The sequence below is a fragment of the Empedobacter sedimenti genome (assembly GCF_030005555.1).
Lineage (GTDB): Bacteria > Bacteroidota > Bacteroidia > Flavobacteriales > Weeksellaceae > Empedobacter > Empedobacter sedimenti.
The window spans coordinates 115,343-230,685 of sequence record NZ_JASCQG010000003.1 but is presented as its reverse complement, the minus strand read 5'-3'; the positions used below and the strand labels follow the sequence as shown (position 1 = coordinate 230,685).

The window sequence follows — 115,343 nt, the reverse complement described above, 5'->3', positions numbered from 1 at the left end:
ACAAAATAATAATGTTTTATTGTCTGATGGAGCTTCAATTAATACAAAACCTCAATTAGAGATTTTTGCTGATGATGTAAAATGTTCTCACGGATGTACAGTTGGGCAATTAGAAGAAGAATCTTTATTCTACATGCAACAACGTGGTATTCCAAAAAAAGAAGCGAAAGCAATGTTATTGTATGCCTTTGCTGCAGACGCTTTGCGACATGTGCAAATTCCACAAATCTCAAATAGAGTAAACTCTATAATTGCAAAAAAATTAGGAGTTAGTTTAGATTTCGAATTATAAAATATAGTTCTGAGTTATACGTAATAAGTTTTAAGTTGAACTTATTTTGAAATATAAAGTAAGTATTTGAAACTATTTTGAATACTTACTTTTTTATTACACATCACTCATAACTCATTACTCAAAACTAAAAAAAATGTCAATAGATATTCAACAAATAAGAAGTCAATTTCCAATTTTAAATAGAGAAGTCAACGGAAAACCATTGGTTTATTTAGATAATGGTGCAACTTCTCAAAAACCGAAAGTTGTTTTAGATGTTTTAGACGAATATTACGAAAAGTACAACGCAAATGTACATCGTGGAATTCATACATTAAGTCAAGAAGCAACAGATTTGATGGAAGAATCGCGTCGTAAGATTCAGAAATTTATCAATGCGAAACATGATTACGAAATCATTTTTACGCGTGGAACAACGGAAGGAATTAATTTAATTTCTAATTCACTTCGTAATGTTTTAACAGCAGATGATGAAATTATTATTACCGAAATCGAGCATCATTCTAACATTGTTCCTTGGCAATTGTTGTGTCAACGAACTGGTGCAAAATTGAAATATATTCCATTAACAACGGAAGGAGTTTTGGATATTGAGAAATTGGATGATTTATTGACAGATAAAACCAAATTAGTTTGTGTTAATCAAGTTTCGAATGCTTTAGGTGTTGTAAATCCGATCAAAACAATTATCGAAAAAGCACATGCAAAAGGTGCTTGGGTTTTGATTGATGCGGCACAATCTGCTCCACATACGGTTATTGATGTACAAGCAATGGATTGTGATTTCTTAGTTTTTTCTGGACACAAAATGTACGGTCCAACTGGAATTGGCGTTTTGTATGGAAAAGAAGATATCTTGAATGAATTACCGCCTTTTCACGGAGGAGGAGAGATGATAAAAGATGTCACGATGGAAGTTTCAACTTACGCTTGTTTACCATTCAAGTTTGAGGCTGGTACACCAGATATTGCTGGAATTATCGGACTTGGAGCTGCGGTAGATTTTATCAATTCGATCGGAATACAAAACATTCACGATTACGAAAAAGAATTGGTAGATTATACAATTCAACGTTTATCAGAATTTGATGAAGTGGAGATTTATGCAAAAGATGCAGAACATTCTGGAGCTGTTTCTTTCAACTTAAAATTTGATGGCATTCATTCATCTGATGTCGGAATGATTTTGGACAAAAAAGGAATTGCTGTTCGTACTGGTCACCATTGTGCGCAACCAATCATGCAACATTTCAAGATTCCGGGAACGGTACGCGCTTCATTTGCAGTTTACAATACAAAAGAAGAAATAGATACATTTATCGAAGGTCTAAAAACCGCGATTAGAATGTTAGGATAACTCATATTCCAAACTTGTTTTGGAGTTTTATAAAATAATAAAAGGGAAATAATTTATCAATTATTTCCCTTTTATTTTAAACGCTAAAGAAGCACAATTTCATCAATTATAATTTCTGTAATCGATTTTTGTTGACCATCTTTATCTTGATAATCTCGGTAAGTCAATTTACCTTCTATAGCAAGTTGCTTCCCTTTTTCTACATGTTTTTCAATCACATTTACAATTGGTCCATAAGCTACAATATTGTGCCATATTGTTTGCTGAACTTTTTCACCTTTGTTATTCGTGTAACTTTCGTTTGTTGCTAGACTAAATTTTGTAAACTTCTTTTCGTTTTCTAATGTTTTAACTTCAGGGGTGCTACCAACATTCCCAATTAGCTGAACTTTGTTTCTTAGTGTACTCATGGCGATAAATAATTTAAAATTAATGTATAACCAAACTTAAGAAATAACTTTCAAAACATTCGTTTTTAATTATTTAAGTTTTATAAAACGTGTTCTCTGAATAATTTTTCAAGTGTTTTATCTAAGTTAATAGTCTTTCCGGGGTGCGGACGAGAACTCTGAATAGATGAACTTCTCACTGCTGTTAACCAACGAAACCGTTCTGCAACATCAAAATTTGAAACTGCAGAATCAGGATGAATTCCTTCTGCAATTTTTGACAAAGCATTCAAATTACTATCAATAAAATCAAGGTCCAATTCGTGGCAAAAAGCATTGATACGCTCACTATTAATAAAATATTTTACTTTTAGATATTTTTCTTTTTTGGAGAATAATATCACTCCAACATTGATAAACTCTTCGCGTTCAACTTTCGGAACCAAACGAAGAATCGCATACTCATATAAGATTTTTTCTGGCATTGTTTGCTTCGTTTATAAAAAGTTCGGTATGTTGTAATCGTGTTTTGATAAATGTTTTGTAAACAGTTCGCATCTCATCAAAAGTAGAATGATAAGCTTCTGTCTCTAACCATTCATCTGGAATTAAATTAACAATTTCATCAATGATTTCATCATTTAATATTGCTTTAAATTCTGAATCAACTTCTTCAAGTTTTGTCGCATTTTTCAGTAAAACATGGTCTTTAATCGGCGTAAAAGGAGCAAGAGCCGCTTTTTCCCAATTATCCCACGAATGATGAAAATAATAAGAAGCACCGTGATCAATCAACCACAATTCTTTATGCCACATCAACATATTTGTATTACGAAAAGTACGATCGACATTCGTTAAAAAAGCATCTAACCAAACGATTTGAGAAGATAATTTATCGTCCACTTTCATCACAGCAGGATCATAATTGATTGCGCCAGATAAATAATGTAAAGCTAAATTTGTTCCTTCGCTAAATTTTAAAAGATCTTGAATTTCTTCATCGGCTTCGGATTGACCAAAATATTCGTCCAAATTTGCAAAAACTAATTCCGGAACTTTAAATCCTAAAACGCGTGCAATTTCTCCTCCTAAAAGTTCAGAAATTAACATTCGTGGTCCGTGTCCAGCTCCTTTAAATTTTAAAACATATTTAAATCCATCGTCAGCATCGGCTAAAGCAGGCAAAGAACCGCCTTCTCGCAAAGGTTGCAAATAACGTTCTACAGTAACTGTTCTTAATTCTGGTTTGTTCATTTGCTAAAATTACGATGAAAAATTTAAAATAATTTTCACATTTATAATTTTTAAATATCACGAATGTTATAGACTTTTGAACGATAAACTTGTTTTAACAAAATAGTATTTGAGTAAATTAGTAAAAATAGGAAGATTTGTAATGCGCAAAAGTGTGTTAATCGTTGGTTTAATAGCAGCGTTTACATTGTTTGTTGCATTAGTAATACAAGTTTTTACATCTTATTACATTTACAATTATCAAGGAAATGTCCCACAAGATTATCGTGTAGCAGTGGTTTTTGGTGCAAAAGTACAAGCTGATGGATTGCCTACTAAGTTTTTGAAAGATCGGTTAGATGCTTCGATTAGATTGTATAAAGAAGATCAGGTTGATGTTATTTTACTTTCCGGAGAAAAATTACACGAAGGTTTTAACGAAATTGATGTGATGGAAAAGTATCTATTGGATCGTGGCGTTAAGATTGAAGATACTTATCTTGATGGAGCAGGTTTGGATACTTATAGTACAATTTATCGAACCAAGAATATTTTCCAATTTAAGAAAGTTATCTTAATTTCTCAGTCTTATCATTTGAAACGAGCTATTTTCTTAGGTAAAATCTTCGGATTAGATTGTATAGGATATAGCGCAGATAGCGGACCTTACAAAACGGAAGGAAAACAAAGTTTTAGAGAAGTTTTAGCGAATATTAAAGCATTATTGGATATTGGTAGTGATAGAGCACCAGAAGTGATTATAGCTCCTAAAAAGTAAAAAAAAATCCACTCATCAGAATGGATTTAGCTATTTTTTAATATTCTATCAATGTAACAATGTCATCAGTAAATGACGTTAATTTATCTTTCCCATTTAAGAAAGTTAAATCAACAATAAAAGAAAATTGTGTTACATTTCCTCCACATTTTTCTACTAGTTTAGCACAAGCCTCCGCAGTTCCTCCTGTTGCTAAAACATCATCATGAATTAAAACACGAGCACCATCTTTTATGTAATTCGAATTAACTTCGATAGTTGCTTGTCCATATTCCAAATCATATGATTGGCTAATTGTTGGAGGAGGTAATTTACCAGCTTTGCGAATTAATACAAAAGGAACTTTTAGTTTTTGAGCGATTTGAATTCCATACAAAAATCCACGGCTTTCTATTCCACACACTACATCTATTTTACCTTTTGCTTTTTCTACAAAAGCGTCTACAATTTCGTCCGAAAGTTCAGGATTTAAGAACAATGGAGTAATGTCTTTGTAGACAATTCCTTCTTTTGGAAAATCGATAACGTCTACAATCGTTTGATTGATTTTTTCTTGAAGTGTTGACATTCGTTTTTTAATCTGTTTTGTTAAGATGCAAAGTTAAAGAGAATTTTGATTGAGATATTTTTTTAACGAATTATTAATTACAATCCCAAACTTGTCCAAATACGTTCCGGAATCCTAACTGGACGACGAGTTTCGGCATCAATACAACACAAAATCGTATAACCTTGATTGATTAATTTACCAGCTTCGCTATAAATATTATAATCAAAACGAATTCTAACACCTTTATCTCGTTCGTGTACTGTCGCTTCAATTTCGATTAACTCATCGTACAAAGCACTTCCAATATATTTAGAGTGCATTTCTATAATTGGCATTTGTATTCCCATAGCTTCCAGCTCAGCATATGGAAAACCACGTTCTCGCATTAATTCTACACGACCAATTTCATAAAACTCAGGATAATTTCCGTAATAAACGACCTTCATTTGGTCAGTGTGCTTATAAAGGATACGTGTTTTTGTTCGAAAAACATTTAGGTGTTCTTCTTCATTATTCATTTCCATGATTCAATTTCTAAAAAAAAATATTTTTCTCCCTTCAAAAGTAAGGACAAAAAAAAGACTTCATCATTTATTATATTAAAATGAAAAAGTCTATTCAGTAATTTTTTTATAATCCATCCAACTAAATGATGCTTGAGAAGAATCTTTTTGCTCTTCTTTTATAAAATCATAAGGAATTTGAATAATTGTTTTAAAAGTTGGATTTGCAACTTCAAAATAAAAAACACGACTATTTTCGTCATCGTTTTGTTCTATTTTTAAAAGTGAAAAATTATTTTTGATTCCAAGATCACGTAAATGATTTTCAATTTTACTTGTAGCAATGTCAATTTTTTCTTGTGTTATCTCCATAATGAAACAAAAATACGAAATATTAGTTTTTATAAGACAAAATATGACGTAAAAGATTAACTTTGTATTATCTTTATTTTTTCACTCAAACTACTTGTTGATTTTTTGGGATAATACAAAGTATTTTTTAATTTATCAATACCCAAATCGTTTTTTTTATTCAAAATTTGTTCACAATTTTGTAGAGAAGGGTTGATATAAAATTAACATTGAACTTCAATAGGTTACACTAAAACTTAAGCACTTTTGGATAATATTATGACGATAACTGCAAATTCTGTGTGGGATAAATGCTTGTCTTTTATTAAGGACAACATTACTGAAGATGCATTCAATACGTGGTTTGTACCGATACTTCCGGGCAAGCTAAATAATAATGTTTTAACAATACAAGTACCAAGTAAATTTTTTTACGAGTGGTTGGAGGAACATTATATCAAAATCTTAAAAAGTGCCTTACAAAAAGAGTTAGGATCTGATGCTAAATTGGTATACAGTATCTTAATGGATCAAAAATCTCAGGGTCGCGAACCATTTACAGTTCGTATTCCTAGTTCTAACAAAGAAAAACCTCGCCCACAAGAGGTTGAAGCGCCAATTAATCTGCAAGCTGGTAAAATGATGAATCCTTTCATTATTCCAGGTTTGCAAAAATTAAAAATTGATTCGCAGTTAAATCATAATTATACATTCAATAATTTTATCGAAGGAGAATCAAACCGATTAGCTCGTGCTGCTGGTCGTGCGATTGCCAAACGTCCAGGAGGAACTTCGTTCAACCCACTATTCATTTATGGTGGAGTAGGATTAGGGAAAACTCACTTGGTGCACGCGATAGGTTTAGAAGTAAAAGAATTACACCCAGAAAAAACAGTTTTGTATGTTTCGACAGAGAAATTTACACAACAATTTATCGAAGCTGTAAAAAATAATAATCAAAATGATTTCATTCACTTTTACCAAATGATTGATGTCTTGATTATGGATGATATTCAGTTTTTATCTGGAAAAGCAAAAACGCAAGAAGTTTTCTTCCATATATTTAATCATTTACATCAAAGAGGAAATCAGATTATTTTGACTTCGGATAAATCTCCAGCAGATATCCAAGACATGGAAGATCGTTTAATTTCTCGTTTCAAATGGGGATTATCAGCCGATTTACAAAATCCTGATTATAATACACGTCTTTCTATTTTGAAACAAAAATTAGAAAACGATGGCATCGAATTTCCTGATGAAGTAATGGATTATATCGCACAAAATATTGATACAAATGTGCGTGAATTAGAAGGTTCATTAAACTCAATCATAGCGCAAGCAACATTGAATAAACGTGAAATTACGTTAGATTTAACAGCACGTACGTTATCAAAATTAGTACAAACTGCTCGCAAAGAAATCTCGATTGATTACATTCAGAAAACAGTTTGTGAATACTTCAAAGTGAAGATTGAAGATATTCAATCTAAAACACGTAAGCGTGATGTCGTACAAGCGCGTCAATTAGCAATGTATTTTGCAAAACAATATACAAAAGCGTCTTTGGCAAGTATTGGTACGCAAATCGGTAAACGTGATCACGCAACAGTTTTACACGCTTGTAAAACAGTGAAAAATTTACAAGAAACGGATAAGCAATTCCGTGGTTATATCGAAGATATTTCGCGTAAAATTGCAGATTAATCTATAAATATTTTTTCAATGAAAATTTTGATGGTTTGTTTAGGTAATATTTGTCGTTCTCCGTTGGCAGAAGGAATTTTACAAGCAAAGGTTGGCGACAATCATTTGGTAGATTCTGCTGGTACAGGTGATTGGCATGTTGGTGAACAACCAGATAGACGCTCGGTTGCAGTTGCTAAAAAACACGGTGTTGATATTTCTGATCAACGTGCCATGCATTTCAATCCAATTTTTTTCGATGAGTTTGATATAATCTTTGCAATGGATGAACAAAATTTAATCGATTTGCAAAAATTGGCTCGAAGCGAAGAAGAGCAAAGTAAAATCAAATTGATTTTGAAAGATGGAATAGGGCAAACGCAAAATGTGCCTGATCCTTACTACGATGGTGAAGATGCTTTCGAGTATGTTTATCAATTATTAGATGAAGCCACAGACGGAATCATCAAAAAATACAATCTTTAAAATTATACAATGAAAACGGCTAAAGTTTATTTGATTCCTTCACTTTTAGGTGAAAGCGAACACAGTAGAGTATTGCCTTTATACAATCTTGACGTTATTAGAGCAATTGATACATTTGTGGTAGAAAATGAAAAATCTGCACGTAAATTTATCAAACAAGTTTGCCCCGAAAAAGTTCAAGCCGATTTAGATATTTACATTCTAAACAAAGATACAGAGCCAGAAGAAATGTTAGATTTGATCAAATTATTAGATCAAAATAAAACCTTGGGAATTATTTCCGAAGCTGGTTTGCCTGCAGTTGCAGATCCAGGAGCACAATTGGTAAAAGTTGCGCAACAGAAACGCATTCAGGTTGTCCCTTTGGTTGGTCCATCGTCTATTTTGTTGGCGTTAATGGCTTCTGGAATGAATGGTCAAAACTTTGCTTTTCACGGTTATTTACCAATTGATAAAACGGAACGTAAAAAGAAATTGGCGCATTTAGAAGCTGAAAGTGCGAAAACCGGAATTGCTCAAATTTTTATGGAAACGCCGTACCGTAACAATCAAATGGTAGACGATTTAACGAAAATTCTTCGTGCCGAAACCAAAATTTGTGTTGCGTGTCACATTACATTAGAGGACGAAGATATCCGCACGTTATCGATTAAAGAGTGGAAAAATGAAAAGTATGATTTTCACAAACGTCCCGCAATTTTTGTCATGCAAGCTTAAAAAAAATATAATATAGATCAACACTTCGTGTTTCTTTTCGCGAGTGGTTGCTCCAAAGTATACGAGAAAGCCAACATCTAGATGTTGGCTTTCTTTATTGTTGAATACGATTATTTTCTAATTTTTCTTGCATTTCTGAAAGTAGAATACTTATTTTTTTAAATAAGTATTTGTCAATTTCCTTTTCAGAGCCATGTTCAATCAATAAATCAGTAAAATCATCCCATTTATAAAATCTATCTGGACGTTTTATTTCATATTTTTTTGTAATTTGAATTTCATAAGCGTTTGCAAAAATATGACAAGCACGATGTCTTTTGTATTCTATTAAAGCTAATTCTTTTTCAGAGATTTGAGTTTTTATATAGGTTAGATCATTAACAATAATTTGATACCAATTTAATAAATTATCATTTTGAGTTTTATGTAAAATTTCAACTATTTGTTCTGCGTAAATCAAACCATTTGTTAACATTTCATATAATTTAACATAAAATGCTTGTTGATATATAGAATTATATTCTTCATTAAGTTCAATATTAATATGTAATAAGTATTTTAACCAATTATCGAAATGATTTTTTTGAGATATGATTTTATCAATAAAATGAAATGTATCTTGATTATTCATTGTGTCATTATTTTTATAAAAATATAGAATATAATTATCTATTTTCATTTATTACTTAGATTCAAAATATATTTAAGATAAAATCAACTAAAATGAGAAAAATAGAACAACTTTTTAGTGAATATGGAGAAAGTCATCAAAATGGGACAAACAAAACCATTCATTGGATTTGTGTTCCCTTAATCTTTTGGACGATTCTTGGTTTTGTTTCCTACATTCCAACGCCACATTTGTATGTTCAGAACTTTGGTTATATCAGTATAGCTTCAATTATTGCATTGGTTATTGTTTCAATATTTTATTTTAGATTATCAGTTGTTGTTGGTCTAATCATGATTTTTTTGATGTTGATTATGGAATATTTTATTTCGTTGTGTAATATGCAAATTGGTACAAAATCTTGGATAGTTTATTTGGTTGTATTTATTATCACGTGGATTCTGCAATTTATTGGTCATAAAATAGAAGGGAAGAAACCAAGTTTTCTCAAAGATTTACAATTTTTGTTAGTTGGACCTATTTGGTTGTTAGGTTTTATTTTGAGAAAAGTTGGTATAAAGTATTAATCTATTTCTTACTCAAAATCTCATTCACTTTTCTCTCAATTGCTGTAGAAAGTCGATCAAAACCTAAATCATTTGGATGAGTTCCGTCTGTTGAACCTTCGTTATCAGATCCAATTAAATGATCACCTTTCAGTAGATAGAGATTCTTTTCTCCTTGTTTTATTAATGCATCGTATTGATTTCGGTACGCTTGATTTTGTTTTGTAACATTTTCATGAGAAACTTGATCAAATTTACTCATTGGTCGAATAATACTTTCTACCATCAAGATTGGTGTTTTTGGATGATATTTTCGGAGTAATTTTACAAAAGGAACTGTTCTTGCGTTAATTTCATCTGCAGAGCTATTCGGAACACAATCTAAGATAAACAAATCAACTCCCTGAATATCTTTGATCATTTCAGCTAATTCAATTTCAATTTTTGCATTTCCACTTAAACCAAGATTGATAAATTCGTAACCCGTTTTTCGTGTTAAAATTGATGGATAATTCATTCCGGGACGACTTGCTGATGCACCTTGAACAATACTCGAACCGTAAACCACGATTTTCTTTTTATATGCAATCGGTTGATTTGTAAAATTAGCAGATGCATCAATTCCGATCTTTAAGTCTGTAATTTCGTTCCAAAGTGGCAAATAAAGCATGAATTCCTTTTCTGTCTTTGTCAGATTCTTGACAATATCATATTCGCTTTTGATATTTTGCTGATTTGGTAAAGCCGCACCTGCAAAAATCCACTTTCCGTTTTCTTTGATATACAAATCTAATCCACGCGCCATGATTCCAGTTGTATTTGCGCCCAAATAAGTAGAACGAGTTGTCCAATCCAGTTTTATTTGCGACGTATTTGATTTAAACGCGACATACAAACCAGCGGGAGCTGTTAAAAGCTCTTTAACTTTTGTAGGAAGTTTGGTATACTTTTGTGTATCAATTCTGTGATAAAAAGGAGCATTGTTAAATGCTTTTCCTTGTACAGTAAAGTTTTTATCTGTAATGTATTTTAATTGTTGTGCAAAAAGATGAACGGAACAAAATAGAAGAATAAAAAGGGTCGCTTTTTTCATTATAAAATAGGTTTGATTTGTGAGTAAAATTAAAAAAAGACTTCCAAATTCGGAAGTCTTTTTTCGTTTCATGTGTATTTGTTAATCTTAAGCGCGATTACACTTTTAGGTCTGTATGAGCACCTAAAAGCTCTTTATTTTCTGCGATAATTGGATCTATTAAATCTTTTAAGAATTCTTCTGTTTGTTCAGAAGCAAATCCTGTAAAGTTTTTCGGATCTAATAATTCGACTAATTTTTCTTTATCAATCTTCACGTTATCATCAGCAATAATACGCTCTATCAAATCGTTTGCTTTTCCTTCCATTTTCACTTGTCTTGCAGCTTCCATAGAATGAGTACGAATAATTTCGTGTAATTCTTGACGATCTCCACCATTTTTAACACCTTCCATAATGATATATTCAGTTGCCATAAATGGTAATTCTTCCGCGATATGCTTCTCGATGATTTTAGGATAAACGACTAAACCATCTAAAATATTGTTCCAAATGATTAAAATTGCATCAATTGCTAAGAAAGCTTGCGGAATTGCTAAACGTTTGTTAGCAGAATCGTCTAACGTTCTTTCGAACCATTGTGTTGCCGCTACCATTGCAGGAGATGAAGCTAAAGACATTACGTACTTCGCTAATGAAGCGATACGCTCAGAACGCATTGGGTTGCGCTTATATGCCATTGCAGAAGATCCAATTTGATTTTTTTCAAAAGGTTCTTCAATTTCTTTTAAATTTTGTAATAAACGTAAGTCGTTCGTAAACTTATGAGCAGATTGTGCAATGTTTGATAATAACTCTAACGCTTGTGCATCAACTTTACGATCATAAGTTTGTCCTGAAACGGCAAATACATTTTTGAATCCGAAACGTTCAGATAATTTTTTGTCTAAAGTTTTTACTTTTTGGTAATCTCCATCAAATAATTCTTTGAAAGAAGCTGCTGTACCAGTAGTTCCTTTTACTCCACGAAAACGTAAAGTATCTATTCTGAATTCTAATTCTTCTAAATCTAATAAAACAGATTGTAACCAAAGTGTTGCACGTTTTCCAACTGTTGTTAATTGTGCTGGTTGGAAATGTGTAAATCCTAAAGTTGGTAAATCTTTGTATTGACGTGCAAATTTTCCTAAGCCATCAATTACATTGATTAATTGTCCTTTGATATGTTGAAATCCATCACGAATCTGAATTAAATCTGTGTTATCGCCAACAAAAGCAGAAGTGGCTCCTAAGTGAATAATCGCTTTTGCGCTTGGTGCAACGTCTCCGTATGCGTGTACGTGAGCCATTACATCGTGACGAAATTTCTTTTCGTAAGCCGCAGCTACATCATAATCAATGTTGGTTGCGTTATCTTTTAACTCTTGAATTTGTTCGTCGGTAATATCCAATCCAAGTTCCTTTTCTATTTCTGCCAAAGCAATCCAAAGTTGTCTCCAAGTTGTGAATTTTTTTTCAGGAGAAAAGATATATAGCATTTCGTCGCTACAATATCTCGATTCTAAAGGATTTTGATACTTGTTCATTGTATTTTGTTTGTTTTGTTTTTAAAATTTTTTCAAAATGGTTTGCACATCTTTCACATAATAACCTTCGTAAAGATAGGCATGTATAAGCAAAGGGAATAATTGAGCAATAGGTAGACGTTCGTTGCAATTTGGGGCTAATGGAAAACTTTCTTGATAAGCTTCAAAAAAAGCTTCATCAAAACCACCAAAAAGTTTAGCTATTGCTAAATCCATTTCACGATGTCCATAATAAGTAGCAGGATCAATTATAGTAAATTCTCCTTTTTTATTGGCTAAAATATTTCCGTTCCAAAAATCACCATGTATTAATGCAGGTTTTTCTTCGGGAAAAATATCGTTTAATTGTTTACAAAGATTCTCTGCGGATTTTATTTGTTTGGATGTAATTAATTGTTTGTTTTGCAGTAATTTCATCATAGGCATGATGCGATTATCTGTATAGAAACTACTCCAAGAATCTGCAAATTTATTTGGTTGAAGTACTATTGCGATATAATTATCTTCTAGCCAACCAAATTGAGGATTTGTGTTTTGATGCAACTTAGCTAAATTTCGACCTAAATTTTCCCAATTGACAACAGTTGGATTTGAAGTTTCGATCCAGTCCAATAATAGATACTGAAAATCATTACCAGCTTCACCAACGTTTATAACTTTTGGTACATTAAAAGTTTTCGTTTTTTTTAATGCATCTAAAGCTCTTGCTTCTTTTTTAAAAAGATGAGGGAAATTGTTTGCAGAATTAACTTTTAAAAAATATTTTTTATTGAACGATTCAAGTCGAAATGCATCATTTATATCGCCTCCTTTGATAGGAACAATCGTTTCGATACCTAAGTCTAATTGTTTTAATCGTTCTAAAATTTCGTTCATAAAAATATCTCACAAAGTTATAGCCTAACAATTCGTTAGGCTATAGCTAAATTTATTAAAATAAAGTTGTTCTAATAATGTTTTGAGAACGCTCTGGTCCAACCGAAACTAAGTAAACTTCGATTCCTAAGTATTTCTCAATATAGTGGATGTAGTCTTGCGCAGTTTGCGGTAACTCATCAAAAGATTTTACGTTTGTAATATCTTCTTGCCATCCTGGTAATTCGTCGTATTGCGCTTCGTATTGTGATAATTTTGTTGTAGAAGAAGTAAAGTAATCAATGATTTTTCCATCCTCTGTTTTGTAACCAGTACAAACTTTTACTGTATCAATATTTGACATTACATCTAATTTAGTAATCACTAAATGTGTAATACCATTAATCATACAAGCGTGTTTCAAAGCAACTAAATCTAACCAACCTGTACGGCGTGGACGACCTGTTGAAGCTCCGAATTCGTGACCAACTTGACGAATTTGTTCTCCTAATTCGTTGTCCAATTCTGTAGGGAAAGGACCATTACCAACGCGTGTACAATATGCTTTAGAAACTCCGATTAAATTTTTCAATTTTGTAGGAGGAACTCCAGCACCAACACAAACTCCACCAGTTGTAGGAGAAGATGATGTAACGAATGGATATGTACCAAAATCGATGTCTAACATTAATGCTTGCGCACCTTCGAATAATACATTTTTTCCTTCGTCAATTGCTTGATTGATTTCTAATTCAGAATCCAAGATACGCTCTTTCAAACGCTCACCGTAAGCTAAATATTTTTCGTAAATATCTTCAAATTTTAATGGCTCTTTATCAAATAATTTTTCGAATAAAGCATTTTTAACCACTAAATTTTCTTTGATTTTTTCTGCTAAAATCTCAGGGTTTAATAAATCGATTGCACGGATACCAACACGAGCTACTTTATCCTCATAACAAGGACCAATTCCGCGTTTTGTTGTTCCAATTTGACCTTCTTTTCCTGCAAATTCCTCACGATACTCATCTAATAAGATGTGGTAAGGCATAATGATGTGCGCTCTTTTCGAAATAAAAACGTGATCTGTTGTTTGACCTTTTGATTCTAATTCTTCTATTTCAGTAAAAAAAGCTTTTGGATCTACTACGACACCATTCGCAATAATACACTTTCCTTTACATTGTAAAACCCCAGAAGGTAATAAGTGAAGCACAAATTTGTCATCGCCTACATAAACTGTATGACCAGCGTTATTACCACCTTGGTAACGTACAACATAATCAGCTTTTTCAGCTAAAACATCTGTGATTTTTCCTTTTCCCTCGTCACCCCATTGAAGACCGACTACTACGTGTGTTGACATATTGTTTTGTTCGTTATTTGATTTGGAATAAAAATGAAACTATTCATCTTTTCTTGGTTCACTGCAAAGGTAATTTAAACCACTTGTTAAACAAATTTTAAATTCGTTTTTGACTGATTATTTTTCAAGATTTTGTTAATAATTTTTAAAGTTTAAATTAACTGAAAAATAACCGAATTCATTCAAATAAAAAGCGTATTTTTACAAACTTTTACACCAAAAATTTCTATCAATGAAAATTGAAATATGGTCGGATGTAATGTGTCCGTTCTGTTATATCGGAAAAAAACATTTTGAACAAGCCTTAGAGCAAATTCCTTACAAAGATAATATTGAAGTTGAATGGAAGAGTTTTCAGTTAAATCCTGATTTATCTAAAACTGAAATTATTTCTGTTAATGATTATTTAATCGAAGCCAAGGGAATTTCGGAAGAACAAGTTTCTGCAATGAATAATCAGTTAGCTGAAATGGGAAAAGCTGTTGGGATTGATTTTCAACAACAAAATTCTAAAGTTGTTAATACAGGTGATGCACATCGATTGATTCATTTTGCGCAAGCAAATGGGAAAGGTTCAGAAGCAGAGGAAAGACTATTTAAAGCATATTTTACAGAAGGTGAAAATGTGGCTGATTATGAAGTTTTAGCTGAATTAGGAGATGATATTGGTTTGAATAAAACCGAAGTTCTTGAAATGCTAAATTCTGATGCAAATGTTTTTGAAGTTGCTTCGGATATTTTAGATGCACGTAATATTGGTGTTTCTGGCGTTCCGTTTTTCGTAATTGACCGTAAATATGCACTTTCTGGTGCTCAACCAGTCGAGTATTTTGTTTCTGCTTTGACGCAAGCTTACGAAAAAGATCATTTGGATCAATCTCAAAATGGGGCTTCTTGTGATGTTGGCGGAAATTGTGATTAAAGCAATTTGCAAATAAATATAAAAAAGGACTTCAATTTGAAGTCCTTTTTTTGTTCTGTATTATATCGATTGATAATTTTCTAAGAATTGGACAATTTTTTCTGCCAATTGATTTTTGTGATGAGTACTTTTTAAAGTTTCAGCATCTGCAAGATTGCTTGCAAAACCTAATTCAATTAAAAAAGTTGGCTTTTTAGAATCTCTCAAAATTTTGAAATTAGCTTTTTTCAATCCTCTGTTTTCGATAGAATTCATACTTACTAATTGTGCTAATTCAGCTCCAATTTTCTCTGTATGAGCATCAGTATTATCTTTATTGATAAAAACTTCAGATCCTTTTAGTTCCTTATTCGCAGAGCTATTCAAATGCAAAGAGATAACTAATTCAGGATTCAATTCATGCATTTTATCAACACGAGTTTGTAAATCTAAATGATCATTTCCATCTCTTATCAAAATAACATTGATATTTTTCTTTTTAGCTAATTGCTGAATTTTTTGAGCTAACTCTAAAGAATATTCACTTTCTACAATATTTCCATTGTTTGAACCTTTATCAAAGCCGCCATGTCCAGCATCTATTACAAATGTTTTGGTAGAATTTTGCGCCATAACATTTGTTGAAAATAATCCAAAAGCTGCTATAGCAACGAAATAAATACTTTTTTTCATATTGTTAATTTTAACTAATAACGCAATAATAAATCAGGATTGTATATAGATTTTCTTATTTATGATTTAATTAACAAGGTTCTTTTAAGTTTTTTTTTCATTAATACAATGTAACATTTCTAATGTCGATGCGTCTCTAATATAAACGAATTAACACAAATGAGACTTTACGCAACTATTATTACATTATTTATTCTTCAAAGTTTTTTGTCAGCTCAATATTCTATAATAGGAAAAATTGTCAATCAAGATAATCAGGCTGTAGAATTTTTAGATGTTACAATTATTCAGAATGATACTATTATTGATTCTTATTCAACAAATTCGGATGGAACTTTTACTTTGAATTCTACTCATGGTGATTTTGAATTACTAATTGAAGAGATGGGAAAATTATTAGAGCAACGTAAAATTTCTGTTGATAATAATTTGGATTTGGGAGTTTTGAAAATTGTAAGTCAACAACAGAATTTGAAAGAAGTTGTAGTACAAGGAAAAGCAAAAACATACGAAAGACAAATAGATCGCTTAGTTTTTAATGTCGAAAATTCCATTGCAGCAATCGGTGGTGATGCATTGGAAGCGTTAAAAAATACACCTTCTGTAAAGATAAAGAACGATCAAATCTCTATTGTTGGAAAAAATAGTGTCAATGTTTTGATAAACGATAGAATTGTTCAGATGAGTGGAGAAGATTTAACCAATTATTTAAAAAGTATTCCGTCTGCTAATATTAAAAAAATTGAAGTGATTACTAATCCTCCTGCAAAGTATGAGGCAGAAGGAAATAGTGGTTTAATCAATATCGTATTAAAAGAAGCTAAAGAAAATGCTTGGAGTACAACCTTAAGAAGTTCTTATACTCAAGGTTTTTATGGACAATTGAATAATGGTATTAATTTTTCTTACTCTAAAGATAAGTTTTCTGCTTTGGTAGATTTATCTCATTATACAGGAAGTAATATTTATACAAATGATATGAATTATTATTATCCTTCAGAGCATTGGAGTCAGAAGATGAGTAATAAAAAAATATATCGTGGCTTATCTGCTTTAACTACTTTAAGTTACAAGATAAATGATTATAATACAATTGGTATTCAATTTAATGGAGGACACAATTATAATGGAAGTAGAGAAAAAACAAGAACAATTAGTAATCAAAATGGGCAAATTGTAAAAGATTTTTCGACTAATTCTCGTGTAAAAGGAGATGGCGATTATTACAATATGAATGTTAACTATAATCACAAGTTTGATTCTGTTGGTAAAAAGTTTTCGGTAGACTTAGATTATATGTCTAACAAAGGAAATAATGGAAATGATTTTATTTCGGATATGTATTTTAATAAAGATCGTAAAACAATTTTAGCTAATAATCTAAATAATAAGGATATTGAAAATGCTTCTGGTAAAGTAGATTTTTATTTTCCGTTTAAGAAAGGAACGTGGGAGTTTGGATCAAAAGTAAGTTCTACTAAATCAGATTATCAATTAAATTCAAATTTTACAGATCTTGCAACTAATGTTGATTTAATGACGCAAGACGACCACTTTAAATATACCGAAAATGTAGAAAGTTTGTATGTTTCTTATCAACGAAAGCTATCCGATAAATGGTCTACTAAAATTGGATTAAGAGGAGAATACACACAGTCTAAAGCAAATTCATTAACTACAAATTCGGTTACAGAGAAAGAATATTTCAAGCTATTTCCGACATTTTATGTCCAATATCAACCGAAAGAAAATCATTCGTTTAATCTTAATTTTGGCAGACGAATTCAACGTCCTTCATTTTGGGAATTGAATCCTAATAAATGGTACAGTAATCCAATTTCTTATACAGAAGGAAATCCTTTTATTCAACCATCTTTTGTGTATAATGTTGAGTTAAGTTATGGTTTCAAAGATTATATTCAAGCAAAGGTTTATTATCAAAATATGCAAGATGGTTTTGGGCAAATAGCCTTTCACGGCGAAGAAGAATTGGATGGAGAGTTGACACAAAATCAAGTATTTAAAAGGTTAAACTATTTTAAAATGTCTTCTTATGGAATCGTTTTGTCATCTACAGTAAAACCAACAAAATGGAGGGAATCTAACTTAGAATTTAGTTTGAGCTATAATAAATCAATCAATGAAATTGATGTTTTAGATAAAGAATATACAGGTAATGGATCAAATTTTTCAGTCTATAATAATTTAAATTTAAACACGAAGAAAACACTTACAGCTCAGGTAAATTATTATTATGCGCCAAAAGGGAAAAACAGAGAGTTTAATTATACTTCAAGTTCTTCATTGGATATTGGTTTTAAGTATTTAGTATTAGATAAGAAGCTGACTTTATCGTTGATGGCGTATGATATTTTCAAAACAGATATGAGTACTATTACTACAAACGTTCAAAATATTCCACAATCATTTAAACAATATTACGATTCGCAATCGATACGTTTTTCGGTTTCGTACAAATTCGGAAACTCAAAAATTAGTGTAAATAAGCGTCAAACTTCTAATGCTGAAGAAGCGAATAGGAGTGGAGGAAATTAAATAATTCATTATCAAAAAGGGTTAAACTAAATTTAGTTTAACCCTTTTTTTTATTTTTTTAAAACCTCTAATATTTTATCAGCTATTTTAGCATAATTCGCTTCGTTGGTTAGATATTTTCGATCATGATCATTCGTCAAATAACCAATTTCAATCATAATTGTAGGAGCTTGAGCATCTCTTAATACTTTAGAATTTGTTTCAATTATTCCTAAATTATCAAAACCTAATGAGCTTACGTTTTTTCCAATTTCTACTCCTAAAGTTTTTGCTTGCTCAAAAAATGGATTCATTGGAGAAACATGTATTTCAGTTCCTTTTTTAGAATCTTTTACATCATAATTTGCATGTAACGATAATACCAAATCAGGTTTTATTTCATTAATCAATTTTGCACGATTTGTATTGATAATTTGCTCATCACCAGTGCGTAAAAAAACAAAATCAATATCCTGATATGGATTACGTTCTTTTATAGTGTTTGCAATTTTTAAAACAATATCTTTTTCCTGAAATTCATCTTTCTTTACACCTGTATCTGCCCCACCATGTCCAGCATCCAAAACAATTGTACGTTTTTTTGTGGCTGTTGGTTCAGTAAAGTTTGTTTGAGCAAAAAGAACTGTTGTAAGTAAAATACAAAACAGTTGAATAATTTTTTTCATGAGTGGTTTCGTTTTTTCCAAAATACTCAATAATTATACTTTTTTTGAAAGTGAATGGTTAAAATTTTCTAAAAATTAAAAAATTCCTCTCGCTTTTATTTCTAAATATTTATTAATTAAATGAATAGATAATTCTTTTGGCTCACAATAAATAGTCAAAATACCAAATTGGTGTAATCGATTAATGATTAGTTCTTTATCAAAATTGAATTTTTCGGCAATAGTTTGATCATAAATATCTGTTGTTGTTTGGGCTTTTTGATTGGTTAATTTATTTAATTCAGAATTTTTAAACAAAATTAAAACCACCACATGCGATTTTTTGATCAATTTGAGATAAGGTAACTGACGCTCCAAACCATCTATTGTTTCAAAGTTTGTATAGATAAAAAGTAAAGATCGTTGCGTTAATTTTCGTTTGATATAGGCGTATAGTTTACCAAAATCACTTTCTAAGAAATTTGTTTCTACATTATACAATTTTTCCAAAATCAATTGCATTTGATGATTTTTTTTGTCTGCAACTACGTGATCTTGAATTGTTTTATTGAAGGTAATTAATCCTGCTTTTTCATTTTTCTGAATTGAAATATTCGCTACAACCAAACTCGAATTGATTGAATAATCTAATAGTTTTAAACCATCAAAAGGCATTCGCATTGTTCGTCCCAAATCAATAACCGAATAAACGGGTTGAGATTTTTCTTCCTGAAATTGATTGACCATTAAGCGATTGGCTTTCGCTGTTGCTTTCCAATTGATTAATCGATATTCGTCACCAATAGTATAGTTTTTGATGTTTTCGAATTCCGTATTGGTCCCAATTTTTCGGATACGTTTCATCCCAAATTGATTTTGATGTTGCGCTGTAGAATACAACTGAAATTGTTTGAGTTGTAAATAAGACGGATAACAAGCGATTTCTAATCTATTGATTTGTTTGATTCTGCGTTCAACTAAACCAAAAAAGGAGATAAAGATATTGACGTCACCAAATTTGTATGCGCCTCTTTCTGTAGGTTTTACAGCAAAATCATATTTCTTTTTTTGAGAAGATTTAAAATGATTTTTGAACTGTAATTCTCTCAATTGAAATTGAACCGGAAATTCATCAATTACTCTGATATATAACGGAAATTGATATTTATTTTCAACCAAAAGTTGCATATTGTTTTCGTCACCATTAGAGAAACGTTCAGGATAATTTCTCGTTACAAAAACAGATGTTTTTGGTAAGTAAATCAAGAAAAAATCTAAAAGTATTATCACAATATATGCTAGTAATAGGAGTTTTGCAACATAGAGAATAGGTTGCATAAAAAATCCTATTACAAAGCAAAATGCAATGAATAAACCGACATAAAAAAAGCGATTGCTAAAAAATATGCTTGTAAAAAATTTCATTAACGAGGAATTTCTACACGGTCAATAATTTGCTGAATAATATGATGTGCAGTGAAACCTTCCATTTCCTTTTCCGGAACCATGACAACACGATGTCCTAAAATTGCATAGGCAACTTGTTTGATATCTTCCGGAATTACAAAATCACGACCATTTATTGCTGCATTTGATTTAGCCGCATCCAAAATTGCAATCGATGCACGAGGAGAAGCTCCCATGTACAACGCATTGTCTATTCGGGTTTGATGTACAATTGTTGCGATATATTGTAGTAAACTTTCGTGTACAAAAATTGATTTTATACGTTCCTGAAAAACAACAATTTCTTTTCCACTTAAAACTTTTTCAACCAAAGTTTCTTTGTTGATGTTTTTTCTATTTTGTTGTTCGTTTAGTAAAATAATTTCATTTTCTAACGAAGGATATTTAACCAAAATTTTGAACATAAAACGATCCAGCTGTGCTTCTGGTAAACGATATGTACCTTCTTGCTCGATTGGATTCTGAGTTGCAAAAACCAAAAAAGGAGGTTGTAATGGATAAGTTGTTCCATCTACGGTTACTTGTTTTTCTGACATACACTCAAACAAAGCAGCTTGTGTTTTTGCGGGAGATCGATTAATCTCATCAATCAACACAATATTTGCGAAAATTGGACCTTGCTTAAACTCAAACTCATTAATTCTTGAATTTAAAATTGACGTTCCGATTACATCAGATGGCATCAAGTCTGGTGTAAACTGAATACGACTAAAATCTGCCTGAATTGTTTTGGCTAATAATTTTGCCATCATTGTTTTTGCCACTCCTGGAAGTCCTTCTATCAGCGAATGTCCATCCGAAAGTAAAGCTAAAATTAGTTGATCAATCACATCATCTTGTCCAACAATAACTTTCTTTAGCTCAGTTTTGATGGCGTTCATTTTAACTTGTATATCCGAAAAATCTAAACGATTTTCGATTGGTTGATATGTATTCTCGTAATTCATTAGATGTTTGCTTTTTGTTTATAGTTTTCTATGATTTGGTACACAATTTTTAAATCGTGTTGAGTTGGTTGTTCTTTATTTTTTATTTGATATAAGGTTTCAAAAATCTTACTGCATTCTTCCTGCGTATAATTTGCTTTTTGAGCGACGATTTCGATGAAATTTTTATCGTTCAAATTATCCGTTTCTATCAAGAAATTTTTTCTGATTTTATATAAAAAGTAATCTATTTTTTTTGCGACAATATCTTTCACTTCACCATTTTCATGATACAAAGCAGAAATTGTTTTGGCAAATTCTACCGTATGATTTTCTTCTTTTTCGTAGATCGGAATTATGCGTTGTTCTCGTCTACTTCTGAATATTAAAAAGATAAATAATAATACTAAAAGTAATATCCAAGCTGATTGTAAGGCTGGTTGAGACAGTACAAATCGCATTGTAGATGTGTTAGATGAAGCATAAGTTTTATGCGGGTTATACCAAATAATTGTTCTGCCTTTTAGTTGTTGTAAAACAGATTTAGTGTAAAAATAACTGTCTTGATTTAATAAATAATAATTGGTAAAATACAACGGCTCAGCATGAAAAAGATAAAATCCTTTTGCATTTTTCGGTTGATTTTTCAGAAGATTAGGAAATGATCTATCATTGTATTGAATTGATCCTAAAACTTCATATTTATGATCAAAAGTTTCAAAATAATGATGCTCAATTCTTTTCTTTTTTCTGATTTTGAACGTTTCATTTGTCGTTAATTCAAAATCATCTTCAAGAGTTAGCGTGTTGGTGTAAATTGTATCCGCAGTATTGTCTTGATAATCTGCAATCATCACAATTCCTCCATTTTTAACTAAATCATCAAAATCCTTTTTGGTTTCTTCACTAAAGTAAGTTTCATTTGATAATACAACAACAGCATATTGACTGGCTTTTGAAGGATTAACTCTTATTTCAGCTAGTTTTTCTAAATCTTGAACTTTACCTTTCGATAAATTTCCAATTTCTTCGTGCGCGATGTATAATCCATACGGATCTTTACTATTCTGATTTAATTCAATTTCCCAATTTTTTGGGAAATTTCCTTTCGTATTGCATCCAATTGCAATTAAAATTGTTACGATAAAACAACCTAAACTCACTAATCTTTTTTGCGTCATCATTTGATTAAAAGATTTAATTGGTTAAACATTGTTTTATATTCATGGTATTTGTCAAGATCAACACTAAATTCTCCGAACCAAATTTGATTGAAAACGTGAGTGTTATTCGAAAATAATTGTTTTAGATTTTCGTCTTTTATTTGATTGATAAATTGTTGATTCGTCTTTTTAGGATCCCATTCAATGTGATTACGATTATATAAATTTTGTAAATTTTGATAATGTAAATAGCGAATTGCTAAAGGATAATTTTGAGCATTTTCAGCTTTCGCAATTAATCCATCTAAGTTAACTTCGGCAAGATTTTCTTCAATGTAATCAAAATCACTTTCGTCGTATATTTTCTTAGAATTCGCTTTAAAAACTCCTCCATATTTGTAAATACGATAAGCTATAAACGCTAAAAATAACGCAACAAAAGTGTAGAAAATAAAACTCCAAGGTAGACTCGCAAAAAACTGAAGTACCTTTGCCAAAAAATTAGTGAATGCATTTGGTTCATACGTTTCTGGTGGAATTTCCTTTGGTTTTACTTTTTTAATTTCTTCAGTATAATCAAATTCTTTTGAAGAATATTTTGCTTTAAAAGCTTTAAATTCTTCTGTTTTTGATTGTGCGAAAACAATTAATTGTATGAAGAATAAAAAAGGAGTAAAAATGAGTTTATACCTTTTCATTTAGTTTTAGAGATTGGTTAAACGAAAAAGTTTTTTGTCGATGTTTTATAAAAGGAAACAAGATGTAGTACCATCCAATAAAAATAATTGATAATCCAATTACAATCAAGCTTATAGATAAATTAACATCGTATAAGCGTGTGATAAAACCTTCGATAAATCCTGCAATCATAAACATCGGAATGGTAGAAACCAATATCATTACAGCTTCTTTGGCTTTTATTGTTAATGATTTTTTTCTGGATAAAGTTCCTGGAAACATAAAACCATTTCCTAACATTAAGCCGCATGCCCCAGCAATAATTATAACAGAAATTTCAATTGTTCCGTGCATCCAAATAGCGGACATTGCTTTGCCTAAAACACCTTCTTGATAAAACATATAATGAAAAGCACCTAACATGATTCCGTTAGAGAATAAGATATATCCAGCACCAATACTAAAAAATAAACCAAGTGAAAATGCATAGAAAGCTACTCTGATATTATTGATTGTTATAGCTAATGTAGATCCGGTTTCGCTACCACCTTTGTAAATAGCTGCGGGATCTCCTTTTTGGATGTTCACCAATGTTTCGTTTACATAATCGTCGCCCAAAATAAGTCTTGTAAAATCTGGATCGTAACGTGATGATAAAACTCCGATTAAAACTGCTAGCGAAAAAATTAAGAAAGAATACAACAAAAATTTTCTGTTTTTATAAACAACACTTGGAACTTCATCCGTAAAAAAAGTAACAAACTGATTAGATGACGTTCGTTGATCTTTGTAAATAGATTGATGCGCAAAAAGCGCAAGTTCGTTTAAGTAATCTTTGGTTTTACTTTTGGGGTAGTAGGTTTGCGCAAATGCTAAATCATTTGTAATTTTAATATAATTATTGGCTAAAACGTCTGGATGTACATTTAATTTATTTTTTAGATTATATTCAATTTCAGACCAATTCGCCTTATTTTTATCAATAAAATGAGCTTCTCTCATAGTAGAGTAGTTGTTAGTTAACCAAATATATGAATAAACTTTTAGTCAATACACCACAAAATGTCCAAATTGAATATAATATTGCTTCTATAGGTAAACGTGTTTTAGCTTATATTATAGATACGATTATTCGTTTGGTTTTATTATATGCACTTTTTTATTTTACCAGTTTTATTCCGCAAACAGATAAATGGATGGAATATGGAATAGATAGTGTCGTAATTTTTATCTTTTTATTGTATCCTTTGATTTTGGAAATTTTATTGAATGGTCAAACGATAGGGAAATTAATAATGAGGATACGTGTTGTCCGTTTGGATGGAAATAGAGCAAATAATTTTGACTATTTTTTACGTTGGGTTGTCGGAATTGTAGAATTGTTCTTGTTTTTTGGATTAATTGCTTTAATTACTTCAATTGTAAATAAAAATGGTCAGCGTTTGGGAGATATAGTTGCAAATACATGTTTGATAGATCTTAATCCAAAATTAGATCTTTCTCAAACTATTTTTGCTGAAGTTTCAGAGTCGTATAAAATTCGTTTTCCAGAAGTTTACAAACTTTCTGATCGTGATATTAATATTGTAAAAGATAATTTTACCTCAGCTCTAAAATCTAATAATTATGATATTTTACTGAAGTTAACTCGAAAATTAGAAGAAATAATGGATGTGAAAAGTGATGGTTTAGGTAATATAGATTTTATTCAAGTGGTGATTCAAGATCATTATCATTATCACAAAGACAAGTAAACAGTATCTTTGCAAAAAATAAAGAATAAAATGAATTGTCCTTGTTGTTCTGGAAAAGTATATGAAAATTGTTGCGAACCTTATCATACAGAAAAAGAAATTCCAAAAACTCCTGAAGAGTTGATGCGTTCTCGTTACACGGCTTTTGCAATGGTTTTGCCTGAATATTTAGTTGATACTACACATTCTTCCACGCAAAAAGATAATGATTTTAGTGATATCGAAGATTGGGCAAAATCAAATAAATGGTTAAAGTTAGAAATTGTTTTTGCGAAAGATAATAAAGTTAGATTTAGAGCTTATTATCAAGACAAACAAGGTGAAATCTACGAGCATGATGAACTTTCTACATTTGTACAAGAAAATAGCAAATGGTTTTATGTGGATGGGGAGTTTTATTAAAATAGAAAAGCCTCTGATATAGAGGCTTTTTGATTTATCTTTCTAATTGTCCAATTTTTTCCCAAGAAGGATCAATCTTTAATGTAACTGCAATAAAAACGTCACTTCCTTTTTGTTTAAAAGCAGTTCCCTCTGCCATTTCAGCATTAATTTGCGCTGATGTTAACTTAAACATCGCACCTGTAGAAGGATCTACAATAAACCCAATAATTCCTCCGAAAAGTATATTACCAAGATACCACGCATTGAATTTTTTTTTAATCTTAGTCTCAAAAGGCTTATAGCCTTCTAATACAATTTTTACGTCATATTCTTTTTTTCGTGCTAATTTAGTTTCGATTGGTGTTTTACCAATTTCTTCTTCATTAATAAAAACAGATGCCTCAGCTGGTGTACTTGTAAAACTAACTTTCTGTTTAGAGCCAGAAATAATTGTTGCACAGCTTGTAAGAGTTAATAAACCTCCTACTAATAAGATTGTAGTAATTTTTTTCATTATAAGTTTTTAGTATAATCACGAATGTGTTAAATTCAAAACAAAAATATATTACTTTACGACAAATGCAAATATTATTTTAACCTCAAAACAATTATTGATTTTTCAATTTTTCTTTGATTTCTGTATCATAAATTTCTAAAAATCGTTCGTCATAAGGATACGAATCTTTGAAACCTTTTTTTATCAAATCTAAACTTTTGTTGTAATTTATTTTAGCCGAATCTTTTTGATTTATAAGTCGATACGTTTCGGCTTTGTAATAATAAGCTTCCGCAATATTTTTATCTAAACTGATTGTTTTATTATAAAAATCTAAAGCTTTAGGATAATTTTTTCGATCAGCTTCAATTTTTCCACGATACGTGTACATTCTTGGATAGATATTATTAGGATTTTTTTCAGACACAATAAATTTATCATAATAAACAATTGCGGAATCATAATTTCCTAAGCCTTGATAAGACAAGCCCATTAAATAATATATGTTTTCGCCCCAAGGATATTCCACTACGTTTGATAATTTATCCAATCGATGAAAATCTTTTAGTGAATTTTCGTAATCTTTTAAGCGTGTTTGTTTTATCCATCCAGAATAACCTAAATAATCAATAGGATTCATCTCTATCACTTTCTTCAAGCGACGCATTCCTTCTTCATTTTCTCCTCTTTTATTATATGCAACAGAAGATTCCCACAGGATTTTTTCGTTTTTAGGATTCGTTTTTACTAAATGATCTAACATAAAGACAGAATAGTAACTTCCTTGTGGTCCGGCTGCAATATCAAATTTTTGTTTTACAGATGAAAAGAAAAATTGATAAATAGTTAAAATACTTACACAAAAAATGGGTATAAAAATCAATAATTTTATTGTTCCCCAAATAATTCGCCACGTTTTTGACTTAAAAAATGCCTTCAACTTTTCCATCTTTCAATTTTATTTGAATTTGATAATATGAATTGACATTCTTGCCGTTCCAATCATTTAATTGTTGAATAATTGCTACAATTTTCTTTTGCAAATCAGGAGAGATTTCAACTTTTTTATATTCTTTGTTAACCGATTTAATTCTGAAATAACCAATTTCATTTCTACAATTTATTACAAATCGGACATTTATATTTCCAGAAAAAATAGGGAATTTTAATTGATTGATAGGTTCCGAAATAACTTTACGAATTCCATAGCGTTCCGTTTTATAGCCAGCTTTTGAGCCATAATATTCATGAATATTAGAGGAACAAGGTTCAAAAGAAGTTTCTTGATCTATAATTTCTTTTTTATCAATCCTTCCAACTTTAGTTTTGTAAGAAAAGTAAAAAAGACTTATAGGAATTAAAGCTACAACAATAGTTAAATAGACAAAATAATTAATGTATTTCATTCTGTCTAAGATAGATAAATTTTTACATAAAAAAAAACTCAATTCATCGAATTGAGTTTTAGATTTATTTAAAATACTGTTCCGCTTCTAATACACTTTCTGGTCGACCAACATCGATTAAAATTCCGCCAGAATGGTCAAAACCAATGATAGATTCAGTTTGCATTAAATCCATATAGACTTTCATGATAGAAAATTTACCTTTCTCCGATATTTTATCAAAAAGGGTAGGAGAAATAACATGAATTCCACTAAAAGCCAATCCTTTGCAGTTATCTAAAGAATCTACTGCTTTTATTTCTTCTTCGGTTTTTAGATTTCGCCAACCTTTCAACTCATTTTGCTTATTAAAAAATAGTTTTCGAGACGAATTTCTATCCGAAACAGCCAACGTTACCAGTGCTTTATTTTCTTGATGCGCTTTGATAAATTCAGCAAGATTTAGATCTGTTAAAATATCTACATTCATCACCAAAAAATCTTCCTCAAAATTAGCTTTTGCTTTCACCAAACCACCACCAGTTTCAAGAACTTGATCCGTTTCATCAGAAATAGTAATCTCAATTCCGAAATAATTATTTTCTTCTAAAAATTCAATGATTTGATCTGCAAAATGATGAACATTAATCACAATTTCATTAATTCCGAAAGATTTCAAATATTCGATATTTCGCTGCAAAAGAGGTTTTCCGTTTACAACGGCTAAAGCTTTGGGATGATTGTCAGTAAATGGTTTTAAACGAGTTCCAAGACCCGCTGCAAAAATCATTGCTTTCATATTAATACGCCTCGTTTATCCAATTTTTTTCCTCTTGCACAACATGACGTAACGTAACTTGAGCTTCTGGAAATTTCTCTTGAATGTGTTTTGCAGTCGCATCAGCAGAATAAACCGAACGATGTTGCCCGCCTGTACAACCAAAATTGATTTCTAAATTCTCGAAATCACGTTGCAAATAATCTTCAATAGAAATGTCAATAATTTGAAAAACGCCTTCTAAAAAAACTGCAATTTTAGTTTCTGTTTCCAAGTATTTTTTCACGTCTTCGTCACGACCTGTTTGCGTTTTATATTCCTTGATACGCCCTGGATTTAAGATTCCACGACAATCAAAAACAAAACCTCCACCATTTCCTGTAGGATCGGTTGGAATTCCTTTTTTGTACGAAAAACTACGAACGTTGATATTTAATTTAGCCATTTATTTTATGATTTATGCGTTCTAACGTTTCTGGAAGAACAAGGATTTTTATAATATGTTTTAATTCTGGATAATTTTGTAATATAGGATAATCGATTATTGAATCTAAGTTTTTAAGCCCAAACGAAATACTTTCTAAAAAGTGTTTTTTTCGTTCAATAATTCCTCTCAAACCATAGGTTCCTAAAACTTGTAAAAGTCGAGCAACTACGCAATATTCATACGATTGACGAAAATCTATCGGAACCAAAGTCGGAATTTGTTTGGTTAATTCTTGGTAATAAAATTCGTACAATTCCTTCTTAAATTCAAACGGTAAATTGGCTTTTGCTTGCCAAATTAACGAAACCAAATCATAGACAACAGGTCCATACAAACCGCCTTGATAATCGATAAAATAAGGTTCGTTTTGATGAATCATAATGTTGCGCGTTTGGAAATCTCTGAACACAAAGCCTTGTGGCGAAAGTTTATCAAATTGATACGCAAAACGATCAAAATCTTTGATTAATTTTCCTGCATTGTAATCAATTCCTAAGACATCTAAAAAGTAAAAATTGAACTGAAATAAGTCTCTTAAAATTAATGTTTTATCTAATTTTGGATACGAAAAAGTATGATTAAAATCGATTTTAGTTGCACCTTGAATTTGAGCAATAGCTAATTTTTCTAACGTCTTATAATAATAAGGTTTTGCTTTTTCGAAATCAGTCAAGACAATATTCATCAAAGTTTCGTCGCCTAAATCTGTTTGAACATAGGTTGTGAAATCTTCTGAAACTGAAACAATTTCGGGAATATTATCGATGACTTTTTTTAAATCTAATGAAAACTGAATAAACACTTTATTTTCTTCGATATTAGAGCTTTCAGCCAAAATATACGATTGATTTTGATCAAAAAATCTCGAATAAACTCGAGCAGAACCTCCTCCCGAAAGTTGAGTTAAACTTTCAATTGCTTTTTGAGTAAAGTTTTCTTGCAAAAATTGAGTTGTAGTATCGTTCATCAGAATATTTTGCGAAAGTTACGCATATCAAAAATGATTTAAAAATATTTGTTTGCTGTAACCTTTTTCAAAATGTTGCATCTATTTAGTAAAACAGAATAATATGAAAAAAATAGCACTAATTATTGCAATGATTTCGTTACAATCGTGTATTACAGTAAAAGTGAATGCAGATGTTGATTCGAATGGTTTTTATAGAAAAGTGAATAATCCGAATATCAAATCGCAAGGAACTTTTTTTGACAAAAGAGTTGGGGATTCGAAATGGTCAAATTCGAATGGCGATAATTGGACAAAAGCAAAGTTTGAAGATGCTTCTGGAACGAGTTATATTAAACTGAAACTTTCAAAAAGCTTAACAGCTAATTTTCATTCTGATATCCATTTAAAAGGTGAAATGATTTTTGAAATTGTAGATCAGCACAAAGAAGTTGTTTTTAATAGAAAAATGATCAATTCTAAAGAGGAAAATTTTACCGTTGATTTACCAAAAGGAGATTATGAAATTCGTTGGAATTCTACGAATGCTACAGGAAGTTATTTTTTGGAATGGAAAGAAGAAAAGTAGTTTAAAATTTTAGCATATTTTTAAGTTTCAACATTCTTTTTTTGATGTAATTTTAGAAAGATTTTTAAATAAATAATTATGTCTTTAATAGAAGATTTAAAATGGCGTTACGCCACAAAACAATATGATCCGTCTTTGATTGTAGAAGAAGAAGACGTTAAAAAAATTGTTGAAGCAGCTCGTTTAGCACCAACATCTTCAGGTTTACAGCAATTCAGAATTTTAGTAATCAAAAACAAAGAATTACAAAAGAAAATAGTTCCGATTGCTTATGATCAGCAAATTATTGCAGATTGTTCTCATCTACTAGTTTTTGTAGCTTGGGATCGTTATACGGAAGATCGTATTGATTCTATTTACGATTATACAACAGATGAGCGTGAATTACCAAGAGGTCGTTTTGGTTCTTATACTGATAAGTTAAAAGGAATTTATTTGCCTCAAACTTCTGAAGAAAATTTTGCGCATACAGCTCGTCAAGCATATATCGGATTAGGATTTGCGCTTGCACAAGCTGCAGAACTTAAAATTGATAGTACTCCAATGGAAGGTTTTGATAACGCTGAGTTGGATGATTTATTAGATTTGAAGGAAAAAGGAATGCGAAGCGTTTTGATGCTTCCTTTAGGATACAGAGATAGTGAAGATTGGTTGGCTCCAATGAAAAAAGTTAGAAATCCGATGAAGGATTTTGCAACAAAATTATATGAATAACAAAAAAGGATTGAGTTTTCTCAATCCTTTTTTATGTTTTATTAATTATTTGAAAAAATTACACGAAAGCACTAAATCCTGTGATTGATCGACCAACGATAAGAGAATTGATTTCTTTTGTTCCTTCGTAGCTGTAAATAGCTTCGGAATCGGCTACAAAACGAGCGACATCATGTTCTAACAAAATTCCGTTTCCGCCCATAACTTCTCTTGCTCGAGAAACAACATCTCGTGTTCGCATCGTACAAAACACTTTAGCTAATGATGCGTGTTCATCCAATAAAATTCCTTCGTCTTGCATTTCGGATAAACGAAAAACCAAAGTTTGCATGGCTGTAAGATTGGATAACATTTCTACTAGATGTCCTTGTATCATTTGGAAAGATGCAATTGGTTTTCCAAATTGTTCTCGTGTACGTGTGTAGTCCAAAGCGCTTTCATATGCACCGCGGGCACAACCTGTCGCCATCCAAGCAACTCCAGCGCGTGTCATTCGTAACACTTTTGCAGTGTCTTTAAAAGAATTTGCGTTTTGCAAACGATTTTCCTCAGTTACGAGACAATCTTTTAGTGATATTAATCCATTCTGAACAATTCTTAAAGCCATTTTTCCTTTGATTTTTTCAACTGAAAAACCAGGATTATCTTTCTCAACAATAAAACCTTTTACTTCTCCATCATCCAAATCTCTTGCCCAAATAATCACTAAATCAGCAAAAGTCGCATTTCCAATCCATTTTTTTTGACCATTCAAAACCCAACCTTCTTCTGTTTTTTTACAAGTAGTTGTTAAACCACCTGCTGCTCCAGATCCAACTTCGGGTTCGGTTAATCCAAAAGCACCAATTTTGTCAAATTTTTGCATTTGAGGTAACCATTTCGCTTTTTGTTCTTCTGATCCACAAATATAAATTGATCCCATTGATAAACCTGATTGCACACCAAAGAAGGTTGCAATTGACGCGTCAATACGAGCCATTTCCATTGCCAAAACTCCTTCCATAATAAATGGTAAATTTGGACAGCTATAACCGTCATAAGTAACACCGCAAATGTTGAGTTCTTTAAATTTTGGAATTAATTCGAAAGGGAATTGATCACGAAGCCAATAATCATTGACAATTGGTTTTACCTCTTTTTCCATAAACGCTCTCACTTTTAATTGTAATTCGCGCTGTTCTGGAGTTAGTGTGTGAAAAACGTCATAGAAATCTCCATCAACTGGAGGTAGTTTTTTGTGTTTTTTATTTGGATTTAACATTTTCATCATTCCTTGAAGTTGTTTATCATCAAGTTTTGAAAAGTTTTCCATTAAAAGAGGTAAATCTACTTTCTGAGAAATTTTGTTTAATTGCTCTAAATCAACAGATTTTAGTAGATGTATGATGTTTTTTAAATTAGAAAATGCTCCTGACATATTTTGTGGTTTTTTTAACCAAAAATTATCAAAGAGCATTCCTAAAATATTGTATTGTAAGAAAATTAAGCTTTTGCTAACTTTACTTTCAAATTATCTAACATAGTTGTTGTCATTTTTTCTATATCAAATTTTGGTTGATAACCCCAATCTGCTTTTGCAACAGAATCATCGATAGAAGATGGCCAAGTGTCTGCAATAGCTTGACGGAAATCTGGTGCATAATCTAATGTGAAATTTGGAATATGTTTTTTGATTTCTGCAGCTAAATTTTCTGGAGCAAAGCTTAAACCTCCTAAATTGTAAGATTTAAATTCGCCTAATTGTTTTGGATCAGTAGACATTAATTCTACAATCGCATCAATTGCATCGTCCATATACAACATTGGTAAATAAGTTCCTTCACTTAAGAAAGAAGTATATTTTCCATCTTCGATTGCTTTATAATAAATATCTACAGCATAATCTGTTGTTCCGCCACCAGCAGGAGTTTTCCAAGAAATAAGCCCAGGAAAACGAACCGAACGAACATCTACATTATGGTTTTGTTGGTACCATTTGCACCAGTATTCTCCAGCTAATTTAGAAATTCCGTAAACTGTAGAAGGTGTTTGAATTGTATTTTGAGGTGTGTTGTCTTTTGGTGTGTCTGGTCCAAAAACACCGATTGATGATGGCCAAAAGATTTTATCGATTACTTTATCTTTTGCTAATTCTAAGAAAGTAAGCAAAGTGTCCATATTTAATTTCCAACCGAACATTGGATTTTTTTCTGCAGTACCAGAAAGTAAAGCTGCCAAATGATAAACAGTTTTGACATTATGTTTTGCAATTACTTCTTTTATTTTTTCTACATCCATTACGTCGATTACTTCATAAATTCCATCATAATCAACATCTTTAGGATCACGAATGTCAGAAATAATTACATTGTTTTTCCCATGAATTGTTTTTAATTTTTCGGCTAATTCAGAACCAATTTGTCCTAATGCACCGGTGATCAAAATCGTTTCGGTTTTCATTCTTAAAAGTTACTTTTGTTTGCGTTCAAATTTAAAAATTTTCTACTGAATTTAGATATAATAAAATAATATTTAGATATTATCAAAGAAATACGATGTTTTTGTTAAATAAACACTTATTAAAATGTGTATTCAGGATATTTTTCTGTTTTAATACTTTATTTTGAAAAAAAAATCATTCATTAAAAAAATCATTTTTGAATAAATTGAATTTAATTTATTCTTCTTTAGGTAAAAAGTATTGAGAATTGCTTAGATTATTTTATACTTTATTTAGTAAATTTGTAACAATCGTCGAAAAAAAACGACAAATCGATTCAAAAAATACTTAGTAGGAATATGAAAAAACAACTATTAGTTGCGTCATTTGCTTGCACATCGATGTTAGCAATGGCACAGGAAGGTTATCAAGCATTTAATCCAAATTATATGGATAAATCTGTTCGTCCACAAGATGATTTATACAACTATGTGAACGGAAATTGGATGAAAATCACAGAAATTCCTTCTGATAGAGCTCGTTGGGGAAGTTTTGATGAGTTACGTGAAAACACAGATAAAGTAACATTACAATTAGTAAAGGACTTAATCAAGACAAAGCACGCAAAAGGAACGAGTGAGCAAAAAATTGCTGATTTGTATGATGCATACATGAATGTTGATGCGCGTAACAAAACGGCTTTAACTCCTTTACAAAAATATTTTAAGCAAATTGATGCGATCAAAGATATGAAAGGTTTACAGGATTATTTAATCAGTGTAGCTTCTATCGGAGAGAACCCATTTTATGGTGCTTATGTATATACAGATCTTAAAAATAGTAAGCAAAATGCTGTTTATTTAGGTGATATTGATTTGACTTTAGGTAAAACATATTATCAAAAAGAAGACGCTAAGAATACTGAAACTTTAGCAAATTTAAATAAGTTCATTGATCAATTGATGCCTTATACAGGATCTAAAACAAGAGATTTAAAAGGACCAAAGATTGTTGCTTTCGAGAAAATGATGTCTAAATACATTAAAACTGTTGAAGAAGATCGTGATCCAAATAAATCTTACAATCCAGTAAAATTATCTGAAGTTAAGAATTTAACAAAAAATGTTGATATTGAACGTTATGTGAAAGCTTTAGGAATTAATCCAGAGACTGTAATTGTTGGTGAATTAGATTATTACAAAAATTTAGATAAAATTTTAAATCAAGAAAATTTACCAGTAATCAAAGATTACTTACGTTTCAAGTTAATCAATTCATTTGCAGGTTATGCTTCAGCTGATTTAGATAAAATTAATTTCGAATTTTACGGAAAAACGTTATCTGGTCAAAAAGAGCAACGTCCTTTAGAAAAAAGAGGATTAGCATTTGTTAATGGAGCAACAGGAGAGTTGTTAGGACAAATCTATGTTAAAGATAATTTTCCGCCAGAAGCTAAAGCAAAAGCTGAAGAATTAATTAGTTATTTGTTTAAATCTTTTGATAAACACATCAAAGAATTAAATTGGATGTCTGAGGCGACTAAAACAAAAGCTTTAGAAAAATTAAACAAGTTTACTGTAAAAATTGGTTACCCTGACAAATGGAAAGATTACTCTGGATTACAAGTAAAATCTTTAGCAGAAGGAGGTAACTTAATCGAAGATGTAATGGCGATTAGCAAATGGCGTCAAGCTGAAAACTTGAAAGATTTTGGAAAACCAGTTGATAAATCTCGTTGGGGAATGTCTCCACAAACGGTTAATGCATATTTCAATCCAACAAATAACGAAATCGTTTTCCCAGCCGCAATTTTACAACCACCTTTCTATGATTATAGAGCGGATGCAGCTGTAAATTTTGGAGGAATTGGAGCGGTTATCGGTCACGAAATTTCGCACGGATTTGATGATTCAGGTGCTAAATTTGACGGAGATGGAAACTTAGTAAACTGGTGGACGCCGCAAGACGAAGAAAAATTTGCTAAAGCTACAAAAGCATTAGCAACACAATATGATGGTTACGAGCCTGTAAAAGGAACGCACGTTAACGGAACATTTACATCTGGTGAAAACATCGGAGATTTAGGTGGAGCGTCTGTTGCTTTTGATGCCTTACAAATGTATTTAAAAGATAAAGGAACTTACGCTAACATAGATGGATACACGCCTCAACAACGTTTCTTCTTGTCTTGGGCTACTATCTGGAGAACTAAAGCAACTGACGAAGCTGTGGTAAATCAAGTAAAAACAGATCCACACTCTCCAGGATTCTACCGTTCTTTCGGACCAATCGTTAATATTGATGCATTCCACGATGCTTTCAAAACGAAACCAGGAGATAAATTATATAAAGCACCAAAAGATCGTATTAAAATTTGGTAATATGCTTGGCAAAATTATTGCGTGGTATAAAAATAGAAAAAGAGTTATTAAGATGACAACAATCGAAGCAATTAACAACGCTAACGTAACATTAATTGATGTACGTGAGCCTTACGAGTTAGAAACAGATGGTTTTGTACCTAATGCAATTAATATTCCATTGGGAGATGTACCAGCAAGAGTAGAAGAAATAAAAGCAATGTCTAAACCTGTTGTAGTTTTCTGTAGAAGCGGTAACCGTTCTGGTTCTGCAGCTCAGTTTTTACAAGCAAATGGATTAGATGAGGTTTTTAATGGAGGTGGTTTTAATGATGTGTTAGAAGCATTAGAAAAATAATTCATTAACATAATTATCAATTTTTATAAGAAGCCGATAAATTTCATTTATCGGCTTTTTCGTATTTTATTGATTTTTAATAGGATATTTGCGCTTTTTATATTGTAAAATATTTTTTAGGAAAAATTTCTAAAAAAATAAGTGACCAATTAGGTATTGAGGTGTCTTATGTATGAAAGCAGTTAAAATGTCAAAGAATACTATAGAAATAGAGAATATTGCGGATGACATTTTGGTGTATGAAATTGTTGAAACAAAAAATCAGCATTTGTTTGCCGTATTATATGATCGATATGCAGATAATATTTATAACAAATGTTTGAGTTTTGTAGAAGATAAAGAAGAAGCGCAAGATATGACGCATGATATTTTTGTGAAGTTGTTTGTAAAACTTAAAACATATCAGTCAAAATCGAAATTCTCGACTTGGCTGTATTCTTTTACCTACAATTTTTGTGTCAATCATGTGCAACGCAAATTAAAAATAGAACGAAAAAATTATTCGGTAACGGATGATTTGATTGATAATTATAATGAAGATGAGATTAATGATAAAGAAATTTTTGAATTAAAAATAGAAAAACTCAACCAATCATTGAAAAAGCTAGATGTCGAAGATAAATCAATTTTATTAATGAAATATCAAGATGACTTTTCGATTAAAGATATCGCATCAACTTTTGAGATTGGAGAAAGCGCAACTAAAATGAGATTGAATAGAGCTAAGAATCGTTTGTTAACTATTTATAATGCATCATAATATGGAGAATCCTTTTAAGACCATTATAGCTAACGAGAAACTTCCAGAAACGATCAAACAAAAAGTGATGGATGATGTAGCTTTAATTAAATTATCATTAGAAGTAGCAGATTTGGTTTCTGTAAAATATCCTAATGCAATTAGTAGTTTTTTTGGTTTAGGAAATAATAAAAGCAAGCCAACAAATAATAACAACGAAAAAGAAGGTTAACAAATAAAAAGATTTGTATGAATATAGGTTTAAATTTTAGTTTATTAGAAAGTTTGTATCAAGAATTGGTCATTATTTTTCCGAAAGTAATAGGAGGAATTGTGTTTATTCTGCTTTCTTATCTATTACTGAAATTGATTCTCTTTATTACCAAATATGTATTGAAGCTTTCTAAGATAGAAAATCTTAAAAAAGCTTTAAATAATAGTGATGCACTCAAAAATTCATCGATAGAAATAGATCCAACAAAAATTATCATTCAATTTGTTCGATTATTTATGATTCTTTTAATCATTGTTATCGGATCAGATATTTTTGGATTATCAGTTGTCTCTAATCAAATTGGTCGAATTATAGATTATTTGCCTCAGTTTTTTAGTGCAGTATTAATTTTTGCTGGAGGTTTTTATTTAGCCAATTATATCAAAAGTATTATAAGAGGTTTAATCAAATCAATTGATCTAAATGGAGCAACAATAATTAGTAATATTATTTTCTATGTGATACTAATTTTTACCATTATTACTTCACTTAATCAAGCAGGAGTTAACACAGATTTGATTACAAATAACTTATCCTTAATCTTAGGATCAATATTTTTGACACTAGCAATAGCTTTTGGTCTAGGATCAAAAGATATTATTTATAGATTATTATTGTCTTTTTATACAAATAGAAACTTTGAGATAGGACAAAAAGTAATCATAGAGGATAATGTAAAAGGAGTGATTATTGCAATCAATAATATATGTATGACAATACAAACTGAAAATGAGAAAGTTGTATATCCAATAAAAGTAATAACCAACAAAAAAATACGAATTATAGAGGATTAATCTTACAAACGTAGAAAGTTTAATATAACCAATCAAACCTATTTATATTAAACAAAGCCGACTTTAACCTACCAACCAAACCGTGAAAATTACCGTTTTCACAACCAAAACCTTAGATTTAATAGTAGAGTATTTTCTATAATCACTTTCTAACTATCTATTAAATCAAACTAAACCAAATTTTTAAAAAGTGACCGAATTAACCAATCGGTCACTTTTATTTTTGTACAAAGTTTATTATTTCATATAATAGTTGTACATTTGCACCTCATTACATAATAATTATTAAATAATATTGGCATGTACTTAACATCAGAAGTAAAAAGCGAATTATTCGCAAAGCATGGTAAATCTGCAACAGATACAGGATCTGCAGAAGGGCAAATCGCATTATTCACTTACAGAATTAACCACTTAACTGGTCACTTGAAAAAAAATCACAAAGATTTTAATACAGAAAGATCATTAGTTATGTTAGTTGGTAAGCGTAAAGCGTTATTAAACTACTTAAAGAAAAAAGATATCACAAGATACCGTGCGATTATCGCTGAATTAGGATTACGTAAGTAATTTTAAACACAATATAAAAGGGCAATTACGTAGAAATTGCCTTTTTTTTTGTAATAAATTAAAATAAGATACATATCTTTATATAATGCGGTTAAAGCAAACGGCTTTAACTTTAGACGAATTAAATACTAAGAAGACGAATGATTCCACAGGCGATCACAGAAAAAATTACTCTTTCAGACGGAAGAGAAATTACAATCGAAACAGGGAAATTAGCTAAACAAGCTGACGGATCTGTGGTTGTACGCATGGGCGACACCATGTTATTAGCTACAGTTGTAGCAAACAAAGAAGCCAATCCAGGTGTAGATTTTTTACCATTAACTGTAGATTACAGAGAAAAATTTTATGCAGGAGGACGCATCCCAGGGAATTTCTTCAGAAGAGAAGCAAAACCTTCAGATGATGAGGTATTAACAATGCGTCTTGTAGACCGTGTTTTACGTCCAATGTTTCCAGAAGATTTCCACGCTGAGGTTCAGGTAATGATCTCACTTATTTCTTATGACAAAAATGTAATGCCAGAAGCTTTAGCTGGTTTAGCTGCCTCAGCAGCCATTGCAATTACAGATATTCCTTTCACATTAATTTCAGAAGCTCGTGTTATTCGTTTGAATGGTGAGTTAATGATTAATCCTTCAAAAGAACAATTAGATCAAGCTGATATCGATATTATGGTTGGTGCTTCTAAAGATTCTGTTGTTATGGTAGAAGGGGAGATGAGCGAAATTTCTGAGCGTGAAATGTTAGACGCGATTGAATTTGCTCATGCAGAAATCAAAAAACAAATTGAAGCACAAGAAGCTTTAGCAGTAAAAGTAGGAAAATCTACTCCAAAACGTGAATATAGCCATGAAACTCATGACGAAGAAATTCGTGAAAAAGTATGGGCTTATGGATATGATAAATACTATGACATTGCAAAAACGCCATCTGATAAACACGAAAGAGGAGATAAATTTGCAGCTGTAGAAGAAGAATTCTTAGCACAATATGCAGAAGATGAGGAAGAGTTAGCACGCGTTAAACCTTTTGCTCACATCTATTTCCATGATGTACAAAAAGAAGCGGTACGTCAATTAATCTTAAACGAAGGAATTCGTTTAGATGGTCGTGATCCAAAAACGATTCGTCCAATTTGGTCAGAAGTTGATTATTTACCATCAACTCACGGGTCTGCAATCTTTACTCGTGGAGAAACTCAAGCATTAGCTACAGTAACTTTAGGATCTTCTAAAGATGCAAATATGGTTGATGGTGTTGTTACAAACTTCGACGAAAAATTCTTTTTACACTATAATTTCCCTCCATTCTCAACTGGTGAAGCTCGTCCATTAAGAGGAACTTCTCGTCGTGAAGTTGGTCACGGAAACTTAGCACAACGTGCTTTAGCGCAAATGTTACCAGACGATTGTCCTTATACAGTTCGTATCGTTTCTGAAGTATTAGAATCTAATGGTTCTTCTTCTATGGCAACTGTTTGTGCAGGAACATTAGCGTTAATGGATTCTGGTTTACAAATGAAAAAACCAGTATCAGGTATCGCAATGGGATTAATTACAGATACTAAATCAGGGAAATTTACAGTATTGTCTGATATCTTAGGAGACGAAGATCACTTAGGAGATATGGACTTTAAAGTAACAGGAACTGCTGATGGTATCACAGCTTGTCAAATGGATATTAAAGTACAAGGTTTATCTATGGAAATCATGGAGACAGCTTTGTTACAGGCAAAAGAAGGTCGTGAGCACATTTTAGGTAAATTATTAGAAACTTTACCAGCGCCTCGCCCACAATTGAAACCAAATGCACCAAAAGTTGTTGTAATCGAAATTCCGAAAGAATTCATTGGAGCGGTAATCGGACCTGGAGGAAAAGTAATTCAAGAAATGCAAAAAGAAACTGAAACAGTTATTGCAATTACTGAGTTAGATACAACAGGACGTGTAGAAATCAATGGTGTGATTCAAGAAAACATCGATCGCGTTGTTGAAAGAATCAAACAAATTGCTTTCGTTCCTGAAGTTGGTGAAACATATCATTCAGTTGTAAAATCTATCAAACCATTTGGAGCGTTTGTAGAGATTGCTAAAGGTGTTGAAGGTTTAGTTCATATTTCTGAATTAGAACACAGACGTCTTGAAAAAGTTGAGGATTCTGTAAACATCGGTGATAAAATTGATGTTAAATTCTTAGGTTACGATGATAAAAAGAAAATGAAATTATCTCGTAAAGCATTATTGCCAAAACCAGAAAGAACAGAAAAACCTAAACAAGCAGACAAAAAAGAGGACAAACCTCAAGATAATACAGAAGCTTAATTTAAGTTTTATATAAAGTAAAAAGTCCGAGATTTTCTCGGACTTTTTTTGTTTTTAATTATTTGAATTGTTGGGAGTTATGAAATTATTGTTAACTTTACGAAACAACAAAAACACAAAATATGAAAAAATTATCTTTATTAGCAATAGTAATTGTTCAATTTGCATTTGGACAAGAAATTTATTCTAAGGATCAAGTTGAAAAACTTCCTACTTATAAAGATTGTCAATCTAATCAGAATGGTGATTGTTTTACGAAGAAGCTAGCTTCTAAAATTAATGATGAGTTAATGGATTATGCGAATAAATTGCCTTCAGGAAATTATGTTTCGAGAATTAATTTTACGATCGATGAAAATGGAAAGTTTACAAACCTTAAATATACAGGAAATGAAGAGTTAGGCAAAAGAGCCTTAAAAGCTTTAGAGATTATTTCTTTAAGACAAGAAATGGATAATATTAATGTTATTCCGGCTTTTATTAATGGAAAAGCTGTGAAAATGTCATATACGTTACCAGTTAAAATTGAAGTTGAAGGTTAATTTTATAAAAATATTCTGAATGAAGAGTCCGAGATTTTCTCGGACTTTTTTTGTTTAATGAATCTTGATTTTGATTAGAATGATCAGTATAATGTATTGTTATTTTTTTCTAAAATTATAAAACATATATTTCTGTTAATCAATTGTATATTCGTTTTGTTTGATTAACGTAATTCTGTTATTTGACAAACAGTCAACTAGATAATGATACTTTTTTCTATAGTTTTACCAAAGAATTAATCAACCAACAACTACCTATGAAAAAATATCATTCTATTCATATTGGAGAATACATTCGTCAGCGAGTTTCAGAAATTGATGTCAGCGAGCAACGTCTTTGTAATTTCTTAAAATGTACTAATTCTCAGCTTGAAAAGTTTTTCGACTCAGAATCATTGGAAACCGAAAAGATTTTGCAATTTTCTAAAATTTTAGAATATGATTTTTTCAGAATCTATTCACATCATTTAATTCTTTATTCTCCAAAAAGAACTGGAAATTCTCAGCAATCAACTTTACCTCAATTTAGAAAAAGTTTATATACGAAGGAAATCATTGAATTTATTTTAGAATTAATTGAGTCAAAAGAGAAGACAATTCAAGAAATTCAAGAAGAGTTTAAAATTCCTAAAACAACGTTGTATAAATGGATTAGTAAGTATAAAAAGTAAACCAATGCAACCAGATTACAAGAAAATATATACTTTAATGATTGAGAAGAAGTTTCCTGAGAAACTTTCGGAATGTGCTTTTTTATTAGAAAAAGATCAATTAAATAATTTTGATGTTCAGTCTATTCAACGAATTCTTTTTAATAAACAATTAAATTTTATTGAAAATCAACAGTTTAAGGCATATGATAAAGAAACAATGATTAAGATTTTGACTTATCAAAAAGAAAATGGATTAAACAATAGTGAAGCAGCTAGTTATTTCAAAATGAGTAGAAATACAATAGCTAAATGGAGAAAAGATTTTAAAGATGAAGAATACATAATTTAAAAAAATATAATCTTTTATTCAAAAAACACAATAAATACTCATTAAATCTTTAAATATTAGGAGAACTACAGAGAATCAATTATTTTAGCAAATCGTAAAATTGAAGACAAACAAATAATGAAAAGAATTTTATTATCCACGCTTTTAGTGGTTATGCTTTTTCCTTTCAAAGTGAAAGCTGATGAAGGAATGTGGTTCTTGATGTTCATCGAACGTCTGAATCACCGTGATATGCAAAAACAAGGATTACAATTAACTTCTGAAGAAATTTATAGTATCAACAATAACTCTTTAAAAGATGCTATTGTACAATTTGGTGGTGGATGTACTGCTGAGATGGTTTCTGGACAAGGTCTTGTTTTAACTAATCATCACTGTGGTTATGGTTCTATTGCAGAATTATCAGCACCAGAACATGATTACTTAAAAGATGGTTTTTGGGCTAAGGATAAATCACAAGAATTAAAACCTAAAAGTTTAAAAGTACGTTTCTTCGTTCGTATGGACGATGTTTCTAAACGTATTTTAGGTGTTGTAAACGATAAAATGTCTGAAGCTGATCGTGAGAAAGCGATCAATCAAGAGATTGCTAAAATCGAAAAAGAAAATAGTGAGAACGGAAAATATGTAGTTTCTGTACGTTCTTTCTTTCAAGGGAACGAATATTACTATTTTGTTTACCAAGATTATGAAGATGTACGTTTAGTTGGTACACCTCCAAGTTCTATCGGTAAATTTGGTGGAGATACAGACAACTGGGAGTGGCCTCGTCACACAGGAGATTTCTCTATGTTCCGTGTTTATGGAGACAAAGATGGAAATCCTGCGGCTTATTCTACAAGCAATGTTCCGTTACAACCAAAACATCATTTACCAGTTTCTTTAAAAGGATATCAACCAAATGATTTCGCGATGATTTTGGGTTACCCAGGTCGTACAAATCGTTGGATGCCAGCGCAAGGTGTTGCTCAAAATGTAGAGTACGCTTATCCTGCATGGGTTGAAGCTTCTAAAGTGACAATGGATCAGATGAAGAAATACATGGAGCAAAATCAAAAAGTAAACATTGATTATGCTTCTAAGTATGCTGGAGTTGCGAACTATTGGAAAAATCGTGATGGAATGATTGAAGCGTTAAAACTTCACGGAACTGTTGCGAAAAAAACAAAAGAAGAAGAGAAATTCAATAAATGGGCTCAAAAAAGTGCTAACAAAGCTGAATATGGTAATGTTGTTTCGAGCTTAAATAATTATTATGCGAAAACAAATTTAGATGCTCGTCATAACAATTACATCAATATCTTGTTGCGTTATTCTACTTTAGCAAGCGCACCTTATTCTATCGGAAAAGCGTTAGAAAATTATGCAGCTGCAAATGATGCAAAACGTAATGAAATGCGTCCAAAAATTCAGAATGCAATCAATGGTTATTATGAAAAAATGTATTTACCATTAGAAAAAGATTTATTGGCAGCTCAATTAAATTTATATGCTTCTAAAGCAAATGAAGCTGGTTTAGCGCCTTATGTAGCCGATTTAGCGAAAAAAAATAATAAGAATTTTACATCTTTTGTAAATGATGCAGTTGAAAGAAGTTTCTTCGCAGATCAAAAACAAGTAGAGAATTTCTTAATTTCTCCAGATGTAGAAGTATTGAAAAAAGATCCTTTATATGTTTTATCAAATGCTTTAGTAGAAAGAGCTTCTAAACAAACTGATGAACAAGCAAAATTGAATGATGCATATTCTAAAAATTTCCGTTTATTAGTAAAAGGTTTACGCGCGTCTAAAATCGGAAATATTTTATATCCAGATGCTAACTCTACATTGCGTTTAACTTACGGATCTATCCAAAATTTACCAAAAAGTACAAATCCAAAACGTCAACCAGATGTTGCTTCTAATTACTTCACAACGTTAGAAGGTACAGTTGCAAAACACATTGCAGGTGACGAAGAATTTGAAAATCCAAAGCGTTTATTAGACTTAGCAAAAGCAAAAGATTATGGACAATATGCGGATAAAGATGGATATTTACACGTGAACTTCTTATCAAATAATGATATTACAGGTGGTAACTCAGGTTCTCCAGTAATGAATGGTAAAGGTGAATTAATCGGTATTGCATTTGATGGAAACATTGAAGCAATGGCAGGTGACGTAATCTTTGATCCTAAATTACAACGTACAATTTCTGTAGACATTCGTTATGTTTTATGGGTTGTTGATAAATTTGCAGGAGCAAAACACATCGTTGATGAAATGACAATTGTAAAATAGTACAACACATCATATTTTATAAGGCTTCCGATTTTGGAAGCCTTTTTTATTGTAAACAATTTATAAGAAGTAACTTTGCTAAAATTTATTAAGATGAAGGTTATTCCGTTGTTAGAAGGAGTTTATTATGTAGATACAAAAAAAGATTTTCATTATCTAAGTGATGATATTGAAGCTAAACGACCAATTGATGGATATAATTTGATTGTTCGTCCTTTTTTGATCCAAACTAAAACGGATAATATATTGATTGATTGTGGTTATGGTAGTGAGGTAGATTGCGAACCAAATATTCTAAGAAAGTTACGCGAACATCATATCGAACCAAGTCAAATCACGAAAGTTTTGATTTCTCATTTACATAAAGATCATATTAATGGAATTGGAACATGGGTAGGAGAGCAGTTTGTATGTAATTTTCCTGAAGCAGAAATCTATATTCAACAACGCGAATATGATTATGCAATTGCTCAAACAAATAATTCGTACAATTACGAACGATTAGAAAAATTAAAATCATTCAAAAATATTGTTTGGATGAATAATGAAAATTTTGGTCAAATTTCTGAGAATATTCAATTAGAAGTAACGGGAGGACATGTTCCGTTTCAGCAGGTATTTTGGATAAAAGAAGACGGAGAAACTACATTTTATGGTGCTGATAATTTACCTCAATTAAACTACTTTAAGTATCATGCAGCTTTCAAAAATGATGTTGATGGCGTTAAAGCAATGGAAGATCGTTTACGCTGGGAACAACAAGCGAAAGAAGAACATTGGAACATTCTTTTTTATCACGGAAAGCGTACTGATACAAAACAATTTTAATTGTTTTGACAGCTTATAAGACCTTAATTCCAAAACTTGAAACTAAACCTTCTAAATTTTCTTTAGAAAATGTAGCACCTTTTATTTGATTTTCGTTTGGATTAATCTTGAAATGGAAAGAAGTTTTAAGATTTGCTTGTTTTAAGTCAGTTTGATCAAAAATAGCGTTCGAGAAATTACATTCGTCAAAAAAAGAATTGGATAAATCTGCGTAAGAAAATTCGACATTTTGCAACGAGCATTGTACAAATTTAGTACGTTTCAAAGGAAGTTGATAAAACGAAGAATCATTTAGTACGCAATTTTCAAAAGTTACGTTTAAAGCAAATTGATTACATGTTTCAAGGTTAAACCCAATCATTTTACAATTCTTAAACATAACTTGCTGAAATGCCGTTTCGTCTAATTTTACAAGACTCAAATTACAATCAATAAATTCGCAATCAATGAATTTTGATTCGCTTAGATCAATTTCATTAAAGTTACAATTTTCAAATTTACAACTTTCGTAATCTCCTCTTTCAAAGGGATTAATAGTGAAATCGATTTGTTGAATTTCTTCTTCAAAATGATAATTTGAGTCCATAAAAATTATTTTTTAACGATAAAATTTTTCAATGCTAACCAAATAACCATCACAATCAAGTCGATATATATACCAACTTTTAGTTGATCAATTTGCGAGCAAAGATTTTTTCCTGTTAACTTAGAAATACATGTTTCAATTCCATCCGTTTCATTTTTTATACTCAACATGGTGTCGATAATGAAATAAAATAGAAATGGAATTACACAAATTATTAAGCCAAGAATAATGTAATAAATTGTTTTTTTCAAGGAATTAATCTTCAAAAGTTACTTTAATTTCTTGTCCAAATTGTAGTATATAACCATTATTGTCATATATAGCAAATTCTCTCATATCCCACTCAAAAGATTCAATTTCATAAACAACTTCGCATTCATTTTTCAACTGACTCCACAATTCATCTATGTTGTCAACTACAAAATAAAATGATCCTGTAAAGGCAGCTTGTTTAAACTCTGCTGAGTCATTTGGATAAGCTAACATAATTTCTACATCATCTTTTTGTAAACAAGCCCAAATCCAGTCTTCGTTTTGATCAGCAATTTTGAATCCTAATTTTTTATAAAATTTTGTTGTTTTCTGTAAATCTTTTGTCCAAATAATTGGACGTAAACTTTTAAAAGCCATAGTTAATATTTGTTGTTAAAATTAGTCTAATTTTTCCAGAATTTCCACCACATTTTTTTAGGGATTTGATGTTTGATAACTTCTAATAAATGAAGTTTTTGAGTAGGAATTTCGTTTGTTTTAAAAGTGATTCCATTAGTCTCTATTTCTTCAAAATCACCATTTTCTACAACTTTGTAAAGAATACTTTCTTCATTGATGACGAAAATTTTATCGTTAGAATAATAAAAATAATGTTGAAGGTTTTCTATTTCAGAATAAGCTTCGATGATAACTTCTCTATTTTTATCAAGAGAATTAATTTTTAAATAACTTATCCAATCAATTATATTTTTATTTGTAAGATTTTGATTGAATTGTAGAAGATATGTTCTCGAATTTTTCATGAAAATAGTACACTCTAATTCATCGTTTTGAGAATAGTTTAGATTAAAGAAACTCTGAATCAATAGTTTCAGTTCTTCAAAATAATAATTTTTAATATAAATAATCGTCATATTTTTCATAAAAAAAGCTCCAAAAAAGGAGCTTAAAATTACATTATAAATTGATATTTATGGATTGTATTTTTTATTTAAGGCTTTCAAAATAGCCCAAGTTTCTGAATCTACTACACCATCATATTTTTCAGGACGGAAATGCATCTGAAAAGCAATAATTGCATTTTTGGTTTGTGCATCAATCATACCATTGCTTGGTACATCATATCCATATTTTTTTAGGTCGTTTTGTACATCAGTTATAAACACAGAACTCATCGTATCCCAAGGATATTGTTGCATTAACAAGTATTTGTCAGTTTCCTCGTACCAAGCACCAACACCATAATCTGTGTATAATTTTTTCCATGGAAAAAGTGGTCCTGGATCTGGTTTTCGACCTGGTGCAATATCAGCATGACCAACCACATTGAAAGGTTGAATATTATAACGATTTACAATATCTCGTGCTAATTCACCTACTTTTTTGATTTGATAATCAGGATAAGGTTGATAAACACCACCACTGTTACCAAGATTAACAATTTCGATACCAATAGAAGAGAAATTTAAATTATCTAAACCTTTCCATTTACTTATACCAGCATGCCAAGCACGTTTTGTTTCGTCAACCAATAAATTGATTTGTTTATCATCATAATCATTTATCAAATAATGAGAACTTACATCTTTTTGAGTTAAAACCTTTAACGATAACTCTGTATTGATTGCTGTATAATGCAATACCAAAAAGCGTACACGTTCGTCCTGCGAAACTGACGGATAATAATCGGTTGTAACTTTGTAATGTTCTAACTTTGCTGCGCGTGTCATTTCAGGTTGCTCTGTTTTTGAGTTGATGATGACAGTGTCACGAATAACCTTTGTTATTGTTTTTGGTAACGGTTTATTGGTTGCACAACTTGTCAAAATAAAAAAACAAGAAATTCCTGAAAATACTAATCCTTTAACATTCATTCTTTTAGTTCTAAATAGTCTTTAAAGTAGCCAAAATTAAGCCAAAAAATTTAATTTTTTTTCAAAAAAGACTTGTTTTGCAATAAAACTCATTCTATATTTGCATCCGCTTTACAGAAGTAATCTCGGTTATAGAAAGTAAAGAAGGAGAGGTGCCAGAGCGGTAATGGAGCAGATTGCTAATCTGTCATCGGGAAACCGATGCCAGGGTTCGAGTCCCTGTCTCTCCGCAGTAGTTCATTTAAATATTTATTTTTTACAAGACTAATTTTCGGGGTGTAGCGTAGCCCGGTCATCGCGCCTGCTTTGGGAGCAGGAGGTCGCAGGTTCGAATCCTGCCACCCCGACGAATTTTAGTAATAAAATTTTGGATTGGTCCAGTAGCTCAGCTGGATAGAGCAACTGCCTTCTAAGCAGTAGGTCTCAGGTTCGAATCCTGACTGGATCACAAAATCTTGTAAAGATAAACGTACAATTCAAAAGAATTTAGGAGAGGTGCCAGAGCGGTAATGGAGCAGATTGCTAATCTGTCATCGGGAAACCGATGCCAGGGTTCGAGTCCCTGTCTCTCCGCTTTTTTTGAATAATGAATGACCAAATCGGGGTGTAGCGTAGCCCGGTCATCGCGCCTGCTTTGGGAGCAGGAGGTCGCAGGTTCGAATCCTGCCACCCCGACGAATTTTAGTAATAAAATTTTGGATTGGTCCAGTAGCTCAGCTGGATAGAGCAACTGCCTTCTAAGCAGTAGGTCTCAGGTTCGAATCCTGACTGGATCACAATCTAAAGAAAACCCACACTGATTATCAGTGTGGGTTTTTTGTTTATTTCTGTTTTAATACGATCAAATTTTAAGCAAAACTTTAAATCACTATTTTCATTGAGTTTCTTTCAGTAAAGTTCACTTATTTTTATTTAAATAAATTGTATGAATCAGCCTACCAAAATCAAAATGTCAAGAATATTTTTAGGATTGACAATTTTCTTCTTTATCTGTTTTGTTGTTATGTTTAGTATCGATGGAACCGAAATAGCAAGAAGTCAATTTTTTTTACTTGATTTTATAGCTTATACAGGGTTTGCGTCCTTTATTTTATGTCCACTTTTTTCAGTGCTATCCATTATTTTTAACTATAAAAATTGGATGTTATATCTTGTATTACTTTTAAGTTTTATTCCTTTTTTTGGAATCGTAAAACTATTTGAAGGTGCTAATTTCGGAGGAAGTTTTTAGAACTTATACTAAATTTTCTCTCCCTTTCTCACTTAATTGCTTAAAGTTAATTGCAGGAATAGTTGGATTTAGTTCAGATTTGAAATTGGTTACATTAGGCGTTTCAAAAAAATCTAATTCGTACAAACCATCTTCCACGAATTGACAATCATCAGTCAAAATATAAATTTTCGGAAAACTTGGTTTACGTTCTATTTTTACTTTTTTTATGTTATTTGTGTCTGTAAAAACTTCTCCTTTCTTTGTGTTTGCCATAGTATAATAATTATGACAAATTTAATGAGTTTCTATTCAACTTTTAATTTATCAGTAAGTTTTATTAAAATTGAATTATAATAACTTAAATTATTTTAACTTCGTTTTAAAGTAAAAACCACGTGAAATATATTGTACAAACTCTTTGTCTCGGTTCTGTTTTTTTGGTAACAAGTTGTTTACCAGTAAAAACGGTTTCGTATCCTAAAACTACTGTTACAGAAATTAACGATTTGTCCGGAAAGTGGTCTGTTAATCAGAGTTCAAATTACCTTGTTTTTGAGGATACAACAAAAAAAATGGTGTTGAAAACGGATTGCGGAATTATTACAGCTGATTATACAAAAGTAAATCAAGCTATAATTTTTAATCATTTAAAACAAGTGAATGTTGATTGCGAAATTCCTCAAAATTTGATGCAAAATTTACAAAAAACTGCATATTATAAAGTAAATTCTACAAATCAAATTACTTTTTACGATGAAGCTCATCAAGAAAAGCTAACTTTGAATCTAGCTAAATAAACATCAATTAAAATTTATTATGCTAAGCATAATTTTTTATTAAATTTGTCTAAATTTCTAATGTTGAAGAAAGTTTTAAGTTATCCGTTATCTATAATCTTTTATATTTTTTATGGATTAACGTTGTTGGTAATGCACGTAGTGCAATGGTTGTGTTACAATTTGGGAGGTTATTCTGCTCATCATCAAAGTGTAAAAGTGATGAATGGTCTTTTGGTTTTTTGGACAAAATTTTTAGGGACAACTTACACATATAAAGGGCGAGAGAATTTGAAAAAAAATGTACCATTAATTTTTGTGAGTAATCATCAAAGTATGTATGATATTTCTCCGTTAGAGTATGATTTGGCTGATTATCATCCAAAGTTTATTTCGAAAATAGAATTAGGAAAAGGAATTCCGAGTGTATCGTACAATCTAACACATGGAGGATCAGCATTAATCGATCGTAAAAACGGAAAACAAGCAATAGAGGAAATTAAAAAACTAGCACAATACATTCAGAAAAATAATTATTCAGCAATTATTTTTCCAGAAGGTACAAGAAGCAAAAATGGTGTTCCGAAATCTTTCAAAGAAAATGGATTGAAAGTTTTGACAAAATACGCTAAAGATGCATATGTTGTTCCAGTTACGCTTAACAATACGTGGGAAATAGAGAAATGGGGTAAGTTTCCGATGTATTTAGGTGCTAAAGTAACGATACAATATCATAAACCCTTAAAAGTGAGTGACTATAAGTTTGATGAAATATTCGAGCTTGCAGAGCAAACCGTAAAAAGTAGTATAACCGCATAAAATAATTATATGTCAATAAAAAATGTTCGTCTGGAAGTAATGCAATTTCTTGAGAAAGATATTGATGCTTATATGGATAAATTCTTAGTTCCAGCTGATAAAATTTGGCAACCAACTGATTTTTTACCTAACTCGCAAAGTGATTCATTCTTTGAAGAAATTAAAGAATTGCAAGAGCTTTCGAAAGATTTACCAGATGATTTCTGGATTACATTGATTGGAGATACTATTACCGAAGAAGCCTTGCCAACCTACGAATCGTGGTTGATGCAGATGGATGGTGTAGTTGATGAAGAAGGTAATTACCTAGAGAATGGATGGGCAAAATGGATTCGTCATTGGACAGGTGAGGAAAATCGTCACGGAGATGTCTTAAATAAATTTTTATACTTATCTGGTCGTATTAATATGAGAGAAGTAGAAGTTTCTACTCAACATTTAATTAACGATGGTTTTGATATAGGAACGGCGCATGATCCTTACAAAAACTTTGTTTATACAAGTTTTCAGGAGTTAGCTACTTACGTATCGCACAATAATGTATCTGCCATTGCTAAGCAGTTTGGAGCAAAAAAATTATCACGTATGTGTAAGATTATTGCAGGAGACGAAATGCGTCATCATTTGGCTTATACAGAGTTTGTTCGTCGTATTTTTGAAGCAGATCCATCAGAAATGATGAAAGCAGTTCAATACATGTTCAAACTTAAAATCGTAATGCCAGCTCATTTCTTACGCGCTTCTGGAGAAGATAGAGGAACTTTATTTGATTCTTTTTCTGATGCAGCACAACGAATAGGTGTGTATACAGCACATGATTATGTTGATATTATGCGTAAATTGATCGATGCTTGGCAAATAGATAAAATTTCTGGATTGAATGAAGAAGCCGAAAAAGCAAGAGATTTTATTATGAAATTCCCTGATAGAATGGAACGTATTTCACAACGTATTGTAATTCCAGAATCAGGACCACAATTCAAATGGTTAGTTCCCGCGACAGCAAAGTAATCTAATTAAAGTCATAAAAAATTAAGGTAATTCTATAACGAATTGCCTTTTTTTATTCATTAACTTTAACAAAGAAATTAAAAAAATACTTCATATGGACGATTTTATTGCTGCTCGTAGTCAAATGGCAATGTCGTTAGCCTTTCACATCGTTTTTTCGTGTGTTGGGATGGTGATGCCATTTATGATGGCAATTGCTCATTACAAATATCTCAAAACGAAAAATGAAATTTACAAAGGATTAACCAAAGCTTGGAGCAAAGGTGTTGCTATTCTTTTTGCCACAGGAGCTGTTTCAGGGACTATGCTTTCGTTTGAGTTAGGGTTATTGTTTCCTAAATTTATGGAACATGCAGGACCAATTTTCGGAATGCCATTTTCGTTAGAAGGAACTGCTTTTTTTATTGAAGCAATTGCTTTAGGATTTTTTCTATACGGTTGGGATAAATTCAATAAATGGTTTCATTGGTTTTGTGGTGTAATTGTTGGGATTAGTGGATTAGCTTCGGGTATTTTGGTAGTTGCAGCTAACGCTTGGATGAATTCTCCGTCAGGTTTTGATTTTGTAAATGGAGAATATTTAAACATTGATCCTATAAAAGCGATGTTCAATGATGCATGGTTCTCACAAGCTTTACATATGACGATTGCAGCTTTTTGTGCAACAGGATTTGCCGTTGCGGGTTTACATGCTTACTTAATCTTGAAAGGTAAGAATGTAAATTTTCATCGTGAAGCATTCAAAATTAGTTCTGTTTTAGCTATTTCTGCCGCATTATTAGCGCCTTTAAGTGGTGATATTTCAGCGAAAGATGTTGCAGAACGTCAACCAATAAAATTAGCTGCAATGGAAGCACATTTCAAAACTGAAGAAAGTGCTCCGTTTGTTTTAGGTGGAATTGTAAACGAAGAAAAAGAAGAAATAAAATATGCAATAAAAGTTCCAGGTGTGTTAAGTTTTTTGGTGCATTCTGACTTTAACAAAGAAGTAAAAGGTTTAGAGGAATTCCCGAAAGACGAATGGCCTCCTGTAGCAATTGTTCATTATGCTTTTCAGATTATGATTACTTTTGGAATGTTGATGATGGGAATTGCTGTCATTTTCTTGATTGCACAATTTTTTAAGAAAGATTGGCGAACAAAGCGCTGGTTTTATAAATTGTTTATGATTGCAACGCCTTTTGGTTATATCGCTTTAGAAGCAGGTTGGACGGTGACAGAAGTTGGTCGTCAACCATGGATTATTTACGGAATAATGCGAACAGTAGACTCTGTAACACCAATGCCAGGAATTCAGTATTCGTTTTACATTTTTACGTTCGTTTTCATTACTTTATCGATCATTTTGGTGTTCTTAATGAATCGCCAGATACAAATGGTCGCAAAACTTTACGATCCAGAAGATCCTAATTATAAACCAGAAAAACATTAAGTATGATTTACGTAGTAACAGCATTTTTGTGGGTTTCGACTTGCTTGTATTTAATTTTGGGTGGAGCCGATTTCGGAGCTGGTATTGTCGAACTATTTTCGAAGAAAGATTTCAAAGAAAGAACACGTAAAATTATGTATAATTCGATTGGTCCAATATGGGAAGCCAATCATATGTGGTTGATTATTTCGATTGTAATCTTGTTTGTAGGTTTTCCTAAGATTTATGCCGAAGTTTCCAATTATCTCCATATTCCTTTAGTTTTGATGCTTTTAGGAATTATTGCTCGCGGTACTTCCTTTACTTTCAGAAATTATGATGTAATAAAAGACGAGTGGCATAAATTGTATGCCGTTATTTTTACATATTCAAGTGTTATAACGCCTTTATTTTTAGGTATAATCGCAGGTTCTATCGTTTCTGGTAGTATTGATGATAACGCAACCAACTTTATGGATGCTTATGTATTTTCTTGGCTAAGTTGGTTTAATGTTTCAGTCGGTATATTTACAATTACGATGTGTGCTTTTTTGGCAGCGGTTTATTCAATTCAATCTACAACGAATGAAGAAGATAAAGTAAGATTACGCAAAAATGCAAAATATTATACAGCCTCTATTTTTGTAGCAGGAGGACTTGTTTTTGCAGTCTCTTTTTGGCAAGGTGTTCCATTATTTGATTGGATTACAGATCAAATTTATGGTTACATAGCTGTTGCTTTAGCTACAATTTCTATCATATTATTAATTGTAGATTTAAATAAAGGAAAAGATCAATTGACAAAGGTATATGGAGCATTAATCGTTATCATGATTTTATTTGCAGCATCATATTCTCATTTCCCTAACTTAGTTCTTTTCAAAGATGGTTCAACTTTATCTTTGATGGATGATATTGGCGCAGAAAGCACTATAGATATGTTAGCTTGGGCATTGTTATTGGGTTCAATATTTATTTTACCCTTCTTTTTCTATTTAATGTATGCTTTTAATAAAAGACAAAAAATATAGATTTTAAAAAATAAAACCACTTCATTTCCGAAGTGGTTTTTTATTTTAATTATGTTTTGCTTGCCATTCTGCAATTTCTTGCTCATTTAGCAAACAAGAATTTAACTCTTGTGTAACTTTTTCTTTATCCAAACCTTGTCCAATAAAAACAAGTTCTATCATTCGATCTCCCCATTCTTTCGACCATTTTGCATCAATCGTTTTTTGATTAAATTGATATGCTGCAAACTGAATTCTTTCGTCATATGGCATCGAGCACCACCATGCTCCAGCTGGATCAATTCGGATACTTCCTCCAGCTTGACTCAAGAAAATAGCTTCATCAGGACGATTTGCTAACCAAAATAAACCTTTTGAACGGTAAATAGTAGCAGGGAAATCATCATTTAAATACGTTAAAAAACGTTCTGCATGAAACGGAACCTTTTGTCTGTAAACAAAAGAAGTCATTCCATATTTTTCTTCTAAATGATTGTGATGTTCGTGTGTACAATGCGCGCCACATTCGTGATCATGGTCGTGATGATGATGGTGATGTACCTCTTTTTCTTGCTCTTCTAATAATTTTATCCAAGCATCCATATCCTGAATTTTCTCAAAATCGAAGAGATTAGTATTTAAAATTTCAGTTAATTCAACGTGAGAAAAACTTGCAGGAATTATTTTAGCAGAAGGATTTAATTTTGTCACAAACGCTTCAATATTCATCAACGTTTCTTCTTCAACCAAATCCATTTTATTCAAAATAATCACATTCGAAAATTCAATTTGATCGATTAAAAGATTCACAATCGGACGATTATCTTCTCTATTTTCTGTAAAACCACGATCAAAAACATCTTCATCAGTTCCTAAATTTTTGAAGAAATTATAAGCGTCAACTACAGTTACCAACGTATCTAAACGCGCAACTTTTGGCAAATCAATTTTACCATCTGGCGAAACAAAATCCAATGATTGCGCAATAGGACCTGGATCAGAAATACCAGAACTTTCAATAACTAAATAATCGTATTTTTCTGATTTAGCTAATTTTTCAATTTCTACAATCAAATCCTCTCGCAATTCACAACAAACGCAACCATTGCTCAATTCGACTAATTTTTCATCTGTCTGAATCAAATTATTTTCGCGAGAAACCATTTGAGCGTCAATATTTACTGCGCCCATATCGTTTACGATTACGGCTACTTTTAGTCCTTTTTTGTTGTGTAATATATGATTAAGAAGTGTTGTTTTACCGCTTCCAAGAAATCCAGAAAGTACCGTTACAGGTAGTCTATTTTTCATAATATATGCTTAAAAATGTAGACAAAGTTACGTTATTCTAAAAAGAAAAATAAGGTACAATTATCTATATAATTTATAATATTCTGTTAAGAATTTGATTAAAAGTATGCTATGTTAAGAATTGTTTTATTTTTGTTTAAAATCTAATTACTCAATGTTTATCAATAGTGTTATCACGCTAATTATTATTTCAATTTTACTTGAAGTTTACCTATATTTTAACTTTAAAAAATTCTTTCTAAACAAGTATTTCCTTTTCGGAAATATGCTTTTGTGGCTTCTTGTTTTGGGTAATTTTGGTTATAACTTAATCTTTTTTGATCGTAACGTAGGTCAAACGCAAACCACAATGTGGGCAACAGGCTTGTTTATGTTGTTTGGTTTTCCGCGACTTATTTTATTTATCTTTTTTCTTATTCAAGATATTTTTAGAGGATTTGGTTGGCTGTTTAATCGTGCTACAAATCGTCAAGTAGCAGAGAATATTTATTTACCATCTCGTAGAAAGTTTGTGATGATTTCAGGACTAACAGTAGCTTCTATACCATTTTTTAGTTTGATCTATGGAATGACAGTTGGGAAATATAACTATAAAGTCATCAAGAAAAAATTGGCTTACGAACGTTTACCAAAATCGTTTGATGGATTTAAGATTTTACATATTACGGATATTCATTCAGGAAGTTTAGATAATAAGAAAAAAATAGAAGAAGCTATTGACTTGATTAATCAACAAGAGTTTGATGTTTTGTTATTTACAGGAGATATTGTGAATAATTTTCATTGGGAAATGGACAAATGGTACGATGTTTTTTCGAAAATAAAACAGGCGCCTCACGGAAATTTTGCTGTTTTAGGGAATCATGATTACGGAGAATATTCGGATTGGAAATCAGAAGAAGAAAAACAAGAAAACTTCGAGAAAATTAAAGCTATTTTTCCTAAAATTGGAATGCGATTATTATTAAATGAGAATAGAATCATCACAAAAGATGGAGAACGAATTGCTTTAGTTGGTGTACAAAATTGGGGAACTCGTTTTAAAAAATTGGGAGATTTAGATGTAGCTTCTCGAAATGTAAAATTTTCTGATTTTAAGATTTTGATGTCTCACGATCCTTCACATTGGAACGAGATAGTAAAATCTGATCCAAAACATTATGACTTAACTTTGTCTGGTCATACACACGGAATGCAATTGGGAATTGAAGTTCCGAAAATTGGTTTGCGATGGAGTCCTGCACAATATGTATATCCGCAGTGGGCAGGTTTTTATGATTTTGAAGGAAAAATAATTAATGTTAACCGTGGTTTTGGTTATCATTTTTATCCAGGTAGAGTAGGTATTTGGCCAGAGATTACAGTAATAGAGTTGAAAAGTAAACAAGTTTAAAATAAATAAAAGCAATCAAATTTTTGGTTGCTTTTTTGATGTACATCAATTTTATTAATGAAACATTTCGCGAATTTTGTTTAAATAAAAACTTAGATTATGAATGAAGAATTAATCCCACTAGAAGTGATTAAAAATGAAAAAACTTCTCGCTTTGAATTAAATGTTGATGGACATATTGCATTTATTGATTACAAACAAGAAGATGATGTAATTAAATTAATACATACCGAAGTTCCTGAAGAATTAGCAGGGAAAGGCGTAGCGCCAGCTTTGGTAGAGAAAACATTGGTTTATTTGGAGGAGAATCATAATTCATTGTTTCCGTATTGTCCATATGTTTTTGCTTATATCAAAAAACATCCAGAATGGAAAAGAATCGTTAATCCAAAGTTTCCGAAATACAAAGATTTATAATTAAATAAAAAGGGAGAAATAAGAAAAGCGACCATTGGTCGCTTTTTCTGTTTATTTAAAAAGCTATTACGCTTTATGATCTTCTTCGTGAGTATACGTTTGTTCAACTGCAACGTGACCTTCCCATTTGTCTACAGCAACTGTAGATAAAGCATTTCCAAGTACATTTGTCATAGAACGAGCCATATCACAGAAATGGTCGATTGGTAAAATTAAGGCGATTCCTTCTGGTGGAATTCCAAACATAGAACAAGTTGCTACAACTACAATTAAAGAAGCTCTTGGTACACCTGCAACACCTTTTGAAGTTAACATTAAGACTAATAACATCAAAACTTGTTTCTCGATTGGCATATGAATACCATAAACCTGCGCAATAAATAATGATGCAAACGTCATATACATCATCGATCCATCTAAATTAAATGAATATCCGAGTGGTAATGTGAAAGAAATAATTTTCTTTTGTGCACCAAATTTCTCTAATTCTTCAACTAATTTTGGGAAAACAGCTTCTGAAGAAGTTGTAGAGAACGCAATTAATAAAGGCGCTTTGATATGTCTTAATAAATCGAATAATCGGTTTCCTAAAATAAAATATCCAACGATACATAAAACCAACCAAAGTAACAGAATACCAATTACAAAGGCAACTAAGTATTTTAGATATAATGCAAAAATTCCGAATCCGTAAGTTGCAATTGCGGCAGAAATAGTTCCTAAAACACCTAATGGCGCAGTCCACATTACATACCCAACCATGATTAAAACGATATGCGAAATTTTGTCTAATGCTTTTGTAATCATTTCTCCTTCTTTTCCGTAAGCTGCCATGGCAACACCAAAAAAGATAGAGAAAACAACAATTTGTAAGATTTCATTTGTTGCAAACGATTCGAAAACAGATTTAGGAATCATATGAGTAATGAAATGCTCTAACGTAAGAGAAGCTTGACCTTTTAATAAATCTTGGGCAGAACTAGCGTCCATTTCTATGTTAACACCTTCACCAGGTTTCATTACGTTTACTACAATAGCACCAATTACTAACGATGTAAGTGAGGCAGTTATAAACCAACCCATTGCGCGCCCACCAACGCGTCCAACCATCTTCATATCACCCATTTTAGCAATACCAACTACTAATGTTGAAAAAACTAAAGGCGCGATAATCATCTGAATAAGACGAATAAAAACAGTACCAAGAAGTTTGATATTTTCAGAGAAAGAGGTAATATTTCTAATTGCAATAGCTCTATCATTAACAGTTCTTCCAGTTATTTTATCATTTTTTGCTTTATCAGAGCTGTTTTTAGCATTAATTTTTTTAGCTTTAGGAGATTTATCATCTAAACTTTTAATACTAACATCTAGTTTTTTAATAGCATTTGGAAAAAAGTAAGCTTTTTCATCATTTTGAGGTACAAAAACAATATCCTGATTTTTATATACTTTTTGAATAGAATCTAACTTTTTCTGATCATTATAATCTTTATAGATATAGACTTTTTGCACTCTTTTTACATTATCAGTAGTGACATAGCTTACTTCTTCAATAGGATTACTGTTTTCTATTGTTTTAGTATCTATTCTAATAGATTGTCCACGACCAAATAAATTGATGTATCCTCCAAGCACAACCCCGACAAGAAGTGCAATAATAATAGCTATAAAAAGTTTATTGTTTTTCATTATGCGATTTTAAACTTTTCCAAAACTACTATTTTTTAGCAAATTATTAAGAATTAAAATTGATTTATACACCAAATTTAATATAAAACCCTTTGTATGTAGTGTTTACAAAGGGTTTTTATTATAGTGTATTGAGTACTATTCTGGTTGTTTGAACGGAATTTCTTGATTTAGAATTTCTTCGATTAATGTTGACATCGGTGCAGTAGAATTTTCGACAATCGAATAATCGATGGTTGTATTTTTATCAACCGAAAGTTTAATCAATTCTTTATTTGGAAATTTGATTGGATAAATACACAATTCAATGTCTTTATTTAGATTTTCTTTGTCTGCATAAAATAAATGCGCATAGAAAATTAATTGCAATTGTTTCGCTTTATCTTCTTTTTGGTAAACGGTTTCTATTTCTTCAGTTTTAACCGAAATATCTTTCGCATAACCAGTTTTATAATCAATAATTCGGATTTGATTATTGACAGAATCAATTCGGTCAATTACACCTTTTAGCTTTACAATTTTGCCATTTGTTAGTGTAAAATCAACTTCGTGCTTGCTTTCCAAAGCTCTGATTACAAATTCATTTTCTTTTGCTGTAGTCGTATCTTTAGAAAGAACTCCATCCACAATTCGCTCTGCAATTTTATAAATCAAATAATTTGGACCTTTATCCAAATGTCCATCTTTATATTCTTTGCTAAAATGCTCTTGTAAGGTTCTGTCTTTTATTTTTTCGATATTTTTGAAATCATTTTCATGTAAAATATGTCCAATATAAGGCGTGTACAAATCCTCCAAAGCACCGTGTACAATGTTTCCTAACGTTCTTGCGCTTACAATTTCTTCGGCTTCTTCGACTTCGTTTACATTAAAAACTCGTTGCTCATAAAAATCTAATGGATTGCGTAAATAGGTTGAAAGTGAAGAAGGTGAAATTCCATATTCAGCCCAATTTTGAAGCTTTGCCATTGTTTCGTCAGTTTTAGGAACAATGATTTCTTTCAAAGGTTTTGTAATAAAACTTGGTGCTGCAAAGGTTTCTTTCACTTCGTGATTACTTTCAAATTTGATTTGAGCTAAAAAGCGAGATTTTTCTCCAGAACCCATTCCGTCAGCTTCGGTATCGTACACGAAATAAGCATTTTTTGCACGCTGAATCAATCGATAAAAGTGATATGCATAAATCGAATCATTTTCGGTAAATGTATTCAATTTCATTTGTTTGCGAATATCGTACGGAATAAATGTATTGTTTTGTCGTCCCAAAGGTAAAATTTCGTCGTTCACAGAAGTCATGATAATATTATCAAAATTCAATAAACGAGTTTCCAACAATCCCATCAATTGTAAACCTTGCAAAGGCTCTCCAATAAAGGAAATAGTTTCGGAAGAAACGATTTTGTTGTACAATAAAAACAAGGTTCTGTAATCTTTGATGTCATCAACGCTCAACAAATTTTCGTGCAATTGATTGAAAACTTTTTTGAAAAAGAATAAATATTCTTTCGTTAACAAATCGTTCATAGAAGGATGATGCAATAATTCGTCTGTCCAATTTTTTAGATGATGAATAAATTCAGTGATACTTTTCGGAATATGAAAAATAGATTTAAATATTGAGTCTCCTAACGAATTCTGAATCGAATTTTGTGAATTAAATATTCTATTTTGTAATCGAATATCTCCAATTAATTTTCGACTTTCTTCCGTGCTAAAAAGAGATAATGTTTTATTTTCAAGAATTTGTAAGACATTTTTGAAATAAAACATACTTCCTTTTCCTAATTTCTCACGATTCATCTGCAACTCAAAAATTGATTTGAAAAATTGCGCTAACGGAACCGAACGCAAGGGAATTCCCATCGAAATATTAAGATGCGTGATATTTTCGGGTAAAGAATTGAGAATTGCAGGTAAAATAGATTCATCAGCTAAAATCAACGCGGTATTTTTTATTTCATCTTCATTGAGATTTCTAATTAAATCTGCAATATACTTTGCTTGTCCAACTTGTTTTGCGACACCAATTGTTTGCAAATTTTTGGGTTTCGAAAATTCATCAACCACCCAATTTATCGGTTTTATTTTCTCTTTATATTTTCTTAGAAAAGAACCCGCTTCCTGATTTGGATTTTCGTAATAATATTTATCCGCATCAAAATATAAAGTGGCTAAATTCTCTTTTTCTAAACGAAAAATCAGCGCTTGTTCTGCTTTTGTCAAGGCATTAAATCCAGCAAAAACATAATGTGAAGTTCTGTTTTCAATAATCTCTTCAACTTTTTCGCTCGCAATTCTAAAAACCATTCCAGCATAACCTTCTTTTGAATCCAATAGATCTTGTTGTAACTGAAAATATAATTTCGAAACAATTCCCCAAAACGTTAAGTGATTTTGAATGATTTCATTTTTCCCAATCTCAATTTTTCCATCTCCCCATTGACTAATTCGTTCTACCGAAACCAAATAGTCTAAAACTTTATCCGCAGGTTGCAAAGAAGCATCGATATCATCAAAATCTTTCAAAACAGTTGGTCCCCATTTGATAAAATCTTCGAAAGAATCAGGTTTTTCAACGATTTTTTTATAAGATTGATACGCTTTAAACCATAGATTAATTCCAGAAATAATTTCTAAACCAGAAAGTTCGCTCATCAATTCTTCGATACTTTTCATTTGTGGAAGAATGATATTTTGCGTTTGACGCTGAAATTCTTGTTTGAAGAATAACATGGGACGTTTTCCTGGTAAAACTAAAGTGGTGTTGATAAAGTTTTTTTGATTTTGAACTAAATCTTTTACAACATTTTCTATGAATTGAGCCATTTTGAAATTTTCTTTCGTTGAGTTGTTGTAAAAGTAAGGATTTTGAGAGACAAAAGATGGCGTTTTAAAAATATTGAACTAGCTGTGATTATTTATCGATAATTTTTTATTTTTATACTAACCAACCTATAAATAATGTTAATTGAAGAATCAATCTGGATTGGAGAGAAAATAAAAGAACTTTCTCTCTTAAATCCATTTCCTATATTGAATATAGGAAGCTCTACCAAAGAATACAGAACGATTAGACAAAGTCATATTCAGAAAAATATATTCAGTTTAGTTCCAAATGAAGCTGAAAATGTAATTCATCTAGATATGAAATCTGCTGATGGAGTAGATTTGGTAGGAGATTTATATGATTTAGCTTTTTTAGAGGAAGTTAAAAAATATAAAGTGAAATGTATTTTGTTCAATAATGTGTTGATGTACATTGATGAAGAACAACGAAAAAAGCTTTGTAAAATATTGTATGAAATTTTGGAGAAAGATGGTTATTTAATTGTAACTAATTCTTTTATTTTTCCACCAGCTCCAGATCCGGTAGAGAGTTACTATAGACCAAATCCATCTAAATTATATCAAGATTTATTTCAAAATTTTGAATTGGAAGATGCTAGAGAAATTACAACAGGATATTGTTTTTATCAACAATTGAAGGATAAACCAAGGTTAATTCCGATCAAATTAATACGAATTTTTCTTCCTTTTTATAAATTCCAAGATTGGAGATTTATGATGAAGTATTATTTGAAATATTTTAAGAGAAATTATTCCGCTTCTTGTTTACTATTACAGAAGAAATAAAAAGCCGTTTCAGATTTCTGAAACGGCTTGTATATAAAGATTGAGTATTCTTATTTAATCACTCCTAATTCTTTACCAACTTTTGTAAAAGCAGCAATTGTATGATCTAATTGCTCTTTTGTATGTGCAGCAGATAATTGTACACGAATACGCGCTTTATCACGAGGAACAACCGGGAAAAAGAATCCGATTACATAAACACCTTCATCTAATAATTTGTCTGCCATTACTTGAGATAATTTTGCATCATACAACATAACAGGTACAATTGCAGCATCACCTTCTGGAATATCAAAACCAGCAGCAACCATTTCTTTACGGAAATATTCAGCATTCCACATTACTTTATCACGTAAAGTTGTGTCATTTTCTAACATTTCTAACACTTGTAAAGCAGCACCAACGATTCCCGGAGCTAAAGAGTTAGAGAATAAATATGGACGAGATTTTTGACGTAACATTTCGATGACTTCTTTTTTACCAGAAGTAAATCCTCCCATAGCACCACCTAAAGCTTTACCTAAAGTAGATGTAATAATGTCTACACGTCCCATAACTTCGTTATGTTCGTGTGTTCCACGTCCAGTTTTTCCAATAAAACCAGTTGCGTGAGAATCATCAACCATCACTAAAGCATCATATTTATCAGCTAAATCACAAACACCTTTTAAGTCTGCAACGATTCCATCCATAGAGAAAACACCGTCTGTTACAATAATTTTGAAACGATGATTTTTTTCTGAAGCAGCAATTAATTGAGCCTCCAAATCAGCCATATTATTGTTTTTGTAACGGTAACGTGCAGCTTTACATAAACGAACCCCATCAATAATAGAAGCGTGGTTTAATTCATCCGAAATAATCGCATCTTCTTCTGTAAACAAAGGCTCAAAAACACCGCCATTTGCATCAAAAGCAGCAGCGTATAAAATCGTATCTTCCATTCCTAAGAAGTTCGCGATTTTTTTCTCTAATTGTTTGTGTACATCTTGCGTTCCACAGATAAAACGAACCGAAGACATTCCGTATCCGCGGTCATCTAACATTTTTTGAGAAGCTGAGATAACGTCTTTATTATCAGATAATCCTAAATAGTTATTCGCACAAAAATTAAGTAATGTTTTACCATTTTCTAATGTAATTTCCGCACTTTGAGGAGAAGCAATGATACGTTCTTTTTTGAATAATCCTTGTTCTTCTAAATCATTCAATTGCGTTTGTAAGTAGTTTTGAAATTTATCGCTATACATAATAAATCACTTTTTGTTTTGATATGTTTCATACAAATATAAATGTTTACGGGCATATTTTTCGTATTTTTGTAAGACATAAAAAAAATAATAAACAGTGTTTCTAATCATTATATTTAGTTTTCAGTTCTATTTCTTAGCAAAGTTTTTCAAAAAGGATAAATTAAAAACGGTTTTATCAGCAGTAGGATTATATATAGCGGGTGAAATTGCTTTTTCTTTTGTATTTGTTTTATTGTTCGCTTCAGGAATTATTGATATAGGTGTTAATTTTAACAATTCTTCTATGGATAATTTGATGGATAATAGCCTAAAAATGAATAAATTTTTGGTAGAAAATTATGTTTCAATTGCTGTACAAGTCTTTCTATATATAGGAATCGGAATGTTTTATTACAATTCTTTAAAACGTAAATGGACATTGCAAATGCTAGAAGGCGAAATTGATAAACGTAAAGATGAAATTCTACAAAATATAGAAGTTAATCAAAAAATAAATCCAGTTAAATTAAACGTTTATCCACATTTTCATACAGTTAATGAGAAGAATATTCATTTAGTACAACCATTAGCTAAAGATATTTGGCAAGAAGCTTACAAGGATTTGTTATCTCAAGATCAAATCGATTATATGATTGATATGATGTATAATAATGATAAAGTGAATGAAGGAATTGCAAATGGAGACGTTTGGGAAATCCTGAAAGTTGACAATGTTCCATCAGGTTATTTGCATTATAAATTAGACGAAAATAATACTGTTTTTTTGTCAAAAATTTATTTGAAAGAGTCTAATCAAACCAAAGGAATTGGACAATTGATGTTGAATAGAGTCGTAGATTTCGCCAAAGAAAAAGGAGCAAAAGCAGTTCATTTAACGGTGAATAAACACAATGCGAAAGCGATTCGTTTCTACGAAAAAAATGGTTTCAAGAATATGGAATCAAAAACATTTGACATCGGAAATGGATACATTATGGATGATTACATTTATCAGAAATCCATTTAAAAATAAGGTTTTAATTAATCAATATAGAAAGTCATTACGGTTTGTAATGACTTTTTTTTGTTATCTTCAATTTATAATAACACACTATGAAAAAACTAATTTTATCCTTTTTATTGGGAGCCATTTCTCTTTTTGCACAAGAAAAATTGGTTGTTGAGTATGAAAACCGAACTGAAGTTGATCTTTCTAAAGAAAAAAATGCGAAAATAATACAAATGTTGAAGTTGGCTAACGAAACGAAGTTTGACTATCAATTAATCACAACGAAAGACGAATAGAGTTTCAAGAAAATTGATAAAATAGATAATACGCAGCGTGCTGATGGTATGAAAATCACGTTTAATGATACTGAAAAGCATTTATACAAAAACTTCAAAACCAATCAATCTTTAACTTTTGATGACTACAACGGAAAACGATTTGTTGTTCAAGATTCATTGCGAATTCAACCTTGGATTTTGAGTAAAGAGAAATCTACTTTTTTGGGATATGAAGTGAAAAAAGCTAGTTACGAACGAGATGGTTTACTTTATGAAGCTTGGTATGCGCCGAAATTAAATTTTAAAAATGGACCCGAAGATTTTTCTGGTTTACCAGGAATTATTTTGAAAGTAGAAATAACAAATAACGAAGCTCAACCTAGTGAAAAAACATACTATACTGCTACAAAAGTTGAGTTAAACAGCAAAGTTTTAGTTACAAAACCTGCAAAAGGTCAGTTGATTTCTGCCAAAGATTACAAAACTTTTACAGATGAAGAATATAGAAAATATATAGAAAATCAAAAAAATAAATTAGATAAGAAAGTAGATTAACACATGATGAGAAAACTAATATTTACATTCCTTTTAGGAACAATTTCCCTTTTTGCGCAAGAAAAATTGGTGGTGGAATATAAGTTCAATTATAATTTTGATACATCCAAAATTACAGATAAGAAAACGCTTGATTTTTATAGAATAAACAATAACAATGTTAGCTATTTTCAGTTAGTTACAACTAATGAAGATTCCTTTTTTGGTAGAACTGAAAAGATTGATAATAATCAAAATAATACTGAAGGAGGCGCTTTAATGGGAGGACCAGCTGGAAATTTTTATAGTAATATCAAAGAGAAGTATTCTTTATTTTCAATTGATTTGAACGGAAAAAAGTTAATTGTAAAAGATTCTATAAAAGCTCTTGATTGGAAATTAACAAAAGAAAAGGATAAAATATTAGGGTACGAAGTTAAGAAGGCTGTTTATGAGAAAGGCAAATTTAGCGTAGAAGCTTGGTATGCACCAAAGTTGGCTTTTAAAAATGGTCCTAATAAATATTTTGGTTTGCCTGGAATGATTTTGAGGATTATAGAAACTGTAAAATCAGATAAAGGAGATCAACAACAAATTTATACAGCGATAGACGTAAAACTGGATAATACTGCTAAAATTGATATTCCAACAAAAGGTAAATTAATAACACAGAAAGAGTTTTACGAGATTATTGATGACATGAACAATAAATTAATAGAATCATCCGAGAACAGAGTAATTAGAAGAATAGATTAAAATTATGCTGATGAGAAAACTAATATTTACATTCCTTTTAGGGACAATTTCACTTTTTGCACAAGAAAAATTAGTGGTGGAATATGAATATACAAATGAGTTTGATTTGAGTAAACTGACTGACAAGGAAGATATTCAGATGTATAAAGATGCAGCTGCAAGAAAAACAGAGTTTCAGTTGATAGTTGATAAAAATGAGTCTGTTTACAAGGGAATTGAAAAAATCAACAATAGCCAAGAAGGAGAAAGAAGTTCAATTTCTTTTGTTGATCCGAGAGATATTTATTATAAAAATATAAGTAATAATGAAACGCTAAAATTTAATGATTATAATGGTCGTAAGTTTATTATAAAAGATACAATTTCTGCTCTTCCTTGGTCATTAACTCGCGAAACGTCTAAAATATTGGGTTACGAAGTAAAAAAAGCAACAGCAATTGTAAAAAATAAAACATATGAAGCGTGGTATTCTACAAAATTAGCTTTTAAGAGTGGACCATCTGATTTTGGTGGTTTACCAGGGCTAATACTGAAATTAGTGATTACAACAGATTCAAAAACAATACCGAGAAAAGATATTTATCTAGTGATTAGTCTAAAAACAAATGACAAGATAAAAATTGAAAAACCAACGAAAGGAGAGGTTGTGACAAAAGCAGAATTTAAGAAAATAACAGATAAAATGCTTCAGGACATGATAAAATCTGCAAACGAAAAAATGGACAAAAAAATAGATTAACAAAAAAGGATTTCAAATCAGAAATCCTTTTTTGTTATTTTTCTCTTTCCATCACGTATTTCACCATTGTCTCCAATGAATTTCGGTATTCATTTTCGGGAAATTCGTACAATATATCTAAAGCTTCTTGGCTATATTTTTTCATCATTTTTTGCGTGTACTCAATTCCGCCGTTATCTTTTACGTACTGAATAATTTCTCGTACACGTTTTTTGTCATTGTTATAACGTTTTACCGAATTAATCAACCATTTTTTGTCTTTTTCATTCGCTGTATTGATTGAATAAATCAATGGTAACGTCATTTTTTGTTCTTTGATATCAATTCCGACAGGTTTTCCGATGGCGTTAGAAGTGGTATAATCAAACAAATCATCTTTGATCTGAAATGCAATTCCAACCAATTCTCCAAAGCGATGCATTTTCTTCGCAACTTCTTCTGTACAACCAACAGAACGCGCTCCAGCTTCGCAACAAGCCGCGATAAGCGTTGCTGTTTTCATTCGGATAATTTCGAAATAGACATCTTCTGTAATATCAAGTTTACGCGCTTTTTCGATTTGTAATAATTCACCCTCCGAAATCTCTTGTATCGCAACTGAAACAACTTCTAATAAATCGAAATCTTTGTTTTTGGTCGAAATAATTAAGGTTTTAGATAAGAAATAATCACCCACTAAAACGGCTACTTTATTCTTCCAAATTGCATTTAAAGAAAAGAAACCACGACGCAATGTACTATCATCTACGACATCATCGTGAACCAAAGTTGCTGTGTGGATAAGCTCGATAAAAGAAGCTGCACGATAGGTACGTTCTTGTACTTCACCATTCAATTTTGCAGTTAAAAAGACAAACATCGGTCGCATTTGTTTTCCTTTTCTGCGCACGATATAATTTGAAATACGGTCAAGAAGCGAAACATTACTCTTCATCGATTCGAAGAATTTTTGTTCGAATAATTTCATTTCCTCCGCGATCGGAGCTTTAATCAAATCTACCGTGTTACCCAAAATTTAGTTTTTTAATTCGTAAAATTATTGATGCAATGTACAACCTGTTTTGCATAGAAACCTTTAAAGTTAAATTCTTCTCCGCTAAAACAAATTTTGTTTTCGATTGGTAAAACTGAAATCCCTTCCAATTGTCCCAACTGTGTCGTGAAGCCCAAAGGTAAACTTATTTTTTTAACTTGAGAAGTGAAGAATAACTGATTATTATCTTTTGGCAAATCGAACCAATTGATAAAAGTTAACGCTTCTTTTGTGTAACCCAACAGATAAATTCCTTTTGTAGAACTATTTACATCAGCATCGATATAAGCAGCTGTTACAGCGTAATTTGTTGGAAAAGTTTCTAACTTTTTGGCTGCGTGTTTTTTAGAAGAATCAATAGGAACAACGTAATGAGACGTTGCCATATTTGACCATTCTTTTGTAAAAATATGCAACTGATTTTGGTAGACAAAGAATGCTTCCGCATCCCAATTTGTTGTCATATTTTTGAATTGAAAAGTTTCTTGTTCAGGATAATAAAATTCTATTTTTTCAGCTTTTAGTTGCTGATAAGATTTTGAATAATCGATGTTTGATTTTTCGATAAAATAAATGGCTAAATCTTTTCGTTTGCCCAAATTATTTCCAAAATCAGCAAAATAAATTCGATTATCATCCGAAGACATTTCTTCCCAATCAATATTTGGAGCATTTGTGATGAAAATTGTATTGATAATTTCACCTGTTTTTGCATCAAAACGATACAATTCTGGTTTGGAATCAGAATCGTTTAAACCCCAAAAAGAAGCCACATTTTTATCTTCTTTTTCATATTCTAAAGCCGAAATTTCGTTCAAAGTAGGAGGTAAGTTAATACTTTCTATTTTATAATCATCAATAGAAATTGTATCGATGTTTTCTACTATTTGAGCGAAAGAGAATTTAGTCAGAATCAAAAATAAAAATATGGCTAAATATTTCATTTGATTATTTTTTAATCATTTCCAGTTTTATTGGCTAATTGTCCGCAAGCTGCATCAATATCTTTTCCACGGCTACGACGTACATTTACCACAATATTATTGGATTCTAAAGCTTTGATATAATTGTTAACCGCTTCTTCTGATGCTTGTTTGTAGATTCCGTCATCAATCGAATTATATTCGATAATATTTACTTTAGAAGGAATTTTTCGACAGAATTTTACCAATGCATCAATGTCTTCTTTTTTGTCATTAACACCGCCCCAAACAATGTATTCGAACGTGATTCGTAAACCTGTTTGTTGATACCAATATTGAAGACTATCCATTAAATCCGTCAACGGAAATTTAACAGAAAAAGGCATAATTACATTACGAACTTCTTCGCGAGCCGAATGTAAAGATACCGCAAGGTTAACGCGTAAATCTTCGTCAGCCAGTTTTTCAATCATTTTAGGAATTCCCGAAGTCGAAACTGTAATTCGTCTTGGAGCCATTCCTAATCCTTCTGGTAACGTAATTTTTTTGATGGCAGAAATTACTTCGTTATAATTTAACAAAGGTTCTCCCATTCCCATAAATACGATGTTGCTTAATGGACGATTGAAATAACGTTTACTTTCTTCATCGATAATCACAACTTGATCGACGATTTCGGCAGCTGTTAAGTTACGCATACGTTTTAATTGCGCTGTTGCACAAAAAGTACAATCCAAGCTACAACCAACTTGCGAAGAAACGCAGGCAGTTGTGCGAGAATCAGTCGGAATTAAAACAGATTCCACAACGTTACCATCATGAAGCTTAACTGCATTCTTGATGGTTCCGTCGTTAGATTTTTGTAGAAGATCAACTTCAACAGGTTGAATTTGGAAAGATTCTCCTAATTGCTCACGTAAAGCTTTAGAAATATTCGTCATGTCATCAAATTGATGCGCATTCTTTTTCCATAACCATTCGTACACTTGTTTTGCGCGGAATGATTTTTCTCCAATCTCTTTGAAATAATCTTCAATCTCAGCTTGTGAAAGCTTTCGTATGTCTTTTTTTGTTGTACTCAAACTTGTCTTATAAGATTAACATTGCATCTCCGTAAGAGTAGAATTTATATCCTTCTTTTACCGCTTCGTTGTATGCTTTCATTGTTAAATCGTGTCCAGCAAACGCAGAAATCATCATAATTAATGTAGACTTTGGTGTGTGGAAGTTTGTAATCATACAATTTGCAATAGAGAAATCGTATGGTGGGTGAATAAATTTATTCGTCCAGCTATCCAAAGCGTTTAAATGTCCATCTGCAGAAACAGAAGACTCGATAGAACGCATAGAAGTTGTCCCAATAGCACAAACTTTTTTCTTTTCGTCAATTGCACGATTTACGATATCAGCTGTAATTTGTGGAATAATAACTTGCTCAGATTCCATTTTGTGTTTCGATAAATCTTCAACTTCAACAGCCTGAAAAGTTCCTAAACCAATGTGTAAAGTCAACTCTGCAAATTCAACACCTTTGATTTCTAAACGTTTTAATAAATGTTTAGAAAAGTGTAAACCAGCTGTAGGCGCAGCAACTGCTCCTTCATGTTTTGCATAAATCGTTTGGTAGCGCTCTGCATCTTCAGGTTCAACTTCGCGTAAAATATATTTTGGAAGAGGAGTTTCTCCTAATTCTTTCAATTTTGCACGGAATTCTTCGTAAGATCCATCAAATAAGAAACGTAAAGTACGTCCACGAGATGTTGTATTATCTACAACTTCTGCAACTAATGTATCATCATTGTCGAAGAATAATTTATTTCCGATACGGATTTTACGAGCAGGATCTACTAAAACATCCCATAAACGAGTCTCAGCATCTAATTCTCTTAATAAGAAAACTTCGATTTGAGCACCAGTTTTTTCTTTATTTCCCATCAAACGAGCTGGAAATACTTTTGTATTGTTACGAATCATTACATCACCTTCGTCGAAATAATCGATTAGGTCTTTGAATAATTTATGTTCAATCTCTCCGGTATCACGGTGAACAACCATTAAACGAGCTTCATCTCTATTTTCAGAAGGATGCTCAGCTAAAAGTTCTTCAGGTAAATTAAAATCGAAATCGGAGGTTTTCATTTTCATAATGGTACAATTTTTTGCAAATATACGACCTCAGATACCCCTTTGTCAAGTATAATGACGTATTTTATGAAATTGATAACTTTTAATGTCTATTTTTGACAATTGAAATAATGATTAAGAACCAATCTTCATTAAAGAAATAATTGAATGAGAACGAAACTACTAATTTTGTCCGCTATTTTTACACTTTTTAGTTGTAATAAATCCGAACAAAAAAATGAAGAATCTACTGAAATAGAAAAGATTGATTCTGTTGCAAAAAAAGAATCGCCTGAAACTGAAATTCCGAAAGAACTGGTAAAAGCACCTGATTTTTCTTTATCTGATATTAACGGAAAACGTTTTGATTTAGCTGATTTCAAAGGTAAGTATGTGTATATAGATATTTGGGCAACGTGGTGTGGACCTTGTAAAGTACAAATTCCGTTTATGAAACAATTAGAAGAACAGTTTCGTGATGCTCCCATTCATTTTGTAAGTATCTCTTTGGATAAGTTAGAAGACAAGCCAGTTTGGGAAAAAATGGTGAGAGAAAATCAGATGTCTGGGGTGCAGTTATTTGCTGGTAGAGAAAGTAATTTCGGTTTTGATTATAAGATAGAATATATCCCAACTTTTATCATTTTAGATAAAGAAGGAAATATTATGATTGATCGTGCGCCTGCACCGATGGATTATCAAACAGGAGAAATTAATCAGCAATTGGTTGATATTTTCAAAATGATGAAATAAATAGATATAAAAAAAGCTTCCAAATCAGGAAGCTTTTTTTATTATACTTGATAGAAGATTAACTTCTCACTTTTGTTTTCAAATTAATACGTTTCCCAACCTTTGGCTGTTCACCTGGCTCCATATTATTTAATTTATACAAACTACTAATTTTTACACCAAAACGTTGCGAAATCGAGTACATGTCGTCTCCTTCTTGTACCATGTAGGCGTAATCAGAACCTTTTGTTTTCTTTTTTCCAAAAAATACAATTTGACCATCTTTTAATTTCGATCCCATTTGTATTTCATTGAAACCAGCCACTTCTGCAGGAACTTTGTTGTATGTTTTAGAGATTGAAGCAATTGTTTCTCCAGCTAAAGCTACAACGTAAGGAATATTATTTTTATGTCTTTTTAATCGTAATGTAGGATTCTCCGAACGTGTTTCGTATTCAATTGTTCTATTTGTAGGTTTTACTTCTTCAACAACTGTCTCAGTTTCTTTCGGTTTGTACGAAGCTAAAACAACTTCTTCTTTTTGATTAAATTTTTTAGATGATTTTGAAGAATTATTAGCCAATAAATAATCATCTTGATTGTTGTACATAGAGAACAACTTAGCATAAACTTCTTCGGAAGAAACTTGATCAAATTGATTTAGATTATAACGTTCAATTATCGAAATCAATTTTGGGGCATATTTAGAATCTGTAGCGTAACCAGATTTTTTTAAACCATTTGCCCAAGCTTTATAGTCTTTTGGATCTAAGTTAAATAAAGCTTTGTAATAAGGACGTAAAGCTAAAAATTTTGAATGATCGCGATAACTTTCTTCAACAGATTGGTACGATCGGAAGCATTCTCCACGTGCATCATCATCATGATAAATTCGAGGTAAATCTGCTGGCCATTCGTCCAAACCTTTACATTTTATACCGAAATGATTATTTGCTTGATCCGCTAATTTACTTTGACCGCCTGCAGTTTCTAAAAGACCTTGTGCTAAAGTAATACTTGCCGGAACTTTGTATAATTCCATTTCTTGTACTGCTAAAATAGCGTGTTTTCGGATGTAAATTACATCTCTTGTTTCTTGTGCTTGTAAAGCGATTGCAGTAACAAAACTAAAAACGAATAACAATTTTTTCATGCTATAATTGTTTTATTTTTTGACTTTAATTTTTCATTCATTCCTTCAATTCCTTGTAAACCACCTGTGTGTACCATCAGAATTTTAGAAGAATTACTAAAGTAATGATTTTTAATTAATTGTAAAACACCAAAAACCATTTTTCCCGTATAAATTGGATCTAATTGAATTTGAGTTGTTTTTTTGAAATAGTTGACAAAATTAATTAATTCCTCGTTAACTTTTCCATATCCACCAAAATGATATTCATTAAAAATAGTAAAATTTCTTTTTTTTGTTAGATTTTCTACCTCTTTTTGTAAAAAATCTCCTTTCAAACTCGGGAAGCCAAGCAAGTGTTGATGAGGCTTTGATGCTTCTATCAAACCAGCAATTGTTCCACCAGTTCCTATTGCAGAAGCTATAAAATTAAATTCGTCACATTGGTCAAATAAAATTTCTTTACAACCATTTATGGCTAAATTATTTGTGCCTCCTTCTGGTACAACGTAAGTTGAAGGGAATTTATTTTTCAAATCTTCAATAAAAAACGAATTACTTTTTTCTCGATACGTTTCGCGTGAAATAAAATGCAACTCCATTCCACATTTTTTTGCAAACCGAAGCGTGGCATTTGTGTCTATTTTATCTTTTAATTCTTCGCCACGAATAAGACCAATCGTTTTAAAACCATGTAATTTCCCTGCTGCTGCAGTTGCCGCGATATGATTAGAAAATGCTCCACCAAATGTAAGTAGTTGATTGAAACCTAATTTTTCTGCTTCTAAGAAATTGTATTTTAGTTTTCTGAATTTATTACCAGAGATTTCTGGGTGAATTAAATCTTCTCTTAAAATAGAAAGTTTAAGGTCTTGATTGGTAATTGTAGATAAATCAATTTCTTGAATTTCAGCTTTATAATCGTTCCAAATCATTTTAAATATATTTTAGAAAACTATAAAATTTTCGTTTTTTTAAATAATTCAAATCATGTTCATTCGCATAAGCTTCGCGTTCAAAACTAATATTACGATACGCTTTGTGTTGATCTTTGTACTGAATTAGCCGAATTCCATATTCAATTAAATACCAAGCATAGAATAATCCGACCAAAAGTTCGAGTTGCTGAATAATATGTATCGTTTCGTGATTGATTAAAACTTTATCATTCTTTAACTTTTTATCTCTCAAAAAAATAAATGGAAAAATGGTGATTCCGACAAAGTTTTTATGAAACAAATGACTCAAAATAACTACAAACATTCAAAAAATCTTGATTATTAGACAAAATTAATGATTTTGAGTTCAAATTGTTTTAAAAATTTAGAAATTTCGTAACTTTAAGTAGTAAAATAAGCCGATTAAAATCATGTTGATTACTATCAATGAAATATGTTTTTAGTTGTATTTTCACCTCATTAAGAAATGAAAAAGTTTGAAGAAGGAGATTATTACTTATCTCCAGAAGGTTTCCGAATTTTTACGGAACAATACTTAAAACGTCGTGGCTATTGTTGTAAAAGCGGATGTAAACACTGTCCGTATGGTTATGATAAAAAAACAGATAAGATAAAAAATAAGAAATAAATGAAGAATACATCAACCCTTTTAGCTTTATTAATTGGTAGTTGTGCTTTTGCACAAATGAAATTTCCGGCAGTAAGTTCGCATAGCGAAATTGAACAAAAAGTTGGTTTAACTGAATTTGAGATCGAATATAATCGACCAAATGTAAGTGGGCGTAAAGTTTTTGGAAAATTAGTTCCGAACGGAGAAGTTTGGAGAACTGGAGCCAATGAAAATACAATTATTAAGTTTGATCAACCTATAAAAGTAAATGGTAAGGAGTTGGCTGCGGGCGAATATGCGCTTTATACAATTCCGAATAAAGACGAATGGGATGTGATTTTTTACAAAGACACAAAAAACTGGGGAAATCCGAAAGAATGGAAAGAATCTAATGTTGCTTTGAAAGTGAAAGCTTCAGTTTCGAAATCGATGAACAATAAAACAGAAACTTTTGAAATTCGTTTTACAAATGTGACGCAAAAATCTGCTAATTTGGTTTTGGCTTGGGATAATTTGACTGTTACAATTGATATTGAAACCAATACAATAAATACCGTTTTGAAAATGATTGGAGATCAATTGAATGAAAATTCATCTGCAAGAGATTTCTATAATTCAGCTAATTTTTATTATTCGAATAAGTTAGATCAAAATCAAGCATTAAAATGGGTTAATACAGCTTTAGAAAAAGATCCTAATGCACCAGATTATTACAAAGAATTGAAAACAAAATTAGAAAAAGAAAAGTATTAAAATAACCAGTTGTGCATTTTGATAATTTTATCAAATAAAAACGTCAGTTCGAGTGGAATTCTTCAAGAATTTTGTATCGAGAATAGTTTTTTAAAGATAAAATTCTATTCTCGATACAATTTTTATTCACTTTGTTTCTAAAAATCACTCGAATTGACGAATTTTAATTCAAAATGAACAAAAGGTTAAAATAGTAAAGTCCGTTACGTAACGGACTTTTTTTAATCTTTATTTGAAATATTTTTTTTCAGAATAACCTGTAAATAAGAAAACATCAAAGCTGTAGACCAGCCTACCATCATAATTCCGTTGATGGCTTCTAATCCAGCTAAGAGTTTCCATTCCGTTTCGATGACAACATCTCCATAACCTACTGTTGTAAACGTAACTAACGAAAAATAAAGTGCCTCGTTAAAATTGTATAAATTATCAATAGCAGGATTGAAGTAAAATACACACGCCCAAATAACACACTGAAAACCATGTAATAAAGTAAGAAAAGAGATGGATAAGGACATTTGTATCAAAACCTCTTTTATGGAAACTTTATTTCTTTTGGAATTGAATCGATGAAGGTATTTTAACGAATACACCGTTGTGATTGATTGTAACACTACGTTAAAACATATGACTAAAACACCAATACAAATAATTAAAAACATAAATTGAGAATTAGTACAAATGTATTATTTAAGAAATAGTTAGCAAAATCCTTTTTTTAGCTCATTTTTGGTATATAAAAAGCTAAAATTTGATTTATTTTGGCTATTGTAAAGGGTATTCACTAATTTTGTAAATATTATAAATCTTGATATGAAATTAAATTCTAATTATATATTATCATTATTAACAGTTGTTTCTATCGGTTTATCGTCTTGTTCGACGAATAAAACGCCACAGAAAATTGTTTATAAAAAAGTTGAAACAACTACACCAAAACCTGTCGAAACTAAGAAACCTACCGAAACTGTAGTAACAAAACCTGAGACCTCTAAAGTAAAAGATGAGTCTTTTAAAGTTACACTTCCTGAGGTTAACAGAGAGTTTCGTGCGGCTTGGGTAGCGTCTGTAGCAAATATCAATTGGCCTTCTAAAAAAGATTTAACAACGACGCAACAAAAAGATGAGGCGATAAAGTTGTTGGATATGTTAGAAGCAAATAATTTTAATGCAGTTATTTTTCAGGTTCGTCCAGCTGCTGATGCTTTGTATAAAAGTAATTATGAGCCTTGGTCATATTTTTTGACTGGAGAAGAAGGAAAAGCTCCTTCGCCATATTATGATCCGTTAGAGTTTTGGGTAGAAGAGGCACATAAGCGTGGAATTGAGTTGCATGTTTGGTTAAATCCATATCGTGCACATCACAGTAGTGGAGGTCCTGTTACGAGCGAATCTATGGTTAAAAGATCGCCAAACAATGTGGTGAGATTGAAAAATGGAATGTATTGGTTTGATCCTGCAGACAAGAAAACGCAAGATCACGTATCAGAAGTTGTTCGTGATATTGTTTCGCGTTATGATATTGATGGAGTTCATTTTGATGATTATTTTTATCCGTACGCATCTTACAATGGTGGAGCAGATTTTCCAGATAATTCAACTTGGAATGTTTACAAAAATAATGGAGGAAATTTATCCAGAGCAGATTGGCGTCGTGAAAATGTAAATACAATTATAGAACGTATTTATAAAGAAATTAAAGCAGAGAAGCCTTTTGTTAAATTCGGAATTAGTCCTTTCGGAATTTGGAAACCAGGTTATCCTGCAGGAATTACAGGTTCTTCTCAGTACGACGAATTGTATGCAGATGCAAAATTATGGTTAAACAAAGGTTGGGTAGATTATTTTTCGCCTCAATTGTATTGGCCAATTAATTCGACAGGGCAAAGTTTTCCTAAGTTGTTAGAATGGTGGAAGTCAGAAAACACACACAATCGTCACCTTTGGCCGGGGCTTAATACGGTAGAAGTTAAAGTATCAGATCGTACAACAGAGATTACGAATCAAGTAAAAATGGCGGGCGATATTTTACAAAATAATGTAGGTGTAATTCACTGGAGTATTGCTGGATTATCAAAAAATCCGTCGATGTTATCTTATCTAAAAGAAGGTCCGTATAAAAATAAAGCTTTAATTCCTTCTATGAATTGGATTAAATCAGATCGTTTGGCGAAACCAAGTTTGTTTGTAAGTAAGACTTCGTCTGAAGTTGTGATGAATTGGAATGATAACAAAACATCTTCTAATGTTGCCAAATGGATTTTGTATACGCGCTATAACAACGATTGGGAAACAACGATTATTGAAGGTTCAAAATTAAAGCAAGCTGTCTCAAAATATAAAGATGGTAAAAACCTGAATGCTGTTGCGTTAAAAGCTGTAGACCGTTTAGGAAACGAAAGTGATTACGTTGCTGAAAAAATTAATTAAGAATAATATTTCTTTGAAATATAAATGCTCAACTAATTTTTAGTTGAGCATTTTTTTTGATTTATACCTTTATTGTTTATATTTTTGGTGATACCTGAATATTCTAAACGAAACGTAAATGAAATCAATTCAAGAATTTAATTTTAAATTAGAAGGAGAAAGTCATTCAGTGAATGCAAAACTTTTATCGGAAATAATCATTGATTTAAATATAATTATTACTGAAATTGTAAATAAATTAAATATAGGTAATGAACTAGAACTTAAAGTAGAAACTTTTCAAAAAGGAAGTTTTGATATACTTTTTGGATTAGGTTTAGATCCAGCACTTTCACAGACGATTTATAGTTACTTAAATAAAGAAAATATTGAACTTGCAGGAGCAATAATCTCTTCACTATCTGATATATTTTCAATTAAACAATTTTTAGGAGGTGATAAACCCAAAAAAATTGAGCCAATAAATGATAATGAATATAATGTTGAAAATAATTCAGGAGAAGTAAAAATCATAAATAACAATTTAAGAGATTTAGCAATTTATAATCCAATAATTAATATTACAGTAAATAATACTTTTAATAATTTGAATGAGCATTCAGAGGTTGAAGGTATAGCATTTAAAACTTCAGAAGATGCAATAAAAATTGCTAGAAATGAATTTCCTAAAATGATGAGAAACTTAATTCCAGAATCAGAAGATGTAGAAGAAGTTCAAAAGGAAAGAACAAAAATATCTAAGAATATTTCATTAAGTATTTTCAAAATTGTGTTTGATAGTAAATATAAATGGCAGTTTTTTGATACTAATGGAATGAAAATTTCTGCTAATATTAAAGACCAAGCTTTTTTTGAGAAAATTAAAAATGGAAGTCTACAATTTTCAAATGGAGATTTAATGATTGTAAATATGAATGTATTACAAGTTTATAACGAAATTGGAAAGACTTATGAAAATAGATCATATATAATAACCAAAGTAATAGATATAAAAAAAATTCCGAAACAAGGGATTTTTGATCTATAATTCTACATATAACATCTAAAAGTGACAATGGTTTATATTATAAAATTTGCATAAAACAAAAACTCCTCAACATAAGTTGAGGATTTTGCTATTTTCTTCTTTTCAAGATGTAATAAATCGCATCGTCGTCATTTTCTTTCGATGTATAGGCAAACTGAAATTCATATCCATTTGCGGACATAAAATTTAATGCATCAATCATAGAGTTAAATTTCACTGCAATTCCGCGTTCATCTTTTATCTTCAAACCATTTTTTAGGGAAAACGATTTTGTATCTTGTCCAAAATCTAAACGTACATTTAGTTTTGTACTCAAACCTCGTCCGGTCCCAATAATTTGTACATAATCTACATTGATTTCTTTAATCGGAACATCATTTACAGTCTGAGAAAAAGCAAAACTACTTGCAAAAATTCCCAATATAAGCGCTAATTTTTTCATTGATTTAATTTTGATAAAGATAAAATAATCTTCTTAACTAAATCACTAGAAAAATTACTCCAAATATTCCAACTTATTTTCGATTAATATTACTTGATGTTGTAAACTAAATGTATTTCCTCTTTCTACTGTTGTGCAATCAAAATTTCGGAATTGTAATTCGTCAAATAAAGTTTTTACATAACATCTTCGTGCAGTATTCCATGCGCTAATTCCGACTGATTGATTAAAACGTTCAATTAATTCATTGTCTGTTAGTTCACGAAATAAAGAGACAAATTCATTTTTAAGATTTTCCATTGTTTTATATTTTTTAAATTATTAAAACAACAGGATAGAGTGGAGAATAACCTAATATTTTGGCGGTTTGCCCTCATTCTATACCACCGTAGCGGGTTTGCGCTCGGTTGGTGTTCTGTAATTTTCAGAAACTCCTGATGATTGATAGAGTAAATGTAGTTTAAATATTTTATTCATCAAAATTATTTTGCAAAATTTATTTTAATAGGATCAAATTCATAAAAAAAAGGAAGCGATTTGCTTCCTTCATTTTATTCTGATAATTCCAACCAACGGAATTCTTTTTCTTCTATTTCGTCTACTATTTTTTGCAATTCATCTCCAATTGTTGCGATTTTATCATAAGCTAAATTAGGATCAGAAAGTAAGTTTGTTAATTCTTCTTTTTTTGCTTCTAAAGTTGGCAGAGTTTTATTTATTTCTTCTAATTCGCGTTGTTCTTTAAAAGATAATTTGCGAGGTTTATTTTCTTGAACTTTAGGTTTTTCCTCAACTTTTTCTTGAATAATTTCCGGTTTTTCTTCTTTCTTTTGTTCTAAATCAGGACGATTTTTATTCTCGATATAATATTCTGTGTAAGTTCCCATGTAGCGAGAAAGTATACCTTCACCTTCAAAAATCATTAGTTCATCTACCACTTTATCCATAAAATATCTGTCGTGAGATACCACCAAAAGACAACCTTGGTAGCTTTCCAAGAAATCTTCTAGAACCGTCAAAGTAGGTAAATCTAAATCATTTGTTGGCTCATCTAAGATTAAGAAATTCGGATTACGGTATAAAATTGCTAATAGCTGCAAACGTTTTTTCTCACCACCACTCAATCTTCCGATGTGTGTATGTTGTTGTTCTGGAGAAAATAAAAACATTTCTAAGAATTGTTCGGCACGCATTTCTTTTCCGTTAGATAATGGAAAGAAATCTGCAATATCTTTCACAAATTCTATTACGCGCATATCTTCATTAAATTTTAAACCTTCTTGTTTAAAATGTCCAATGTTCAATGTTTCTCCACGTTCTATTTTTCCAGAATCGGCATCTTCTATTCCTTCTAAAATTCGTAAAAATGTTGTTTTACCAACACCATTTTTTCCAACTAAACCAATTTTAGCTCCACGAGCAAAAATATAAGAGAAATCATCAAGAATTTTTTTCTCACCAAAAGCTTTCGAAACATGTTCCATTTCGATGATTTTTTGACCCAAACGTGTCATTACCATCTCTAATTTTACTTTCTGATCCACAATTTTACGCTTTGCAGCTTCTTCTGTATCATAAAAAGCATCAATACGAGATTTTGACTTTGTTGTACGCGCTTTCGGTTGGCGACGCATCCATTCTATTTCTTTTCGATATAGGTTTTTTGCTTTGTCAATTGTTGCATTTTGATTGTCTACACGCAAAGCTTTATTGGTAATATATGTTTCGTAATTGCCTGAATGTACGTACAAAGTTTTGTCTTCCATTTCAAGAATTTTGGTACAAATTGCATCTAAAAAATAGCGATCGTGTGTTACCAAAATCAAGGTTTTATTTTCTTTGTTCAAGAAATATTCTAACCATTCTACCATTTCGATATCTAAATGGTTGGTTGGCTCATCTAAAATCAATAAAACATAACCCGATTCAAAACTTAAATCAATCAAAAATTTGGCTAATGAAATACGTTTACGTTGACCACCAGAAAGTTTACCGATTTTTTGATCTAAGAAATCAATTTTAAGTTTCGAAAGAATTTCTCTAATCGTAGGTTCTACTTTCCACGCATCTAACACATCCATTTTGCTCATTAAATCCATTAATTCTGGATTTGTCGGATCATTTTCGATCATGTTTTCGTATTGATGAACAACATCTAAAACTTCGTTAGTGTGGTTAAAAATATATTCTTCACCTTTCAAATTTTCGTCAAAATCATCTGATTGATCTAACATCAAAATTTTAACGCCTTTGTTTATACGAATATCACCAGAATCAGGCGTTTCCAATCCTGACAAAATTTTAAGTAAAGTAGATTTTCCACTTCCGTTTTTTGCAACAAAAGCAATTTGATCGCCTTCGTTGACATGAAAATTGACTTCGTTAAAAAGTGTTCGAATTCCGTATGATTTGGTAAGATTTTCGACTGTTAGAAAATTCATTTTATTGTTTGATTTTTATATATGATCAAAAGAAAACGTTATATTTTATCTGCATTAATAGCGTTTAATTCACGTTTTGTTTTGATGACTTTAAATGTTAGAAGTGCCAAAGATAAGACAAAGCAAATACTTGCGATTACAATTAAATTATTTAAATGCGGTTGTATAAGAGAAACGTCTCCTTTTTCGATAAATAATATCCTGAAAATCTTTAGATAATGCGTTAATGGAATACAATCAGAAATTGTTTGAATCCACTTTGGCATTTGACTTAATGGCCAAGTAAAACCACTAAGAATGAAGCTTGGCGTAGCAACAACCATTAATACTTCGGTTGCTTTTAGTTGACTTGGTAAAATAAGACTCACTAAAAATCCTAAGAAACAAACGCCTAAAATAAATATTAAAGTAGAGTAGAAGAACGGCCAAAATTCGGTTTGTAATTTCATGTCATAAAATAGTCCAAATCCATAATAAAGGAGATAGATAAAAATTGACATGAATATGTAAGGGAAAATCTTGACAAATAGAATAGTGAAAGGATTAGATGTTTTTGAAACGAGTTCTGTAAATGTTTTATTTTCAAATTCAGACGAAAAAGATAAAGCTAATCCTAATAATAAAACTTGTTGAAAAACAGTAAGTAAAACCCCAGGAAGCATAAAATATAAATAATTTCCGCTTAATATATTTTGCTTAATCATTGTAGATCTAAAAGGTTCGTAGCTTTGAGTTGCCAAATACTCTGGTACACCTTGTTTGCGTGCAGTTTCTATCGTAATTCCAGCTTTCATTGTCGCTAAAACTGTTGTAATGGCGATAGCGGCGGTATTTGAAGTTAGTGTGTTAGAGGCGTCAACAAAATAAGCAATCTCGGGCAGTTTTTTCTGTTGAACATCAGATTGAAAATTTCTTGGAATGACAACTACAACTTCAGCACCAATTTCTAAAGCTCTATTTTTCGTATTGAAAGTTGTTGGTAATACTTCGGCAATATGAACAGATTCGTTATCTTCTAACATTTGGATGATTTTCTGACTTGTTGTCGTATTATCTTCATCCACCACAAGAATCGGAATATCCGTAACATTTCCTTTTTTGTAAACATTCCCAATTAAAATTCCGTACATAATCGGAGCTCCTAAAAATAGAACTGGAAGCACAGGATTTTTGAAAAAGAGTTTAAACTCTCTAATAATAAGTTCAAAAATGGTTTTCATCTCTAATTATTTAGCGTTTAAATCCAATACAATATTTGCTTTGGTTAATAATTGAGAAGCCTGTTTAGGATCTACTGGTACAATTTTAATTTCGTACAAAGCCTGCTGCTGATCGATGTTTGGATAAGCCGTTGAGATATTTGCATACGAATTTAGCGCTTTGATAGAAATAACTTTACCTTTAATTTTTAAGTTGTTTTTGTACGGAACTGTAAGATTTACAAGTTGGTTTTTCTGAATTTGACCAATCTGTTTTTCGGGAATTGTAAAGCGAAAAAATGTAGATTCTTCTAAAATTCCATTTGCCATAGAATATCCAGCTAAAGCTAATTCTCCAACTTTTAGATTGATCGTTTCTATCGTAATATTTTGTGGCGCTTTAATGTAACGTTCCGCTTCTGCAACATCAACTTCTTGTAATGCTCCTAAAGCACGCTCTTTTTGACCAAGAGCCATTTCTTGTTGTTCAATTCTTGCACCATTTTCCGCGTCAGCAAGTTCAGCAACAGCTGCTATATATTGATTTTTTGCACCTTGATATTTTGCATAAACTTCATCATAGGTTTGTTGTGGAACCAAACTATCTCGCAACATATTTTTTAATCGTTTATTTGATTTTTCAGCGTAATCTAGTTGTTCTTTTAATCCTGAAACTTTTGCGCGTAGTTGTTTTAGTTGATTATCAGTTGCTCCTTTTTTAGCCATTTTGTATTGCGCTTCAGCCGAATTTACAGCACCTTCTGCTTGACTTTTTTTAGCTTCGACTTCTGGTAATTTTAAGACAAAAAGTGTTTGTCCTTCCTGTACTTCATCTCCTTCTTTCACTAAAATTTGTTCAATTTTCCCTGGAATTTTTGTTACTACACTAATCTGATCTCGTTCAATTTTTCCTTGAAAAACGGTTTGTTCTTCTGTTTTTTTGTTGTCCGAAGATTTACAATTAGATAAAAGTAAAACTCCGCTTAGAGCATATATATATGGTAAAATAATTTTCATTAGTTCAGTATTTTATTTAATAATTCGCCAGATGTGTGCAGAATTTCATACGTTTTTGTGCGTTGATCTACTATTTGAGAATAGTATCCTAAATTTGCTTTGTAATAATCATTTTCAGCAGCTAATCGTTCGGTTACATCAATCAAACCTTCTTGAAATCGTCTCGAAGCAATTTCTAAATTATTCGTTGCGATGATATTTTGTTGATTATTAACCTTCAATTTCTCAGTAGCTGTTTCGTAATCAATTCTATTTTTGTTGAGTAATAAATTAAGTTTTTCTTGAGAATCTTTCAACTTATTTTCATTGATCAAAATATCACTTTTCGCTTGTGCTAATTTGTTTTTATGTTGATGTCCATCCAACAATTCCCACTTAGCACCAACACCAATCAAAATATTAGGAAACATTGTCAATTGATTCATTTTTAGATTTACATTACCTAAAATATCATTGTCTTTTAACTTTAATCGACTTGCGAAAACGGATGTGTAATTGGTATTAGCAAAAGCAAAAACTTGTGGTAAATGCGAACCTTTTTCTTTCTCGTATAAATACTCATAAGCTTTCACAGAATGTTCAAGAGCTTTTAGTTCTTTCTTGTTTTCTAAGTTATAGGTTGAAGAAAGAATATCAATAGGAGTAAGTTCGTAATGAATTTGTTCCAATTCTTGAAGAGACATATGCGTTAACGTTTCTAGTTTTTTGTAAAGCAATTGTCGGCTTCCGTTTAATTCGACTTGCTTTGCTTCTAATTCGAGCATTGCAAGTTTTATTTTTTCGCGATCGTACGGAATTGCCAAACCGTTTTGTATAGCTTTCTGAACTTTTAAATGCTCTTTATCTAGTCGTTTTGCTGAATTAGAAATCAATTCTTCTACTTTAATCAACAACATCAATTGATCATAAGTTTGGATAATATCTTTGGCAATGGTTTCCTTTTCAGCTTCTTTTAAATAATCTAAAGCTGTACTCTTTTCTTGAATTGCACTTAGTGCATTTGGAATTTGTAATCCCGAAAAAATGATCTGACTAGCATTTACACCAACGGAAAATAAACCAGCCGAAGTATTAAACTTCTGATTTCCGGAGAATAATTCTGTTGACAAAAGATCAATAGATTTGGTTGGAATATCAATAATACCATTCGAGTTAAAGTAACTCCCCATAGCAATTGCTGAAACATTAGGTTGTAATTTACCTTTTACCTCATTGTATTGATAATTATTTTTCTCAACTTCAAGTTGTTTATTTTTCAATTCATAATTTGACTCAATAGCTTTTTCAACAGGCAGTTTTAGTTGGGGATCAATAATGTATTGTCCGAAACTAGAGATGGATATGAGTAAAGTGGTTAAAGAAAAATAATGTATTGTGCGCATTATTGTATTTTAGGATAAATTTAACAAAAAATATACCATGAATAAAGCGTTTAGATTAGAATATGATTAAAATAAAAATCCTGAAACTGTTTAAGGTGTCAGGACTTCCAAAAATTGCCAATAAGATGGCGCATAGTTCAATGTTATTCTTAATATTTTTTATCTATAATATCTAAGGTTTCGTTCAATGATTCCTTAATTTTAGATTCAAGATTTGTAGTAGAAATTTTATTAGCAGCTTCGTCAATATATTTTGTACCACCAATCGTTTCGCTGTATTTTAAGGCTTTATTTTTAAGATCTAAAATATTGATGTACACATATGTTTTTGCTACATATTTTTGTTTATCATCAGGATTGTAATCAAAACCAGATTTTACATTAAGAACGATCAAATCATCTTGTGTAAATTTCTTTTTTAATTGATCAAAATTGACATTTTTTACGTTATCATCTGTCACTAATTCTTTTGGAATTTCGTTTTTGTTGAAATTATGAATCATTTCGTACTTGTAATGATTGTCATCCAATATTTTGACAGATTTATCTTTAATTAATTCAGTAATATTAAACTTAGAGTTTAATTGATTAAGTTGATTTTGAATTGATTTAGAATCTATTTTTTGATCTAAATTTTGCGAGTTGTGGTCAAAAAAACCAAGCGAATCGATGTTGATAATCACACCAACTTTATTTACAGGAACATCTAAAGCACTTTCGTATACTTCTGTATTAAGAGCCAATTCTTTAGGAAGTTCTTTTTTAGGCTCACAAGACAATGTTATAAGCGCACTTCCAACTATAAAATAAACTAAACTTTTCATACCAATACTATTACCCCATTAAAGGTAGTTAATAATTATGTTTTTTTAATATAAATTTTTCAATAATTTTCTTCGTCATCTTCATCAAATGTTTTGGCTATTTTCTCGATGTTTAAGCTTTTCGCCATTGCATCAAAAATTTCTTTGTAAGTACCATTCATTTTGTAAACATCTTCGTGTATTCCATGCTCTACAACTTCACCCTGATTCATGACATAGGTATAATCGGCATCAATAATTTGTGAAATACTATGAGAAATAATGATAACTGTTCGATCTTTTTTGATGGCATCCAAACTATTTTTGATTTGTTCTGTCGCAATCGCATCCAAACTTGCGGTGGGCTCATCTAAGAAAATAATTGGAGGATTTTTAAGGAACATTCGCGCAATTGCTATTCGTTGTTGTTGACCACCAGACAACAATAAGGCTTTGGATTGATAACCTTCAGGTAAATCCATAATTTGTTCGTGAATATAAGCACGTTTTGCTGCATCTTCTATTTCTTCGAAAGTTGCGTTGATATTTCCGTAACGAATATTTTCTTCTATAGTTCCATTAAAAATGTGATTCTTTTGCAAAACTAAACCAATATTATCGCGCAAAAATTGCGTGTCATATTCTTCTAAATCAATGCCGTCTAAAAGTATTTTACCAGAATCTGGTTGATAAAATTTATCTAGCAAATTAATCACCGTACTTTTTCCTGCGCCAGACAAACCAACCAAAGCTGTTATTTTATTGGGCTGAATAGTCATGTTAATCTTTTTTAGAGCTTTGTAACCATTTGGATAAGAGAAATCAACATTCTGAATTTCAAATTTACCCTTTAAGTTTGTTGGAATATAATTACCAGAAGATTCTTTTTCGTTGTCTGCTTTCAGAATTCCAAAAAAACTTTCAGAATATATCATTGCATCATTCATTTCATCGTAAATGCGATGTAATTGACGAATTGGAGCAGAAACATTATTGAAAAGTAAAATATGAAACATTATAGCGCCAATTGTCATTTGTTTGTCAAGTACTAAATAAGCGGTTAAAATAATGATAATCACCACTCCAAATTGCTCGATAAAAGATTTGAGACCATCAAAAAAGAAACTCATTTTACGTGTTTGCATTTGATTGTTTGTCAACTCTTTCTGTAAAGTAAGCTGTTTTTTGCCTTCGATATCTTCTCTGTTAAACGATTTAATAACTGTAATCGAATCAATTATACTAATAATTCCTTGTGATTTTAGTTCGCGATAACCTCTTAAATTACGTCGCCATCCACTTAGTTTTTTGGCTTGTTGTTGAGTAATGATAAAATAAATCGGAACGATACAAAGTCCAACCAATCCAACATAAAAATTAGCATTAAACATTAAGATTAAGGCTACAATTGAATTGGCAAAAAGAGGAAGAATATCGATGAAAAAGTTTTGAACTAATCGCGTTAAACTTTCAATTCCTCTATCAATACGAGTTTGAAGTTTACCAGCTTGATTATCTTGGTTGGTATAAAAAGCCATTCGATAAGTCAATATCTTTTCTATAATGGCTTGCGCTAAGTCTTGCGAAACTAAAATTCGGAGCTTTTCTCCATAATATTTTTGACCAAACGTAATAAATGCATTTAAAATTTCTTTTGTCATCAATACAATCGAAATAAATGAAATGATTTTGAGACCATCTTTTAGACCTTTTCCTGCTTCAACTAAACCGTTGATAGAATCTACAGTGTATTGTAATATCAATGCATTTACTTGTGAAGTAAAAGATCCTACTAAAGTCAATAACAATGTAGCAATGACCAAAGATCGGTATGGTTTTACAAAAGGACGTAAATTTTTGAAAAGCTGAACAATAGTCATCAATTACTCTTTTAACGTTTCTTCTTTCACAAAAACGTGACCAACTTTTGTAAAGTCATAAACTATTTCATACAAATATTCTAAAAGATCTTCTATTAGTTCAGAGTCATTTTGTAAAGCTTCACTTTCTATTTCGGTGTAAATAACTGTTTGCTTAAATTCAATTGTTTTAGCAAGATTTTCTGTTTCATATTCTCCGTACAAACGAATGTTTTGTAGTAATAATTGTAAAATCTTTTTCATTAGACGAATATGTTCAGAAGTCAAAATAACCGAATTATTTTTCTTGATAATTTTAACCAAACCGACTGAATATGATACAAATGATTGGTTGAAAATGGTGAACTTATTCAGTTCGTTTGCATTAACTTGTTTATCTTTTGGTTCTGAAATAACACGTTGAAAAACCGAATTTATATTCGCCATTGCTATAAAAACGTCTTTCCTTGCTAGTTTGTAATCGGTTGTAGAAACTTCGTTGTCAGCTAATTTTTTAAATATCAAGAAGATAAACTCGTAATTCGCAATTAATGCTTTTTGTATGTATTCATTCATACTATTCTTTTCCCAAGTAGGTAAAATCAAATAACACGAAATAAAAGCCATAAACCCACCAACAAGTGTATCAATTAAGCGTTCTTGTATGATATATAACGAATCTTTATGAGAATAAAAACTAAACGAAATCAAGATGTAAGCAGTTAAATAGAATGTTCCGACCGCATATTTATGACGTATAAACGTATAAGCCATTAACATAAAGAACAACATTAATGTAAAACGAATTATATGTTGCGGGAAAATGAGTAAAACTAAAATACCTACTAAACCGCCTGCAATAGTTCCTTTTAAGCGTTGAAAATTCCTTTTCTTAGTTACGCTAAAACCAGGTTTTAAGATTACTAAGACGGTCATCAGAATCCAATAACTATGATACGTCATAGGAATTATAAATGTAACGCCGTAAGCCAATAACATAACAATAGAAGCCCTGATAGCATGTCTAAAAATGGAAGATTTAAGATTTAAATGATCTTTTAATTTTCCGAAAGAATAATCAACAGTAGGTTCAAAATGTTCAGCATGATCCAATGGATTTTTCTTCTTTTCAGTAAAAGAATCATCGTAAAAAAACTTGTGAATAAACTCAATTTTATAAACAACTTGCTTTAAATTAATATATATTTTGGTTAATACAATTGGTTTTTTTCCTTCAGCATACAATTCTTTTATAGCGTCATCTATTTTTTTTAGCTCAACATCAAAGTCAAAAGTTGGATTTTTAGGACGTTTGTTAGAGTTAATATGATAAGCGATCATTTTTAGCTCATGCGCCAATTTGTTCATCATATTGTAAATTTTGCGCATCGCTTTTGTATCGCCATACATTTCTCTAATTTTCTCGTAATCGTACTGTGTTGCAGTAATATTCTCGAAAATATCAATCAAATCAGAAAAAATAAATACAATAGATCGACCGATCGGCGTTTGATCTTTTACTAATTTTTTGTTCGAAAAAACTAATTCTCTAACTAAATTCTGTTTCTCATTAATGATGACATGTTCGTCAATCAACTTCTTGATAATATCGTCGTAGTTGGAGTCTTTATCAAACATAGATGCTTTGATACGGATGTATTCAGAAATATGAATCATCGCATCAGCCAAATTTTGTTGCGCCATTCGATATGGACGAAAAGTACTAATAGCTAAACTAAAAATTGTGTACCAAGCAGCACCTGCAGTAACAAATCCTGCTATTTGGATTGGATTAAGTTCTTTTCTAAGGTCATTCATATTCATAACCATCGACATCATGATAACCATTCCGAGCGCACTCATACGTTGCCCCCAAACAGTTAGCATGTTTGAGATGAAAACAATAATAGTTAGACAAACACCTAAAATAATAGGAAAACTATTGATTGTCTTCGTAAAATACGAAACAATAAAAATTAAGATGACAGAAAGCCACATCAAATTTCTTCGTTCTTTAAACGGACCTGGCGTATCAGTCATATGTGCTAAAACAGCACCAAGACTTATGGTAACACCAGCGTATAAATCGCCAAAGAAACTTGCTACAATAGGAGGAATAATGATGGCTAAAGAAGTTTTTATTCCATCAGCAAGTGCTTCTCCATATATAAAGTTTTCAATTTTATTTTTGAGTTCCAAATGAGAAATTTTAGGTTTGAAAAAATAGTTGTATAAAATTAGCACAACTTTTTGCCAAACCCAACTAAACGCGCGAAGTTTTTAGAATATGAAATCCATCAATACTTTGTGTAAAAATTAAAGTGATTTCGCCACCATCTACGATTTTGAATTTTTTCTTCACAATATCAATAGGTTGACTAAAGTTTTTTACCAAAACATTAGCTTTTATTTTTAAGATTTCCTTTTTAGGATTCTCAATTACATGATCAATTTGGTAAATTTTTCCAGGAAACTCGTCAATAATCTGATCAGATGTATACAAATGAGTGTTTTGATGAAGTTTAGTTAGATTTAATTTTTCGCTGATAAGTTTGAACGCGCCAGTTTTTAAAATGGCTACATTAGGTTCGTAAATATAGTGTTGTATCGAACCAAATTTCGCATGTGCAAACTGTTCTTCTTCAAATAGGAATTCAAATTTTGGCTGATTTGTTTCTAAATTAACAGCTTTTATCAAAGGTTTATTAGTCGTTTGTTTTTTATCTAAAATGATTAAAAAATCTTTTACTTCATTTTTAACTGCAACAATGTGTATTTCAGTAATATGATTAATTTGTTGTACAGTAGAAGTGATGTCCAATAATGGCGAAAGTTTAATGATGATTTTGTCAGATTTTTCAAAAAAAGTTGGAATCCATTCCAAAATATTTGGCTCTAAATCTTCTAAAATAAATTTTCTTCCGCTCGAGTTTCTTCTAGCTGGATCAAGATAAATGGCATCAAATTTTAAAGAAGGATTTTCTTCAAAAAAAGATTGAAAAGTTCCTGTATAGGTTTCTAAATTCGGCGCTAATATATTTGCGTTATGTTGAACAATCTCACTTAATTCGGGATTTTGTTCGATGTGATAGACTTTCTGAAATGATTTAGAAAAAGCCATTGTATCAATTCCAAAACCAGCAGTTAAGTCGATTAAAGTATTTCCGTTAGCAAGTGTTGCTTTATATTCAGCAGAAGCTTCAGAACTAGCTTGTTCTAAATTTACACTTGGGGGAAAGTAAATATTTTCTGTCGAGTAAAGAGTTGGAAATTTATATTTTGAAACTTGAATTCCTTTTAACTGTTGAGCAATTTCTGCAGATGAAATGGTTGAAAAAGGCGACTTTTTAAGACCTATAGACTTAATATCTTCGTGTTCTATTTTTTTTATATAGTCCTGAAATTCAGGAGTTAAAATTTCTGAATTCAAATTGTTATTTTTTAATCATTTTAGTATTAGCAACAATATCGCCTAAACGTTGACTTTCTTTAGAGTTGTTTATAATTAAAACTCCAATTAATCCACAGAAAATAAAATAATCGATTGGATCAAAAAGATGTCTAATTAAGGATTGTATAAAACTAATTGGTTTTTCAGTTTTAGCATTTACTGGCTGCAAATTTAGAATTAAATGACCTAAAGTTCCTTGTAGTATAATCTCAAGTACAACAAAATAAATTAGCCAAAAAGCGAAAATTGGTAAAGCCATTATTCCATTTACACTATAACCTCCTTCACTATTTAGAGTTCCAAATTTATAAATGTATAAAGCGGTAATGACGAAAAATAGAGTGTAATCAATAAGTCCTGCTAATAGTCTTAGAAAAATGTATTTATTAGATTTCATAATTTTTAAGAAGTTTTATCAAAGAAAAATGAAGTTCATCTTGTTCAGCAGAAGTAACTTCGATATACGATAAATTATTTTCTAAGGAGATATTAAAACCTTCTTCAATATCGTTGTAATAAATAATGTATTTTTCAGTTTTTCCTACAACCCAAAAATAATCATTATCACTATATGTAGGTGCTTGTCTTTTTTCTGGAACTATTTTTATAGAATTCCAAAAAGACAAAACTTCAGTATCCATCACAGCTACTGAAGTTTCTATTATTGTATTTAGTTCTTTTAATGAAATTGGTGTCCAATCCATAAGAAAATTATTTTTTCTCTTCTTTTTCTGCCAAACGAGTAGGTACAATTGGGATAAATAATGCTTGCTTTACAATTTTCTCCTTTGGTTGTTTTTCTACAACATCAGCAGGATTTCTGTATTTATTAACTCCAATTAATTTTACAATTTGCTCATCAAAATCTTTTTGCTCTTTTTTGGCACTTGTGTAGATATAATCCTGAATTGTTTCGTTCTCTAAAGCTTTAACAAATCCACCAACATTCTGAATTGTTTTGAATAATTCTAACGCATTTTCAGCTAACTGATTCGTTAAACTTTCGATGTAGAAAGAACCAGCAGAAGGATCTGTAAATTGATTTAGATAAGACTCTTTTTGCAATAACAATTGTTGTTTAGCTGCTAATTCTAATCCAAAATCTGACTCTTGGTTTACTTCATCATAAGAACCTACAAATACCGCATCACTTGATCCAAAAACAGCTGCAGAAGCCTCTAAAGTTGTACGAATTACATTATTGTAAATATCTAATTTAGACTTATTGCGTAATGAGGTTGAAGTAAATATAAAAGCTTCGCTTTCTTTGTTGTATTGTTCTAAAATCATTTTCCACAAAAAACGGAAAGCTCTAATTTTGGCAATTTCAAAGAAATAATTTCCTCCAACAGCAAATTTGAAATAAATTTTATCAGCAATATCAGCTCCGAAATTCTCAAGATATTCTACTGCATGAGCCAAAGTTATTGCAATTTGCTGTACATGATTTGCACCAGCATTTTGGTAAACATCTCCTTGAATAGAAATTACTTTCTCAAAATTTTTCAGTTCCAAAACTTCTTTTACCAATTCCTTTGATGCTTTTTTAGAGTCGTTTTGCCACAAACCATTTTGCGCCAAATAACCGTAAATATCGAAATCTAAATATTTAAGATTAGGTACATCTTCTAAAGATTTTAAATCAGTAGAACCATCAAATTCAATAAATAAATCTAAATAATTAGGAAGATTAATTGTTGTGCTAAAAGTTTTTTGAGGAATCAAATATCCATACAAAAAACTATAATCTTGGTCTTTATTTTCTGAGTATTTCGAAATTATTTTCCAATCTTTTGAGCTTCTTGGTAAAGGCTGAATTTGAGAATAATCAACATCGTCTCTCGTGTATAACGGTTTCACATTAATTTGGTCATTTGTTCCCCAAACCAATGTTTCGTTGTATTCTAATCCTTTCAGTTCAACCTGAACTTTATTTTTCCATTCTTTCTCAGAAATTGTATCGAAATCTTCAAATAATTTACTCATTTTTTTTGTTTTCTGGCTTTGCTACTTTTTCTTGTTGTATAATAAAAATATCCTCGTCATCTTTTTTCAAGAAATGTTTTTCTCTTGCGATGCGCTCTATTTCGGCAGGATTACTATTTAATTGATTTAATTTTTCGGCTTCCGTATCCAAGTGTTCTTGGTAGTAGGATTCGTCAACTTCTAATAATTTGATTTGTTTGTCCAATTCTCGGTGTACAAAAAATGAATTTTGATCGAAAAAAATCATCCAAACAGCAAATGCAAGTGTCAAAATAAAATAACGATTCCACACAAATTTTACTATTCGTGTATCCTTTATTTTTTTCTTTGGCACTTTTGGCGTAAGCTCTTCGTCAAAAATTTCTTCCGATTTATTTTTCATTATACTGTAGTTTTAGAGTTCAGTTTTTCTTTGATTACGGTTGATAAAACTTTGATTGCAACAGAATTTTTCTTCTTCATATTAGGAATAATAATGTCTGCAAAGTTTTTAGATGGTTCAATAAATTGTTGATGCATTGGCTTCAATGTTTTCTGATAACGAGTCAATACTTCATCCAAATCACGACCTCTTTCTTGTATGTCACGGCGTACGCGACGAATTAATCTTTCGTCAGAATCAGCATGTACAAATATTTTAACATCAAATAATTCGCGTAAATCTGCATCAGTCAAAACTAAAATACCTTCTACAATAATAACTGTTTGTGGATGTGTAATGATAGTTTCTTCTTGACGGCTGTGCGTAATAAATGAATAAACAGGCTGTTCTACAGACTCTCCATTTTTTAGTTTTGCAACATGTTCTTTTAATAATTCAAAATCAATTGATCTTGGGTGATCAAAATTTATTTTAGAACGCTCGTCGAACGATAATTCTGGATGGTCTTTGTAATAGTTATCTTGCGAAATTACGATAACGCTTTCTGCGTTCAAATCACGTAAAATATTATGTACTACGGTTGTTTTTCCTGAACCAGTTCCTCCTGCAATCCCAATTACTAGCATGTTCTTCTTATTTATTTTTTTACTTTCGTTTGATGTTTTCATTGCAAGATCAATCCTAAAATTTCCTTAAAGATAAAATTTTACTTTCAGAATTTAAAATAAAAGTTGATTGATTCTTGTATGATATTTGTTGTGTTGTCGTAGTATAAATTGGTTGGTTGAAATAGAAAAAATGAATCTTGTTCAACCAAAAGCTTTTCTGATTGAGTTTTTAATCGATTATTTTGATGTAATACAAACATTTAGTTATTAATCTACATGAAAAAGTACTTTTCAGTACTTCATTTTTCTTTTAATCGGGTGCAAAGGAAAGAAAAAATTATAAAAATTTAATCTTTTTTATCATTATATTTATGGAATTAGAACTATTATACACAAAACTATGAATGATTTAATCTCAATGTCTACTCTCTTTTCACTTTTCCTAGGAATTGGACTTGCAGCCGCAGCTGGATTCCGAATTTTTTTGCCACTTTTTGTTTTAAGTTTGGCTGTTAAGTTTGGCGGAAGTTTTATCAATTTAGATGAAAGTTGGATGTGGGTTGGGAGTACACCAGCTTTGATTACTTTGGGTGTAGCAATGTTAGTAGAAATTGGAGCTTATTATATTCCATTAATTGATAATATGTTGGATACAATAGCAGTTCCACTTGCTGGTATTGCTGGTACAATTGCGGTTGGTATTACAATGCCAGAAATGAACGAAGTTGCAACTTGGGCTTTAGCTATTATTGCGGGTGGTGGAACAGCTGCTGCAATTAGTGGAACGACAGCCGCTGCAAGAGCAGTTTCTACAACTACAACAGCAGGCGCGGGAAATTTTTTGGTCAATACAGGAGAAACATTTAGCTCTATAATATTAAGTATCACAGCTATTGTATTAGCACCACTGGCCTTTATTTTTGTTATTTTAATTTTATATTTTTGCTATAAAGCATTCAAAAGTATCAAAAGAAAAGGAGATCAATTACTGGCAGATGAATTATAAATAATTGAATAATATATGTTAAAGAGCTAATGTTTTAGCTCTTTTTTTATATCTGTTCATTATATTTGAAATACACTGTAAAAAAATTAACATTATGAAATTTTTAAATCGTATTACTCTACTCTTTGCATTTTCTATGGCTTTTGGTCAGCAACCAAAAACACCTGTTATAGAATTTAAACATAATATGGTTCCCGAACCTGTATTGACGAATGATGCTGAGTTTGTAGATTTTTACTATAAGGCTTGGGAAATAGCATTTAGTCAAATCAAGAATGATAAAGGTGTTCCTCAATCGCCTTATATTGACGAAGCTTTTGATCCACAAGTTATCTGGATCTGGGATACAAATTTTATGCTTCATTTTTGGAAGTATGCTCAGAAAAGTTTTCCAGAGTCTATATTAACTTTAAATAATTTTTATAAACCTATTTTGGATAAAGCTCCACTGTCTCTTAATATAGAAATTTTAGATAATCCACCTTTGTTTTCTTGGACAGAAAATGCTTTTTATAAAGTTTCTAATGATCAAGCACATTTACAAGATGTTTTAGTCAAAAATAAATATCCTCAGCGATTTTTTGAATATTTTGATACAGTACCAAAAGGAACTAAAGCTTATGGAAGTGCTAATACATGGATTAAAAAAGTTCCAAATGGTTATTTATGGGAAGGAGGACGAAGCGGAATGGATAATACCCCAAGAGGTAGAACAGGAGCTCATGCAACAAAACAACGTCCTAATAATCCTGATATGTTATGGATTGATGCGATTTCTCAACAAGCGTTAAATGCTTTGTATATCAAAAAAATGTACGAAAAAGTAGGAGACAAATCTGCTGTGTTAGTTTGGGATAAAAAGTATAATGAGTTAAAAAATACAATTAATACAAAGTACTGGAATGAAAAAGATCAATTTTATTATGATCTTGATCAAAATACGTTACAACCTATCAAAGTCAAATCAATTGCTTCTTATTGGCCATTATTAGCGGAAGTTGCATCCAAAGAGCAAGCTAAATTAATGGTTGATAAAATAAAAAATGATACAATTTTTGGAGGGCAAGTTCCATTAACAAGTTTAGCAAGAAATGATTCTGATTTTAAAGATAACGGTGAGTATTGGCGAGGTGGAGTATGGTTGCCAACAGCTTATATGACTGTAAAAGGTTTGGAAAAATATGGCTATTTTGATGTTGCTTATGATGCCTCTTACAAAATTATATCGCATATGCTAAAAACATATAATCAGTATGAACCTCATACAATATGGGAAAGTTATAATCCAACACAACCGCAACCTGCAGCTAATGAGTTAAAAGGAATTAGTCGTCCAAATTTCTGTGGATGGTCTGCTTTAGGACCGATTTCTTTATTGATAGAAGATGTAATTGGGTTTTATGATGTTGATGCTTCTCAAAATACGGTTAAGTGGAATCTTTCGAGAAAAGATGTTCATGGTATTAGAAATCTGAAATTTGGGAATGTAACTACTGATATTGTCTATAATGGTAAAAATCAAGTTAAAGTTAAAAGTTCAGCACCATATTCGCTTATTATTAATGGTAAAAAATACAAAGTAAAAAAGGATGATCAAATAATCAAATTATAAATATAAAAAGCCAATTCATATTGAATTGGCTTTTCTATTTCACAGAGTTTAATTCTTTAAGTTTTTACTTTTTAAGAAATCGATTAATTCTTTAGGGCGATCTGTTTGAATGATATTTACATTATTATCAATATACCATTGATAGATTGTAGGGTCTGTTAAAACTTTGTCATCTTCATGTCCAGCATTGTGTTGCGGCCAAAGAGAATTTACCCAAACTTTTGCTTTTTTAGCTCTTATTTTCTTAAAATCAATCATATTCGATTCGTCATTTCCTATAATAAATTCGAATCCATATACATTATAGTTTTTTAGATAATCATTTATTTTAGTCCAACTATCTTTTTCTTCTAACTTGATAATGGGCATAAAGTGAATTTCATTCTTTATGCTTCCGTATTTGGTATTAAAGTCGTGGTAATTTTCGCTTCCTTTAAAAAGAATTTGATCTAACATTTTTCTATCTTTCAATAAAGGATAAACAAGATGAATGTAATCAAATCCTTTGTCAAGATTGATTAGTATTTTTCCTTTAGTCAAATCTAAAACTTCCTCTAAAGTTGGAACTTGCATTTGTGTTTTTGATCCTAAACCATCACGTAGATTAAATGTTTTAATCTCTGTTAAAGTATAATCGCTAGGTTTTCCTTTTCCTGTAGTTGTTCTGTCAATTGTTTTGTCATGCATCAAAATCAAAACACTGTCTTTTGTTAAAGCCAAATCTATTTCTATCATGTCAATATTTTTCTCCATCGCTTTTTTTATCGCCCAAATAGAATTTTCAGGAGCTTCGCGCCAATCGGCTCTATGTGCTACAACCATTATTTTATTATCTGGAAATCTGGAAAGAGAAATATTTTGAGCAAACAAACTATTGGCTAAGAAAAGTATTGCTAAAATGCAAAAGTGTTTTAAATTTTTCATTGAATTGTTAAATAAAATCAATTCAAAAGTATTTAGAATAGGATTAACAAGAAGTTAAGTTTATAACTAAAAAAGTCTTGTAAAATTGATTACAAGACTTTTTTGAAATTGTGATTTTATAAAAAAATTAGACTTTTTCTTTTACAATTGGTCTGATTAAACCTTCTTGCGCTACGCTACAAATAAGCTCACCAGAACGATTGAATAAATTTCCTCGAGTAAAACCTCTTGTGTCATTTGCGCTTGGAGAATCTACGCTAACCAAAATCCAATCATGCAAATTTGGTTCGCGGTGAAACCAAATAGAATGATCTAAACTTGCCATTTGTGTATTTCCGAAATGTGCTTTAGAAGCATGCGGTTTTATTGCTGTTGATAACAAATTGTAATCAGAGCTATAGGCAATTAATTGTTGAATAATCGGTAAAGGTAAATCAGTCGGAACATCATTAAAAGTTAACCAAACGTTGCTATTATTTGGATAATCTTTCTTCTCAAAAGGATTGACAAATTCTACAGGTTTAAAATCTAAAGGACGCTCTGCTAAAACAAATCGCATAATAGATTTTGGTAAAACTGATCCAAATTGTTCTGCAACATCATTCCAACTCATCAACTCTTCTGGTGGAGTAACAACAGGCATTTCTTCTTGATGTTCATATCCTTCTTGTTTCAGTTGAAAAGAACATGCCATTACGAAAATTGGAACATTATCTTGTTTTGCCGTAACAACTCGCGTACTAAAACTTCCTCCATCTCGAAGATTAGCAACCTCATAATAAATAGGTTTTTCTAAATCTCCAGGTAAAATAAAGTAGGAATGCAGGGAATGACAAAAACGATCTGAAGGTACAGTTTGATACGCAGCATGCAAAGCTTGGCTTACAACTTGACCTCCAAAAACATTTGGACTTCCCATGAAAGAACTTTTCCCTTCGAATAAATTTTCTTCTAATTTTTTTAGAGAAATCAATTCGATGAGTTCTTGTGTCGTTTTCATTATTAAGTTTAAAATTTCAGATTATTTAATTTCTGCACATTCTGTTCTAATGCAGTTTTATATTCATTTTTCATTCGATTAATTAATTCTTCTGTAGAAATAACATCATGAATTCCAGAAACACCATGCCCAGCAGACCAAATGTCTTTCCATGCTTTATGTCCATCTCCACCAATCAATTTCGAAAAATCTTCTTCTTTCTTTTCGTCTAAATCAATTCCAGAATGAATAATACTTGGTTTCAAGAAGTTAGCATTAACGCCAGAAATTCCATCAGTATAAAGAACATCTTCGAAAGTAGAATCGACTAACATTGTCTTATAATCTTCGTCCGCAGCAGCTTCTTTTGTTGCAATAAAGCGCGTTCCGATGTATGCAAAATCAGCACCCATATTTTCGGCTGCTAAAATATCATTACCGTTGTTCATCGCTCCAGCCAAAATTAAACATCCATCATAAAATGTACGAATGTCATCAATCAATGCAAAAGGATTTGCCGTACCAGCGTGTCCACCAGCACCAGAAGCAACAGCAATAATTCCATCAACACCAGCTTCGGCCGCTTTTTCTGCATGACGTTTTTTGATTACATCGTGAAAAACCAAACCTCCATAACTGTGAACTGCATCTACAACTTGTTTTACAGCTCCAAGCGACGTGATAATAAGAGGAACTCTATATTTTGCGCATAAAGCTAAATCACCTTCTAGGCGAGGATTTGTCTTGTTAACGATTAAATTCACTCCAAATGGAGCTGGTTTTTTACCGGTTTCTTCTTCAAATTGTTTTAATTGAGAAGTGATATCAATTAACATTTGTTCGAAATCTTCGGCAGTTCTTCCGTTTAAAGAAGGAAACGTTCCACATACACCATTTTTACAAGCTTCTACAACCAATTCGGTTCTGGAAACAAGAAACATAGGAGATGTTATCAAAGGAAGGTCTAAATTATTTTTAAATTCTTGTAGGGTCATACTAAAATTTTTTATTGTGGTATACGATGCAATATAGTTATAAATTATTTTTGTGAAAATTAAAATTCCTTTATAATTTCTAAATGTAGAAGCAAAACCTTTGATGTATCTTTGCATCACTAATTTTTAAGTATTGGATTTAAAAGAACATTTAAGACGCAACATTAAACTAGCCTTTCCTGTAATGATTACTCAAATGGGACAAATTTCTGTCAACATTATTGATAATATTATGGTTGGAGGTTTAGGTGGAAAATATGATAATATAGAAGATGAAGTTTTAGGAAAAACAGCCTTAGCAGCGGCTTCTTTAGGAAATTCATTGTTTTTTGCTGTTTTAGTATTTGCTTTCGGATTTAGTTTTGCATTGTCTCCATTGGTTGCCGCAGAAGATTCGAAGGGAGATAAAAAAATGGCAGCAAATTATTTTTCGCACAGTTTGGTTCTGAATGTTACTTTATCAATCGGTTTATTTTTATTGATAACATTTCTAAAACCGTTGATGTACTACATGGGACAACCAGCTGATGTAGTTGAAAAATGTATTCCTTATTTAACGATTATGACATTTTCAATGATTCCATTGATGATTTTCCAAACATTTCGACAACTATCAGAAGGTTTATCATTAACGATTCCAGTGACAATAGCAACAGTTTTGAGTAATGTGATAAATATTACGTTAAACTATGGTTGGATTTATGGAAACTGGGGATTTCCGCGCTTAGAAGTTGCTGGTGCAGCTTGGGGAACATTTGTCGCTCGTTTGGTGATGATGATTTTCTTGATTATCGTGTTGTTTAATTTCAAGAAAACGAAATCTGTTTTGCAAGAAGTTCAGTTTAAGGCTTCTAATTTTCAGAAAGCTATTTTCAGAAAAATTGCAGGGATTGGAATTCCAACTGCGTTGACATCTTTCTTCGAAATGAGTGCTTTTTCTTTAGCAGCTTTTGTTTGTGGATATACTTTTACAAATTCTATTGCAGATCAAGAGTTAGCAAAAGTCAATTTAGCAGCGCATCAAATAGCGATAAACCTTGCTTCAACAACTTTTATGATGTGTACTGGAATTGGAGTTGCAGCAACGGTTCGTATCGGAAATCAATTAGGTTTAAAAGATTATAAAACCTTACGAGAAGCTGGCTGGTCATGTATTTTGATGGTTTTATCCTTTATGATTTTATGCGGAGTATTATTTATTATTTTCCGTTATCAGTTGCCAACAATTTATTTAGATAATCCAGATGTTATTAATTTAGCAGCATCTTTACTGATTATTGCATCACTTTTCCAAATGTCAGATGGAGTACAATTGGTGTTATTGGGCGCTTTGAGAGGAATGACGGATGTTAAGACACCTTCAATTTTGACGTTTATCTCATATTGGTTAATCGCCATTCCAATTGGTGTTGTTTTGGCAATCGTTTTTGAAATGAGAGCATTTGGAATGTGGATTGGATTGGGAGTTGGATTGACAGCTTCGGCAGTGTTTTTGATGGTTAGATACAATCGTCAAACAAAAAAAATGATTAGGGAAAATCCTAATTCAGAAATAATTTTAGAAGATAAATTAAAAAACATATAAGATGGAATTACCAAAATTTTTAGTTGCAGATAATTCAGAATTTCCTGAAAAAATCTTTATTCTTCATACAGAATATCCTCGTTTTTTATTAGACGTAGAAACTGATGATATTGAGTGGTTTGAAGATATTTCTGAAGAAGAAGAGAACGACGAGTTTGATACAGAAGTAGCAAATTTAATCGAAGACGCTTTAGATTTCTACGATCAAGAAATGTCACAATTAGACGGAGAAGAAGAGTGAGTCTTAATAGAATAATTTCGATAGTTTTTATTGGTGTAAGAATTACACTAAAATAATTTTATATGCTTGCATTATAATTTTTTTATTAGTATTTTGCAACTAAGAAATTATTCAAAACCATGGAAATAAAACGATTATTTGATTTTCCACAAAATCAATTAGATAATAATCCTCGAGAAGATGCTTTGGTGTCTAAGGTGAACGGAAATTGGGTGAAAACTTCAACTCAAGAGTATGTCGCAAAGGCAAATGCATTTAGTCGAGGATTATTACAATTAGGAATCAAGCCACAAGATAAAATCGCAATCGTTACTTCTTCTAATCGTACAGAATGGAATATCTGCGATATAGGTATACAACAGGTTGGAGCTATTTCAGTTCCGCTTTATCCAACACTTTCTGAAGACGATTTTGATTATATATTAAATAACGCAGAATGTAAGTTTATCATCGTTTCTGATAAAGGTTTATACGATACTGTAGCTGCTGTTAAGGATAAAGTATCATCGCTTGTTGGTATTTATAGCTTCGATGAAATTGCTGGTGTGCCTAATTATAAAGAAATCTTAGATTTAGGGGCAGATAATTCTACTCAACATGAGGTAGACAGTATTAAAGATATCATCAAGCCTTCTGATATTACTACACTTATTTATACTTCTGGAACTACTGGTCGCCCAAAAGGTGTTGTATTGACACATAAAAACATTGTGTCTGATGTTTTAATGTCTGTTGATCGCATTCCTGATTTTCCTGATAAAGCAATCGCTTTAAGTTTCTTACCAATTAATCACGTTTTTGAGCGTATGTTGATTTATTTGTATCAACATCTAAATATTGGTATTTGGTACGCAGAAAGTATCGAGAAGTTAGGTGATAATATGAAAGAAGTAAAACCTCATGTTATGACGGTTGTCCCTCGTTTAGTAGAAAAAGTTTACGATAAAATATACAATACAGGAGCTTCTGCAGGAGGTTTTAAAACCAAAATTTTTATGTGGGCTTTAAGCCTTGTAGAAGATTATGATCCGTACAACCCTAAAGGAGGATTATTTGGGTTAAAACATTCTATCGCCAAAAGTTTAGTTTTCAGTAAATGGAAAGAAGGAGTTGGTGGTAATTTAGTATGTATGGTTTCGGGATCAGCACCATTAGCTGCTCGACTTAATCATATTTTTTGGGGAGCAGGAATTCCAATTTTAGAAGGTTATGGTTTGACAGAAACTTCACCTGTTATTTCAGTGAATTGTATGAAAAAAGATGGCTTCGGAATCGGAACTGTTGGCGCTCCTTTAAAAGGTGTTGAGGTTAAAATTGCTGAAGATGGAGAAATTTTAGTAAAAGGTCCTAATGTCACACAAGGTTATTACAAAGATCCTGAAAAAACTGCTGAAGCATTCACACCAGATGGATATTTCAAAACGGGTGATATAGGTATTCTTGAAAGAGGATTATTGAAAATTACTGATCGTAAGAAAGAAATGTTTAAAACTTCTGGAGGAAAATATATTGCGCCGCAAATCATCGAAAATAAATTCAAACAGTCTCGTTTTATTGAACAAGTAATGGTTGTTGGAGAAGGAGAGAAGATGCCTTGTGCAATCATTCAACCTAATTTCCAAGTACTAAAAGATTATTTAAAAATAAAAGGAATTGCCGAACCAGCGACTAATTCAGATTTAATTAAAGAGCCAGCAATATTAGATATCATTGGACGTGAAATAGAGAAAATGAATCAAGGTTTAGGTCATTGGGAGCAGATCAAGAAATTTGAGTTGACACCGGATGAATGGACAATAGATGATGGATTATTAACACCAACATTAAAGTTAAAACGTAAAAACGTGTTAGCAAAATACCAAGATTTGTATAATAAACTTTACGATAAAAAATAACAAAAAACTCCCTTCAAATTTTTGAAGGGAGTTTTTTTGTTATGTAAAATTCATGAAATGATTATTCTTTACGACCACCCATTGCCATCATTACGAAATAAAGTAATTGTGCCAATGATCCAATTGCAGCAACAACATATGTTCTAGCAGCCCATTTTAATGAATCTTTTGCACCTTCATATTCATTAGGCTGTACCATATTGTTTCCTTTCAGCCAAGCCAAAGCTCTGTTAGAAGCATCATATTCAACTGGTAAAGTAACAAAAGCGAAAACTGTAGTTACAGCAAACAAAAATATACCTATCCATAATAGTGTGGCATTTTTAGATGATGCCATAACGATTAATCCTAACATCAAAATCCATTGATTTAGTTTTGAAGCTAAGTTGACCATCGGAACCATTTTCGATCTAAATTGTAACATATTATATCCAACGGCATGTTGTACAGCATGTCCACATTCGTGTGCTGCAACAGCTGCAGCTGCAGCATTTCTTTCATTAAAAACGACTTCAGATAAATTAACTGTTTTATCAGCAGGATTATAATGGTCAGTTAATTGCCCAGGAGTAGATATTACACGAACATCGTGAATACCGTTATCTGCTAACATTTTTTCGGCAATTTCTCGTCCGCTCATTCCATTCGCTAAAAAAACTTTAGAGTAGTGCCTAAATTTGCTTTGTAATTTGTTCCCAACAAACCAACTAATCAGCATGAAGAGACCAATAATAATGTAATAACCTGTCATTTATTTAATTTTTATTTTTTACTTATTTATGATAAATGTTAAAATTCAAAAAGTATTCCACAATACTATTTAAGACAAAAATAAACGATTTGTTGAGGTAATGGCAGTTTTCTGTCGATAATCATATAATTTTTACAGGATAAACTGACATTTTTGTATAAATATTTATAAAGAAGAATTTTAAATCTTACTACATTTGCAGGCTATGAGTATTCGTATAAAAGAAGTGCAATCAAAACAAGATTTGGAAACATTTATTAAGTTTCCGATGAATTTGTATAAGGATAATCAATACTATGTTCCGCCCTTTATTAATGAGGAAAAGGAAACATTAGATGTTTCTAAAAATCCCGTTTTTAAAGATGCTGAGGCACGCTACTTTTTGGCAGAAAAGGATGGTATAATTGTTGGTCGTGTGGCTGCAATTATCAATTGGCAAGAAGTAAATGGTCAAGCAAAGAAAAAAATGCGTTTCGGTTGGTTTGATATGATTGATGATATCGAAGTAACAAAGGCGCTTTTAGCTAAGGTAGAGGAAATAGGTAGAGGAAATAAATTAGAATATATAGAAGGTCCAGTTGGTTTTTCAAATTTAGAAAAGGCAGGTTTGCTAACTTTTGGATTTGATAAATTGGCAACAATGGTCGGTTTATATAATTTTCCTTACTATGCGCAACATTTAGAATCATTAGGTTTTGAGACGGCGAATGAGTGGGTGGAATATGAATTGCATGCGCCAAAAGTTTTACCAGAAAAAGTCGTGAAGTTTAATACGATTATTCGCGAACGTTATAAATTGAGAGAACTTAATTTTAAGAAAACGTCCGAGATTATTCCGTATGTAGACGAAATGTTCGATTTGTTAGATAAAACGTACAGCGAATTGGATACCTATGTTCCGATTGCGGATTACCAAATTGACTATTACAAAAAGAAATATATTCCGTTTATCAACCCCGATTTTGTTAACTGTATTGTTGATGAGAATAATAAAATGATTGCTTTTGCTATTACAATGCCGTCGTATTCTAAAGCGATGCAAAAAGCAAAAGGAAAATTGTTTCCTTTTGGTTGGTGGCACATGTTACAAGCAAGTAAAAAGAATGATTCAGCTCAATTTTATTTAATCGGAATTGATCCAAAATTTCAAGGAAAAGGTGTTACAGCATTGATTTTTAGCGCAATGTTTGATACATTTAATCGAAATAATATAGAATTTTTAGAAACGAATCCAGAGTTGGCTGATAACGAAAGTATACAAGTTTTATGGAAAGCATATTCGCCAGTAAACCATAAAGCGCGTAAAACTTTCAAGAAATCAATTCAATAACGTAACAAAATATGTTTGATATTCATCAATTAGAGAAAGAATATTCAACTTTCAGACAAGAAGGTTTTGATTCGAAATGGTTAAATTTTGAAGCTTTAAATCAATATTTTTCATTAAAATCATCTCAAAAAGAACAAATAGGAACCTCTTTTTTAGGTAACGAAATTTATAAATTAAGTTTCGGAACTGGAGAAAAGCGATTATTGATTTGGTCTCAAATGCATGGAAACGAATCTTCTGGTACGCGAGCAATGTTTGATGTGATTAATTTTTTTGAACAAAAATCTGAATTAGCTCAAACCATTTTATCTCAATTGACGATTGATTTTATTCCGATGTTAAATCCTGATGGTGCAAATGTCAATACCCGTAGAAATGCGGTTGGAATTGATATTAACCGTGATTTTTTAGCAAAGGAATCGACAGAAATTCATGTTTTGTTAGATCAAGTGGAGAAAGGAAATTATCAAACGTTGTTTAATTTACACGATCAACGTACGATTTTCAATGTTGGGCAAACAGCGAAACCAGCAACGCTTTCTTTTTTGGCGCCTTCTTACAATGTTGAAGAAGATGTGAACGAAGTTCGCGAAAAAACGATGGGAATTATTCAATCTATGAATACAGAATTGCAAAAAGTAATTTCTGGTCATGTAGGTCGTTATACATCAGAGTTTTATCCGATGTCTACCGGGGATAATTTTACGAAAATGGGTTATCCGTGTGTGTTGTTTGAAGCGGGACATTTTCCGAATGATTATCAACGAAATACAACAAGAAAGTACAATGCATTGGCTATTTTAGCAGGATTGAATGCTTTAGCTACACAAGAAAACTTTCCGTTTGATGAGTATTTATCGATTCCACAAAATGGACAAAAATATTTGGATGTTGTCATTCATAATGTTCAAATCCAAAATGGTGAAAGTTCTTCTGTTGTTGATTTGGGAATTTATTTTGAAGATGAATACAACGAAGAAAATAATTTAGTGGAGCAAATTGCGAAGATTATTGAAATTGGAGATTTGCGAAAATTTATCGGTCATCTTGAATTTGATGCGCAAAAGCAAATTTATAAAGGACTCCGTAAAAATTATCCATTGTTGAATCAAGTTGCTACTTTTGAAATTGGTTCAACTAAAATTGAAAATGGACAAATAATCAAATAAAATACTTTGTAGTATAAATTGAAATGACGAATTTTAATCTAAAATATAAATCCTACTAAAATCAATACTAAGAAAACATGAAAAAAATATTTGCAGCAGCTTTTGTAGCTATTTTAACTTTTACAATAATGAGTTGTGATCAACAAAAAGTGTTGAATCGTTCAATTAAATATGAGAATGGTGAACGAATTTTAACTGGAGAGTTTGAGCGTACTGCTTTACAGAAAAAGGATTATGTTAGTTGGTATCAACCAGAGTTTGACTCTTATGAAGTAGAAAAAAGTAAGTTAAAAGGTTTAAAAGATTTAAGAAATTATCGTTTAGAAGTTTTTGTAGGTACTTGGTGTTCGGATAGTCAACGTGAATTGCCACGTTTGTACAAAATTTTGGATGCTATAAAATTTCCTCAAAATAGACTGAAAGTTTACGCTGTAAATAGAGATAAAAAGAGTTTTTACGGAGAAGAAATTAACAAAGAAATTACACATGTACCAACTATCATCGTTTACGATAATAAAAAGAATGAAGTTGGTAGAATTGTAGAATCGCCAGTTTCGGGTTATTTGGAAGAAGATTTGGCACAAATTGTGAACGGAACACCGTTAACACCAAATTATTCGAATGACTAATAATCTAAAAAAAATAATACTTGTTATTGTTGCTTTTCTGTTTGGAGGTTTGTTGACTTACTTTGTAATGAAACAATTCAAAACAGAGAATACTAACGAACAATCACATGTAATTGCTTATCAAATAGAGAAAATGAATAAAATGATTGTAGCAGAACAAGCGTATTCTGATGTATACAATCATACCTCGAAGAAATCTTTACCAGGTTTCGAGAATATTTATTCGGCAGATAAAAAGGTAACGTTGTTGGTAAATGCAAAAGCACAAGCAACGTATGACTTGAAAAAAATGGATGTTGAATTAGATTCTGTGAATAAGAAAATTATCATCAATTCGATTCCTCCAGTAGAAATCAAAGTTTATCCAGATGTTAGTTTTTATGATATGGATCAAAGTGTTTTCAATAAATTTGATAAAGATGATTTGAATGGAATTAAGAAACGTGCAATAGAGCATGTGGAGAAAACCATAGATCAAACAAAATTAAAACAAGAAGCGCATCAGCAACTCATTCAAAACCTTGGGGATTTGTATTTTTTAGCAAAAACATATGGTTGGACAATTGAAGATAAAACTGATTACGCGAACGAATTAAATAAAATTTACAATTAATAAATAGATAAAACCTGTTCTAATGAATAGGTTTTTTTTATCTAAAAAAAGATTTGAGTGTTTTCATTTTTTCAATAAAATTGAAAATAGTATTTTCGCTAAATATTAAAACAAAAATGAATTTGCGTAAACTTTTACTTCCATTTTCTAGTTTATATTGGATAGGAACTTCGGTTCGAAATATGATGTATTCTATTGGGATGATGCCTTCAAAATCGTTTAATATTCCAATTATTAACGTAGGAAACCTTTCTGTCGGTGGAACAGGAAAATCTCCGCATATCATGTATTTGGCTAATTTATTAAAAGATGAAAAGCTGTTAAGTACATTGAGTCGTGGTTATGGAAGAAAAACAAAAGGATTTCATATAGCGAATTATTCTACAAAAGTATATGATATTGGTGATGAGCCAATGCAGTTTTTTCAACGCTTTAAAAATAGAATAATAATTGCTGTTTGCGAAGATCGAGTTTTTGGAGCTCAGAAATTAATTGAACATTATAATGCTGAAGCAATTTTGTTGGATGACGCGTATCAACATCGCGCTATAAAAGCAGGATTTAATATATTATTGACAGATTACAATAATCCATATTATAAAGATTATTTACTTCCTGCAGGTGATTTGCGCGAGAGTAGAAGCGGAGTAAAAAGAGCTGATATTGTTATTGTAACGAAATGTCCGGATCGTATTTCGGAAGATAAGTTAAAAGAAATTTCGAGTAAAATAAAGTTGAAATCGCATCAACAATTGTTTTTTTCTAAAATTATTTATGACAATAAAGTTATTGGTCGTTTAGATAATATAGAAAAATCAACTTGGAAAAATTATAATGTAATCTTAGTAACAGGAATTGCTAAAACAGATGGTTTGGTGAAATTTGCTGAAGAAAATTTTGCAAATGTCTTGCATTTAGAATATCCAGATCATCACAATTTTAGTCAATCAGAAATTGAGTATATTTACAAACGATACGAGGATACGGATGGTAGAAAACGCTTTGATAAAATTATCCTAACTACGGAGAAAGATTATATGCGTTTGATGGAAGAATCGATGATAAAAGACGATTTATACTACATTCCGATCAGTATCGAAATTAACGATAAAGAAAAATTTAATCAAACTATTTTAGAGTATGTTGGACAGAATTAATGAAGCTGCAAAGTACATCAATAATTTATTACCAGATCAACCAGAATACGTTGTTGTATTGGGATCTGGTTTAGGAAAATTAGAAGATGAGGTTGAAAATAAAATTGTTATCAATTATAAAGACATTCCAAATTTTCCGCAAGTTACCGTAGAGGGTCACAAAGGACATTTAGTTTACGGAACTATTTTAGGTAAAAAAGTCTTAATGATGGCTGGACGTTTCCATTACTATGAAGGATATTCGATGGAAGAAGTGACTTTCCCTATGCGTGTTTTTAACGGATTAGGAATCAAAAAAGTGGTTCTTTCTAATGCTTCAGGTGGTGTAAATCCAAGTTTTAGTGTTGGTGATATTTGTTTGGTGAGAGATCACATTAATATGATGCCAGAACACCCTTTACGTGGAAAAAATATTGACGAATTAGGCCCTCGTTTTGTAGATATGTCAAAAGCATATGACAAAGAAATGTTGAATCAAGCTGTTGAATTTGCAAAAGCAAATGATATTTTGGTTCATCAAGGTGTTTATGTAGGTTTACAAGGACCAACTTTCGAAACGCCATCTGAGTATGGATTAGTTCGTTTTATCGGTGGAGATTGTGTTGGTATGAGTACAGTTCCTGAGGTTATTGTGGCTCGTCACATGGATATGCGAGTTTTCTGTTTATCTATTATTACAGATTTAGGTGGGCCAGAAATTTCTTTTGATGTTTCGCACGAAGATGTTTTGAATGCAGCTAACAATGCAATGCCAAACGTAATTCGTGTGGTGAAAAGCGTAATAGAGAATTGCTAATTTTTATTAGAATATAGAAGAAAACCAACTGAAAAGTTGGTTTTTTTATTTTATAAAAATCGGTGAATTCGACAGAATAATAAGGTCAAATAACAAGACGAATTCACCGACGAGTTTTCGAAGTAGTGATTAATTAGATCCCAACTTCACGTTCAGAGTTAATACAATTACTATGAACGATATAATCGATTAGTTTTCCATTTTCAAAACACAGCATCACATCTTCTTCATAAATTGATGTTTGTGTTAACTGATTAAATTTGATTAATTTTCCTTGAGAAATTTTTATGATTCCTGAATACCAGTTTGCAAAAACTTCTTCTCTTTGAGGGAATAAATAATTCAGCTCAACTTCGTCTAAATTATCTAAATACCCTTTGAAATTAATTAAAAATAATTCATCATCTTTCAATTCCCATTTTCCATAATATCCGCGCCAACACGTTGGTGAAGGTGGTGTAAAATAAGGAGGAGAATTAAGTCCTTTTATATATTGGTGTAAAGGATGTTCGGCAATAAGGTATTGTTGGTTGTCAATTAATAAAATTTCTCCTATCTGAGCGGTCATTTTCTTGTATGATTTACCTCAAATTTAGCTGAGCTTATTCAAATAGAAAAAAAACAATAGCGCTATTTTATCAATTTACTAAAAATTGACCGATAAAAATAAAAATTGAAAAATTATTTAGTCTTTATTTAATAAATAATACATTTTGTATTATTTTACAATAATACGTTCTCCTTGCTTCGGGAAAATATAATTGATTTTATATGGATTATCTTTCAACAATTCTTCTTGAATTTTTTGTTCAAAATCACCTTTTGGTTTTATGTGTGTAACGATAATAGTCATTCCTTTCAATTTTCCTTGACCAACTTCTTTTGCCAGGTTTTTTAATTCTTCGTTCATCAAACTCGGTGTTAAATGCCCAAATAATAACTTTTCTGGTTGAGAATTAGGAAATGAAACTTCGAGCATCATCGCTTTTAATTTTCCGTATTTTATTTTAGGTTCTAAGGCTTTCCAAATTGTAGCTAATTTGTCTGATTTTTCGATTCTATCAGCACCAGTATCTCCAAAATATATAATCGCAGATTCCTCATTTTCTACTAAAATAGCCGAGCTTTTAAGTGGATTTACATGGCTCAATTCGTAGATTGTACCTTTTAAGTTGGTGTTTTCTATTTTAAAAGATTTACCAACTTCCGCATATTTGTAATAATATTTGTTTAGTACAGGTTCTTCGCCTTCGTTGGCAAAATTTGCCCAAGCATCATTTGTGAAATACTTCTTTTTTAAGACTTCTATCATTTCGGTAATACCATAAATAGGTTTGCTCGAATCTTCAGGCGAATTAATAATCATTCCTGAAAGATGATCCAAATGTCCATGCGAAATAAAATATCCTTTGATATAATCCTTCAAAACTGTAGAATTATCTACCTCAAAAGTTCCTTTCTCTATTGCTTTATTGATTCCACTATAAATTGTACCACCATCTAAAGCTAAATAATTGTTCGAATTTTCTTCGGCAACTAAATAAGACGACAAATTACTTTCGTTACTACCTCCATATACACCAAGAGGAACGATTTGCAAATTTTGTGCAAATGATAGGATAGGTAGTGTAAGGCAAATATTAAATAAAATTTTCTTCATCAATAGGTTATTTTTACAAAAATACGATACTGCAATTTTAATTCCATAATATAGTTACAATTTCTTAAAAATTAGTATTTTCACACTTCTTATACATTAACGCGTTTATTTTAGAGTATGAAATCGAAATTATCTACTAAAAATTTAAAAAATTACGCGACTCAACTTTTAACGAATAAAGCAATTTATGCTGCGGCAATTGCTATGTTGGCTACAAATGTTGATGCGCAAAAAAAACCGCTTGATTTGACTGTTTTTGACGAATGGCAATCAATCGGAATGAAAGAATTATCAAATAATGGAGCTTGGGTTGCTTATCAAGTTAATGCTCAAGAAAGTGATAATACTTTGAATTTCTTCGGATTGAAAACAGATAAAAGTTTGAATTTTCCAAGAGGAGAACAAAGTATTTTTACAGCAGATTCTAAATTTGCAGTTTTCAAGATTCGACCATTTTACAAAGATTTAAAACTGGTTCGAATCAAGAAGAAAAAAGAGAATGAAATTGCAAAGGATTCGATAGGAATTTTAAATCTTTCGACAAACAAAGTTGAAAAATTAGCTAATATCAAGTCTTTCAAAACACCAAAAAAAGGAGGTTCTTTTTTAGCTTATTTGTTAGAGAAAGAAGAGTTGAAGAAAGACAAGAAAGAGGATAAATCTGATTCGGCAAAAACAAAAGAAAAAACGGTGAAGCCTGCTGCTTCTAAAGATAAGAAGAATGCGCCTTTGGAATTAGTTTTGAGAAACTTGATTTCTGGACAGAAAAAATCATTCAAAAATGTGATGAATTATGAGTTTAGCGAGAATGGTAAACAATTAATTTTTTCGACAAAGCAAGAAAAAAAGGATAGTTTAGATAAAACAAAATATGGCGTTTTCTTAGTAAACACAGCGACTTTTGTTGAGAAACAATTGGTTGACACAATAGGAGAATTTAAGCAATTTGTTTTTGATGAAAATGCAACAAAAGTTGCTTTTGTAGGAACAACTGATGACGAAAAGAAGACAAGTAAAACGTATAATTTATACTATACAGCAATACCAAATCAGCAAGAAATAAAGAAAGTAGAGTTAACTGGTCTGAAAAAAGATTGGCAGGTTTCTGAGAATCGTCAACCAAAGTTTAGTAAAAATTCAAATTTATTGTATTTAGGAATTGCACCTAAATTAGCAGAAAAAGACACCACGTTAATTGCAGAAGATCATGCAAAAGTTGATATCTGGAGTTATAAAGATGATTTTATTCAACCACAACAATTAAAAAATCTTGAGCGTGAACAAAAACGCGCTTATTTAGCTGTTATAGACTTATTGAATCCTACTAAAGTTAATCAATTAGCGGATTTAGATCTTAATCGAGTTGATATAATTGCAGAAGGAGATTCAGAATTTGCTTTAGGAGTTTCAGATAATGCTTATCGTTCGTCAATGTCTTGGGATACGACAGGGCGTAAAGATTATTATATTATCAATACAAAAACGGGGCAAAGAGAGCTTTTAGCAAAAGCTTTGATTGGTAATGTGGAAATTTCTCCTAACGGAAAATTTGCGGTTTATTATAATGGTGAAACAGGTTTGTGGACAAGTTATAACTTGTTTACAAAAGAAACGAAAGTGTTAAATAAAAAGTTGAAGGTAAAATTCTATGATGAAGAGAATGACTCACCAACAATAGCACAAGAATACGGAATTGCTTATTTTACGGATAATGACGAAACTGTTTTGATCAAAGATCGTTACGATATTTGGGAGTTTGATTTAGCAGGAGATCGTCGTCCAGAAAATATGACAAATGGTTTTGGACGTAAGAACAACATCACATTTGAAATTAATAAGTTAAATGAAGATGCAAAAACAGTAAATCGTAATCAACCGATATTTTTAGGCGCTTTTAATAATATAAATAAACAGTCGGGAGTTTATCAAACAATTATTGAGAAAGCTAAAAACCCAGAACAAGTTGTGATGTCTGATACTTGGGGTGCTCAAAAAATGACGAAAGCGTTAAACTCTAACGAGTTAATTTATACAAAAGAATCTTTCCAAAATTCGCCAGATATTTATGTGTCTACTAATTTTAAGGATGAGAAAAAGATTTCGTCTACAAATCCTCAACAAAAAAATTATACATGGGGTAAAGGAGAACTTGTAAATTGGAAAACTTACTCTGGTAAAAATGCAACGGGTGTTGTGTATAAACCTGATAATTTTGATCCAAACAAAAAATATCCAGTTATCGTTTACTTTTACGAAAAACTATCAGATAATCTAAATCGCTATCAAGCGCCTGCGCCAACGCCTTCGCGCATCAATCATACTTATTTTGTAAGTAACGATTACATTGTATTTACGCCAGATATTTCGTACACAATTGGTCATCCAGGTAAATCTGCCGAAGATTATATCAATTCTGGAGTAGAAGCATTGAAGAAAAACACATGGGTAAATGGTAATAAAATAGCAATACAAGGACAAAGTTGGGGAGGATATCAAGTGGCACATTTAATTACTGCAACTAATATATATGCTGCTGCTTGGACTGGTGCACCGGTTGTTAATATGACTTCTGCTTATGGTGGAATACGTTGGGGAACAGGAATGAGTCGTCAATTTCAGTATGAGCAAACACAAAGTAGAATTGGAAAAACATTGTGGGAAGCGCCAGAATTATACATCGAAAATTCGCCATTGTTTAATATGCCAAAAGTAACGACGCCAGTTGTAATTATGCACAACGATGAAGATGGAGCTGTGCCTTGGTATCAAGGAATTGAAATGTTTATGGCGTTAAAACGTCTTGGGAAGCCAGTTTGGATGTTAAATTATAATGGAGATGACCATAATTTATTGAAACGTGCGAATAAAAATGATATTCAACAACGTCAAGTTCAGTTTTTTGATCATTATCTAAAAGATAAACCAGCGCCAAAATGGATGACAGAAGGTGTTCCTGCAATTAAAAAGGGAATTGATTGGGGATTTGATTATAGTGAACCAACTAAATAAAAGAGAAAGCGATCGTTGTGATCGCTTTTTTTATGGAGTATTTTTCGCACAACACTATTATATTGTTAAATTTACATATCTAATTTGATTAACTGATTGAAAAAGTTTAATTTAAAGCTTTAATTGCGCTGAATATGAATACGAATAATCGACAAATTGTTTATATACATGGTTTAAATAGCTCGGCAAATTCCAAAAAGTTCAAATCTATCCTAAAAGTTTATCCTTCTGCAATTTGTATTGAATGGAAAACTAACGATAATATTACAACAATACTTCATGATGCTTATGAGCATTTGAAGGGAGTAGTAGAAGATTTGACAATTATAGGGAGTTCTACTGGAGGAAATTTTGGGTGGCAATTACAAAAAAAATTAAAGG

At 31.2% G+C, this 115,343-nt stretch carries 121 protein-coding genes, 6 tRNA genes and 1 riboswitch (2 of these 128 running past the window's edge); of the genes, 62 read left to right on the top strand and 65 right to left on the bottom strand.

Going from position 1 to position 115,343, the window contains the following annotated elements; all coding sequences use genetic code 11:
* Window positions 1-292 carry the final stretch of a Fe-S cluster assembly protein SufD gene (sufD, locus tag QHG34_RS04960; protein WP_282629090.1) on the top strand. It extends 1,028 nt beyond the left edge of the window, so the window shows 292 of its 1,320 coding nt (coding positions 1,029-1,320); the start codon falls outside the window, past its left edge; it ends in the stop codon at window positions 290-292.
* Window positions 293-428: 136 nt separating this feature from the next.
* Window positions 429-1,652, top strand: coding sequence for an aminotransferase class V-fold PLP-dependent enzyme (locus tag QHG34_RS04955; protein ID WP_282629089.1), 1,224 nt, complete (start codon window positions 429-431; stop codon window positions 1,650-1,652).
* A gap of 83 nt (window positions 1,653-1,735) precedes the next feature.
* On the opposite strand, the gene QHG34_RS04950 is transcribed toward QHG34_RS04955, so the two are convergent.
* The 3 genes from QHG34_RS04950 to QHG34_RS04940 all read right to left on the bottom strand — a co-directional run bounded on the left by QHG34_RS04950 (window position 1,736) and on the right by QHG34_RS04940 (window position 3,295).
* Complete coding sequence (locus tag QHG34_RS04950; protein WP_282629088.1) at window positions 1,736-2,062, bottom strand: single-stranded DNA-binding protein; 327 nt, start codon at window positions 2,060-2,062, stop codon at window positions 1,736-1,738.
* An 80-nt stretch (window positions 2,063-2,142) separates the two neighbouring features.
* Entirely contained in the window at window positions 2,143-2,526 is a 384-nt protein-coding gene (locus tag QHG34_RS04945; protein WP_282629087.1) for a DUF3037 domain-containing protein, read from the bottom strand.
* Window positions 2,504-3,295 (bottom strand): HipA family kinase, encoded by a 792-nt coding sequence (locus QHG34_RS04940; RefSeq protein WP_282629086.1) that lies wholly within the window; start codon window positions 3,293-3,295, stop codon window positions 2,504-2,506. Before QHG34_RS04940 ends, QHG34_RS04945 begins: the two co-directional genes overlap by 23 nt.
* 109 nt (window positions 3,296-3,404) lie before the next feature.
* On the opposite strand from QHG34_RS04940, the gene QHG34_RS04935 reads away from it, so the two are divergent.
* The gene (locus QHG34_RS04935; RefSeq protein WP_282629085.1) at window positions 3,405-4,052 is read left to right on the top strand and encodes a SanA/YdcF family protein; all 648 of its coding nucleotides are present in this window, start codon (window positions 3,405-3,407) and stop codon (window positions 4,050-4,052) included.
* A 37-nt stretch (window positions 4,053-4,089) separates the two neighbouring features.
* Here QHG34_RS04935 and QHG34_RS04930 read toward each other — a convergent pair whose 3' ends face one another.
* From QHG34_RS04930 to QHG34_RS04920, 3 genes are all read right to left on the bottom strand, one after another.
* Window positions 4,090-4,620 (bottom strand): adenine phosphoribosyltransferase, encoded by a 531-nt coding sequence (locus tag QHG34_RS04930; RefSeq protein ID WP_282629084.1) that lies wholly within the window; start codon window positions 4,618-4,620, stop codon window positions 4,090-4,092.
* Between the two features lie 77 nt (window positions 4,621-4,697).
* A complete protein-coding gene (locus QHG34_RS04925) occupies window positions 4,698-5,126 on the bottom strand; it encodes an acyl-CoA thioesterase (RefSeq protein ID WP_282629083.1) in 429 nt (142 codons plus the stop codon).
* 90 nt (window positions 5,127-5,216) lie between these two features.
* Complete coding sequence (locus tag QHG34_RS04920) at window positions 5,217-5,477, bottom strand: hypothetical protein (protein ID WP_282629082.1); 261 nt, start codon at window positions 5,475-5,477, stop codon at window positions 5,217-5,219.
* A 258-nt stretch (window positions 5,478-5,735) separates the two neighbouring features.
* On the opposite strand from QHG34_RS04920, the gene dnaA reads away from it, so the two are divergent.
* The 3 genes from dnaA to QHG34_RS04905 are packed head-to-tail and all read left to right on the top strand — an operon-like array spanning window position 5,736 to window position 8,345.
* On the top strand, window positions 5,736-7,163 hold the full coding sequence (dnaA, locus tag QHG34_RS04915) for a chromosomal replication initiator protein DnaA (RefSeq protein WP_282629130.1): 1,428 nt from the start codon (window positions 5,736-5,738) through the stop codon (window positions 7,161-7,163).
* 18 nt (window positions 7,164-7,181) lie between these two features.
* Entirely contained in the window at window positions 7,182-7,628 is a 447-nt protein-coding gene (locus QHG34_RS04910; protein WP_282629081.1) for a low molecular weight protein-tyrosine-phosphatase, read from the top strand.
* Window positions 7,629-7,637: 9 nt separating this feature from the next.
* Window positions 7,638-8,345: an SAM-dependent methyltransferase gene (locus QHG34_RS04905; protein ID WP_282629080.1), complete on the top strand. Its 708-nt coding sequence runs from the start codon at window positions 7,638-7,640 to the stop codon at window positions 8,343-8,345.
* A gap of 94 nt (window positions 8,346-8,439) precedes the next feature.
* Here the strand turns inward: QHG34_RS04905 and QHG34_RS04900 are convergent, their stop codons facing one another.
* Window positions 8,440-8,976, bottom strand: coding sequence for a hypothetical protein (locus QHG34_RS04900; RefSeq protein WP_282629079.1), 537 nt, complete (start codon window positions 8,974-8,976; stop codon window positions 8,440-8,442).
* Window positions 8,977-9,068: 92 nt separating this feature from the next.
* On the opposite strand from QHG34_RS04900, the gene QHG34_RS04895 reads away from it, so the two are divergent.
* Window positions 9,069-9,542, top strand: a complete 474-nt coding sequence (locus QHG34_RS04895; protein ID WP_282629078.1) for an Mpo1 family 2-hydroxy fatty acid dioxygenase — start codon at window positions 9,069-9,071, stop codon at window positions 9,540-9,542.
* Window position 9,543: 1 nt separating this feature from the next.
* On the opposite strand, the gene QHG34_RS04890 is transcribed toward QHG34_RS04895, so the two are convergent.
* The 4 genes from QHG34_RS04890 to QHG34_RS04875 all read right to left on the bottom strand — a co-directional run bounded on the left by QHG34_RS04890 (window position 9,544) and on the right by QHG34_RS04875 (window position 14,360).
* Entirely contained in the window at window positions 9,544-10,614 is a 1,071-nt protein-coding gene (locus QHG34_RS04890; protein ID WP_282629077.1) for an SGNH/GDSL hydrolase family protein, read from the bottom strand.
* Window positions 10,615-10,711: 97 nt separating this feature from the next.
* Window positions 10,712-12,139 (bottom strand): adenylosuccinate lyase, encoded by a 1,428-nt coding sequence (gene purB, locus QHG34_RS04885; RefSeq protein WP_282629076.1) that lies wholly within the window; start codon window positions 12,137-12,139, stop codon window positions 10,712-10,714.
* Window positions 12,140-12,160: 21 nt separating this feature from the next.
* Complete coding sequence (locus QHG34_RS04880; RefSeq protein WP_282629075.1) at window positions 12,161-13,015, bottom strand: fructosamine kinase family protein; 855 nt, start codon at window positions 13,013-13,015, stop codon at window positions 12,161-12,163.
* 55 nt (window positions 13,016-13,070) lie between these two features.
* Window positions 13,071-14,360, bottom strand: a complete 1,290-nt coding sequence (locus QHG34_RS04875; RefSeq protein WP_282629074.1) for an adenylosuccinate synthase — start codon at window positions 14,358-14,360, stop codon at window positions 13,071-13,073.
* Window positions 14,361-14,592: 232 nt separating this feature from the next.
* On the opposite strand from QHG34_RS04875, the gene QHG34_RS04870 reads away from it, so the two are divergent.
* Window positions 14,593-15,282 carry a DsbA family oxidoreductase gene (locus QHG34_RS04870; RefSeq protein WP_282629073.1) on the top strand — a complete coding sequence of 230 codons (690 nt, stop codon included), beginning with the start codon at window positions 14,593-14,595 and terminating at the stop codon, window positions 15,280-15,282.
* 60 nt (window positions 15,283-15,342) lie between these two features.
* Here QHG34_RS04870 and QHG34_RS04865 read toward each other — a convergent pair whose 3' ends face one another.
* Window positions 15,343-15,954, bottom strand: coding sequence for an N-acetylmuramoyl-L-alanine amidase (locus QHG34_RS04865; RefSeq protein ID WP_282629072.1), 612 nt, complete (start codon window positions 15,952-15,954; stop codon window positions 15,343-15,345).
* A 159-nt stretch (window positions 15,955-16,113) separates the two neighbouring features.
* Between QHG34_RS04865 and QHG34_RS04860 the strand changes: the two genes are divergently transcribed.
* Window positions 16,114-18,510 carry an outer membrane beta-barrel family protein gene (locus QHG34_RS04860; protein ID WP_282629071.1) on the top strand — a complete coding sequence of 799 codons (2,397 nt, stop codon included), beginning with the start codon at window positions 16,114-16,116 and terminating at the stop codon, window positions 18,508-18,510.
* Window positions 18,511-18,560: 50 nt separating this feature from the next.
* Here QHG34_RS04860 and QHG34_RS04855 read toward each other — a convergent pair whose 3' ends face one another.
* The 6 genes from QHG34_RS04855 to QHG34_RS04830 all read right to left on the bottom strand — a co-directional run bounded on the left by QHG34_RS04855 (window position 18,561) and on the right by QHG34_RS04830 (window position 24,390).
* Entirely contained in the window at window positions 18,561-19,175 is a 615-nt protein-coding gene (locus tag QHG34_RS04855; RefSeq protein ID WP_282629070.1) for an N-acetylmuramoyl-L-alanine amidase family protein, read from the bottom strand.
* A 75-nt stretch (window positions 19,176-19,250) separates the two neighbouring features.
* Window positions 19,251-20,444, bottom strand: coding sequence for a DUF58 domain-containing protein (locus tag QHG34_RS04850; RefSeq protein ID WP_282629069.1), 1,194 nt, complete (start codon window positions 20,442-20,444; stop codon window positions 19,251-19,253).
* Between the two features lie 134 nt (window positions 20,445-20,578).
* Window positions 20,579-21,568: an AAA family ATPase gene (locus tag QHG34_RS04845; RefSeq protein ID WP_282629068.1), complete on the bottom strand. Its 990-nt coding sequence runs from the start codon at window positions 21,566-21,568 to the stop codon at window positions 20,579-20,581.
* Window positions 21,568-22,728 carry a hypothetical protein gene (locus tag QHG34_RS04840; RefSeq protein WP_282629067.1) on the bottom strand — a complete coding sequence of 387 codons (1,161 nt, stop codon included), beginning with the start codon at window positions 22,726-22,728 and terminating at the stop codon, window positions 21,568-21,570. Before QHG34_RS04840 ends, QHG34_RS04845 begins: the two co-directional genes overlap by 1 nt.
* Window positions 22,728-23,408 (bottom strand): hypothetical protein, encoded by a 681-nt coding sequence (locus QHG34_RS04835; protein WP_282629066.1) that lies wholly within the window; start codon window positions 23,406-23,408, stop codon window positions 22,728-22,730. The genes QHG34_RS04840 and QHG34_RS04835 overlap by 1 nt, the downstream gene beginning before the upstream one ends.
* The gene (locus tag QHG34_RS04830; protein ID WP_282629064.1) at window positions 23,395-24,390 is read right to left on the bottom strand and encodes a stage II sporulation protein M; all 996 of its coding nucleotides are present in this window, start codon (window positions 24,388-24,390) and stop codon (window positions 23,395-23,397) included. The genes QHG34_RS04835 and QHG34_RS04830 overlap by 14 nt, the downstream gene beginning before the upstream one ends.
* Window positions 24,391-24,419: 29 nt before the next feature.
* Here QHG34_RS04830 and QHG34_RS04825 point away from each other — a divergent pair, with 29 nt between their 5' ends.
* Together QHG34_RS04825 and QHG34_RS04820 are read left to right on the top strand one after the other, a co-directional pair.
* Window positions 24,420-25,142 carry an RDD family protein gene (locus QHG34_RS04825; protein WP_282629063.1) on the top strand — a complete coding sequence of 241 codons (723 nt, stop codon included), beginning with the start codon at window positions 24,420-24,422 and terminating at the stop codon, window positions 25,140-25,142.
* A gap of 30 nt (window positions 25,143-25,172) precedes the next feature.
* Complete coding sequence (locus QHG34_RS04820; RefSeq protein ID WP_282629061.1) at window positions 25,173-25,544, top strand: YchJ family protein; 372 nt, start codon at window positions 25,173-25,175, stop codon at window positions 25,542-25,544.
* 34 nt (window positions 25,545-25,578) lie between these two features.
* Here the strand turns inward: QHG34_RS04820 and QHG34_RS04815 are convergent, their stop codons facing one another.
* The 6 genes from QHG34_RS04815 to QHG34_RS04790 all read right to left on the bottom strand — a co-directional run bounded on the left by QHG34_RS04815 (window position 25,579) and on the right by QHG34_RS04790 (window position 29,639).
* Entirely contained in the window at window positions 25,579-26,040 is a 462-nt protein-coding gene (locus QHG34_RS04815; protein WP_282629060.1) for a PEGA domain-containing protein, read from the bottom strand.
* A 94-nt stretch (window positions 26,041-26,134) separates the two neighbouring features.
* The gene (locus QHG34_RS04810; protein WP_282629059.1) at window positions 26,135-26,971 is read right to left on the bottom strand and encodes a tetratricopeptide repeat protein; all 837 of its coding nucleotides are present in this window, start codon (window positions 26,969-26,971) and stop codon (window positions 26,135-26,137) included.
* Window positions 26,946-27,428: a hypothetical protein gene (locus QHG34_RS04805; RefSeq protein WP_282629058.1), complete on the bottom strand. Its 483-nt coding sequence runs from the start codon at window positions 27,426-27,428 to the stop codon at window positions 26,946-26,948. The genes QHG34_RS04810 and QHG34_RS04805 overlap by 26 nt, the downstream gene beginning before the upstream one ends.
* Before the next feature lie 64 nt (window positions 27,429-27,492).
* Entirely contained in the window at window positions 27,493-28,206 is a 714-nt protein-coding gene (locus QHG34_RS04800; protein ID WP_282629057.1) for a nucleotidyltransferase family protein, read from the bottom strand.
* Between the two features lies 1 nt (window position 28,207).
* Window positions 28,208-28,630, bottom strand: a complete 423-nt coding sequence (locus QHG34_RS04795; protein ID WP_282629056.1) for a RapZ C-terminal domain-containing protein — start codon at window positions 28,628-28,630, stop codon at window positions 28,208-28,210.
* Window positions 28,623-29,639 (bottom strand): aminoglycoside phosphotransferase family protein, encoded by a 1,017-nt coding sequence (locus QHG34_RS04790; protein WP_282629055.1) that lies wholly within the window; start codon window positions 29,637-29,639, stop codon window positions 28,623-28,625. Before QHG34_RS04790 ends, QHG34_RS04795 begins: the two co-directional genes overlap by 8 nt.
* 103 nt (window positions 29,640-29,742) lie before the next feature.
* Here QHG34_RS04790 and QHG34_RS04785 point away from each other — a divergent pair, with 103 nt between their 5' ends.
* Window positions 29,743-30,207 (top strand): hypothetical protein, encoded by a 465-nt coding sequence (locus QHG34_RS04785; protein WP_282629054.1) that lies wholly within the window; start codon window positions 29,743-29,745, stop codon window positions 30,205-30,207.
* A 78-nt stretch (window positions 30,208-30,285) separates the two neighbouring features.
* Window positions 30,286-30,921, top strand: coding sequence for an NAD(P)H-dependent oxidoreductase (locus QHG34_RS04780; protein ID WP_282629053.1), 636 nt, complete (start codon window positions 30,286-30,288; stop codon window positions 30,919-30,921).
* A 58-nt stretch (window positions 30,922-30,979) separates the two neighbouring features.
* Here the strand turns inward: QHG34_RS04780 and QHG34_RS04775 are convergent, their stop codons facing one another.
* Both QHG34_RS04775 and QHG34_RS04770 read right to left on the bottom strand, forming a co-directional pair.
* Complete coding sequence (locus QHG34_RS04775; protein WP_282629052.1) at window positions 30,980-32,338, bottom strand: acyl-CoA dehydrogenase family protein; 1,359 nt, start codon at window positions 32,336-32,338, stop codon at window positions 30,980-30,982.
* Window positions 32,339-32,403: 65 nt separating this feature from the next.
* Complete coding sequence (locus QHG34_RS04770) at window positions 32,404-33,360, bottom strand: NAD-dependent epimerase/dehydratase family protein (protein WP_282629050.1); 957 nt, start codon at window positions 33,358-33,360, stop codon at window positions 32,404-32,406.
* Window positions 33,361-33,699: 339 nt separating this feature from the next.
* On the opposite strand from QHG34_RS04770, the gene QHG34_RS04765 reads away from it, so the two are divergent.
* The 12 genes from QHG34_RS04765 (at window position 33,700) to QHG34_RS04710 (ending at window position 45,411) form a co-directional block, all read left to right on the top strand.
* Complete coding sequence (locus QHG34_RS04765; RefSeq protein WP_282629048.1) at window positions 33,700-35,721, top strand: M13 family metallopeptidase; 2,022 nt, start codon at window positions 33,700-33,702, stop codon at window positions 35,719-35,721.
* 52 nt (window positions 35,722-35,773) lie between these two features.
* Window positions 35,774-36,058, top strand: a complete 285-nt coding sequence (locus tag QHG34_RS04760) for a rhodanese-like domain-containing protein (RefSeq protein WP_282629046.1) — start codon at window positions 35,774-35,776, stop codon at window positions 36,056-36,058.
* Window positions 36,059-36,245: 187 nt separating this feature from the next.
* On the top strand, window positions 36,246-36,818 hold the full coding sequence (locus QHG34_RS04755) for an RNA polymerase sigma factor (RefSeq protein ID WP_282629045.1): 573 nt from the start codon (window positions 36,246-36,248) through the stop codon (window positions 36,816-36,818).
* A 1-nt stretch (window position 36,819) separates the two neighbouring features.
* A complete protein-coding gene (locus QHG34_RS04750; protein WP_282629044.1) occupies window positions 36,820-37,029 on the top strand; it encodes a hypothetical protein in 210 nt (69 codons plus the stop codon).
* A 17-nt stretch (window positions 37,030-37,046) separates the two neighbouring features.
* Window positions 37,047-37,865 (top strand): mechanosensitive ion channel family protein, encoded by an 819-nt coding sequence (locus tag QHG34_RS04745; protein WP_282629043.1) that lies wholly within the window; start codon window positions 37,047-37,049, stop codon window positions 37,863-37,865.
* 300 nt (window positions 37,866-38,165) lie between these two features.
* The gene (gene rpsO, locus QHG34_RS04740) at window positions 38,166-38,435 is read left to right on the top strand and encodes a 30S ribosomal protein S15 (RefSeq protein WP_038333654.1); all 270 of its coding nucleotides are present in this window, start codon (window positions 38,166-38,168) and stop codon (window positions 38,433-38,435) included.
* A 140-nt stretch (window positions 38,436-38,575) separates the two neighbouring features.
* On the top strand, window positions 38,576-40,759 hold the full coding sequence (locus QHG34_RS04735; protein ID WP_282629041.1) for a polyribonucleotide nucleotidyltransferase: 2,184 nt from the start codon (window positions 38,576-38,578) through the stop codon (window positions 40,757-40,759).
* Between the two features lie 122 nt (window positions 40,760-40,881).
* A complete protein-coding gene (locus QHG34_RS04730) occupies window positions 40,882-41,301 on the top strand; it encodes an energy transducer TonB family protein (RefSeq protein WP_282629040.1) in 420 nt (139 codons plus the stop codon).
* Between the two features lie 257 nt (window positions 41,302-41,558).
* Window positions 41,559-41,972 (top strand): transposase, encoded by a 414-nt coding sequence (locus QHG34_RS04725; protein WP_282629038.1) that lies wholly within the window; start codon window positions 41,559-41,561, stop codon window positions 41,970-41,972.
* Window positions 41,973-41,976: 4 nt separating this feature from the next.
* On the top strand, window positions 41,977-42,303 hold the full coding sequence (locus QHG34_RS04720; RefSeq protein WP_282629036.1) for a helix-turn-helix domain-containing protein: 327 nt from the start codon (window positions 41,977-41,979) through the stop codon (window positions 42,301-42,303).
* Window positions 42,304-42,420: 117 nt separating this feature from the next.
* Window positions 42,421-44,583: a S46 family peptidase gene (locus QHG34_RS04715; RefSeq protein ID WP_282629034.1), complete on the top strand. Its 2,163-nt coding sequence runs from the start codon at window positions 42,421-42,423 to the stop codon at window positions 44,581-44,583.
* Window positions 44,584-44,676: 93 nt separating this feature from the next.
* The gene (locus tag QHG34_RS04710; protein ID WP_282629033.1) at window positions 44,677-45,411 is read left to right on the top strand and encodes an MBL fold metallo-hydrolase; all 735 of its coding nucleotides are present in this window, start codon (window positions 44,677-44,679) and stop codon (window positions 45,409-45,411) included.
* 13 nt (window positions 45,412-45,424) lie between these two features.
* On the opposite strand, the gene QHG34_RS04705 is transcribed toward QHG34_RS04710, so the two are convergent.
* The 5 genes from QHG34_RS04705 to QHG34_RS04685 are packed head-to-tail and all read right to left on the bottom strand — an operon-like array spanning window position 45,425 to window position 48,084.
* Window positions 45,425-45,997, bottom strand: coding sequence for a pentapeptide repeat-containing protein (locus tag QHG34_RS04705; RefSeq protein ID WP_282629032.1), 573 nt, complete (start codon window positions 45,995-45,997; stop codon window positions 45,425-45,427).
* Between the two features lie 5 nt (window positions 45,998-46,002).
* Entirely contained in the window at window positions 46,003-46,248 is a 246-nt protein-coding gene (locus QHG34_RS04700) for a hypothetical protein (protein WP_282629031.1), read from the bottom strand.
* A 4-nt stretch (window positions 46,249-46,252) separates the two neighbouring features.
* Window positions 46,253-46,627 (bottom strand): VOC family protein, encoded by a 375-nt coding sequence (locus QHG34_RS04695; RefSeq protein WP_282629030.1) that lies wholly within the window; start codon window positions 46,625-46,627, stop codon window positions 46,253-46,255.
* 26 nt (window positions 46,628-46,653) lie between these two features.
* Window positions 46,654-47,124, bottom strand: coding sequence for a hypothetical protein (locus tag QHG34_RS04690; protein ID WP_282629029.1), 471 nt, complete (start codon window positions 47,122-47,124; stop codon window positions 46,654-46,656).
* Between the two features lie 57 nt (window positions 47,125-47,181).
* Window positions 47,182-48,084 carry an N-acetylmuramoyl-L-alanine amidase gene (locus tag QHG34_RS04685; protein ID WP_282629028.1) on the bottom strand — a complete coding sequence of 301 codons (903 nt, stop codon included), beginning with the start codon at window positions 48,082-48,084 and terminating at the stop codon, window positions 47,182-47,184.
* 146 nt (window positions 48,085-48,230) lie between these two features.
* Here QHG34_RS04685 and QHG34_RS04680 point away from each other — a divergent pair.
* The 6 genes from QHG34_RS04680 to QHG34_RS04655 all read left to right on the top strand — a co-directional run bounded on the left by QHG34_RS04680 (window position 48,231) and on the right by QHG34_RS04655 (window position 48,860).
* Window positions 48,231-48,314, top strand: a tRNA-Ser gene (locus QHG34_RS04680).
* Between the two features lie 42 nt (window positions 48,315-48,356).
* Window positions 48,357-48,431: transfer RNA gene (locus tag QHG34_RS04675), tRNA-Pro, on the top strand.
* Between the two features lie 27 nt (window positions 48,432-48,458).
* Window positions 48,459-48,532, top strand: a tRNA-Arg gene (locus QHG34_RS04670).
* Between the two features lie 41 nt (window positions 48,533-48,573).
* A tRNA-Ser gene (locus tag QHG34_RS04665) sits at window positions 48,574-48,657 on the top strand.
* A 27-nt stretch (window positions 48,658-48,684) separates the two neighbouring features.
* Window positions 48,685-48,759 (top strand) — tRNA-Pro (locus QHG34_RS04660).
* 27 nt (window positions 48,760-48,786) lie between these two features.
* Window positions 48,787-48,860, top strand: a tRNA-Arg gene (locus QHG34_RS04655).
* A gap of 458 nt (window positions 48,861-49,318) precedes the next feature.
* Here QHG34_RS04655 and QHG34_RS04650 read toward each other — a convergent pair.
* Window positions 49,319-49,570: a hypothetical protein gene (locus QHG34_RS04650; RefSeq protein ID WP_282629027.1), complete on the bottom strand. Its 252-nt coding sequence runs from the start codon at window positions 49,568-49,570 to the stop codon at window positions 49,319-49,321.
* A 122-nt stretch (window positions 49,571-49,692) separates the two neighbouring features.
* On the opposite strand from QHG34_RS04650, the gene QHG34_RS04645 reads away from it, so the two are divergent.
* The 5 genes from QHG34_RS04645 (at window position 49,693) to QHG34_RS04625 (ending at window position 54,345) form a co-directional block, all read left to right on the top strand.
* Complete coding sequence (locus tag QHG34_RS04645; RefSeq protein WP_282629026.1) at window positions 49,693-50,094, top strand: hypothetical protein; 402 nt, start codon at window positions 49,693-49,695, stop codon at window positions 50,092-50,094.
* A gap of 63 nt (window positions 50,095-50,157) precedes the next feature.
* Window positions 50,158-50,892 (top strand): lysophospholipid acyltransferase family protein, encoded by a 735-nt coding sequence (locus QHG34_RS04640; protein ID WP_282629129.1) that lies wholly within the window; start codon window positions 50,158-50,160, stop codon window positions 50,890-50,892.
* Window positions 50,893-50,901: 9 nt separating this feature from the next.
* Window positions 50,902-51,903, top strand: coding sequence for an acyl-ACP desaturase (locus QHG34_RS04635; RefSeq protein WP_282629025.1), 1,002 nt, complete (start codon window positions 50,902-50,904; stop codon window positions 51,901-51,903).
* A 94-nt stretch (window positions 51,904-51,997) separates the two neighbouring features.
* Window positions 51,998-53,335: a cytochrome ubiquinol oxidase subunit I gene (locus QHG34_RS04630; protein WP_282629024.1), complete on the top strand. Its 1,338-nt coding sequence runs from the start codon at window positions 51,998-52,000 to the stop codon at window positions 53,333-53,335.
* A gap of 2 nt (window positions 53,336-53,337) precedes the next feature.
* A complete protein-coding gene (locus tag QHG34_RS04625) occupies window positions 53,338-54,345 on the top strand; it encodes a cytochrome d ubiquinol oxidase subunit II (RefSeq protein WP_282629023.1) in 1,008 nt (335 codons plus the stop codon).
* Window positions 54,346-54,390: 45 nt separating this feature from the next.
* On the opposite strand, the gene QHG34_RS04620 is transcribed toward QHG34_RS04625, so the two are convergent.
* Complete coding sequence (locus QHG34_RS04620; protein ID WP_282629022.1) at window positions 54,391-55,635, bottom strand: GTP-binding protein; 1,245 nt, start codon at window positions 55,633-55,635, stop codon at window positions 54,391-54,393.
* Between the two features lie 265 nt (window positions 55,636-55,900).
* On the opposite strand from QHG34_RS04620, the gene QHG34_RS04615 reads away from it, so the two are divergent.
* Both QHG34_RS04615 and QHG34_RS04610 read left to right on the top strand, forming a co-directional pair.
* Window positions 55,901-57,028 carry a metallophosphoesterase gene (locus tag QHG34_RS04615; RefSeq protein WP_320416881.1) on the top strand — a complete coding sequence of 376 codons (1,128 nt, stop codon included), beginning with the start codon at window positions 55,901-55,903 and terminating at the stop codon, window positions 57,026-57,028.
* A 99-nt stretch (window positions 57,029-57,127) separates the two neighbouring features.
* Complete coding sequence (locus QHG34_RS04610; protein WP_282629017.1) at window positions 57,128-57,445, top strand: GNAT family N-acetyltransferase; 318 nt, start codon at window positions 57,128-57,130, stop codon at window positions 57,443-57,445.
* A gap of 66 nt (window positions 57,446-57,511) precedes the next feature.
* On the opposite strand, the gene QHG34_RS04605 is transcribed toward QHG34_RS04610, so the two are convergent.
* Together QHG34_RS04605 and QHG34_RS04600 are read right to left on the bottom strand one after the other, a co-directional pair.
* Window positions 57,512-59,137 carry a dicarboxylate/amino acid:cation symporter gene (locus QHG34_RS04605; protein ID WP_407080899.1) on the bottom strand — a complete coding sequence of 542 codons (1,626 nt, stop codon included), beginning with the start codon at window positions 59,135-59,137 and terminating at the stop codon, window positions 57,512-57,514.
* Between the two features lie 138 nt (window positions 59,138-59,275).
* Window positions 59,276-61,963: a PD-(D/E)XK nuclease family protein gene (locus QHG34_RS04600; protein WP_282629016.1), complete on the bottom strand. Its 2,688-nt coding sequence runs from the start codon at window positions 61,961-61,963 to the stop codon at window positions 59,276-59,278.
* Window positions 61,964-62,098: 135 nt separating this feature from the next.
* Here QHG34_RS04600 and QHG34_RS04595 point away from each other — a divergent pair, with 135 nt between their 5' ends.
* The gene (locus QHG34_RS04595) at window positions 62,099-62,770 is read left to right on the top strand and encodes a CheR family methyltransferase (RefSeq protein WP_282629015.1); all 672 of its coding nucleotides are present in this window, start codon (window positions 62,099-62,101) and stop codon (window positions 62,768-62,770) included.
* Between the two features lie 50 nt (window positions 62,771-62,820).
* Here QHG34_RS04595 and kbl read toward each other — a convergent pair whose 3' ends face one another.
* On the bottom strand, window positions 62,821-64,020 hold the full coding sequence (gene kbl / locus QHG34_RS04590; RefSeq protein WP_280061962.1) for a glycine C-acetyltransferase: 1,200 nt from the start codon (window positions 64,018-64,020) through the stop codon (window positions 62,821-62,823).
* Between the two features lie 97 nt (window positions 64,021-64,117).
* Between kbl and QHG34_RS04585 the strand changes: the two genes are divergently transcribed.
* The 5 genes from QHG34_RS04585 to QHG34_RS04565 all read left to right on the top strand — a co-directional run bounded on the left by QHG34_RS04585 (window position 64,118) and on the right by QHG34_RS04565 (window position 67,318).
* Window positions 64,118-65,029, top strand: coding sequence for a GNAT family N-acetyltransferase (locus QHG34_RS04585; protein ID WP_282629013.1), 912 nt, complete (start codon window positions 64,118-64,120; stop codon window positions 65,027-65,029).
* Between the two features lie 86 nt (window positions 65,030-65,115).
* Window positions 65,116-65,307: a hypothetical protein gene (locus QHG34_RS04580; RefSeq protein WP_282629011.1), complete on the top strand. Its 192-nt coding sequence runs from the start codon at window positions 65,116-65,118 to the stop codon at window positions 65,305-65,307.
* A 12-nt stretch (window positions 65,308-65,319) separates the two neighbouring features.
* Window positions 65,320-65,844: a GLPGLI family protein gene (locus QHG34_RS04575; RefSeq protein ID WP_320416882.1), complete on the top strand. Its 525-nt coding sequence runs from the start codon at window positions 65,320-65,322 to the stop codon at window positions 65,842-65,844.
* 3 nt (window positions 65,845-65,847) lie between these two features.
* Window positions 65,848-66,579, top strand: a complete 732-nt coding sequence (locus tag QHG34_RS04570) for a GLPGLI family protein (RefSeq protein ID WP_282629010.1) — start codon at window positions 65,848-65,850, stop codon at window positions 66,577-66,579.
* 10 nt (window positions 66,580-66,589) lie between these two features.
* A complete protein-coding gene (locus QHG34_RS04565) occupies window positions 66,590-67,318 on the top strand; it encodes a GLPGLI family protein (protein ID WP_282629009.1) in 729 nt (242 codons plus the stop codon).
* Window positions 67,319-67,352: 34 nt separating this feature from the next.
* Here the strand turns inward: QHG34_RS04565 and QHG34_RS04560 are convergent, their stop codons facing one another.
* Genes QHG34_RS04560 through queA form a run of 4 tightly spaced genes read right to left on the bottom strand, consistent with a single transcriptional unit; the run spans window position 67,353 to window position 71,413 of the window.
* Entirely contained in the window at window positions 67,353-68,285 is a 933-nt protein-coding gene (locus tag QHG34_RS04560; RefSeq protein WP_282629008.1) for a polyprenyl synthetase family protein, read from the bottom strand.
* A 56-nt stretch (window positions 68,286-68,341) separates the two neighbouring features.
* Window positions 68,342-69,295, bottom strand: coding sequence for a hypothetical protein (locus tag QHG34_RS04555; protein WP_282629007.1), 954 nt, complete (start codon window positions 69,293-69,295; stop codon window positions 68,342-68,344).
* 11 nt (window positions 69,296-69,306) lie between these two features.
* Window positions 69,307-70,356 (bottom strand): 23S rRNA (adenine(2503)-C(2))-methyltransferase RlmN, encoded by a 1,050-nt coding sequence (rlmN, locus tag QHG34_RS04550; protein WP_038336309.1) that lies wholly within the window; start codon window positions 70,354-70,356, stop codon window positions 69,307-69,309.
* A 7-nt stretch (window positions 70,357-70,363) separates the two neighbouring features.
* On the bottom strand, window positions 70,364-71,413 hold the full coding sequence (gene queA / locus QHG34_RS04545) for a tRNA preQ1(34) S-adenosylmethionine ribosyltransferase-isomerase QueA (RefSeq protein WP_282629127.1): 1,050 nt from the start codon (window positions 71,411-71,413) through the stop codon (window positions 70,364-70,366).
* Window positions 71,414-71,566: 153 nt separating this feature from the next.
* Here queA and QHG34_RS04540 point away from each other — a divergent pair, with 153 nt between their 5' ends.
* The gene (locus tag QHG34_RS04540; RefSeq protein WP_282629006.1) at window positions 71,567-72,151 is read left to right on the top strand and encodes a TlpA family protein disulfide reductase; all 585 of its coding nucleotides are present in this window, start codon (window positions 71,567-71,569) and stop codon (window positions 72,149-72,151) included.
* Window positions 72,152-72,209: 58 nt separating this feature from the next.
* Here QHG34_RS04540 and QHG34_RS04535 read toward each other — a convergent pair whose 3' ends face one another.
* The 3 genes from QHG34_RS04535 to QHG34_RS04525 are packed head-to-tail and all read right to left on the bottom strand — an operon-like array spanning window position 72,210 to window position 74,525.
* Complete coding sequence (locus QHG34_RS04535) at window positions 72,210-73,283, bottom strand: glucosaminidase domain-containing protein (RefSeq protein ID WP_282629004.1); 1,074 nt, start codon at window positions 73,281-73,283, stop codon at window positions 72,210-72,212.
* On the bottom strand, window positions 73,280-74,197 hold the full coding sequence (locus QHG34_RS04530) for a 1-aminocyclopropane-1-carboxylate deaminase/D-cysteine desulfhydrase (protein ID WP_282629003.1): 918 nt from the start codon (window positions 74,195-74,197) through the stop codon (window positions 73,280-73,282). Before QHG34_RS04530 ends, QHG34_RS04535 begins: the two co-directional genes overlap by 4 nt.
* A 1-nt stretch (window position 74,198) precedes the next feature.
* The gene (locus QHG34_RS04525) at window positions 74,199-74,525 is read right to left on the bottom strand and encodes a hypothetical protein (protein WP_282629002.1); all 327 of its coding nucleotides are present in this window, start codon (window positions 74,523-74,525) and stop codon (window positions 74,199-74,201) included.
* Between the two features lie 162 nt (window positions 74,526-74,687).
* On the opposite strand from QHG34_RS04525, the gene QHG34_RS04520 reads away from it, so the two are divergent.
* Both QHG34_RS04520 and QHG34_RS04515 read left to right on the top strand, forming a co-directional pair.
* Window positions 74,688-74,849: a DUF5522 domain-containing protein gene (locus QHG34_RS04520; RefSeq protein WP_180906370.1), complete on the top strand. Its 162-nt coding sequence runs from the start codon at window positions 74,688-74,690 to the stop codon at window positions 74,847-74,849.
* A complete protein-coding gene (locus QHG34_RS04515) occupies window positions 74,850-75,584 on the top strand; it encodes a DUF2911 domain-containing protein (protein ID WP_282628999.1) in 735 nt (244 codons plus the stop codon).
* Between the two features lie 221 nt (window positions 75,585-75,805).
* Here the strand turns inward: QHG34_RS04515 and QHG34_RS04510 are convergent, their stop codons facing one another.
* A complete protein-coding gene (locus QHG34_RS04510; RefSeq protein ID WP_282628998.1) occupies window positions 75,806-76,102 on the bottom strand; it encodes a potassium channel family protein in 297 nt (98 codons plus the stop codon).
* A 295-nt stretch (window positions 76,103-76,397) separates the two neighbouring features.
* Here QHG34_RS04510 and QHG34_RS04505 point away from each other — a divergent pair, with 295 nt between their 5' ends.
* Both QHG34_RS04505 and QHG34_RS04500 read left to right on the top strand, forming a co-directional pair.
* On the top strand, window positions 76,398-78,014 hold the full coding sequence (locus QHG34_RS04505) for a glycoside hydrolase family 10 protein (RefSeq protein ID WP_282628997.1): 1,617 nt from the start codon (window positions 76,398-76,400) through the stop codon (window positions 78,012-78,014).
* Between the two features lie 118 nt (window positions 78,015-78,132).
* A complete protein-coding gene (locus QHG34_RS04500; protein WP_282628996.1) occupies window positions 78,133-79,041 on the top strand; it encodes a hypothetical protein in 909 nt (302 codons plus the stop codon).
* Window positions 79,042-79,129: 88 nt separating this feature from the next.
* Here the strand turns inward: QHG34_RS04500 and QHG34_RS04495 are convergent, their stop codons facing one another.
* The 15 genes from QHG34_RS04495 to udk form a co-directional block, all read right to left on the bottom strand.
* A complete protein-coding gene (locus QHG34_RS04495) occupies window positions 79,130-79,483 on the bottom strand; it encodes a hypothetical protein (protein WP_282628995.1) in 354 nt (117 codons plus the stop codon).
* A gap of 54 nt (window positions 79,484-79,537) precedes the next feature.
* Window positions 79,538-79,783 (bottom strand): hypothetical protein, encoded by a 246-nt coding sequence (locus QHG34_RS04490; RefSeq protein WP_282628994.1) that lies wholly within the window; start codon window positions 79,781-79,783, stop codon window positions 79,538-79,540.
* A gap of 45 nt (window positions 79,784-79,828) precedes the next feature.
* A riboswitch (SAM-I-IV-variant riboswitch) is annotated at window positions 79,829-79,929 on the bottom strand.
* Window positions 79,930-80,034: 105 nt separating this feature from the next.
* The gene (locus QHG34_RS04485; protein WP_282628993.1) at window positions 80,035-81,924 is read right to left on the bottom strand and encodes an ABC-F family ATP-binding cassette domain-containing protein; all 1,890 of its coding nucleotides are present in this window, start codon (window positions 81,922-81,924) and stop codon (window positions 80,035-80,037) included.
* 38 nt (window positions 81,925-81,962) lie between these two features.
* A complete protein-coding gene (locus QHG34_RS04480) occupies window positions 81,963-83,144 on the bottom strand; it encodes an ABC transporter permease (protein ID WP_282628992.1) in 1,182 nt (393 codons plus the stop codon).
* A 6-nt stretch (window positions 83,145-83,150) separates the two neighbouring features.
* Complete coding sequence (locus tag QHG34_RS04475; protein WP_282628991.1) at window positions 83,151-84,140, bottom strand: HlyD family secretion protein; 990 nt, start codon at window positions 84,138-84,140, stop codon at window positions 83,151-83,153.
* Window positions 84,140-85,522 (bottom strand): TolC family protein, encoded by a 1,383-nt coding sequence (locus QHG34_RS04470; protein ID WP_282628990.1) that lies wholly within the window; start codon window positions 85,520-85,522, stop codon window positions 84,140-84,142. Before QHG34_RS04470 ends, QHG34_RS04475 begins: the two co-directional genes overlap by 1 nt.
* A 149-nt stretch (window positions 85,523-85,671) precedes the next feature.
* Entirely contained in the window at window positions 85,672-86,346 is a 675-nt protein-coding gene (locus QHG34_RS04465; protein ID WP_282628989.1) for a hypothetical protein, read from the bottom strand.
* Window positions 86,347-86,405: 59 nt separating this feature from the next.
* Window positions 86,406-88,205, bottom strand: coding sequence for an ABC transporter ATP-binding protein (locus tag QHG34_RS04460; RefSeq protein ID WP_282628988.1), 1,800 nt, complete (start codon window positions 88,203-88,205; stop codon window positions 86,406-86,408).
* 3 nt (window positions 88,206-88,208) lie between these two features.
* Window positions 88,209-90,383, bottom strand: a complete 2,175-nt coding sequence (locus tag QHG34_RS04455) for an FUSC family membrane protein (protein ID WP_282628987.1) — start codon at window positions 90,381-90,383, stop codon at window positions 88,209-88,211.
* A 64-nt stretch (window positions 90,384-90,447) separates the two neighbouring features.
* Window positions 90,448-91,614 carry an RsmD family RNA methyltransferase gene (locus QHG34_RS04450; RefSeq protein WP_282628986.1) on the bottom strand — a complete coding sequence of 389 codons (1,167 nt, stop codon included), beginning with the start codon at window positions 91,612-91,614 and terminating at the stop codon, window positions 90,448-90,450.
* 4 nt (window positions 91,615-91,618) lie between these two features.
* Window positions 91,619-92,032, bottom strand: coding sequence for an RDD family protein (locus QHG34_RS04445; RefSeq protein ID WP_282628985.1), 414 nt, complete (start codon window positions 92,030-92,032; stop codon window positions 91,619-91,621).
* Window positions 92,022-92,339, bottom strand: coding sequence for a hypothetical protein (locus tag QHG34_RS04440; protein ID WP_282628984.1), 318 nt, complete (start codon window positions 92,337-92,339; stop codon window positions 92,022-92,024). Before QHG34_RS04440 ends, QHG34_RS04445 begins: the two co-directional genes overlap by 11 nt.
* Before the next feature lie 7 nt (window positions 92,340-92,346).
* Window positions 92,347-93,621, bottom strand: a complete 1,275-nt coding sequence (locus QHG34_RS04435; protein WP_282628983.1) for a methylmalonyl-CoA mutase family protein — start codon at window positions 93,619-93,621, stop codon at window positions 92,347-92,349.
* Entirely contained in the window at window positions 93,614-94,003 is a 390-nt protein-coding gene (locus QHG34_RS04430) for an FtsB family cell division protein (RefSeq protein WP_282628982.1), read from the bottom strand. Before QHG34_RS04430 ends, QHG34_RS04435 begins: the two co-directional genes overlap by 8 nt.
* The gene (gene udk, locus QHG34_RS04425; protein ID WP_282628981.1) at window positions 94,003-94,629 is read right to left on the bottom strand and encodes a uridine kinase; all 627 of its coding nucleotides are present in this window, start codon (window positions 94,627-94,629) and stop codon (window positions 94,003-94,005) included. Before udk ends, QHG34_RS04430 begins: the two co-directional genes overlap by 1 nt.
* Window positions 94,630-95,011: 382 nt before the next feature.
* Between udk and QHG34_RS04420 the strand changes: the two genes are divergently transcribed.
* Together QHG34_RS04420 and QHG34_RS04415 are read left to right on the top strand one after the other, a co-directional pair.
* On the top strand, window positions 95,012-95,617 hold the full coding sequence (locus QHG34_RS04420) for a DUF4126 domain-containing protein (protein ID WP_282628980.1): 606 nt from the start codon (window positions 95,012-95,014) through the stop codon (window positions 95,615-95,617).
* A gap of 94 nt (window positions 95,618-95,711) precedes the next feature.
* Window positions 95,712-97,229, top strand: a complete 1,518-nt coding sequence (locus QHG34_RS04415) for an MGH1-like glycoside hydrolase domain-containing protein (RefSeq protein ID WP_282628979.1) — start codon at window positions 95,712-95,714, stop codon at window positions 97,227-97,229.
* 48 nt (window positions 97,230-97,277) lie between these two features.
* Here QHG34_RS04415 and QHG34_RS04410 read toward each other — a convergent pair whose 3' ends face one another.
* From QHG34_RS04410 to QHG34_RS04400, 3 genes are all read right to left on the bottom strand, one after another.
* Entirely contained in the window at window positions 97,278-98,153 is an 876-nt protein-coding gene (locus QHG34_RS04410) for a glycerophosphodiester phosphodiesterase family protein (RefSeq protein ID WP_282628978.1), read from the bottom strand.
* A 127-nt stretch (window positions 98,154-98,280) separates the two neighbouring features.
* Window positions 98,281-99,153, bottom strand: coding sequence for an acyl-CoA thioesterase (locus tag QHG34_RS04405; protein WP_282628976.1), 873 nt, complete (start codon window positions 99,151-99,153; stop codon window positions 98,281-98,283).
* Between the two features lie 8 nt (window positions 99,154-99,161).
* Window positions 99,162-100,127, bottom strand: coding sequence for an NAD(P)H-dependent flavin oxidoreductase (locus QHG34_RS04400; RefSeq protein WP_282629126.1), 966 nt, complete (start codon window positions 100,125-100,127; stop codon window positions 99,162-99,164).
* A 133-nt stretch (window positions 100,128-100,260) separates the two neighbouring features.
* On the opposite strand from QHG34_RS04400, the gene QHG34_RS04395 reads away from it, so the two are divergent.
* The 3 genes from QHG34_RS04395 to QHG34_RS04385 all read left to right on the top strand — a co-directional run bounded on the left by QHG34_RS04395 (window position 100,261) and on the right by QHG34_RS04385 (window position 103,848).
* On the top strand, window positions 100,261-101,712 hold the full coding sequence (locus QHG34_RS04395) for an MATE family efflux transporter (protein WP_282628975.1): 1,452 nt from the start codon (window positions 100,261-100,263) through the stop codon (window positions 101,710-101,712).
* A gap of 1 nt (window position 101,713) precedes the next feature.
* Window positions 101,714-101,953 (top strand): hypothetical protein, encoded by a 240-nt coding sequence (locus QHG34_RS04390; protein ID WP_282628974.1) that lies wholly within the window; start codon window positions 101,714-101,716, stop codon window positions 101,951-101,953.
* A gap of 119 nt (window positions 101,954-102,072) precedes the next feature.
* Entirely contained in the window at window positions 102,073-103,848 is a 1,776-nt protein-coding gene (locus tag QHG34_RS04385; RefSeq protein WP_282628973.1) for an AMP-dependent synthetase/ligase, read from the top strand.
* 61 nt (window positions 103,849-103,909) lie between these two features.
* Here the strand turns inward: QHG34_RS04385 and QHG34_RS04380 are convergent, their stop codons facing one another.
* Window positions 103,910-104,599: a zinc metallopeptidase gene (locus QHG34_RS04380; protein WP_282628972.1), complete on the bottom strand. Its 690-nt coding sequence runs from the start codon at window positions 104,597-104,599 to the stop codon at window positions 103,910-103,912.
* A 205-nt stretch (window positions 104,600-104,804) separates the two neighbouring features.
* Here QHG34_RS04380 and QHG34_RS04375 point away from each other — a divergent pair, with 205 nt between their 5' ends.
* The 6 genes from QHG34_RS04375 (at window position 104,805) to QHG34_RS04350 (ending at window position 110,293) form a co-directional block, all read left to right on the top strand.
* The gene (locus tag QHG34_RS04375) at window positions 104,805-105,929 is read left to right on the top strand and encodes a GTP cyclohydrolase (protein ID WP_282628970.1); all 1,125 of its coding nucleotides are present in this window, start codon (window positions 104,805-104,807) and stop codon (window positions 105,927-105,929) included.
* A gap of 11 nt (window positions 105,930-105,940) precedes the next feature.
* Window positions 105,941-107,098, top strand: a complete 1,158-nt coding sequence (locus QHG34_RS04370; RefSeq protein ID WP_282628969.1) for a M14 family zinc carboxypeptidase — start codon at window positions 105,941-105,943, stop codon at window positions 107,096-107,098.
* A 77-nt stretch (window positions 107,099-107,175) separates the two neighbouring features.
* Window positions 107,176-107,727, top strand: a complete 552-nt coding sequence (locus QHG34_RS04365) for a TlpA family protein disulfide reductase (protein WP_282628968.1) — start codon at window positions 107,176-107,178, stop codon at window positions 107,725-107,727.
* Entirely contained in the window at window positions 107,720-108,340 is a 621-nt protein-coding gene (locus QHG34_RS04360; protein WP_282628967.1) for a DUF4230 domain-containing protein, read from the top strand. Before QHG34_RS04365 ends, QHG34_RS04360 begins: the two co-directional genes overlap by 8 nt.
* Window positions 108,341-108,456: 116 nt before the next feature.
* Complete coding sequence (lpxK, locus tag QHG34_RS04355) at window positions 108,457-109,497, top strand: tetraacyldisaccharide 4'-kinase (protein WP_282628966.1); 1,041 nt, start codon at window positions 108,457-108,459, stop codon at window positions 109,495-109,497.
* Window positions 109,481-110,293 (top strand): purine-nucleoside phosphorylase, encoded by an 813-nt coding sequence (locus QHG34_RS04350; protein WP_282628965.1) that lies wholly within the window; start codon window positions 109,481-109,483, stop codon window positions 110,291-110,293. Before lpxK ends, QHG34_RS04350 begins: the two co-directional genes overlap by 17 nt.
* A gap of 133 nt (window positions 110,294-110,426) precedes the next feature.
* On the opposite strand, the gene QHG34_RS04345 is transcribed toward QHG34_RS04350, so the two are convergent.
* On the bottom strand, window positions 110,427-110,861 hold the full coding sequence (locus tag QHG34_RS04345) for a hypothetical protein (protein ID WP_282628964.1): 435 nt from the start codon (window positions 110,859-110,861) through the stop codon (window positions 110,427-110,429).
* Between the two features lie 150 nt (window positions 110,862-111,011).
* Window positions 111,012-111,953, bottom strand: coding sequence for an MBL fold metallo-hydrolase (locus QHG34_RS04340; protein ID WP_282628963.1), 942 nt, complete (start codon window positions 111,951-111,953; stop codon window positions 111,012-111,014).
* 117 nt (window positions 111,954-112,070) lie between these two features.
* Here QHG34_RS04340 and QHG34_RS04335 point away from each other — a divergent pair, with 117 nt between their 5' ends.
* A complete protein-coding gene (locus tag QHG34_RS04335; RefSeq protein WP_282628962.1) occupies window positions 112,071-114,962 on the top strand; it encodes an alpha/beta hydrolase family protein in 2,892 nt (963 codons plus the stop codon).
* Window positions 114,963-115,096: 134 nt separating this feature from the next.
* Window positions 115,097-115,343 carry the beginning of a YqiA/YcfP family alpha/beta fold hydrolase gene (locus tag QHG34_RS04330; RefSeq protein ID WP_282628961.1) on the top strand. The gene runs 284 nt beyond the window's last position, so 247 of the gene's 531 nt are visible here — the first part of the coding sequence; the start codon lies at window positions 115,097-115,099; its stop codon lies beyond the right edge, outside the window.

Coding starts and splice junctions, on each gene's coding strand:
- QHG34_RS04955 (WP_282629089.1), top strand. CDS start 429: ATGTCAATAGATATTCAACAAATAAGAAGTCAATTTCCAATTTTAAAT.
- QHG34_RS04950 (WP_282629088.1), bottom strand. CDS start 2,062: ATGAGTACACTAAGAAACAAAGTTCAGCTAATTGGGAATGTTGGTAGC.
- QHG34_RS04945 (WP_282629087.1), bottom strand. CDS start 2,526: ATGCCAGAAAAAATCTTATATGAGTATGCGATTCTTCGTTTGGTTCCG.
- QHG34_RS04940 (WP_282629086.1), bottom strand. CDS start 3,295: ATGAACAAACCAGAATTAAGAACAGTTACTGTAGAACGTTATTTGCAA.
- QHG34_RS04930 (WP_282629084.1), bottom strand. CDS start 4,620: ATGTCAACACTTCAAGAAAAAATCAATCAAACGATTGTAGACGTTATC.
- QHG34_RS04925 (WP_282629083.1), bottom strand. CDS start 5,126: ATGGAAATGAATAATGAAGAAGAACACCTAAATGTTTTTCGAACAAAA.
- QHG34_RS04920 (WP_282629082.1), bottom strand. CDS start 5,477: ATGGAGATAACACAAGAAAAAATTGACATTGCTACAAGTAAAATTGAA.
- dnaA (WP_282629130.1), top strand. CDS start 5,736: ATGACGATAACTGCAAATTCTGTGTGGGATAAATGCTTGTCTTTTATT.
- QHG34_RS04910 (WP_282629081.1), top strand. CDS start 7,182: ATGAAAATTTTGATGGTTTGTTTAGGTAATATTTGTCGTTCTCCGTTG.
- QHG34_RS04905 (WP_282629080.1), top strand. CDS start 7,638: ATGAAAACGGCTAAAGTTTATTTGATTCCTTCACTTTTAGGTGAAAGC.
- QHG34_RS04900 (WP_282629079.1), bottom strand. CDS start 8,976: ATGAATAATCAAGATACATTTCATTTTATTGATAAAATCATATCTCAA.
- QHG34_RS04895 (WP_282629078.1), top strand. CDS start 9,069: ATGAGAAAAATAGAACAACTTTTTAGTGAATATGGAGAAAGTCATCAA.
- QHG34_RS04890 (WP_282629077.1), bottom strand. CDS start 10,614: ATGAAAAAAGCGACCCTTTTTATTCTTCTATTTTGTTCCGTTCATCTT.
- purB (WP_282629076.1), bottom strand. CDS start 12,139: ATGAACAAGTATCAAAATCCTTTAGAATCGAGATATTGTAGCGACGAA.
- QHG34_RS04880 (WP_282629075.1), bottom strand. CDS start 13,015: ATGAACGAAATTTTAGAACGATTAAAACAATTAGACTTAGGTATCGAA.
- QHG34_RS04875 (WP_282629074.1), bottom strand. CDS start 14,360: ATGTCAACACACGTAGTAGTCGGTCTTCAATGGGGTGACGAGGGAAAA.
- QHG34_RS04870 (WP_282629073.1), top strand. CDS start 14,593: ATGAAAATTGAAATATGGTCGGATGTAATGTGTCCGTTCTGTTATATC.
- QHG34_RS04865 (WP_282629072.1), bottom strand. CDS start 15,954: ATGAAAAAAAGTATTTATTTCGTTGCTATAGCAGCTTTTGGATTATTT.
- QHG34_RS04860 (WP_282629071.1), top strand. CDS start 16,114: ATGAGACTTTACGCAACTATTATTACATTATTTATTCTTCAAAGTTTT.
- QHG34_RS04855 (WP_282629070.1), bottom strand. CDS start 19,175: ATGAAAAAAATTATTCAACTGTTTTGTATTTTACTTACAACAGTTCTT.
- QHG34_RS04845 (WP_282629068.1), bottom strand. CDS start 21,568: ATGAATTACGAGAATACATATCAACCAATCGAAAATCGTTTAGATTTT.
- QHG34_RS04840 (WP_282629067.1), bottom strand. CDS start 22,728: ATGACGCAAAAAAGATTAGTGAGTTTAGGTTGTTTTATCGTAACAATT.
- QHG34_RS04835 (WP_282629066.1), bottom strand. CDS start 23,408: ATGAAAAGGTATAAACTCATTTTTACTCCTTTTTTATTCTTCATACAA.
- QHG34_RS04830 (WP_282629064.1), bottom strand. CDS start 24,390: ATGAGAGAAGCTCATTTTATTGATAAAAATAAGGCGAATTGGTCTGAA.
- QHG34_RS04825 (WP_282629063.1), top strand. CDS start 24,420: ATGAATAAACTTTTAGTCAATACACCACAAAATGTCCAAATTGAATAT.
- QHG34_RS04820 (WP_282629061.1), top strand. CDS start 25,173: ATGAATTGTCCTTGTTGTTCTGGAAAAGTATATGAAAATTGTTGCGAA.
- QHG34_RS04815 (WP_282629060.1), bottom strand. CDS start 26,040: ATGAAAAAAATTACTACAATCTTATTAGTAGGAGGTTTATTAACTCTT.
- QHG34_RS04810 (WP_282629059.1), bottom strand. CDS start 26,971: ATGGAAAAGTTGAAGGCATTTTTTAAGTCAAAAACGTGGCGAATTATT.
- QHG34_RS04805 (WP_282629058.1), bottom strand. CDS start 27,428: ATGAAATACATTAATTATTTTGTCTATTTAACTATTGTTGTAGCTTTA.
- QHG34_RS04800 (WP_282629057.1), bottom strand. CDS start 28,206: ATGAAAGCAATGATTTTTGCAGCGGGTCTTGGAACTCGTTTAAAACCA.
- QHG34_RS04795 (WP_282629056.1), bottom strand. CDS start 28,630: ATGGCTAAATTAAATATCAACGTTCGTAGTTTTTCGTACAAAAAAGGA.
- QHG34_RS04790 (WP_282629055.1), bottom strand. CDS start 29,639: ATGAACGATACTACAACTCAATTTTTGCAAGAAAACTTTACTCAAAAA.
- QHG34_RS04785 (WP_282629054.1), top strand. CDS start 29,743: ATGAAAAAAATAGCACTAATTATTGCAATGATTTCGTTACAATCGTGT.
- QHG34_RS04780 (WP_282629053.1), top strand. CDS start 30,286: ATGTCTTTAATAGAAGATTTAAAATGGCGTTACGCCACAAAACAATAT.
- QHG34_RS04775 (WP_282629052.1), bottom strand. CDS start 32,338: ATGTCAGGAGCATTTTCTAATTTAAAAAACATCATACATCTACTAAAA.
- QHG34_RS04770 (WP_282629050.1), bottom strand. CDS start 33,360: ATGAAAACCGAAACGATTTTGATCACCGGTGCATTAGGACAAATTGGT.
- QHG34_RS04765 (WP_282629048.1), top strand. CDS start 33,700: ATGAAAAAACAACTATTAGTTGCGTCATTTGCTTGCACATCGATGTTA.
- QHG34_RS04760 (WP_282629046.1), top strand. CDS start 35,774: ATGACAACAATCGAAGCAATTAACAACGCTAACGTAACATTAATTGAT.
- QHG34_RS04755 (WP_282629045.1), top strand. CDS start 36,246: ATGTCAAAGAATACTATAGAAATAGAGAATATTGCGGATGACATTTTG.
- QHG34_RS04750 (WP_282629044.1), top strand. CDS start 36,820: ATGGAGAATCCTTTTAAGACCATTATAGCTAACGAGAAACTTCCAGAA.
- QHG34_RS04745 (WP_282629043.1), top strand. CDS start 37,047: ATGAATATAGGTTTAAATTTTAGTTTATTAGAAAGTTTGTATCAAGAA.
- rpsO (WP_038333654.1), top strand. CDS start 38,166: ATGTACTTAACATCAGAAGTAAAAAGCGAATTATTCGCAAAGCATGGT.
- QHG34_RS04735 (WP_282629041.1), top strand. CDS start 38,576: ATGATTCCACAGGCGATCACAGAAAAAATTACTCTTTCAGACGGAAGA.
- QHG34_RS04730 (WP_282629040.1), top strand. CDS start 40,882: ATGAAAAAATTATCTTTATTAGCAATAGTAATTGTTCAATTTGCATTT.
- QHG34_RS04725 (WP_282629038.1), top strand. CDS start 41,559: ATGAAAAAATATCATTCTATTCATATTGGAGAATACATTCGTCAGCGA.
- QHG34_RS04720 (WP_282629036.1), top strand. CDS start 41,977: ATGCAACCAGATTACAAGAAAATATATACTTTAATGATTGAGAAGAAG.
- QHG34_RS04715 (WP_282629034.1), top strand. CDS start 42,421: ATGAAAAGAATTTTATTATCCACGCTTTTAGTGGTTATGCTTTTTCCT.
- QHG34_RS04710 (WP_282629033.1), top strand. CDS start 44,677: ATGAAGGTTATTCCGTTGTTAGAAGGAGTTTATTATGTAGATACAAAA.
- QHG34_RS04705 (WP_282629032.1), bottom strand. CDS start 45,997: ATGGACTCAAATTATCATTTTGAAGAAGAAATTCAACAAATCGATTTC.
- QHG34_RS04695 (WP_282629030.1), bottom strand. CDS start 46,627: ATGGCTTTTAAAAGTTTACGTCCAATTATTTGGACAAAAGATTTACAG.
- QHG34_RS04690 (WP_282629029.1), bottom strand. CDS start 47,124: ATGACGATTATTTATATTAAAAATTATTATTTTGAAGAACTGAAACTA.
- QHG34_RS04685 (WP_282629028.1), bottom strand. CDS start 48,084: ATGAATGTTAAAGGATTAGTATTTTCAGGAATTTCTTGTTTTTTTATT.
- QHG34_RS04650 (WP_282629027.1), bottom strand. CDS start 49,570: ATGGCAAACACAAAGAAAGGAGAAGTTTTTACAGACACAAATAACATA.
- QHG34_RS04635 (WP_282629025.1), top strand. CDS start 50,902: ATGTCAATAAAAAATGTTCGTCTGGAAGTAATGCAATTTCTTGAGAAA.
- QHG34_RS04630 (WP_282629024.1), top strand. CDS start 51,998: ATGGACGATTTTATTGCTGCTCGTAGTCAAATGGCAATGTCGTTAGCC.
- QHG34_RS04625 (WP_282629023.1), top strand. CDS start 53,338: ATGATTTACGTAGTAACAGCATTTTTGTGGGTTTCGACTTGCTTGTAT.
- QHG34_RS04620 (WP_282629022.1), bottom strand. CDS start 55,635: ATGAAAAATAGACTACCTGTAACGGTACTTTCTGGATTTCTTGGAAGC.
- QHG34_RS04615 (WP_320416881.1), top strand. CDS start 55,901: ATGCTTTTGTGGCTTCTTGTTTTGGGTAATTTTGGTTATAACTTAATC.
- QHG34_RS04610 (WP_282629017.1), top strand. CDS start 57,128: ATGAATGAAGAATTAATCCCACTAGAAGTGATTAAAAATGAAAAAACT.
- QHG34_RS04605 (WP_407080899.1), bottom strand. CDS start 59,137: ATGAAAAACAATAAACTTTTTATAGCTATTATTATTGCACTTCTTGTC.
- QHG34_RS04600 (WP_282629016.1), bottom strand. CDS start 61,963: ATGGCTCAATTCATAGAAAATGTTGTAAAAGATTTAGTTCAAAATCAA.
- QHG34_RS04595 (WP_282629015.1), top strand. CDS start 62,099: ATGTTAATTGAAGAATCAATCTGGATTGGAGAGAAAATAAAAGAACTT.
- kbl (WP_280061962.1), bottom strand. CDS start 64,020: ATGTATAGCGATAAATTTCAAAACTACTTACAAACGCAATTGAATGAT.
- QHG34_RS04580 (WP_282629011.1), top strand. CDS start 65,116: ATGAAAAAACTAATTTTATCCTTTTTATTGGGAGCCATTTCTCTTTTT.
- QHG34_RS04570 (WP_282629010.1), top strand. CDS start 65,848: ATGATGAGAAAACTAATATTTACATTCCTTTTAGGAACAATTTCCCTT.
- QHG34_RS04565 (WP_282629009.1), top strand. CDS start 66,590: ATGAGAAAACTAATATTTACATTCCTTTTAGGGACAATTTCACTTTTT.
- QHG34_RS04560 (WP_282629008.1), bottom strand. CDS start 68,285: ATGAAATTATTCGAACAAAAATTCTTCGAATCGATGAAGAGTAATGTT.
- QHG34_RS04555 (WP_282629007.1), bottom strand. CDS start 69,295: ATGAAATATTTAGCCATATTTTTATTTTTGATTCTGACTAAATTCTCT.
- queA (WP_282629127.1), bottom strand. CDS start 71,413: ATGAAAACCTCCGATTTCGATTTTAATTTACCTGAAGAACTTTTAGCT.
- QHG34_RS04540 (WP_282629006.1), top strand. CDS start 71,567: ATGAGAACGAAACTACTAATTTTGTCCGCTATTTTTACACTTTTTAGT.
- QHG34_RS04535 (WP_282629004.1), bottom strand. CDS start 73,283: ATGAAAAAATTGTTATTCGTTTTTAGTTTTGTTACTGCAATCGCTTTA.
- QHG34_RS04530 (WP_282629003.1), bottom strand. CDS start 74,197: ATGATTTGGAACGATTATAAAGCTGAAATTCAAGAAATTGATTTATCT.
- QHG34_RS04525 (WP_282629002.1), bottom strand. CDS start 74,525: ATGTTTGTAGTTATTTTGAGTCATTTGTTTCATAAAAACTTTGTCGGA.
- QHG34_RS04520 (WP_180906370.1), top strand. CDS start 74,688: ATGAAAAAGTTTGAAGAAGGAGATTATTACTTATCTCCAGAAGGTTTC.
- QHG34_RS04515 (WP_282628999.1), top strand. CDS start 74,850: ATGAAGAATACATCAACCCTTTTAGCTTTATTAATTGGTAGTTGTGCT.
- QHG34_RS04510 (WP_282628998.1), bottom strand. CDS start 76,102: ATGTCCTTATCCATCTCTTTTCTTACTTTATTACATGGTTTTCAGTGT.
- QHG34_RS04505 (WP_282628997.1), top strand. CDS start 76,398: ATGAAATTAAATTCTAATTATATATTATCATTATTAACAGTTGTTTCT.
- QHG34_RS04500 (WP_282628996.1), top strand. CDS start 78,133: ATGAAATCAATTCAAGAATTTAATTTTAAATTAGAAGGAGAAAGTCAT.
- QHG34_RS04495 (WP_282628995.1), bottom strand. CDS start 79,483: ATGAAAAAATTAGCGCTTATATTGGGAATTTTTGCAAGTAGTTTTGCT.
- QHG34_RS04490 (WP_282628994.1), bottom strand. CDS start 79,783: ATGGAAAATCTTAAAAATGAATTTGTCTCTTTATTTCGTGAACTAACA.
- QHG34_RS04485 (WP_282628993.1), bottom strand. CDS start 81,924: ATGAATTTTCTAACAGTCGAAAATCTTACCAAATCATACGGAATTCGA.
- QHG34_RS04480 (WP_282628992.1), bottom strand. CDS start 83,144: ATGAAAACCATTTTTGAACTTATTATTAGAGAGTTTAAACTCTTTTTC.
- QHG34_RS04475 (WP_282628991.1), bottom strand. CDS start 84,140: ATGAAAATTATTTTACCATATATATATGCTCTAAGCGGAGTTTTACTT.
- QHG34_RS04470 (WP_282628990.1), bottom strand. CDS start 85,522: ATGCGCACAATACATTATTTTTCTTTAACCACTTTACTCATATCCATC.
- QHG34_RS04465 (WP_282628989.1), bottom strand. CDS start 86,346: ATGAAAAGTTTAGTTTATTTTATAGTTGGAAGTGCGCTTATAACATTG.
- QHG34_RS04460 (WP_282628988.1), bottom strand. CDS start 88,205: ATGACTATTGTTCAGCTTTTCAAAAATTTACGTCCTTTTGTAAAACCA.
- QHG34_RS04445 (WP_282628985.1), bottom strand. CDS start 92,032: ATGAAATCTAATAAATACATTTTTCTAAGACTATTAGCAGGACTTATT.
- QHG34_RS04440 (WP_282628984.1), bottom strand. CDS start 92,339: ATGGATTGGACACCAATTTCATTAAAAGAACTAAATACAATAATAGAA.
- QHG34_RS04435 (WP_282628983.1), bottom strand. CDS start 93,621: ATGAGTAAATTATTTGAAGATTTCGATACAATTTCTGAGAAAGAATGG.
- QHG34_RS04430 (WP_282628982.1), bottom strand. CDS start 94,003: ATGAAAAATAAATCGGAAGAAATTTTTGACGAAGAGCTTACGCCAAAA.
- udk (WP_282628981.1), bottom strand. CDS start 94,629: ATGCTAGTAATTGGGATTGCAGGAGGAACTGGTTCAGGAAAAACAACC.
- QHG34_RS04420 (WP_282628980.1), top strand. CDS start 95,012: ATGAATGATTTAATCTCAATGTCTACTCTCTTTTCACTTTTCCTAGGA.
- QHG34_RS04415 (WP_282628979.1), top strand. CDS start 95,712: ATGAAATTTTTAAATCGTATTACTCTACTCTTTGCATTTTCTATGGCT.
- QHG34_RS04410 (WP_282628978.1), bottom strand. CDS start 98,153: ATGAAAAATTTAAAACACTTTTGCATTTTAGCAATACTTTTCTTAGCC.
- QHG34_RS04405 (WP_282628976.1), bottom strand. CDS start 99,153: ATGAAAACGACACAAGAACTCATCGAATTGATTTCTCTAAAAAAATTA.
- QHG34_RS04400 (WP_282629126.1), bottom strand. CDS start 100,127: ATGACCCTACAAGAATTTAAAAATAATTTAGACCTTCCTTTGATAACA.
- QHG34_RS04390 (WP_282628974.1), top strand. CDS start 101,714: ATGGAATTACCAAAATTTTTAGTTGCAGATAATTCAGAATTTCCTGAA.
- QHG34_RS04385 (WP_282628973.1), top strand. CDS start 102,073: ATGGAAATAAAACGATTATTTGATTTTCCACAAAATCAATTAGATAAT.
- QHG34_RS04380 (WP_282628972.1), bottom strand. CDS start 104,599: ATGACAGGTTATTACATTATTATTGGTCTCTTCATGCTGATTAGTTGG.
- QHG34_RS04375 (WP_282628970.1), top strand. CDS start 104,805: ATGAGTATTCGTATAAAAGAAGTGCAATCAAAACAAGATTTGGAAACA.
- QHG34_RS04370 (WP_282628969.1), top strand. CDS start 105,941: ATGTTTGATATTCATCAATTAGAGAAAGAATATTCAACTTTCAGACAA.
- QHG34_RS04365 (WP_282628968.1), top strand. CDS start 107,176: ATGAAAAAAATATTTGCAGCAGCTTTTGTAGCTATTTTAACTTTTACA.
- QHG34_RS04360 (WP_282628967.1), top strand. CDS start 107,720: ATGACTAATAATCTAAAAAAAATAATACTTGTTATTGTTGCTTTTCTG.
- lpxK (WP_282628966.1), top strand. CDS start 108,457: ATGAATTTGCGTAAACTTTTACTTCCATTTTCTAGTTTATATTGGATA.
- QHG34_RS04350 (WP_282628965.1), top strand. CDS start 109,481: ATGTTGGACAGAATTAATGAAGCTGCAAAGTACATCAATAATTTATTA.
- QHG34_RS04345 (WP_282628964.1), bottom strand. CDS start 110,861: ATGACCGCTCAGATAGGAGAAATTTTATTAATTGACAACCAACAATAC.
- QHG34_RS04340 (WP_282628963.1), bottom strand. CDS start 111,953: ATGAAGAAAATTTTATTTAATATTTGCCTTACACTACCTATCCTATCA.
- QHG34_RS04335 (WP_282628962.1), top strand. CDS start 112,071: ATGAAATCGAAATTATCTACTAAAAATTTAAAAAATTACGCGACTCAA.